Below are 115,343 nucleotides of genomic sequence, written 5' to 3'. Positions count from 1 at the left end.
CCATGTGTGCCTGTTGACCTTCACCTCCTGGCCGGTCCCCGCTCTGTGACGTTCTCCAGGGCCCGCACCGCGCTCCTCTGAACCGGCTCCCGCCAGCGGTTCGGCAGCACCTCCCGCAGCACTGCTCTCATCCGCTCGGCGCGCCCGCTCCACGGGCCGCGCCGTACCCTCCGCTTCCCGAGGACGACCGAATGAGCCTGGACCTGGCGCCCGACCGCGCCCGCACGCCCCTCTCGCCCAACGCCCTGCGCAAGATCGTCCGCACCCTGGCGGAGGAGCCCGACCAGTGGATCCACAAGGTCCGGCTGGCCACCGACGACCGCTGGTACGAGCGGCTGGAGTCCTCCGAGGACCACGAGGTCTGGCTGATCAGCTGGCTGCCCGGCCAGTCCACCGGGTTCCACGACCACGGGGGCTCGCGCGGCGCCTTCACCGTCGCCCTCGGCGAGCTGGAGGAGCTGTCGCTGCCCAGCCCCGACCAGGGACTGCTGATCCGCAGGCTCCCGGCCGGCAGCGACCGCGCCTTCGGCCCCGACTACGTCCACGACGTCCGGAACACCACCTCCGGCCCGGCCGTCACCCTGCACGCCTACTCGCCGCCGCTGAGCGAGATGTCGCACTACGACCTGCGGGCCGGCGGCCTCGTCCGCACCTCGGTGGAAGGACCTGAGCAATGGTGACCACGATCGACGACCTGGTGGAGCGCTCCCGCGAGGGCGTCCACCGCCCGGGGGCCCGCGAGGCCCACGACGCGCAGCAGGCGGGCGCCCTGCTGGTCGACATCCGCCCGGCCGCGCAGCGGGCCGCGGAGGGCGAGATCCCCGGCTCGCTGATCATCGAGCGCAATGTGCTGGAATGGCGCCTCGACCCGGCCGGCAGCCACCGGATCCCGGAAGCCGTCGGGTACGACGTGGAGATCGTGGTGGTCTGCTCCGAGGGGTACGCCTCCAGCCTGGCCGCGGCCTCGCTGCGCGAGATCGGCCTGCACCGGGCCACCGACCTGGACGGCGGGTTCGTCGGCTGGGCCGCGGCCGGGCTGCCCACCCGGGCGGGCGGCTCAAGTCCGGCTTGCGGCGGGAGTAGGGCCCGGACGGGCGGGTAGACGAGGACGGGACCAGGGCCGCGAGGCCCTGGGCGCCCGTCCGGGTCGAGCGTCCGTCCGGGCCTCGGCATCCGGGCGGACGCCGGGGTGCCCGCGGGCGGCAGGGCAGAAGGGACGGGTGGGGACGGGCGGAGACGAAGGGGGCGGGCGCGGACGGGCGGAGACGAAGGGCGCCGGCGCGGGCGGGGTACGGGGGCCGGGCACGGGGTGGTGGGCCGCCGGGCGGCCGACGGCCGAACGGGGCCGAATCCAGGACACCGGAAGATCCGGATCGTAGCCTGATCAAGGTTTCCGGCGGTCCGCTCCTGGGCAACCACGCGGGCGGAGCACGATCGAACGTGTGCCCGATCAGTTCAGACGACCAGCGCCGCGGCGCGACAGCTAGGAAGCTCAGTGATCAGATTCGACGGCGCAGGCAAGCGCCACCCCGACGGCACCATCGCCGTCGGGAGCCTTGACCTCGACGTGCCGACCGGGCGGATAACCGTGCTGGTCGGACCCTCCGGCTGCGGCAAGACCACCCTTCTGCGGATGGTCAACCGGATGGTCGAGCCGACCTCGGGGCGGGTGCTGCTGGACGGCACGGACGTCGCCGAACTGGACGCGGCCAAGCTGCGCCGGGGCATCGGCTACGTCATCCAGCAGGCCGGGCTGTTCCCGCACCGCCGGGTGATCGACAACATCGCCACCGTCCCCTACCTCCTGGGCCGGGACCGCAAGAAGGCCCGCGCCCGGGCCGCCGAGCTCCTGGAACTGGTCGGCCTGGCGCCGGAGACGGCCCGGCGGTACCCCTTCCAGCTCTCCGGCGGCCAGCAACAACGCGTCGGCGTGGCACGGGCCTTGGCCGCCGACCCGCCCGTACTGCTGATGGACGAGCCGTTCAGCGCCGTCGACCCGGTGGTCCGGGCCGGCCTCCAGGACGAACTGCTCCGCCTGCAGTCCGAGTTGAACAAGACCGTGCTGTTCGTCACGCACGACATCGAGGAGGCCGTCAAGCTCGGCGACCAGGTCGTGGTGCTGCGCGAGCAGGGCCGGATCGCCCAACTGGCCGACCCGCACACCCTGCTGACCGCCCCGGCGGACGACGGCGTGGCCGCCTTCCTCGGCCGCGACCGCGGCCTGCGGGGGCTCGGCCTGCGCCCGGCGTCCACCGTCAGCGTCCGCCCGGTCGGCGACGGACTCCGTCACGGAAGCTGGGAGTTGGCGCTCGACGACACCGGGCGCCCGATCGGCTGGATCGACCGCGCGGCGGACGCCGCGCTGCTGCCCGCCGCCGGCTACCGACCTGCCAGCGACACCCTGCGCACCGCGCTGGACGCCGCCGTGCTCTCCCCGGTCGGCGTCGCCGTCGCACTGGACGCCGAGGGGCGCGCCCTCGGCACCGCCACCCGGGAGGCCGTCCTGACGGCCCTCTCGGCCGGCCTCCCGGCGGGCCCCGCGACGGGCGGCCCCAGCACCCCCGGGAAGGGCGCCACGACGGACACCCCGGCCACGGACGCCCCCGTGGCGGACACCCCGGCGCCGGACAGCGACCCGGACGGGGCCACCGGTGGACGATGAACCCCTGGTCCGCTGGTACTGGATCGGCGACCATCTCGGCTACCTGGGCGACCTGACGGCCGACCACGCCGTGATCGCGCTGGTCCCCGTACTGATCGGGCTGCTGCTCGCGCTGCCGCTCGGCCTGGTCTGCGCACGGTTCCCGCGGCTCTACCAGCCGCTCGCCGCGGTCTTCAACGTCGTCTACGCGCTGCCCTCGCTCGCGGTGTTCGTGGTGCTGATCCCGTACACCGGCCTGGCCACCCGGGCCACCGTGATGGTCCCGCTCACCTTCTACGCCCTCGCCGTGCTGCTGCCGACCACCGTCGACGGCCTGCGCGCGGTGCCGGAGCCCGTCCGGCAGGCCGCCACCGCCATGGGCTACGGCCCGTGGCACCGGCTCGCCGCCGTCGAACTGCCCGCCAGCGTGCCGTACCTGGTCGCCGGACTGCGGGTGGCGGCGGTCTCCAGCATCTCGCTGGCCAGCGTCGGCGCCCTGGTCGGCCGCGGCGGGCTCGGCTACCTGTTCATCGACGGGTTCCAGCGGACCTTCCCGACCCCGATCGTCGCCGGGATCGCGCTGATCGCCGTCCTCGCCCTGGCCACCGACGTGGTCCTGGTGACGGCCCGCCGGCTGCTCGCCCCCTGGGCCGTCCGCGAGAAGGCGGTGACCAGGTGAACTGGCTCTCCTGGCTGAGCGACTTCTTCGGCTCGCCGGACCGCCGCAGCGGCCCCGACTCGATCCTCAACCGGATCGCCGAGCACCTCGCGCTGTCCGCCGAGGCCCTGTTCTACGCCTCGCTGCTGGCCATCCCGCTCGGCCTCCTGATCGGCTACACCGGACGCGGCGTCACCGTCGTGACCGCGATGGCCGGCGCCACCCGCGCACTGCCCACCCTCGGGCTGGTGACGCTGGCCGTCCTGCTCGCCGGGGTCGGCGACACCGCCGTCCTGCTGCCGCTGGTCGCGCTGGCCGCGCCGCCGCTGCTGGTGGCCGCCGTCGAGGGCGTCCGGGACACCGATCCGGACGTCCGGGACGCGGCGCGCGGGGTGGGGATGACGCACCGGCAGGTCCTGCTCGGGGTCTGTCTGCCGTCCGCGCTGCCCGCCCTGCTCGCCGGGCTGCGCACCGCCACCGTCCAGGTGATCGCGACCGCCACCGTGGCCGCCTACGTGGGCCTCGGCGGCCTCGGCCGGTACGTCATCGACGGGCTGGCCACCCGCGACTACGCGGTGACCGTCGGCGGCGCGCTGCTGGTGGTCCTGCTCGCGGTCGCCGCCCAGTTGTTCTTCGCCCTGCTCGCGCGCTACGCACTGCCGCCCGGTGTCCGGGCGCAGCGCCGGTCCGACTGACCGTCCGCCGGCTTCCGACGCCTCCCTTCTCCCCCTTCCGAAAGGTTCCACCCGATGTCGAACTCCTCACGCGCCGGAGCTGTCCGCCGCGCCCTCACGGCCGCCACCCTCGCCTCCCTCGCGCTCGGTGCGGCCGCCTGCGGCTCCTCCGGCGGCGACCCGCTGGCCTCGCCGTCCTCGGCCGGCGCGACGGCGCCGGGTTCCGGCTCCGGTTCCGGCTCGACCGTGGTGGTCGGCTCGGCGAACTTCCCCGAGAACGTGCTGCTCGGCTCGATCTACTCGCAGGCGCTGAAGGCCAAGGGCGTCAAGGTCGAGGAGAAGTTCAACATCGGCAGCCGCGAGGTGCTGTACGGGCAGGTCCAGAACGGCAGCCTGACCGTGCTGCCGGAGTACAACGGCGCGCTGCTCGGCTACCTGGACGCCAAGTCCACCGCGGCCAGCAAGGAGGAGGTCAACGCGGCGCTGGCCAAGGCGCTGCCGGCCTCGCTCGGGATCCTGGACTCCTCGCCGGCCGAGGACAAGGACTCGCTGACCGTCAGCCAGGAGACCGCCGACAAGTTCGGCCTGAAGAGCGTCAGCGACCTCGCCCCGCAGGCCGCCGACTTCGTGATCGGCGGCCCGCCGGAGTTCAAGTCCCGCCGCGAGGCGCAGTTCAAGGACGTGTACGGGCTGACCTTCAAGGAGTGGAAGCCGACCGGCGAGACCACCGCGAACGCGATCAAGGACGGCACGATCCAGGTCGGCAACGTGTTCACCACCGACCCGAAGATCCTCCAGCTGAAGCTCGTCCCGCTGGCCGACCCGAAGAACGTGTTCGGTGCGCAGAACGTGACCCCGCTGGTGAACAAGGCGGGCGTGGACGCGACCGCGACGGCCGCGCTGAACGCGGTCTCGGCCAAGCTCGACACGGCCGGGCTGACGGCGCTGATGAAGCGGGTCGCGATCGACAAGGAGGACCCGTCGGCGGTCGCCAAGGACTGGCTGAAGTCCAACGGCCTGGGCTGACGCCCCGCTCGGCCCGCCGGATTCCTCCCGGCGGGCCGAGGTCCCCGGCCGGGACGGCCCGGCGCCGGCATTACGAGATCGTCACGACCGGCGACGTCCCGCCGCGAACATGACACCGTATGGCGATGCGCACACGCCTCCTCGCCGCCACCCTCACGGCGGCCGCCGCCCTCACCCTGACGGCATGTTCCAGCGGCAGCGGCTCCGCCGCTCCGGCGCCCCCGACCGCCACCACCCCCGCGTCCTCGGGCTCCGCCGCGCCGGCCACCTCCCCCGCCGCCGACGCCCCGGGCGCCACCTCGGCACCGCCCTCCGCCACGGCCCCCGCGGACCCGACCGCGGCCGACCCGGCCGCGCCGCCGGCCACCGCCAAGCCCTCGCCGCCGGCCGACGCCGGCCTGCCGCCCAAGCCGGACGGCGCCCTGGTCGCCAAGCTCGTCGGCGCACTAGACGCCATCGACCGGGACATCGTCGCGGGCGACCCCGACAAGGCCGCCGAGCGGGCCCGGAACACCTGCCAGGACATCTACCGGTACCCCAAGGACAGGGACAAGCTGGTCGACCTGACGAACCAGCGCTTCACCTCCGCGAAGCACCCTTCGGGCTGGGGCCCCGAGCAGGCCGCGAAGATCCTCGAAGCCGTCCGCGGCGCCGTCTGCCCCCCGTCCTGACCCGCTCACCGGCCGGACGTCTCCGGCCCGAGGGCCCGCAGCCCCGCCGGATCCCTCGGTCGGGGCTGCGGGCCCTTCCGCCCGGGTGACGCCGGCGTCCGGCCCGGGGTCGGGCGCGCAGATGTCGGCGGCCGGCTCATCGACCGGACGCGCGTCGACCGGCTCCTCGACCGGCTCGCCCCCGGGGAGGTGGCGGGTGGCGGCGTCCCCCCGGAGCGCGGACGAGCTGCGCCTGACTTCTCCCGGAAGGACGGCGACGTGGGTGTGTGCGGGTACCGCCATCGGCCCGCGGGTGCGGGCGGGCGCGTACGGGGGTGCGCGGGACGGGGAGGAGACGCCGGACAGGCGGTGGCCGGGGCCGTCCGCCAGGATCGGCGGAACCCTCGGGCTCATGCGTCGGGGCGGTGCGCGCCCTCTCTGCCGTTGTCACTCACGGGAGATCATCTCCGCTGCGGCGGCCGGCTCGCAAGCGATATCGCCCGGCCCGCCGCCCGATGGCTTCGATGACGAACTGTTAGGACTCTTGACAGACAGGTGGTCTAGTCCAACTATAGGCGGTGTCCATCCGACCGGGATGCACTGTGGGGGTGTGACCACCGGCCGGCGGGGCTTGCCCTGCCCATCTCCCGACCACCCCCGACCCGCAACGGCGACCGTGCCCCTGCACCGCCGTCCGCCCCGGTGCCTCCATGACCCGGGCGCCCGCCCACGGCTTCGGCCGAGGCGGACAACTGTCACCAACTGTCAACGTCAACACGTCTGTTGGAGAACAAACATGCGCCTGCGCAGAACCGTCCAGGCCATCGTGGCCACCTGTGCCACGCTGGTCGCGTCAGCCGGCCTGATCACGGTGGGGACAGCCTCCGCCGAGGCCGCCACCCCACTGCCCACCCGGATCTTCGCCCCCTACTTCGAGGCCTGGACCGGTGAGAGCCCGGCCGCGCTGGCCGCCCAGTCCGGTGCCAAGAACCTCACCATGGCCTTCCTGCAGACCGCCACCAAGGGCTCCTGCACGCCGCTGTGGAACGGCGACACCTCGATGCCGGTGGCGCAGTCCACCTTCGGCGCCGACATCGCCACCATCCGCGCCAACGGCGGCGACGTCATCCCGTCCTTCGGCGGCTACACGGCCGACAACACCGGCACCGAACTCGCCGACAGCTGCACCGATGTGAACCAGATCGCGGCCGCCTTCGAGAAGGTCATCACGACCTACGACATCAGCCGGATCGACCTCGACATCGAGGACAACTCGCTGACCAACAGCGGCGGCATCGACCGCCGCAACAAGGCCATCAAGCTGGTCCAGGACTGGGCCGCCGCCAACGGCCGTTCCGTCCAGTTCTCCTACACCCTGCCGACCACCACCAGCGGGCTTGCCGACAACGGGCTGAACGTCCTGCGGAACGCGATCGCCAACAACGCGCGGATCGACGTCGTCAACCAGATGACGTTCGACTACTACGACAACGCCTCGCACAACATGGCGACCGACACCCAGACCGCCACCACCGGTCTGTACAACCAGCTCGCGCAGCTCTACCCGAACAAGACCTCGGCGCAGCTGTGGGGTTCGATCGGCATCATCGAGATGCTCGGCATCGACGACTTCGGGCCGGCCGAGACCTTCACCGTCGCCAACGCCACCACCGTGTACAACTGGGCGCTCTCCAAGGGCGTCAACACGCTCTCCTTCTGGGCCCTCCAGCGGGACAACGGCGGTTGCGTGGGCACGGCCGGCGCCGACAACTGCTCCGGGATCAGCCAGGGCACCTGGGACTTCACCCACATCTTCGCGCCGTACACCAGCGGTACCACCACGCCGGTGAACGACTTCTCGGTGAGCACCACCCCGGCCGCCGGCACGGTAGCGGCCGGCTCCGCCACCACCGCGAACATCGCCACCGCCGTCACCTCCGGCTCCGCCCAGAGCCTGGCGCTGACCGTCACCGGCGCCCCCGCCGGCGTCACCGCCACCATCAACCCCGGCACGGTGAACGCCGGTTCGGCCGCCACCCTGAACATCAGCACCACCGCCGCCACCGCCGCCGGCAGCTACCCGCTGACCGTCAAGGCCACCGGCGCCTCCGGCAGCCACACCACCACCTACACCCTGACGGTCACCAGCACCCAGCCGGGCAACGACTTCTCGGTGAGCACCACCCCGGCCGCCGGCACGGTAGCGGCCGGCTCCGCCACCACCGCGAACATCGCCACCGCCGTCACCTCCGGCTCCGCCCAGAGCCTGGCGCTGACCGTCACCGGCGCCCCCGCCGGCGTCACCGCCACCATCAACCCCGGCACGGTGAACGCCGGTTCGGCCGCCACCCTGAACATCAGCACCACCGCCGCCACCGCCGCCGGCAGCTACCCGCTGACCGTCAAGGCCACCGGCGCCTCCGGCAGCCACACCACCACCTACACCCTGACCGTGACGGGTGGCACCACCCCGACCGGCCTGGTCAACGGCGGTCTGGAGACCGGCAGCCTCGCCCCGTGGACCTGCCAGAGCGGCGGCGCCGTGGTCGCCACCCCGGTCCACAGCGGCACCCGCGCCCTGCAGGCCGCCGTGACCGCCGGGCAGACCGGCGAGTGCGCGCAGACCGTCACCCTGCTGCCCAACCACAGCTACACGCTGTCCGGTTGGGTCCAGGGCAACTACGCCTACATCGGCGTGAGCGGCGGCGCGACGGCCAGCACCTGGACGCCTGCCGCCAGCAGCTGGACCAAGCTCACCGTGCCGTTCACCACCGGCGCCTCGGGCACCGTCACCGTCTACCTGCACGGCTGGTACGGCCAGGGCAGCGTCTTCGGCGACGACTTCTCCATCGCCTGACCGCCGCCGCCGGGTGGGACCCGGTGGTGCCGGGCGGCCGCCGGACGTGTTCCGGCACCGCCCGGCACGGGCCCGGGCATCCGCTCCGGACCCGACCAGGACCCGCTCCGGGACGGCCGGGCCCGGTACCGCCCGACCCGGTACCGCCCGACCCGGTAACCCGCCGCCGGGCGTGGTGCAGGCTTCCCGCCCGCGCCGCGCCCGGCGGCGGCGTTCCCGGGACGAGGAGCGGGCGGCGCGCCCGGCAACGGTACGGAAGCCTGGCAGTGCCGGACGGGACGATCCCATCGGGACCGGGCGGCCGTCGGTGCGTCGCGGTCGGGGCCCGGCCGGGTGTCGGTGCGTCGCGGTCAGGGCCCGGGCCGCCCGATGCGGCATGATCGACGGCGGTGGCTCGGCCCCGCCCGCGTGACCGGGCCGGCCCCGGAGGACGCCGGGACCGCGTCCCGGCCGGGGCCGGTGGGTGTCCGACCGCCTTCCGACCGCCATCTGCCCACCGCCGGACCGCCGGAGGACCGTATGCGCCAGGCACTCGTCACCGGAGCCACCGGCACGGTCGGCCACCCGCTGGCCAGGCTGCTGGCCGAGCGGGGCGTGCGCGTCCGGGCGCTGGTCCGCGACCCGGCCCGGGCCGGGCTCCCGCCCGGTGTCGAGGCCTGGCCCGGCGACCTGGCCGAGCCCGGCTCGCTGCGCGCCGCCGTCCAGGGGTGCGACACCGTCTTCCACGCCGCCGGCCTGCCGGAGCAGTGGCTCCTGGACCGCTCGCTCTTCGACCGGGTCAACGTCGACGGCACCCGCTCGCTGGTCGAGGCCGCGCTGGCGGAACGGGTCGAGTGCTTCGTGCACACCAGCACCATGGACGTCTTCGAGCGCCCCCGCGACCTGCCGTTCGACGAATCCCTGCTCGAGGAGAAGCCGCTGGGCACAGCCTACGAGCGCTCCAAGCAGCAGGCCGACCGGCTGGTCGTCGAGGCGATCGGACGCGGGCTGCCGGCCAGACTCGTCCACCCGTCCGCGGTCTTCGGCCCGGGGCCCGCCCGGCCCACCGCGCTCAACCGGCTGCTGGTCGACCTGGCCCGGCGGAAGGTGCCGGCACTGCCGCCCGGCGGCATGGCCGTGGTCTTCAACGAGGATCTCGCCGAAGGCCAACTGAGGGCCGCGCGGGCCGCCGTAGGCTCGCGCTACCTGTTCTCCGACCGCTTTCTGGAGCTGCCCGAGATCGCCGGGCTGGTGCGGCGGGCGGTGCCGGGCGCCCGGGTCCCGGTCACGCTGGCGAGCCCCAGCGCCTGGATCCTCGCCGCCGTCGGCGAGCTGACCTCCAAGGCCACCGGCCGACCGCCCCAGCTGTCCTTCGGCGAGTTGCACTTCCTCGGCTCCGAGCTGACCCCCGACGCCCGCCGGGCTCGCCTCCAGCTGGACTGGCAGCCGAGCGACACGGCCGACGCGGTGGCCGCCACACTGCGGGCCTTCGGCGTCCGGACGGCCTCGCCCGACGCGGGCTGACCGGGTGGGGCCCCGGCCCCGCCGCCGACCGGGGCCCTGTCCTCAGAGCGCGACCCGCCAGGGCCGGCAGAGCACCAGGTACGCGGTGCCCGCCAGGGCCGAGCACCCCAGTACCACGGCCCCGAGCACCAGCGCGGACGGTTCACCGCCGGCGCTGCTCAGCGGCGCTACCAGCGCACCGCACAGGAAGGTCCCGACCCCCAGCAGGGCCGAGGCCGAACCGGCGGTGGCGGGTTCCACCATGGTCAGGGCCTGCGCGGCCGAGTTGGGCAGCACCACGCCCATGCTCGCCATCATCACGAACACCGGCGGGCAGAACCCGGCCAGGCCGAGGTCCCAGACCCCGGTCAGCAGGAGCAGCACCACCGCCGCCACCGCGCCGACCACCAGCCCGGCGGTCATCAGCGCGCGGGCGGAGAAACGGTGGGCGAGCAGCCGGCCGTTGAGCTGGGTCACTCCGACGATGGCGAAGGAGTTCAGTCCGAACAGCAGGCTGTAGGTCTGCGGCGACACCCCGTACACCTGCTGCAGCACGAAGGACGAGCCGCTGATGTAGGCGAACAGCGCGCCGAAGGCGAAGCTGCTGGTGAGGACGAGGCCGAGGAAGCGGACGTCCCGCAGCAGCCGGCCGATGGTCCGCAGGGTGGCGGCCAGCCCGCCGCCGTGGCGGCCCTCCGGGGGCAGCGTCTCGCGCAGCGAGACCAGCGCGAAGACGGTGAGCAGCAGGCCGAGGACGCCGAGCGCGGCGAAGGTGCCGCGCCAGGTGGTGACCCGCAGCAGTTGGGCACCGAGCATGGGCGCGAACATCGGCGCGAGCCCGGATATCAGGCCGATCGAGGCGAGGAAGCGGACCACCGCGACGCCGTCGTAGCGGTCCCGGGCGATGGCCCGGCCGATCACCAGCCCCGCCGCCCCCGCCATGCCCTGCAGGAACCGGCCCGCCACCAGCAGCGGCAGCGTGGTCGCCAGCAGGCAGAGCAGGGTGGCGGCCGAGTAGACCAGCAGGCCGCCCAGCAGCGGCCGGCGCCGGCCGAGGCGGTCGCTGAGCGGTCCGAACAGCAGCTGGCCCGCGGCGACGCCGAGCAGCGAGAAGGTCAGCGTGAGCTGGGTGGCCGCCGGGTTGGTGTGCAGGTCGGCGGTGAGTGCGGGGAGTGCGGGGAGGTAGAGGTCCGTGGTGAGCGGGCCGAGGGCGACCAGCCCGCCGAGGACGACGACGCCGGTCCGGCCGATGCCGGTGAGGTCGGAGGGACGGGAGAGGGTCGACTGCGCACCGGTGGTATCGGCGGTCGGGCCGGGCATGGGGCTCCTCACGAGCGTCGGGTACTCGCTCCGTCCTACCCCAGCCTGCCGCCCGGCCGACAGCCGGGCCCCCCGGGTGGATCATCCGGGGGGCCGGCCGGTGGGTGCCCCGCCCGCTCCGCCACGGCTCCGGCGGGCGCGCCGGATCGCTGCCGGTGGGCCGCCCGGGCCCTCCGGGGCGTCAGCGCCGGGGTGCCGCGCCCCCCTGGCCGGCCGCCCGGGCACCGGCGCCGTCCTGCCAGGCGTACAGCTGATCCCCCGACAGCACGACGCTGTAGTGCCCGCAGCGGCCGGACACCTCGGCCGCGGGCGCGGCCGGGAACCAGCCCGCCTTGAGCCTGGCCGCGCCGGGCCGGTCCTTCGTCGTGGGCCCGGGGTGGGCCGCGCCGGACTTCCGTTCGGAGGGCGTGCAGCCGGCCGGGAGGCGCCCGCCGGGGACGGTGGCCCGGAGCAGGCTGTCGTCGGTGGTGGTGGACCGCAGGTAGCGGACGGCGGAGGCGTCGTCCGGCAGCCAGGACGGCACGGTGCGCTGGCCGGCCTTGGCCGCGCTGCCGGTGGAGTAGTCGGCCTGCTCGCGGTGGTGCCCCTCGTACCAGTCCGTCATCCGGGGGCCGACGGCCACCGTCGCGACCGCGAGCGCCATCCCGGTGCCCGCCACCCCCACTGCGAGCTTGCCCATCATCCCCATGACTGCTCCAACCCTTTCCATCCGGCGACGTCACAGCGCCGGCTCTGCTTGTCCTCCATCCTGGCCCGGCCGCCCCGACGCGGCATCAGCACGAGGTCGCGAACCACCCTCCACCCCAGGGGGTACGGTCTCCACCTTGAGAGGTACACCGGGCCCCGGGCGGCCTGCCCCGGGCCCCGCTGTCGGCCTGTCAGGCCCCGGCCGACCCGCCGCCCACCACCCGTCCGCGCCGGCGGGGCCGCCCCGGCCCCGGGCCGGAACCCCTAGGGGACGGGCCGGGTCGGCAGCCCGGTCCGCGGCCCGCACCGGGCCCGGTGCGCCTCAGCCCCGGCTCGATCCGGCAGTGGCCGGCGCCCCCTCCGGCACTCCGTCCGGCACCCCCTGCGAAAGTTCTTCCGACACTCCCGCCGCGGCGTCCGGCCCGGCCTCCGGCGCCCGCCGGGCGACGGGGAACGGCCGCCCGTCCAGCGTCCAGTGCGGATCGGCCGGACGGCCCAGCGACGCGTAGACCTGGGCGGCCACGTCCACGTGGCGGATCACCCCGGTGGGCGGGGCGGCCGGGATGTCCGGACCGGCGCAGGCCACCCAGGCGGTGCGCTCCTCGGGGGTGGTGCCGCCGTGGCCGCCGGCGTCCACGTGCCCGTGGTCGGTGACGACGATGACGGTCCACGCCTCCCGCCGGTGACCCGGCCGGCTGCGGAGGGCGTCCAGGAGGCGGCCGAGCCGTTCGTCCGCCGCCCGCATCGCGGCGCGGTAGCGGGCGCCGCAGCCGAGGAAGTGCGCGGTCTCGTCCACCGCGCCGAGGTAGACGAAGGAGGCCTCCGGGTCGGCGGTGGTCAGCACGTGGACGGCCTCGCGGGTGACCTCCTCGTCGACCTCCTCCCAGGCCTCCGGAGTGTCGGCGGCCGGCGCGATGTACGAGGACCGCCCGGGTGCCCGGAACAGCGGGCCGCCGGCCATGGCGAGCAGCAGGGGCTCCCAGCCGGCGGCGACGAAGGTGCGCCGGCCGTCCAGCTTGGCGAGCCTGGTCGCGAAGTCCGGGAAGACGTCCAGCCGGTTGCCCGCGAGGTGGTTGCCCCACACCCCGTGCTTGGTCGCGGTGACCCCGGTCACGACCGTCGCCCAGCAGGGCCCGGACATGGTCGGGGTGTCCGCGTCCACCTCGACGGGCACCAGGAACCCGGCGCCGGCGACCTCGGCCAGCCGTGGCATCGCCACCTCGGACAGCAGGTCGTGGCGTACGCCGTCGATGCCGACGACGAGCACGCGGGGTGTACGAGGCGTGGTCATGAGGGGGTTCCTTCCGGTGCCGCGGCCGGGTCGTGCGCCTGGTCGGCCGCCGCCGCGTCGCCCACCGGCCCGGCCATGCTGCCGTGGGTGGCGTACCGGACGGTGTCCTGACGGCGAACGGCCGGCGTCCGGCCGGTGGCGCTCACGCGGCCGCTCGCCCCGGGCACTGGGCCGTGCCGGGGCGAGCGGCGCGGGACCGGATCGCGGGCGGGACCGGTTCACCTGGCCGGGCTCCGTCAGCAGGCCGGCCGGAACTCGTGGACCACTTCGATCAGCCCGACGATGTGCCGGTTGAACTCCGCCAGTTCCTCGGCCGGGACCCAGAGCTCCAGGATGGTCCGGCCGCCCGCCTGCCGGACGGGGTAGCGGGCCAGGAAGGCGGTGTCGACCTCGAAGCGGGTGACGTAGCCGACGCCGGAGGCGCGGACGTTCCAGTCCCGGGCGATCCGGATCGCGTAGTCCTCGTTCAGCACCGGGTAGAAGATCGGCTGGTCCGGCAGCCTCGGCGGCCAGGCACGCCGGCCGGAGGCCTCGACCAGTGCCAGCTCCTGAGGTCCGGTGGGACGCCAGAGGGTGGTGGTACCGGTCACGTCCGGGCCTTCTTCGCTCGACGGGGGCGGGTGGGAGTGCCGACCCTAACCGGCCCGCCGCCGTGACGGCGAGCCGGTTTTCGGTGGGCCCCGCCCCTGCCCCGCCGTTTGAGGACGGCTCAGTGATAGGCGGCCTCACCGGTGATGGCCTGGCCCAGCACGAGGGTGTGGATCTCACCGGTGCCCTCGTAGGTGAGCACCGACTCCAGGTTGTTGGCGTGCCGCAGCACCGGGTACTCGGTGGTGATCCCGTTGGCGCCGAGGATCGTCCGGGCGCTGCGGGCGATCTCCAGGGCCGCGCGGACGTTGTTGAGCTTGCCGAAGCTGATGTGCGCCGGCACGGACTCCCCCGCGTCCTTGAGCCGGCCGATCCGCAGGGCGACCAGGTAGGCCTTCTCGACCTCCAGCATCATCTCGACCAGCTTCTGCTGGGTGAGCTGGAAGGCCGCGATCGGGCGGTCGAACTGGACCCGGGTCTTCGCGTAGTCCAGCGCGGTGGTGTAGCAGTCACGGGCGGCGCCGACGGTGCCCCAGAGGATGCCGTAGCGGGCCTCGTTCAGCGAGGAGAGCGGCCCGCGCAGGCCGGTGACGCCCGGCAGCACCGCGTCGGCCGGCAGGTGCACGTCCTCCAGCACCAACTCGCTCGTCACCGAGGCCCGCAGGGAGAGCTTGCCGTGCACGTCGTTGGCCGAGAAGCCCTTGGTGCCGCGCGGCACCACGAAGCCCCGGACGCCCTCCTCGGTCTGCGCCCAGATCACCGCGGCGTCCGCGATGCTGCCGTTGGTGATCCACATCTTCGTGCCGGAGAGCACCCAGTCGCTGCCCTTGCGGCGGGCCCTGGTGCGCATGTTGGCCGGGTCGGAGCCGAAGTCCGGCTCGGTCAGGCCGAAGCAGCCGATCGCCCGGCCGGCCGCCATCTCCGGCAGCCACCGCTGCTTCTGCTCCTCGGAGCCGAAGGCGTGGATGGCGCGCATCGCCAGCGAGCCCTGGACGGAGACGAAGCTGCGCAGCCCGGAGTCGGCCGCCTCCAGCTCCATGCAGGCGACGCCGTAGGCGACCGCCGTCGAACCGGTGCAGCCGTACCCGTCGAGGTGCATGCCGAGGACCCCGAGGGCGCCGAGTTCGGGGGCCAGCTCCCGGGCCGGGAAGACGCCGCGCTCGAACCACTCCCCCACGTGCGGCCTGATCCGCTCGTCGGCGAAGCGCCGGACGGTGTCGCGGATCAGCCGCTCCTCGTCGGTGAGCAGGTCGCCGACGGCGAGGAGGTCGGCCGGGTCGATGCGGTTCGGCTTCGTCATTGAAGCGCTCCTTGGAGTCTCGGAAGGTACCGGCGAGTATTCCGCACCGGACCGCCCGCCGGGCCGCCGGGAGGCCGCCCGGTGCGGCGCCGCCCACGGCGGGGGCCGCCGGGCGGCCCGTACTAGGCTGACCGGGCCAGGAGGGGCATTTTCCGAGGACAAGGGGTGGACGAGATGGCGCGCTGGGCTCTGGTGGTCGAGGAGACCGACGGCATCGGTGACAACCGGCTGTGGGCGCCGAAGGTCCTCGCCGAGATCGAGGGCAGCCGCGAGGAAGCGCTGGCGGAGCTGAAGCGGATCGTCCCCGGCTACCGCCCGCAGCACCCGGTGACCGACCGCCAGCGCACGCTGCTGCGGGACGGGGACTCCTACCTGCTGATCACCCGCGGCAGCATGCGGGACTACCACTGCGTGTTCCGGGTCTGGGAGCTGCTCTGGGACAGCAAGCGCCCGGAGATCCAGCAGGAGCGGCTGCGGGACAACCCGGCGGGCTGAGCACGACCGCCCCGGCCGGGCGCGCGGCACTGCCGGGCGCCCGGCCTCGCCGTGTCCGGCCGCAGCCACGCCGGGCGAGCAACGGGCTTTCCGACGGGGGCTCTTGACGTGTACCGCGACAGCTGGTTCCCTACCCTGCAAGCGTTAGGAAACTTTCCTAACGTAATAGGGACTCCCGCCCCTCGCCTCCCTGCGCCGCCCTCGCATCGCCGCACCACGTCTCCCGCCCCCACGGGCCCCCACGGACCAACGGAACGGTGAACCATGAACCCGCGCACACCCCTCCGCCCGCTGCTCGCCCTGGCCGCCGCCGTCTCGCTCACCGGCACCGCCTTCGCACTGGCCCCCGCCGGGCTGGCCGCCACTCCGGATCCGGTCGGCCTCAACGCCCCGTACGAGTACCTGGGCTGGGGAAGTCCGCAGAGCCCCACCGCGGTGATGGCGGCCACCGGCGTCAAGCAGTTCACGCTCGCCTTCATGCTCAGCGACGGCGGCTGCAACCCCAAGTGGGACGGCAGCCGGGCGCTCACCGGCGGCAGCGACCAGAGCGCGATCGACGGCATCCGGGCGGCCGGCGGGGACGTGGTGATCTCCTTCGGCGGCTGGAGCGGCGCCAAGCTCGGCGAGAAGTGCACCTCCGCGAGCGCCCTCGCCGGCGCCTACCAGAAGGTGATCAACGCCTACCGGCTCAAGGCGATCGACATCGACATCGAGGACACCGAGGTGGCCGGTGCGACGGTCCGTCAGCGGGTGATCGACGCCCTGAAGATCGTCAAGAACAACAATCCCGGCATCAAGGAGTACGTCACCTTCGGCACCACGCCCACCGGCCCGGACGCGGCCGGCGTCGACCTGATCAAGAAGGGCGCGAAGGCCGGCCTGGCGCTCGACGGCTGGACCGTCATGCCCTTCGACTTCGGCGGCCACAGCGGCTCGATGGGCTCGGTGACCGTCACCGCCGCCGACGGCCTGAAGAACGCCGTCGCGAGCGCCTACGGCTACGACTCCGCGACGGCCTACCGCCACATCGGGATCTCCTCGATGAACGGGAAGACCGACGAGAGCGACGAGACCGTCTCGGTCACGGACTTCACCACGATCGTCAACTACGCCAAGGCGCACCACCTGGCCCGCTTCACCTTCTGGTCCGTCAACCGCGACCGGCAGTGCCCCTCGGGCACCCCGGCGGGCGACGCCTGCAGCGGGATCAGCCAGGCACCGTACGCCTTCACCAAGATCGTCGCCGCCTACCACGGCTGACCCGGCTCCGGGCGGCACGGCGGGCGACAACGCCCCTGCCCAGCAACGCCACTGCCCAACAAGGCACTCGCTTCGAGCGGGACTTGCGGGCCGGGCACCCCGGATCGCACGGGGTGCCCGGCCGTACCGGCCGCCGCCGGTCAGCGCAGCAGCGCGTCCAGGAACGGGTTGCCGAGGACCCGATGCGGGTCGTACCGGTCGAGCACCGCGACGGCCTCGTCCCAGCCGGGGCCCCCGCCCGCGCGGAGGCTGTCCGGCACCACCCGGCCGAGCACCTCGGGCTCGGCCCAGGCCGCGTCCTCGGTGTACGCCCAGCCCTTGGACCACTCGACCCGCAGGCCGGCCCGCGTCCCGTCGAAGGTCCGCAGCAGGAACCGCTCGATGTCCCGGCAGAACCGGTGCAGGCCCGGCGTGTTGGGCAGGGTGAGGATGTCGAGCCAGACCGCGGTGTCCCACTCGGGGCGGTCCGGGCGCGGGCGCAGGGCGGAGAGCAGCGGCGGGCGGGCGCCCGGCACCCCGCACCAGGAGGGGTCGTCCAGGCCCGTCACCCGGATCTCCACCGTCCCGTTCACCGGGAACTCGCCGCGGGCCTGGTACTGCCCGAGCAGCGACCGGTAGTAGGCGGCGAACTCGCTGACCACCCACTGGAGATCGGCCCGCCGGGCCAGCACCGCGTAGCCGTTGGCGGTCATCCGCAGGGTGCTCGGCCGGACGTACTGGAGCAGGGTGCGGGACGGCCCCCAGAGGTCCGAGCGCAGCCCGCCGGCCAGCAGATGGGTGAGGGTGTCGCCGCTCAGCAGGTCGCGCAGCAGGCCGCCGGAGAGCAGGATGTCGGTCAGGTCCGCGGTCAGCGCCAGCTTGGCCACCAGGTACTGGAGTTGGCCGAACAGCGGGGCCGTCCCCCAGGCACCGCCGACCAGTTGGCCGGCCAGCCGGGCCACCGGCTCGGGGATGTTGTCGGTGAAGGGGTAGTTGTAGGGCTCCTCCACCTGCCGGGCGGCGAACGGCCGGGCCGGGGCGAGGCTCCAGGTCTTCAGCCAGGGCCGGTCGGTGTACGCGAACCAGATGGCCTCGGCCCGGCCGTCGTGGTCGACGAAGCCCGCGAAGGTCCGCGGCCCGCCCGCCGTGCCGGGCCGGGCGAACAGCTCGTCGGCCGGGATGTCCAGGCGGCTGACGCAGCGCAGCCGCTGGTCGGCGCCGGCCCGCAGGACGACCTCGGTGAGGAAGGCCCGGCCCAGGTGGACCAGGAAGGCCGCGCTGTCGGCCTCGGCCCGGCCGAAGGTGCGCAGCACGTACCGGCCGGCGGCCTCGTCCCTTACCACGGCGGTGAGTTCGGTGACCTGGTTGCTCAGCGAGCCGTAGCCGTGGCCGGGCCGGGGGCTCTCGCCGGCGGCCGGCACGGCGGTGCCGTGGCCGCCGATCGCGAGCACGCCGCCCACCGTGACCTCGCCGGGCGCGGGACAGGCGGTGACCCCGAGGCCGCGGCCGGCGAGGTGGGCGAGCAGGCTCTCCATGGTGGCGCCGGTCTGCACCCGGACCGTGTCGGCGCCGGCGTGCGAGATCGCGGTCAGGTACTCGGAGGTGTCGACCAGCAGGACGCGCGCCGCCTCGTCGGTCCGGTCGGCGACCGTCAGCGGCGCCCAGGTGTGCCGGTACCCCTGGGCGCGCAGCCGCCAGCCCTGGGCGTGCGCCCAGTCGGCGAGGGCCGCGACCTCCTGCGGGGTGCGCGGCGCGCAGGTCCAGAGCTGGTCGGTGCGGATCTCGCCCGACCAGTTCTCGTACACCCGCCGGTAGGCCGCCGTCCCGGCGGGCAGTGCGGGCGGCGCGGTGCCGGCGGCGCCGGCGCTCTCGGGGCCGACCGTCCCGCGCAGCAGCCAGGCCGCTCCGCCCAGCCCGGCCGAGGCCCCGATCAGCCCGCGCCGGGTCAGCCCCGGTCGCCCGCGGTGCCGTCCTGCGTCCGTGTCCATGTCCGTCCCCACCCTCGGTGTCAGCCTGCGCCGTCCGCCGGCCCGGCCGGACGGCTCCCGGCCCGCCGGCGGACCCGCCCGGTCCGCCTGCGGGCCGCGGGTGCGGCGGGCGGTCGGCGCGGTCGGTCGGGGCACGGCCCGGCTGCCGGCGGGGCTCGGCCGAGCGTACGGAGCGGCCCGGGCGGGACCGGGGCGATCCATCCGGGCCTCACCCGATCGGGTGAACTCCGGAGAGCGGCCGCCGGGTCTCAGCGGGGCGGACGCTCCCCCTCCCCCGGACGGGAGACCCCGGGCCAGTCCAGCACCAGCTGCTGGCGGCGCGGGAGCTGGGTGACGATCAGGTCGTAGGAGTCCTCGATCATCTCGCGGACCAGCCGGTCCGGCAGCGATCCGTCGAGCAGGACGGTGTTCCAGTGCCGCTTGTTCAGGTGCCAGCCGGGGGTGACCGCCGGGTGGTCCTCGCGCAGCCGCACGGCGACCTCGGGGTCGCACTTCAGGCTCACCTTGAGCGGTTCCGCGTCCAGGGTGCTCAGCGCGAAGATCTTCCCGCCGACCTTGAAGACCGAGGTCTCCGGGCCGAACGGGAAGGTCTCCTCGGCCCCGTTGAGGGACAGGCAGGCGGCCTTGAGCGCGGCGGGCTTCATCGTCATGGGCACAGTCTGCCGGGCGGGCCGCCGGGGCCGTGCCGCAGGCTCGCGTCATCCGTTCGAGTGAGCCGGGAAATACCTGGGGACCGCGCGCGGCTGTGCTGATCGGCGGTTGCCGCGAGGGGTGGCCGCCGTGCGGGCCGCGGTCGAGTCGGCGGCGGCCCCGGGAGCCGAGCAGAAGGTGTCGCGCCATGGGTGACGAGCAGGCCAGGTCCGGTCAGCGGGCCGGGGGCGCCGAGCAGGAGTGGCGGATCGAGCACGACTCGATGGGCGAGGTGCGGGTGCCCGCCGCCGCGAAGTGGCAGGCCCAGACGCAGCGGGCGGTGGAGAACTTCCCGGTGTCCGGCCAGCGGCTGGAGCGGGAGCACATCGCGGCGCTGGCGCGGGTCAAGGCCGCGGCGGCGAAGGTGAACGCCCGGCTGGGGGTGCTGGACGAGGCCACCGCGGCGGCGATCGTGGCCGCGGCCGAGGAGGTGGCCGCCGGCGGGCTGGACGACCAGTTCCCGGTGGACGTGTTCCAGACCGGTTCGGGGACGTCCTCGAACATGAACACCAACGAGGTGATCGCCACCCTGGCGGGCGAGCGGCTCGGGCGGCCGGTGCACCCGAACGACCAGGTCAACGCGAGCCAGTCGTCCAACGACGTCTTCCCCTCCTCCATCCACATCGCCGCCACCGCGGCCGTCACCCGGGACTTGATCCCCGCGCTGGAACACCTGGCGGAGGCGCTGGAGCGCAAGTCCGCGGAGTTCGCCGGGGTGGTGAAGTCCGGCCGGACGCACCTGATGGACGCCACGCCGGTCACCCTCGGGCAGGAGTTCGGCGGGTACGCGGCCCAGGTCCGGTACGGGCGGGAGCGGCTGCTGGCGGCCCTGCCCAGGGTCGCGGAGCTGCCACTGGGCGGCACCGCCGTCGGCACCGGCATCAACACCCCGCCCGGCTTCTCGGCCGCCGTGATCGCCGAGGTGGCCGCGGCGACCGGCCTCCCGCTGACCGAGGCGCGCGACCACTTCGAGGCCCAGGGCGCCCGGGACGGCCTGGTCGAGCTGAGCGGCCAGCTGCGGACGATCGCGGTCGGCTTCACCAAGATCGCCAACGATCTGCGCTGGATGGGCTCCGGCCCGCGCACGGGGCTGGCCGAGATCAACCTGCCCGACCTGCAGCCCGGATCGTCGATCATGCCCGGCAAGGTGAACCCGGTGCTGCCCGAGGTGGTGCTGATGGTCGCCGCCCAGGTGATCGGCAACGACACCACGGTCACGGTGGCCGGCGCCGGCGGCAACTTCGAACTCAACGTGATGCTGCCGGTGATCGCCCGCAACGTGCTGGAGTCGATCCGGCTGCTGGCCAACAGCGCCCGGCTGCTCGCCGACCGCGCGGTCGACGGGATCACCGCCAACGTCGACCGGGCCCGCGAGTACGCCGAGTCCTCGCCCTCGGTGGTCACCCCGCTCAACCGCTACATCGGCTACGAGGAGGCGGCCAAGGTCGCCAAGCAGGCCGTCGCGGAGCGCAGGACCATCCGTCAGGTGGTGCTGGACCGCGGCTACCTGGAGCAGGGCCTGCTCACCGAGCAGCAGTTGGACGAGGCGCTGGACGTGCTGCGGATGACCCACCCCTGACGGCGCCGCCCCTCGGTGGGGCCGCCGCGCCCGCCGAGGGCGCCCGGCGGCCCGGGCCCGCCCGGCTCCCGAGGCCGGTCGGGCCGGAGGGCGCAGGCAAGTCGCGCCTGCGCCCTCGGTGTGGCGCCCCGGGCCCAGGGGGGCGCGACGGATCAGGCGCCTCCTCCGCCCGCGCGGCCGCCGCCGGTGGCACGACCGCCGGAGCCCCGGCGCATGGCCGCGCCGCTCGCCGTCATGGACGCCATCGAGATGGCGGCCAGTCCGAGGAGCACCATGCAGCCGCCGGTGATCAGATTGGTCGTGATGGTCCGCCGGACGTCCACGTTCCCGGAGACCACCCAAGGCGCGATCATGCACCAGACACCGATCGCCGTCGCCGCCCAGGCACGGGCGTGGGTGCGCTCGTAGGCGGAGCCGTAGCCGCCCATGAGCAGGGCGAACGCCAGGCCGAGGATCAGGTTGTTGACGACCAGCGTCGTGAAGCCCAGGAAGCCGCTGAACCCGACCACCCAGGGCGAGATCGCCAGGAAGAGCCCGGCCAGGACCGCCAGCGCCTCGACGCCCTGAGCGGCCGGCGTCGAGGTGACGCGCTCGTAGTGCTCCCGGAGTTCGACGATGTCCGGGTGATGCTCCATGCCCATCGGAATCTGGGTAGACACCGATACCACCTCCTTGGTTGCGGAACATGGAAGGCGCAAGCCCACTACCCATTTTGGACCTTTTCTAACACTTTGCCCCTTTTTCGGGAACGATTCCCGGCCCCCGAACGTCAGGGGCGGGCGATCCGCAGCTCCGCCGCCACCTCCAGGAACCGGCCGACGGCCGCCACCTCGGCCCGCAAACCCTCGCGGACCGGCCCGGGGATCGGGCCGAAGGGCTCCACCAGCACGGTCACCGTGCCCCGGGAGCGTTCGGCCGCCCAGCGCCCGAGCACCCGCCCGTCGGCCACCAGCGCGGGGCGGACGACCCCGCCGCCGGCGTTGATCCGCCTGGCGAAGGCCGGGTCCAGCATGACCGTCCGGTCGCGGTAGCCCAGCAGGTAGTTGTCGTACGCCCCGAGCAGCCGGACCACGGGCCCGGACTCCGGCCCGGACTCGGGCCCGCCGTCCGGCCCGCCCGACGGGGGCTCGGCGCCGGGGCCGGCGAACAGCCCGGGGGCCACCTCGGGGAGCCCGGCCGCCGCGACGGCCCGCCGGCAGGCCGTCAGCGGCAGCCCCGACCAGGCGGCCAGATCGGCGGCGCCGGCCGGGCCGAAGGCGGCCAGGTAGCGGACGGCGAGCGCGGCCAGGTCCGCCTCCTCGGGCGGACCCGGCGGCTCCGGCGGACCTGGCGGCGGGCCCGGCCGCAGGACGTAGCCGGGCTCGCGCGGGGCCACCTCGGCGCCCCGGCAGAGCAGGCCGCGCGCCGCCGCGTACGCCACCAGATGGGCCGGGGCCTGCCCGGAGGGGTCCACCTCGACCCCCCGGCCGATCAGCGCGGCGATCAGGTCGGCCCGGCCGAGCGGGGCCGCCAGCACCTCGGGGAGCAGCGCGACGGCCTGCTCGCAGATCTCGTCGGTCAGCCCCAGCTGCCGCCGCCGGCCCGCCCCGGCGGCGAGGTTGCGGGCGCCGAAGAGTCGCAGCAGCCAGGGCAGGTCCCCGGCCGGGACGAGGTGCAGGGTGCCGCGCATCAGCCAGCTGGCGACCACCTCGCCGGACCGGTACGCCGCGTCGACCTCGGCGGCCGCGTCGACGCCCCGGGCGCGCAGGCCGAGCCGGGCCGCCGCCGCGTCCTGGGCCTGGACACCGGCGGCCCGCCCGGCCACGGCCGCCACCCTGCCCGAGCGCCCCGGACCGCGCGGGCCGCCGGAGGGTGCCTCGTGGGGGCCGGCGGAGGGTGCCTCGTGGGGGCCGGCGGGGCCGAACTGGGCATGCATTCGCCGGCGCAGGAGTCGCGTCTCGTCCGTCGTCACCCGGCCATTCTTCGCGCTCGCGCCCGCCCGGGCACGCCTCGGCACCGCGGCGCCGGGCGCGGGTCTCAGTTCACCGGTACCGCGGCGCCGCCGGTCAGGGCGAGGAGCTGCGCGAAGGTGGTCGGGAAGACCGTGTGGGGGTGCCCGGCGGCCGCCCAGACCTCGGGGTGCGCGGCGAGGGTCTCGTCCACCAGCGTGCGCACCGGGGCCGGGTGGCCGACCGGCGCGACCCCGCCGATCGGCTGGCCGGTGTGCTCCCGGACGAACTCGGGCGTGGCGCGCCGGATCCTGGCCGCCCCGATCAGGACCGCGAGCTTCGCCGTGTCCACCCGGTGCGCGCCGCTGGTGAGTACCAGCAGCGGGGCCCCGTCGGCGTCGAAGACCAGACTGTTGGCGATCGCCCCGACGTCGCAGCCGAGCTGCTGCGCGGCGGCCAGGGCGGTGGGCGCCGTCTCCGGCAGCACCCGGACCGCCGGACTCGCGCCGCCGGCCCGCAGCGCCGCCTCGACGGCCCGGACGTTCGGATGACTGGTGATCCGCTCCATGCCGGCGATGCTACCGCCCGCCCCTCCGGGCCCGGAGGCGATCGCCCCGGCATCCCGTCCGGTCTCTGCGACCGGTCCCGGCCGACCCGGGTGAGCTGTGTCTCATCCGGGCGGGGTGGCATTGCCTATGCAACTCGTTGCATAGCAGGATGCGGGCATGGCACTGGAGCACGCGATCCTCGTCTCACTGCTGGAGCAGCCCGGCTCCGGGTACGAGCTGGCCCGGCGGTTCGACCGCTCCATCGGACGCTTCTGGACCGCCACCCACCAGCAGATCTACCGGGTGCTGCGGCGGATGGAGGCGGACGGCTGGATCGCCGCCGAAGAGGTCGCCCAGGACGGCCGGCCGGACAAGAAGGTCTACTCGGCCGCCGCGCCGGGCCGGGCCGTGCTGGCCGGCTGGCTGCGCGAACCCGTCGAGCCGGAGACCGTCCGGCACGAGCTGGCCGTCAAGATCCGGGCGGCCGCCTTCGACGACCCGTCCGCGCTGGTCGCCGAGGTCGAGCGGCACCGGGAGAGCCACGCGGCGCTGCTCGCGCGCTACCTCTCCGGCGAGCGGCGCGACTTCCCCGCCGGCGCCGCGCTCGACGCCCAGCAGCAGTTGCAGCACGTGGTGCTGCGGGGCGGCATCGAGTACGAGCGGATGACCCTCGCCTGGCTGGACGACGTGCTCGCCACCCTGCACCGCCTCGGCAACTGAACCCTCAACCCCCAGGGACGACACCATGCTGTTCAACCCGCGTACCTACGACCCCGCGCAGTTCGACGAGCCGACCCGCCGGCTGCTGCGCGCCACCGTCGACTGGTTCGAGTCGCGCGGCAAGAAGGCCCTGATCGACACCTACGTCGACCGTGCCTGGTACGGCGACTTCCTCGAGTTCGCGGCCAAGGAGGGCCTGTTCGCGGCCTTCCTGACGCCGGCCGGCGAGGCGGGCGAGGAGGCCGGCGCCGAGGCGAAGCGCTGGGACACCGCGCGGATCGCCGAGCTGAACGAGATCCTCGGCTTCTACGGGCTCGGCTACTGGTACACCTGGCAGGTCACCATCCTGGGCCTCGGCCCGGTCTGGCAGAGCGAGAACGAGGCCGTCCGGGCCCGCGCCGCGAAGCTCCTGACCGAGGGTCACGTGATGGCCTTCGGGCTGTCCGAGCGCAGCCACGGCGCCGACATCTACTCCACCGACATGATCCTCACCCCGGACGGCGAGGGCGGGTTCACCGCCAGCGGCTCCAAGTACTACATCGGCAACGGCAACGTGGCCGGCCTGGTCTCGGTGTTCGGCCGCCGCTCCGACGTCGAGGGCCCGGAGGGGTACGTCTTCTTCGCCGCCGACAGCCGGCACGAGGCGTACCACCTGGTCAAGAACGTGGTCAACGCGCAGATGTACGTCAGCGAGTTCCGCCTCGACGAGTACCCGGTGCGCGCGGAGGACGTCCTGCACACCGGCAAAGCCGCCTTCGACGCCGCGCTGAACACCGTCAACGTCGGCAAGTTCAACCTCTGCACGGCCTCGGTCGGCATCTGCGAGCACGCCATGTACGAGGCTGTGACGCACGCCCACAACCGGGTGCTCTACGGCAAGAAGGTCACCGACTTCCCGCACGTGCGAAGGGAGTTGACGGACGCCTACGCCCGGCTCGCCGCGATGAAGCTGTTCAGCGCCCGGGCCGCGGACTACTTCCGCTCGGCCTCCCCCGAGGACCGCCGCTACCTGCTCTTCAACCCGATGACCAAGATGAAGGTCACCACCGAGGGCGAGAAGGTCATCGACCTGATGTGGGACGTCATCGCGGCCAAGGGCTTCGAGGCGGACACCTACTTCGACAAGGCGGCGAAGGACATCCGCGGCCTGCCGAAGCTGGAGGGCACGGTCCACGTCAACCTGGCCCTGATCCTCAAGTTCATGGGCAACTACCTGTTCAACCCGGCCGAGTACGCGCCCGTCCCGAGCCGGCTGGACGCCGCCGACGACGAGTTCCTGTTCCGTCAGGGCCCGGCCCGCGGCCTCGGGGCGATCCGCTTCCACGACTGGCGCACGGCCTACGACACGCACGCCCGGGTGCCGAACGTGGCCCGGTTCCGTGAGCAGGCCGACGGCCTCTGCGCGCTGCTGGCCGCCCATGCGCCGAGCCCGGAGCAGCAGCAGGACCTCGACTTCCTGCTCTCGCTGGGCCAGCTGTTCGCGCTCGTGGTCTACGGCCAGCTGGTGCTGGAGCAGGCGGAGTCGACGGGCCTGGACGGCGATCTGCTGGACGAGATCTTCGACGTGCTGGTGCGCGACTTCTCCACCCACGCCACCGAGCTGCACGGCAAGTCCGGCGCGAGCGAGGAGCAGGCCGCCTGGGCACTGGCGCACCTGCGCCGCCCGGTGGCGGACGCCGGCCGCTCGGCCCGGGTCTGGGCCCAGGTCGAGGGCCTGGCCGGCGCGTACGAGATGCCGGCCTGACGGCGGCCCCGCCCACGGGAGGGACCGCACGGACCGCACTGCTGACGGCCGGCCACCGACGGCTGACGGCTGACCGGGTGCGGGCGCCGCACTGCTCGGCGGCGCCCGCACCCGTGGCCCGGGCGGCACCCCACCCGGGGTTCAGGAGGCCCGTGGGGTCCGGGCCGTGCCGCGGTTCCGGCCGGGCCCGGCGGGCCCGGCCGGAGCGGCTCAGAAGGTGAGCTTCCAGCTGTCGATGTAGCCGGTGTCCTGCGCGGCCACGTCCTGCACCTTGAGCTTCCAGGTGCCGTTGGCGACCTCGCTGGACGCGTTCACCGTGTAGGTGGTGATCACGTTGTCGGCGGAGTCGCTGCTGCTGGAGTTCTTCAGCCGGTACGTGGAGCCGTCCGGGGCGACCAGGTCGATCACCAGGTCACCGCGGTAGGTGTGCTTGATGTCCACGCCGACCGCGAGCGCGGCGGGGGCGTTCCCGGTGCGACCGGTGACCGTGACCGAGGAGGTCACGGCCGCGCCGTTGTCCGGGACGGCGACGTCGGCGGTGTTCTCGAAGACCGTCCCGGTGGGCGGGGTGGTCGTCCCGGTGCCCAGGGTCCACAGCGCGTACGCGATCGCGTCGCTCATCCGGTCCAGCGCGACGTCGTTGATGTTGGCCGAGGTGTCGCAGGACTGGTGGTAGCAGCGGTCGAAGGCCTGGCCGGAGGTGCCGCCCCACTTGGCGGCCTGGGCGCTGGTCTTGATGTAGTCGGCGCCGCTGAACAGGCCGCCGACCGGGATGCCCGCGTTCTTGAACGGCGAGTGGTCGGAGCGGCCGTCGCCCTCGGTCTCGGGCTCGGTGGCGACGCCCAGGCCGGAGAAGTAGGTCTGGAACAGCTGGTCCAGGGCGGCGGCGTCGTCGTAGACGAAGTAGCCGGGGTTGGGCGAGCCGATCATGTCGAAGTTGAGGTAGGCCTCGATCTTCGAACGGTCCGCGCTGGAGAGGCTGTTGACGTAGTTCTTGGAGCCGACCATGCCGGCCTCCTCGGTGCCCCACCAGCCGAACCGCAGGTGCTTGGCGGGTTGCAGCGCTGCGCGGGAGACGGCCAGCGCTGCCTCCAGGATGCCGGCCGAGCCGGACCCGTCGTCGTTGATGCCGGGGCCGGCCGTCACCGAGTCGAGGTGGGCGCCGACCATCACGACGTGCGAGGCGTCGCCGCCCGGCCAGTCCGCGATCAGGTTCCAGCTGGTGGCGCCGCTGTAGGTGTAGGACTGCAGCGTGGTGGTGAACCCGGCCGCGTCCAGCTTGCCCTTCACGTAGTCGATCGAGGCCTTGTAACCGGCCTTGCCGTGGGCCCGGTTGCCGCCGTTGGCGGTGGCTATCGACTGCAGTTGGGCGAGGTGCGCCTTGACGTTGGCGACCGGGATGTCCGGTGCGGCCAGGGCGGCGGAGGGTGCGGCCGCCGGGGCGGCCGGCGCCGCGGGCCGGGCGGCCTGGGCGGCGGGGGCGAACACGGCGGCGGCGACGGTGAGGGCCGCCCCGGTCGCGAGGGCGGATCGGCGCAGGCGGGATCGCCGCAGGGCGCGCTGGCTCAATGGAGGCTCCAGATTCTGGTGGGGCAGAACGGAACGGACGTCAGGAACGGGCGGGTGGGCCGGTCGACCCCTTCCCGCACAGTTGACGCGACCATGATGATTAGGCCGGATAAAGGTTTCGTCAAGAGGCACCGCGCCCGCGCCCGGCCGCCGGGCCGCTCCCCCGTACCTCCCGGCCGTCCGCCGGACCCCCGCCCCGCCCTGTGGCCCGTACCGCCGACCGGGCGGCCGGCGCCCCCGCCCGACCACCCCGACCACCGCTCCGAGACGTACCGTGGACCGTGGAGGCGGCGGTCATGCACTTCACGGGTACGCACTTCACCGACCGGACGGACGCCGGACGACAACTCGCCACCCGGCTCGGACACCTGCGCGGCGAGCCCCTCGTGGTGGTCGCCCTCCCGCGCGGCGGGGTGCCGGTGGCCGCCGAGGTCGCCGACGCGCTCGACGCCCCGCTCGACATCTGCGTGATCCGCAAGCTGGGCGTGCCCTCCCAGCCGGAGCTGGGGATGGGCGCGATCGGCGAGGACGGCGCCCGGGTGATCAACGACCAGGTGGTCAGGACGGCGGGCGCCTCGCCCGGCCAGATCGCCCAGGTCGAGCGGACCGAACGGGCCGAGCTGGAGCGCCGGGCCGAGCGCTACCGCGGCGGCCGGTCTCCCGCCGACCTGCGCGGGCGCACCGTGGTGGTGGTCGACGACGGCGTCGCCACCGGCTCCACCGCCAGGGCCGCCTGCGAGATCGTCCGGGCCCGGGGCGCCGCCCTGGTGGTGCTCGCCGTGCCGGTGGCGCCCAAGGACTGGACCGTCCGGCTGGGCGACGTCGCCGACCAGCTGGTCTGTGTCGCCACCCCGTCCCCGTTCTTCGCCATCGGCGAGTTCTACGAGGACTTCACCCAGACCGATGACGCCGAGGTGCTGCGCTGCCTGAGCCGGTTCGCCGGCCCGCCGGGCACCGACCGCGAGGTCACCGTGCTGGCCGACGGCAGCCGGCTCGGCGGCCGGCTCACCGTCCCGGACGGCGCCACCGGGGTGGTGGTGTTCGCGCACGGCAGCGGGAGCAGCCGGCACAGCCCGCGCAACCGCTTCGTCGCCGAGGTGCTGAACCGGGCCGGATTGGCCACCCTGCTGTTCGACCTGCTCACCGAGGCGGAGGAGCCGGACCGGCACAAGGTCTTCGACGTGGCGCTGCTGGGCGGCCGGCTGGCCCAGGTCACCGACCGGCTGACCTACGAGCGCTGGGCGGTGGGCCTGCCGGTCGGCTACTTCGGCGCCAGCACCGGCGCCGCCGCCGCGCTCTGGGCCGCCGGCCAGGACGGCGCGCAGCCGGCGGCCGTGGTCTCCCGGGGCGGGCGCCCGGACCTCGCGGGCAGCTGGCTGGGCCGGGTCCGCGCCCCGACCCTGCTGATCGTCGGCGGCCGCGACCCGGTGGTGGCCGAGCTCAACGAACGCGCCCGGGAGCGGCTGCGCTGCCCGAACGAGCTGGCGGTCGTGCCGCACGCCACCCACCTGTTCGAGGAACCGGGGACGCTGGCGGCGGCGGCGGGACTCGCCCGCGACTGGTTCCTGCGCCACCTCACCGGCCCCGTCCGGCCGGCGCCGGAGCGCTCGTGAAGCCGACGGCCGGGCCCGGGCCCGAGCCGCCGAGGACCGGGCAATCTGTGCAGCGCGGCGGCGGATTTCCTGCTCACCTTGTACACATTGAGCAGTGGAATCCCCACCTGTTGTGCAATCCGCCCGGCTGGAGCAAGCTCGGCGATCAACCGCACCGCCCACCCCCGCGGCGCGGACGCCTCACTGCGGAGGAAGACCGATGACCACCCAGTCACACGCCCTTGAGCTGACCCCCGAGGAGCGCGAGGCCGGCCTCGACGCCGAGCAGCTGCGCCGCCTGGTGGGCCTGGTCGAGCACGACCCCGCCGCCGACCCCTTCCCGGTGATCGCCCAGGACGCGGTGGTCTTCGTCGTCGGCAACGCCACCCTGACGGCCCAGCTGTACCAGGTCGTCTTCGGCATGGAGCTGGTCGCCTACTCCGGCCCCGAGACCGGCCGCCGCGACCGCAAGGCCTTCGTGCTGCGCTCCGGCTCCTGCCGCTTCGTGATCAAGGGCGGGGTGGCCCCGGACAGCCCGCTGCTGGAGCACCACCGCCGGCACGGCGACGGCGTCGTCGACCTGGCGATCGAGGTCCCGGACGTGGACAAGTGCATCGCGCACGCCCGTGCCCAGGGCGCCCGCATCCTGGAGGAGCCGAACGACGTCTCCGACGAGAACGGCACCGTGCGCCGCGCCGCGATCGCGACCTACGGCGAGACCCGCCACACCCTGGTCGACCGCTCCCGCTACCACGGCCCCTACCTGCCGGGCTACGTCGTCGCCGAGACCAGGGTGGAGCGCCCCGAGGGCGCCCCGAAGCGGCTCTTCCAGGCGCTCGACCACGCGGTCGGCAACGTCGAGCTCGGCCACATGAACGAGTGGGTGGGCTTCTACAACAAGGTCATGGGCTTCGTGAACATGGCCGAGTTCGTCGGCGACGACATCGCCACCGAGTACTCGGCGCTGATGAGCAAGGTGGTCGCCAGCGGCAACCACCGGGTGAAGTTCCCGCTGAACGAGCCCGCCGTGGCCAAGAAGAAGTCGCAGATCGACGAGTACCTGGAGTTCTACGGCGGCCCCGGCTGCCAGCACCTGGCGCTCGCCACCAACGACATCCTCACCACGGTGGACGTGCTGCGCTCGCGCGGCGTGGAGTTCCTGTCCACCCCCGACTCGTACTACGACGACCCGGAGCTGCGCGCCCGGATCGGCCACGTCCGGGTCCCGGTGGAGGAGCTCAAGAAGCGCGGCATCCTGGTCGATCGTGACGAGGACGGCTACCTGCTGCAGATCTTCACCAAGCCGCAGGGCGACCGGCCGACGGTGTTCTTCGAGTTCATCGAGCGGCACGGTTCGCTCGGCTTCGGGAAGGGCAACTTCAAGGCGCTCTTCGAGTCCATCGAGCGCGAGCAGGACCGTCGCGGCAACCTCTGACCGGGGTGCCGGCCGGCCGGGGGCAGCGCACCCGGCCGGCCGGTCCGACCGGCCACCGATCGGCTCAAGGGAGAGCGGACCATGGCGCACTACCGGCAGCTGGGCAGCATTCCGCCCAAGCGGCACACCCAGCACCGCACCCCCGAGGGGGGGCTGTACTACGAGGAGCTGATGGGCGAGGAGGGCTTCTCCTCGGACTCCTCGCTGCTCTACCACCGGGGTATCCCGTCGGCCGTGGTGAACGCCGTGCCCTGGGAGCTGCCGGACCAGTCCACGGTGCCCAACCACCCGCTGCTCCCCCGCCACCTGAAGCTGCACGAGCTGTTCGCCGGCCAGGAGTGGAAGTCCACCGACGTGGTCGCCGGGCGGCGCCTGGTGCTCGGCAACGGCGACGTCCGGATCGGCTACGTGGTGGCCGGCGCGCCGAGCGAGCTGTACCGCAACGGTCTCGGCGACGAGTGCGTGTACGTGGAGTCCGGCGCGGGCACGGTGGAGACGGTCTTCGGTTCGCTGGAGGTCGGCCAGGGCGACTACGTGATCATCCCCCGGGCCACCACCCACCGCTGGGTCCCCACCGGGGACGAGCCGCTGCGGGCCTACTGCATCGAGGCGAACAGCCACATCACCCCGGTCAAGCGCTACCTGTCCAAGTACGGCCAGTTGCTGGAGCACGCGCCGTACTGCGAGCGGGACCTGCGCGGGCCGGCCGGGCCGCTGCTGGCCGAGACGGTCGCGGGCGAGGGCGGCGACGTCGACGTGCTGGTCAAGCACCGCGGCCCGAACGGGATCGCCGGCACCCGGTACACCGTGCCGCACCACCCCTTCGACGTGGTCGGCTGGGACGGCTGCCTCTACCCGTACGCCTTCAACATCGCCGACTACGAGCCGATCACCGGCCGGATCCACCAGCCGCCGCCCGCCCACCAGGTGTTCGAGGGCAACGGCTTCGTGATCTGCAACTTCGTGCCGCGCAAGGTCGACTACCACCCGCTGTCCATCCCGGTGCCGTACTACCACTCCAACGTGGACAGCGACGAGGTGATGTTCTACTGCGGCGGGGACTACGCGGCCCGCAAGGGCTCCGGCATCGCCCAGGGCTCGATCTCGCTGCACCCGGGTGGGCACACCCACGGGCCGCAGCCGGGCGCCTACGAGCGCAGCATCGGCGCCGAGTTCTTCGACGAGCTCGCGGTGATGGTCGACACCTTCCGCCCGCTGGAGCTGGGCGAGGGCGGCCGGGCGAGCGAGGACCCGGGCTACGCCTGGACGTGGTCCGGCCGGGGCCCGGGCCGATGAGCCCGCAGCCGCCGGGCGGGGAGGTCCCGCCGCTGTTCCGGGGCCTGTTCGACGACGCGGCGGTCTTCCCCCCGGGGGACCTGCCGCCGGCCCTCGCGGTGCCCGCGCACCGCGCGCACCGCACCGCCTGGTACGCCGCCGCGGTCGGGCCGTTCCTCTGCGGGGCGGCCCGGCTCGGCGAGTTGCCGTACCTGACGGAGGTCCCGCTGCGGGTCGGGATCGTGCTGCCGGGGGGCAGCGCGACCCTGCCGGCCGCGCTGAGGACGGTGGCGGGCTTCGAACCGGGCGGGATCCGGTTGGCCGGCGTGGAGCTCGGCGGCGTCGGCCCCACCGCCGCGGACGTCAGGGCGGCCGTCGAGGCGCTGGACGCGCACCTGCCGGCCGGAGTGCCCGCCGCCGTGGAACTCCCGCGCGGAGCCGGGCTGGAGGCCTCGCTGGACGTCCTCGCGGGGACGCCCTACCGGGCCAAGTTCCGCACCGGCGGGCTGAGCGCCGAGGCGTTCCCCGACGAGGGGGAGCTGGCGGGGTTCCTGGCGGGCTGCGCCGAGCGCGGCATCCCGTACAAGTGCACGGCCGGCCTGCACCACGCCGTCCGGCACACCGATCCGGCCACCGGCTTCGAGCACCACGGCTTCCTGAACGTCCTGCTGGCCGCCTTCGTCGCGCGGCAGGACGGCCGGGAGGGCGCGGCGCTGGCCCTGCGGGAGCGGTCGGGCGGTATCCTCGCGGGCGCCGCATCGGCCCTGACCGGACCTCAGGTGGAGCTGGCCCGCGCCTCCTTCACCGCCTTCGGCACCTGCAGCATCGCCGAACCGCTGGACGACCTGGCCGGACTCGGCCTGCTGACACCCCCCGCACGACCGCCCCTGGAGGACCGTTGACCACCGCCCGCTCCTGGCTCGCCTCCGCGCAGGACTCGCCGTTCGGCGTGCACAACCTCCCGTACGGGGTCTTCAGCACCGCGGCCCGCCCGGGCCGGCGCCGGATCGGCGTGCGGATCGGCGACTTCGTGCTCGACGCGGGCGGCGCGGCCCGGGCCGCCGGGGTGCCCTCGGTCCTGCTCGACGCCGACTCGCTGGGCCCGCTGCTGGCCGCCGGACGCCCGGCCTGGGCGCAGATCCGGGCCGGGCTGACGGCCTGGCTCACCGACGAGACCTACCGGGACGCGCTCTCGCCGCTGCTGGTGCCGGTGGCCGAGGCCACCATGCACCTGCCGTTCGAGGTCGCCGACTACGTCGACTTCTACGCCTCCGAGCACCACGCCACCAATCTGGGCCGGATCTTCCGCCCCGGCGCCGAGCCGCTCACCCCCAACTGGAAGCACCTGCCGATCGGTTACCACGGGCGGGCCGGCACCGTGGTGGTCTCCGGCACCCCGGTGGTCCGCCCGCACGGGCAGCGCAAGGCGCCCACCGACGCCGTACCGGACTTCGGGCCGACCAGGCGCCTGGACATCGAGGCCGAGATCGGCTTCGTCGTGGGCACCCCGTCCGAGCTCGGCACGCCCGTACCGATGGACGGCTTCGCCGAGCACGTGTTCGGCGTCTGCCTGGTCAACGACTGGTCCGCGCGCGACATCCAGGCCTGGGAGTACGTGCCGCTCGGCCCGTTCCTGGGGAAGTCCTTCGCCACCTCGGTCTCGCCGTGGATCGTCCCGCTGGAGGCGCTGGAGCACGCCCGGGTGGCGCCGCCGGCCCGCGACGTCGAGCCGCTGCCGTACCTGGACGACCGGGGCGGCGAGCCCTGGGGGCTGGACATCGCCATGGAGGTCCGGCTGAACGGGCACACCGTCTCGCGGCCGCCCTTCGCCACCATGTACTGGACCGGTGCCCAGCAGCTCGCCCAGATGACCGCCAACGGCGCCTCGCTGCGCACCGGCGACCTGTTCGCCTCCGGGACGGTCAGCGGCCCCGGGAAGGAGACCCGCGGCGCGCTGATCGAGCTGACCTGGAACGGCGAGGACCCGGTCAAGCTGCCCGACGGCAGCACCCGGGCCTTCCTGGAGAACGACGACGAGGTCACCATCTCGGCGACCGCGCCGGGCCCGGACGGCGCCGTGATCGGCTTCGGCGAGGTCACCGGCCGCGTCCTGCCCTGACTCGCCCTGGGCCGGCCCGGCGGTGCGGGCCTCGTGCCGCCTGTACCCGGCCCGGCCGGCCGCGCCACCGGGCCGGGTACGGTGTCGGGGAGATCTTGAACCGGCACCGAGCGGAGGGAGCGGCCCGATGACCACCGAGGTACAGCTGCACAGGGACGGCCGGGCCGGCCGGATCGTGCTGGACCGCCCGCGCGCCCTCAACTCGCTCACCCACGGCATGCTGACCGCCGTCCGCGAGGCGCTCGACGCCTGGGCCGGGGACGACTCGGTCGCCACCGTCGTACTCACCGGCGCCGGCGAACGCGGCCTCTGCGCGGGCGCGGACATCCGGGCCATCCACGACGACGCCAAGGCCGGCGGGGCCGGCGCCCGCGCGTTCTTCCGGGACGAGTACCGGCTGAACGCGCTGATCGCCCGCTACCCCAAGCCGTACGTCGCGGTGATGGACGGCATCACCATGGGCGGCGGGGTCGGCCTCTCCGCCCACGCCGGCGTGCGGATCGTCACCGAGCGCTCCACCGTGGCGATGCCCGAGACCCGGATCGGGCTCGTCCCGGACGTCGGCGGCAGCCTGCTGCTGGCCCGCGCACCCGGCGAACTCGGCACCCACCTGGGCCTCACCGCCACCTCGATGGACGCCGGGGACGCGCTGCTCTGCGGCTTCGCCGACCACTTCGTCCCCGGCACCCGGCTGGCCGCCTTCACCGCCGCTCTGGCCGGCGGCGAACCGGCCGAGGCCCTGCGGGAGTTCGCCGGGCCCGCCCCGGCCGCGGGCCTGGCCGGCCAGCGCGACTGGATCGACTCCTGCTACGCGGCCGACACCGTCGAGGAGATCGTGGAGCGGCTGCTCGCCGCCGGCGTCCCCGAGGCCAAGGAGGCCGCCGAGCAGATCCTGGCCAAGTCGCCGACGGCGCTGAAGGTCACCCTCGCCGCGCTGCGCCGGGCCCGCGGCCTCGACTCGCTGGAGGCCGCGCTGGACCAGGAGTACCGGGTCTCCTGCGCCGCCCTGGACGCCCCCGACCTGGTCGAGGGAATCCGGGCCCAGGTGGTCGACAAGGACCGTGACCCGCACTGGTCCCCCGCCACCCTCGCCGAGGTCACCGCGGCCGACGTGGACCGCTTCTTCGCCCCGCGCGGGGCGGACGAACTCGGGCTGGCCCCGGCCGCCGGCTGGTGACCACCGTCTCGCATGCCAAGACTGGCGCCCGGCGGGGCCCGTCGTGGATCGTGGGACCGTCAGGGCGCGCCTCGTGCCGCCGGAGCAGGGAATGGGAGTCAATGGCGATGACCGACGACATGTCGACCGAGTACGAGACCATCCTCGTCGAGCGCAAGGGCCGGGTCGGCCTGATCACCCTCAACCGTCCCAAGGCGCTCAACGCGCTCAACAACCAGCTGATGAACGAGGTGGTCACGGCCGCCACCGCCTTCGACCGGGACCCGGGGATCGGCTGTCTGGTCGTCACCGGCTCGGAGAAGGCCTTCGCGGCGGGCGCCGACATCAAGGAGATGCAGGGCAACGGCTTCCCGGACGTCTACCTGGACGACTGGCTGGGGCCGTGGGACCGGCTCGGGCAGCTGCGCAAGCCGGTGGTCGCGGCGGTCGCCGGCTTCGCGCTGGGCGGCGGCTGCGAGCTGGCGATGCTCTGCGACATCCTGCTGGCGGCGGACACCGCCAAGTTCGGGCAGCCGGAGATCAAGCTCGGTGTCATCCCCGGGATCGGCGGCTCGCAGCGCCTGACCAGGGCGATCGGCAAGGCCAAGGCCATGGAGCTCTGCCTGACCGGCCGGATGATGGGTGCGGAGGAGGCCGAGCGGGCCGGGCTGGTCTCCCGGATCGTCCCCGCGGCCGAGCTGCTGGCGGAGGCGCTCGCCACTGCGGAGACCGTGGCGGCGATGTCCGCGCCGGCCGCGATCATGATGAAGGAGAGCGTGAACCGGGCCTTCGAGACCACCCTCGCGGAGGGGGTCAGGTTCGAGCGCCGGCTGTTCCACGCGGCGTTCGCGACGGCCGACCAGAAGGAGGGCATGGCGGCCTTCGCCGAGAAGCGCACCCCGGACTTCCGGCACCGCTGAGCCCGGTGCGCCCGCCCGGGGCCGCGCTGCGGCCGCCCGGGTGGGCCCGGCCGCGGCCCCTACCGGGTGCCCGGCCGGTCGGCTCCGGGCACCGGGGTGTTGAGCCGGGCCAGGCCGCTCCGGGTGGCGGCGACCACCACCCGGTCGCCCGGCACCAGCCGCCGGGTGCGGTCGGGGTGGTTCCAGAGGTACTCCCGCGGACGCCGGGCCGGCCGGACGGCGATCACCCGCACCCCGCCCGGGTCCTCGATGTCGTGCTGGTTCATGCCGACCAGCCCGCTGCCCTCGTCGGCCCGCAGTTCGGCGATCAGCAGGACGTGCCGGAAGACCGAGAGGGTGCCGAGCACCTCACGCCCCATCAGGGCGGCCGCGAAGGCCGGGGCGGACAGGTAGGAGACCGAACGCGAGGCCGCGTTGTCCAGGGTCGCGTAGACGTGGTGGGCGAAGTTGTCGTCGAAGAGCCGCAGCACGACCCGCAGTCCCGGCCGGACGGCGCGGGCCTCCAGGGCGGCCTCCAGGTTGGCCGCGTCGTCGTTGGTGACGGCGACCACCGCCCGGGCGCGGTGGATCCGGGCCCGGCGCAGCTGGGTCTCCAGGGTGGCGTCCCCGACCACCACCGGGATCCCCAGGGTGCGGACGGCGGCGACGCCCCGGGCCTGCGGGTCGCGTTCGACGCAGACCACCGGGACCCCGAGTTCGTGCACCAGGGCCGCCACCCGGGTGCCCACGTTGCCGAGGCCCACCACCACGACGTGGTCGCGGGTGCCGGCGCCGGGGTTGCGGGCCGGGCCGCGGCGGCCGGAGGCGAGCACCTCCACCATGATCGCGGTGGCCACCGGGGCGAAGGTGATGCCGCAGAACGTGATGACGACCTGCGCGACCCGCTGCCAGGTCCCCCCGGTGCCGCCGGCGCCCCCTCCGGGCTGGTCGGGCTGGGCGGCGCCGGCGAGGTCCAGCAGGGCCAGGTAGAGCGTCCAGCCGAAGTCGCGGTTGAGGTACCAGATCACCGCGAAGGAGAAGAGGACGGCGGCCAGCGCGGTGAGCAGGACCAGCCTCAACCGGGCGCTGGTGACGTAGCGCAGGGTGTCGAGCAGCCGCCAGCGCAGCCGCCGGAACCACGGGATCCGGACGGACGGCTCACTCGGCAGGCTCTGCAGGGCGGCCACCCCGGCCGCGGGGTCCGCGACGGGTTCGGGGGCGGGGGCGGGTTCAGGTTCGGGTCCTGCTTCGGGGGCGGGTCCTGATTCAGGTTCGGGTCGTGATTCAGGGGCGGGATCCGAGGCCGCCGGCTCCGGGTCCACGCCGGGCTCCGACGCCCCGGCCGGCCCGCCCGCGGGGCGGACCGGGCCGTCGTCGCCGAACCGCCGGGCCAGTTCGACGAACTCGGCGGACCGGCCGCCGAGGTCGGGCAGCAGGCGCAGCCGGCCGAGGTCCTGCCGGTCGATCCGGTCCGCGACCACGCAGACCTGGCCGGCGTCGATGTCCTCGTCGTAGGCGACGTACAGGAAGCGGTCGCCGACCCGGACGGAGTTGGGGCGGGCGAGCGCGGCGTTGGCGAAGGCGGGGGCGGCGGTGGCGGAGCCGGAGAGCGCGGTGCCGTTGTACAGCAGGCGCTCGATGTTGTCGCCGAGGCGCTGGTTGAACATCCGCAGCACGATCCGGATACCGGGGTTGTGGCCCTGGGCGCTGAGCGCCGCGTGGATGTGGTCCTGGTCGCTGCCGTCGACGAGCGCGATCCCGCGGGCGGTCTCCACCCGGGCCGCCCGCAGTGCCTCGTCGGTGAGGCTGGTGTACTCCACGACGGCCGCGACACCGGGGATCTGTTCGATCCGCGGGGCGTGGTCCCGGGTGCGGTCGGGGACGAGGGCCACGACCGGGACGTCGTACTGCTCGACGAGCTCCAGGACCAGCCGGTGGGCCAGCGCGTTGCCGCCGCACACGATGTAGTGCTGCTGCGGCGGCTCGACCGAGGGGCTCCCCCACCCTTCATGAGTCATATCGTCAGATCCTAGTGCTGCGAGGGGTGTTCCGGGTGACGGCCGGATGACCAGGGGGAGATCTCCCGGGCCGGGCAGGACCGGAGGCCACCGGGCCGACCTTCCCCGGCCCGGTCGCGCAGCGGCCCGGTCCGGGAAGGGTCGTGCGGGAAGGGTCGTGTCCGATTTCCGCCGGACACGACCAGGCGGAACCCGCAGAGTGGTGGTGAAGGACACCGAGGACGCACGAACAGGACGACGGCTGAGATGACTGTCCACACCACGATCGACAGCCCGCTGGGCACCCTGCTGCTGGTGGGAGAGGAGTCCCCGACCGCGGTCGGCGGCACCGCGCTGGCGGCCGCCTGCGTACCGGGGACCGGACGTGCCGTGACCGTCCGCCCCGACTGGCGGCGCGACCCGGCGGCGTTCGAGGTGATCGCCGACCGGTTCGCCCGGTACTTCGACGGCGAACTGACCCGGTTCGACCTGGAGTGCACGGTCACCGGCACCGACTTCCAGCGCCGGGTCTGGGCTGCCCTGGACGCCATCCCGTACGGGAGCACCACCACGTACGGCCGGCTGGCCGCCGAGCTGGGCCTGCCGAACGGTGCGCGGGCCGTGGGGGCCGCCAACGGGGCCAACCCGTTGATGATCGTCCGCCCGTGCCACCGGGTGATCGGCGCGGACGGCTCGCTGACCGGCTACGCGGGCGGGACGGAGCGCAAGCGACAGCTGCTCGTCCTGGAGGGCGCGGCGGCCGCCCTGGCCGGCCGACCGGAGTCCGTAGCATCCTCGTAGCAGGACCAGGCAAGGAACCAGGAACGGCAGGACGGCGGCTGTGGACGCGCTCTTCCCTCTCCCCGACCCCCTTCCCGGCGCCCGCCCCGGGGCCGGTCGGGGCACCGGCGGCCGGCCCGCGCCCGGCACCCGGACGGAGATCGCCCCGGGCGCGGTCCACGTCCCGGGCTGGCTGGACCTCGACCGGCAGCGGGAGCTGGTCGCCGCCTGCCGGGGCTGGGCCGTCGGACCGGTGCCGATCCGGCACACCAGGCTGCCGCGCGGCGGCGTGATGTCGGTGCAGACGGTCTGCATCGGCTGGCACTGGCTGCCGTACCGCTACACCCGGATCGCGGAGGACGTGAACGGCCTTCCGGTGGCGCCCTTCCCCGGCTGGATGGTGGAACTGGGCCGCCGCGCGCTCGTCGAGGCCTACCAGGACCCGGCGGCCGGCGAGGACTGGACGCCCGACACCGCGCTGATCAACTTCTACCAGGGCGAGGCGAAGCTGGGGATGCACCAGGACAAGGACGAGAAGTCCGCCGCCCCGGTGGTCTCGCTGAGCATCGGGGACACCTGCGTCTTCCGGTTCGGCAACACCGAGAACCGCACCAGGCCCTGGACGGACGTCGAACTGGCCTCCGGCGACCTGTTCGTGTTCGGCGGCCCGTCCCGCTTCGCGTACCACGGCGTGCCGAAGGTGCGCCCGGGCACCTGCGACCCGGCCAGCGGCCTGGCCGCCGGGCGGCTCAACATCACCATGCGGGTCACCGGGCTCAGCGGCTGACGCCCGTGTCCGCCGTCGTCCCGGCGAAGGCCTCGGCGGTCCAGCGGCGACCGGGGCGTACACAGCCACCGGCCCGCCTCCGGGCAGCCGTGACGCCGTCAGGCCCGGTGCCCGCGGCCCGGCTGCGCCCTCGGGGCCTTAGGCCCAGACCGGCGCGTCGGTGCCCCAGGGCCCCGGCGGGCGGGACCAGTCGGCGGGCCCGCCCTCGTACCCGGCCGGGGGCAGCGCGTACCGCAGCCGGCCGATCGCGGAGTCCCGTTCGGCGAGCCACGGATCGGGGTCGGCCGGCCCGGCGGCGCCCCCCGCGGCGGCGGGCCGCCGGATGCCGTGCAGCAGCCAGTCGGCAGTGCCCGCCAGGGAGAGCCGCAGGAGACGGCCGCCGCCCGAGGCGCCGCGGTCGGTCAGGGCACGCAGGACGGCGGCGGCCAGCAGGTAGCCGGTGCCGTGGTCCAGGGCCTGGGCGGGCAGCACCCCGGGGCTGCCGTCCGGGCCGGCCTCGATCGCGGCGATGCCGGTGCCCGCCTGGACCAGGCTGTCGAAGCCGCGCCGTCCGGCCCACGGGCCGCTCCGGCCCCAGGCGTCGAGCTGCCCGACGACCAGGCCGGGCCGCCGCTCCGACAGGGCCTCGGGCGCGAGGCCCAGGCGGTCCAGGGCGCCCGGGCGGTAGCCGGTGAGGACGACGTCGGCCGTGCCCAGCAGGTCCTCGAAGACGGCCCGGTCGGCGGGGGCGGCCAGGTCGAGGCGCGTGGAGCGCTTGCCGAAGCCGGTGTCCGCGTGCGCGTCCGCGGACTCCGGGAGGTGCGGCGGGTCGATCCGGAGCACGTCGGCACCGAACAGCGCCAGGGTGCGGGCGGCGACCGGGCCGGCGATCACCCGGGTGAGGTCGAGGACCCGGATCCCGGTGCAGGGCAGCGGCGCGTCGGCGAGCGGCCGGGCGGCGGCCTCGCCGACGCGGACGGTCCCGACCAGCGGGTGTCCGGCCGGCGGCCCCGGGGCCGCCACCGCGACGACCAGTGCGCCCGCCGCGTACGCCCGCTCCTGGGCCTGCTCGCCGGGCAGCTCGCGCAGGGCCGCCGCCAGCTTGCGGACGGCGGCCTCGTCCTCGCCGTCCGGGAGGCCGAGGGTGGCCAGCAGCCGGGCGCGGTGGTGCGGGTAGTTGGCATGGGTGCGGACCCAGCCGTCGGCGCTCCGCCAGAAGCCCGAGAGCGGCGCGAAGGTGGTCGCCGGCCGGCCGTCGATCCGCAGATGGCGTTCGCTGACGAAGGCGGTGGCGACCGCGCCCTCGTCGACCCGGACGCCGGGCACGGCCCGCCCGCCCCGGGCCGCGGTGAGTTCGGCCGCGGCGAGCGAGCACGCCGCCACCGTGGCCCGCGCCAGCTCCCGCACCGGCAGCCGGTCGTCCGGCAGGCCCGGCGGGCCGTGGAAGGCGACCCGCTCCAGCAGTGCCTCGTCGCCACCGAGCGCGGTCCAGGCGTGGGCGGTGGCGCTGTCAGGTCCCGTTGTCATACCGCGGCATTGTGCCGCACGGCCGCCCGCGGGCGGCGCTGCCCCCGGGCGGTGGACCGGTCCTCGCGGGCTCGGGTTCGCCCCGGGCGACCTCGGTGGCCGTCGGGCCCGGTTCAGGCCGCCGGCGTGCCGAAGGCGAAGGGCAGCGACTTCACCCGGTTGTCGAAGTTGGACGGGATCAGCTCGGGCGCGCCGGTCGCCCGCAGGTCGGGCAGCCGGGTGAACAGCTCGCGCAGCAGCACCTTCATCTCCTGGCGGGCCAGGTGGGCGCCGAGGCAGTAGTGCGGGCCGCCGCCGCCGAAGCCGAGGTGCGGATTGGGCGAGCGGGTGATGTCGAAGGCGTCCGGGTCGGTGAAGACGGCCTCGTCCCGGTTGGCCGAGCCGAAGAAGAGCACCACCTTGTCCCCCTCGGCGAGCCGGGTGCCGTTCAGCTCGTGGTCGGCGGCCAGGGTGCGGCGGAACTGGATGATCGGCGTGGCGTGCCGGATGATCTCGTCGACCGTGCCGCCGAGGTGCCGGTCGAGGTCGGAGAGCAGCAGTTCGCGCTGGCCGGGGTGCTCGGTGAGCAGGCTGAGCCCGTGGGTGAGGGCGTTGCGGGTGGTCTCGACGCCGGCCACCAGCAGCAGGGAGAAGAAGGCCCCGAGTTCGCGGCCGGTGAGGTGGCGGCCGTCGACGTCGGCGGTGACCAGGGCGGTGATCAGGTCGTCGGCGGGACGGCGGCGGCGCTCACGGCCGAGGTCGGCGACCATGCCCTGCATCCGGGCCAGGGCGCGCAGTCCTCGGCCGGGGATCCGGATCCGGCTGCGCAGCGGCCGGTCGACGCCGGTGTGCTCGGAGGCGTGGTTGACCTGGTCGAGGATGCCGCGGCGGGGCTCCTCGGGGATGCCCATCATGTTGCAGATGACCTGGAACGGCAGCTCGGCGGCGACGGAGGTGACGAAGTCCGCAGGGCGCTGCTCGATCACCTGGTCGACCAGCCGGGCCGCGACCCGGCGGATGTCGTCCTCGGCGCGGGCGAGCAGGCGCGGGGTGAAGGCCCGGGAGATGATCCGGCGGAGCTGGGCGTGCCGGGGGTCGTCCAGGTTGACCATCGAGTCGCCGAACAGGGTGCGGACCCAGCGGGCGGGTTCGGGGGTGGTGACGCCGGGGCCGCTGATGAAGACGCCGGCGTTCCGGCTGGCCTCGACCACGTCGGCGTGCCGGACCAGGGCGTGGAAGCCCTTGGCGGGGTGCTTGCCGGTGGCGGGCCGTTCGGTGAAGAAGACCGGGCCGGGGAGCCTGCGGAGTTCGGCGAAGGCGTTCGCCCGGGCGGTGGGCGGGAGTTTCCAGAACCGGGGGTCGGCGAGGTCGATGTCGGTCCGGACGGAATCCGCTCCGGTGGAAGTCCCCGCGACTGCGCTCATGGTGCCTCTCCCTGTACCTGTCGGTGCCCACATTTAGCGGGCACCGACTGGTTTGGTGTCAAACCATGCTTATTTCCCTAAGGTATGACTGATAGTGATGTCGCCCGGGTGCGGAATCCCCGGACGTGCCGAGGCACCGGTCCCGGACCCGCTCTCAGACCCGCGCGTGCGAGGTGATGTCCGCGCCGAACTCCTCGATCATCGCCGGGGTGACGGTCGGCCTGGCCTGCTCGATCGCGCCCAGGTAGTCCCGGGTGCTCGCGCCCTCGGTGCCGTCGGGCGCGGTGAGGTCCCGCTCGAAGGCGCTCTGGGCGGCCACCCGGGCGGCGTGCTCGATGTCGGCCGGGGTGAACAGGTCACTGGCGCCGACCAGCACGTCCAGGTCCACGTCCGCGCGGCCGGCCGCGTAGCGGGACCAGATCGCCGCCCGGGCCGCCGCGTCCGGGGTGCCGATCGGGATCAGGTAGTCGAAGCGCCCCGGGCGCAGGAACGCCGGGTCCAGCGAGCGGACCGAGTTGGTGGCGCACACCAGCAGTCGCTCCTCACCCTCCCGGAACCCCGGGATCAGCTTGAGCAGCTCGTTGGTCACCCCGTGCATGCCGCCCTGCACACCCTCGGTCCGGACCGGTGCGATCTCCTCCACCTCGTCGATGAAGACCAGGGCCCGCTCCAACTGCCCGATCCGGGCGAAGGCGTCCCGCAGCGCGGCCGCCAGGTTCCCCTCGTCGGCCAGCCTGGACGGCAGCAGCTCCACGAACGGCCAGCCCAGCCGCGAGGCGATGGCCCGGGCGAAGGTGGTCTTGCCCGTCCCGGGCGGCCCGAACAGGGCGATCGCCCGCGGCGCCCGCACCCCGTGCCGGGCGGCCCGCTCCGGCTCGGCGAGCGGCAGCACCACCCGCCGCTCGATCAGGTTCTTCTCCGCCTCCATCCCCGCCACCCGCTCCCACAGGTCGCCGGGGAGCAGCCGCCCGCCCAGCTCCTCCAGCAGTCCGGTCGCCGGGCCGCCGGCCGGCTCGGTCTTCTCGAAGTAGGCGGCCGCCGGGCGCCGGGCGTACCCCGCGTTGTGCAGGCCCTCCCCCAGCAGCTCCTCCTCCGGCAGCACGTACGCGATCCGCCGCACCCGGCCAGCGACCAGGCGCCGCTCCAGCTCGCGCAGCAGCGAACTCGCCAGGCCGCGGCCGCGCCAGGCCGGCGCGATCGCGATCCGCATCACCCAGGCCCGCTCCCCCGCCACACAGGCCAGCGCCGCGCCGATCGGCGCGCCCTGGTGCACCGCGACCACCGCCGGCTGCCGGGAGGTCAGAGCCCCGATGCACTCCGCCAGCGAGAAGACGGACTCCTGTCCCAGCTCCGCCGTGGTGTCGATCAGATGGACGACCGCCGCAAGATCGTCCTCGCGGTAGTCGTGGATCAGCCAGTTCACCGGTGCCGCCTCTCGTCGCCGTGGTCCCCGAACGCTAGGGCGACGGCCGCCGCCGGGCCCGCGCCGGAACGGACAAGGACGCCACCGGGATTCGGACGATCCGCACCTACCCGGCCGGCCGCCGGAGCCCCACGTCCGGGCGGCCCGGCCACCGGGGCCGTTCCGCCGGGGCGGAGCCGCCGCGGCAGGCCCGCACGGCACGAGGTGCACGGGCAGGGCACACGCGGCGGCACGCACGGCAGCACGCACGGGCCGCCGCCCACCGGCGGCGCACCGCCGGCACCGGCCGGGATCAGCTCGGCCCGGCTTTGGCAAGGGGCGCCCACGAATCGTCCGGTAGTGAGCGGTCACCTCCACATTGTTTGACGAATCATCAGCTATGGCGGCGAGACTACGAGTTGCTTCGCCATGCTTCGCCATTTTCCCTACCGAGCCAGGAGCAGACCGTGCGCATACTTTTCACCGGACCGGCCGCGGCCGGCCACCTGTTCCCGATGGTGCCCACCGCCCAGGCGCTGCGAGCCGCCGGGCACGAGGTGCTGTTCGCCGGGTCCCAGCCGCTGGAGCAGTTGCGCAACGCCGGCTTCCCGATCGTCGAGATCGGCGACGGCACCAGCATCCAGGAGGCCTTCGAGCGGGCCGCCGAACGCGGCTCCACCTACGTCAACCACGACAAGACGCAGGAGGAGATCTTCGACCTCGCGGCCGTCGGCTTCGCCGAACTCTCCCGGCCCACCGTGGACGGCCTGCTCACCGCCGCCGAGCGGTGGGCCCCGGACGTCCTGGTCTACGACTCCTTCCAGGCCGCCGCGCCGCTGGTCGCGGCGAAGCTCGGGATCCCCTCGGTGCTGCACAACTTCGGGGTGGTCTCCGGCCACGAGATGGTCGCCCGGCTGGCCGGCCACTTCGAGGACGTCTACAAGGAGCACGAGGTCGCCGGCCCGGCCCGGCCGGTCGCGCTGGACGTGCTGCCCGCCTCGCTCGGCGGCGACGGCGACGGCTGGCGCACGCGCTACGTCCCGTACAACGGCGGCGGGATCCTGCCGGCCGACCTGCTGCGCCGGGCCGGCCGGCCGCGGGTGGTGGTCACCCTCGGCACCGTGCTGACGCAGATGGACGGGGTCCGGTCGATCACCGGGCTGGCCGAGGCGGCCGGCACCGTGGACGCGGAGTTCCTGTTCGCGCTCGGTGGCGCGGACCTCGCGCTGCTCGGCGACCTCCCCGCCAACGTCCGGACGCTGCCCTGGGCGCCGCTGGCCCAACTGCTCGGTACCGCCGACGCGGTGGTGCACCACGGCGGCTCCGGCACCATGCTGACCGGTGTGGCCGTGGGCATCCCGCAGCTGATCCTCCCCCAGGGGGCCGACCACTTCGCCAACGCCGACGCCCTGGTGGCGACCGGCGCCGGACTCCGCGCCAAGTCCGAGGAGGTCGACGGCGACCTGCTCGGCCGGCTGCTCACCGACCCCGCGCTGCGAGCGGGTGCGGAGGCCCTGCTGGCCGAGAACGCCGCACTGCCCGCGCCCGCCGCACTGCTGCCCCGGTTCGAGGAACTGGCGGCCCGGCCGCGCTGACCCGCCCTCCCGGGGCGGGGCCGGCACTCCCCCGCCCCGGAGCACGGCCCCGGCTATCGTGACCGGATGGCCGACCACCGCACCGATCCGCCCGCCGGTCCGACCGCCCCGCCCGCCGGTCCGACCGGCGATCCGTCGGACGGCCCGACCGCCGTCCGCACGCTCCACGACGACCTCGGGCAGGCCGTCCGGCTGGGCGCGGTGCGGCGGGTGGTGTCGCTGGTGCCCTCGCTGACCGAGGCGGTGGCCGTCACCGCGCCCGGCCTGCTGGTCGGGGCCACCGACTGGTGCACCCACCCGGCGGACCTCCGGGTCACCCGGATCGGCGGCACCAAGAACCCGGACGTACCGGCGATCGTCGCGCTGGCCCCCGACCTGGTGCTCGCCAACGAGGAGGAGAACCGGCTCCCCGACCTGGACGCCCTGCGCGCCGCCGGCCTGCCCGTCTGGGTCACCGGGATCCGCACCCTGGACCAGGCCCTGGCCTCCCTGGACCGGATGCTCGGCCTCGCCTGCGGGCTGGCCCGGCCGGCCTGGCTGGACGAGGCGGAGGCCGCCTGGGCGGGCGTCCGGCCGCCCGGCCCGCCGCTGCGCGCGGTGGTGCCGGTCTGGCGCCGGCCCTGGATGGTGCTCGGCCGGGACACCTTCGCGGGGGACCTGCTGCGCCGGCTCGGCGCCCCGCCCCTGCACGCCGACCACGCCGAGCGCTACCCCGCCGTCCCGGTCTCCGAACTCAACGCCGCGCACCCGGACCTGGTCGTCCTGCCGGACGAGCCGTACCGCTTCAGCGCCGAGGACGGCCCGGAGGCCTTTCCCGGGGTGCCCGCCGCCCTGGTCGACGGTCGGCACCTGACCTGGTACGGCCCGTCGCTGGCCGAGGCGCCGGCCCTGCTCGCCGCCCAGCTGGCCGCCCGGCTGCCCGCGGCCGGGGCCGGGGACCGAAATCCGATCGGGGACGGGAGCGAGAGCGGGGAGGGCACACCGGCCTGACGGAGCGCCGGCCGGGGCCCTGCCGACCGGCCGTCGGACCACGGGCCGTAGGATGACGCTTCTTTCGAGCATGGTTCGTCCACGGGGGGATGGTTCCGGATGCACACGAGGTCCGCACGGCGGGCGACGGTTCTGCTCACGGCGGTGGCGCTGTCCGGCGCGCTGCTCACCGCCTGCGGCCACCGGACGCAGGGCGGCGGGAGCACCGAGGCCGGCGCCGCACCCGCGGCCGCCGCATCGGCGAGCGCGAGCGGCACACCCGCGCCGGCACCGGCGGCGAGCGACACGCCAGGCGCCTCACCCAGTGCCCCGGCCAGCCCGTCCGCCAAGGCCGCCACCGCCACCGCCACGCCGAGCCGGAGCGCCGGCCCCAAGCCCACGGCGGTCCCCACCAGCAAGGCCGCCGCACCGCAGGCCGCGGCCGCGCCGGCGCCCGCTCCCCTGCCGGTCGCCAAGCCCGGCCCGGCGGCACCGCCGCCGCCGGCCCCCGCCACCACCCACGTCCCGCCGCTGCAGAGCGCCTGCAAGCCCAGCTACCCGAGGCCGAACGAGCCCAAGGCGGCGGTCGGCGCCGCGCTGAGCACCGCCGCCGGCCAGTCCCGGGTGCTGAACCTCAGCAACGGCGGCACCGACAGGATGCCGCCGCTGCCCGCGAACCTGGTCAAGGCGATCGCCTGGCAGGAGAGCGGCTGGCAGTCCGGCATCCTCGCCTGCGACGGCGGCATCGGCACCATGCAGGTCATGCCCGACACCGTCACCTGGATGAACGGCAAGTTCGCCGCCAAGTCGGATCCGAACACGCTGGAGGGCAACGTCCAGCTCGGCACCCAGCTGATCGACTGGCTGGTCGCCTACTACGGCGACTCCGGCTTCGGCGGCAAGTACGACCTCGCCCCGGACCCGGCCACCGGCAGGACCCCGCTGCTCGACCTGGTGATCGCCGCCTACAACGCCGGCGCCGGGAACGTGCACTACAACACCGTCACCGACCCGGTCACCAACACCACCACCGGCAGCCTGGTCATCCCGAACCCCGGCTACGTCGCCAACGTCAAGGCCCTGATGGCGAGCGCCCCCTGGAACGCCGCCGGCTGACCGCCGGCCGCCGGTGACGGCAGGCGGCACGCGGCGACCGGCACGCACGAGAGCCCGGCGGACGGATCCGCCGGGCTCTCGGCTGCTACGGGGTACCTCGGCGGTGCAGGGGGTCAGCCACGGGCCTCGGACACCGCGGTGCCCAGGGCCTCCTTGATCCGGGGACCGAGCCGCGCGAAGCCGAACTCCTTCATGGCCGCGCGGAGCAGCTCCTCGTCGGTGCGCTCGACGGCGTCGCCGTCGATCCACCGCACCACGGCGAGCAGCTCGGCGGCCGAGTAGGCCGTGACCGGCTTGCCCGGCGTGAAGTCAGGCTTCTTGGGACGGCGCGGACGGACGACCTTGGCCGGCTCGGCGAGCTCGGTCTCGGTCTCGGTCTCGGCGGCCTCGGCAATCTCGGTCTCGATGGCGACCTCAGCGACCTCAGCGACCTCAGCGACCTCAGCGACCTCAGCGACCTCAGCGACCTCAGCGACCTCAGCGACCTCAGCGACCTCAGCGACCTCAGCGACCTCAGCGACCTCAGCGACCTCAGCGACCTCAGCGACCTCAGCGACCTCAGCGACCTCAGCGACCTCAGCGACCTCAGCGACCTCAGCGACCTCAGCGACCTCAGCGACCTCAGCGACCTCAGCGACCGGCTCAGGGTCCACGACCGTGGCGACGGACGCAAGCTCGGATTCGACGGCCTCGGGCTCCGCGGCCTCGGGCGCTGCGTCGGTGTGCGCCTCGGCCACGACCTCGACCTCGACGACCTCGACGACCTCGGGCTCGACAGCCTCGACCACGACCTCGGCGGTCTCGGCAATCTCGACGACCTCGACCTCGGGCTCAACGACGTCAGCCGCTGCGGCCTCCGGCTCAACGGCCTCGACCTCAGCCTCAGCCTCGACCTCGACCTCGACCGCCGCCACGGCCAGGGCCGCGTCCTCGGTGGCGGGCGCCGGGATGCTGATCACGGCCTCCGTCTCCACCTCGGCGACGACAGCGGCCGCGACCTCGGCGGCGGCCGCGACGTCGGCGGCGGCCGCGACGTCGGCCTCGACCGTGGCCTCGGCCACGACCTCGGTGACCTCGACGGTCTCGGTGACCTCAACGACCTCGGCGTCGGCCTCGGCCTGGCCGTCACGCTGGCCGCCGGCCAGGGCCTGACGGGCCGCGTCCGCCCCGCCGATGTGACGCTGGTAGGCGGCTTCGGCGGCACGGCGGTCGGCGCGGGCCGCGGTCAGCTCGGCGAGGAGCTCGGCGAGGCCGTTCTCCTCCAGGGTGGCGCGCAGCCCCCGGATGGTGGGCAGGCGGTAGAGGGTTCCCTCGTCGTCCGCGAGACGCTCGACCAGCTCGGTGAGCTCCTCGAAGGTCAGGGCGTCCAGGTCGCGGGCGGGCAGCAGGCGGGCGAGCCCGGCGAGCCCGGCGTTGATGGCCTCGAAGGCCTGCGCCGTGGTGTCGACGAGTTCGCCGTCGGCCGGTGCCACCGGGCGGGCGCCCTCGGGGGCGAAGACGGCCCAGGCGCGGCGCTCGACCTCGGCGGCGGCCAGGGCGTCGTGCAGCTCCTCGCGGCGCAGCCGGCCGGTGGCGAGGGTCTGGGCCTGCTTGCGCAGGGTCCGGGCGCGGAGCCAGGAGATCTTGACCCCGCGCTCCTTGCGCCAGGCGCCGGCGGCGGTGGCGGCGGTGAGCGCGTCGAGGTCGGTGTCGTAGGCGGCGCCGTCCAGTGTGGCGGACGTGCGGTGGACGCGCTGGAGCAGCTCGACCAGGAGGGCGGCCTTGGCGACGGTGCCGGGCTCCTCCAGGCCGGCGTCCCCGGCGAGCCGGGTGACCGACTGCCAGGTCTGCTGCAGGTCGCGGCCGCGGAGTTCGGCGAGGACGGTGGAGGCGGCGCGGGCGTCCTCCGGGGTGGCGACGGTGTCGACGGCCTCGTACCAGGCGTGGGTGTCGGCACTGAGGGTGAAGGCGCCCAGCTCGGCGTACTTGCCGAGGTCCGCCCTGAGGTCGGTTTCGGTGCTGCCGTCCTGGGCTGGGGCCTCGTCCAGGTCCGATACGTCGGCTGCGTCGGCGTTGCGCGAGTGAAGCACTGTCATGTGAAGTCCGGTTCCTGGCAGGGCGACTACGGCGGGGACTGGCGGAGAAGGCGACCGGCGGTGCGCGGCTGCGGCGGGTCGGGCGTTGGCCGCGGCAGGCATCCGGTGTGGACGCCCAGAATACGGGTGCCCGTTCGAGGCTTGCACGCACCCACCGTCCGACGGACCGGTGTGGCGCGCGAGACCCCTCTACCGGCCCCTTTGTCGTTTCCCCGGACGGGCCGGCGGCGGCCCCGGTCACCGGTCGCCGCCCGCGGCCCGGTCATGGTCCGGCGGCCGCGGCGCCGGGGTCGCGGGCCGCTCGCGGCCGCGGTGGCCGGGCGGGGCGAGCGGCACGGTCCGCAGGGCGCGGCGCCGGCCGGCGGGGCGGGCGCCGGCGAGGCCGTGGCCGGTCCGGCGGAGGGCCTCCCGGTCGGTCGGTCCCAGGAACTCGTGGAGGGCCGTCCGGTGCCACCAGGCGCCGGTGGCCCGTAGTTCGTGCCGGTCGGTGAACCGGTAGAGGTGCAGGACGGCCCGCACGTGGGCGGGTGGTGCGGCGGGGAACGGGTTGACGCGCAGCAGCCGGAGGGTGTCCGGGTCGTTCTCCAGCAGCCTGGCGACGAACGGCAGGAACCAGGGCCGGGCGTACTCGGGCGAGATGCCGGCGAACCACATCAGCCAGTCCAGGCGGAGGTGGTAGGGCGCGAACTGGCGAGGCAGCCGCCGGACATCACCCGGTTTGCCCCGGAACTGGTACTCCTTCCAGACCGTGTGCCGGGTGATCTCGGTATCGTCGGTGCCCTCCACGGTCACCTCCTGGCGGAGCCGGTTGACGCTGCCGAAGGCGCCGTAGGTGTTGACGAGGTGGAAGCGGTTGAAGGAGCGGTTCATCACCTGGCGACGGGAGAGCAGGTTGCGGGCCGGCCAGTAGCTGAGCACGGTGATCGTGGCGGCCGTCGCGATCACCAGGCCCTCGAACCAGCCGGGCGCCGGCCCGTGGGCGGGCGGCGCCGGCAGCGGGAGCAGGCCGTCCAGCCGGGTGGCGTCGACGGCGGACAGCGCCAGGGCGATGGTCAGCCAGTTCAGCCAGGCGAAGTTCCCGGAGGCCACCAGCCAGAGCTGGGTGACGACGATGACGCAGGCCGCCAGGCCGGCGACGGGCTGCGGGAGGAAGAGGCAGACCGGCACCAGCAGCTGGGTGACGTGGTTGGCCGCCACCTCCACCCGGTGCAGCGGGTCGGGCAGGTGGTGGAAGAACCAGCTCAGCGGGCCGGGCATCGGCTGGGTCTCGTGGTGGTAGCGCAGGCAGGTCAGGTCGCGCCAGCAGCTGTCCCCGCGCAGTTTGATCAGCCCCGCGCCGAACTCGACCCGGAACACCAGCCAGCGCAGCAGCCAGAGCGTGAGCACCGGCGGCGCGACCTCGTCGTTGCCGAGGAAGGCCACCAGGAAGCCCGCCTCGAGCAGCAGGGACTCCCAGCCGAAGGAGTACCAGGCCTGCCCGACGTTGACGATGGACAGGTAGCCGGCCCAGAGCGCCGCCCAGAGCAGCAGCGAGGCCCAGAGCGGCACCAGGTCCGCCAGGCCGGCCAGCACGGCGGCGGAGAGGGCGCAGCCCGTCCAGGCGACGGCGGCGAACAGGCGGTCCGAGTAGTGCAGCTGGAACAGGCCCGGGGCCTGCCGGAACGGGACCCGGTCGAGGAAGCGCGGCACCGGCAGCATCCCGTGCTCGCCGATCAGGGCCCGGAACTGACGGGCGGCGGCCAGGAAGCCGAGCAGGTAGACGGCGGCGACCATCCGCTGGACGAGCAGCCGGCCCAGCCAGTACTCGGGCGCCGCGAACCACTGCATACCGGGCCGCTCCAGGGACGTGGTCTTCCTGGGGCCCATCCCTACCACCTGCCCGGACGGCCGCCCGGCCGCCCGCCGGGCCCGTCGCCGCCGTTCACCCGATCGGTCCGGGCCGGGGCCGGCGGCGGGGCACCCCCGACCGGGCCGGGACGTTTTCTTACGCGGACCTGACAGGATGCCGGATAGGTTCGATGATCTTGACCGGCGGCCGACCGGGCGGCCGGAGCGACGCGCGGGGGATCCAGTGGGCACTGTGAACGTGGGCATCGTCGGGGTCGGGAACTGCGCCTCCTCCCTGGCGCAGGGGGTCGCCTTCTACGGCGCCGAGGGGGCGGACCCGGTGGGGCTGCCGAACCCGGTCTGCGCCGGGTACTCCGTCGCCGACGTGCGGTTCACCTCGGCCTTCGACGTCGACGCCGGGAAGATCGGCCGCGATCTCTCCGAGGCGATCCTGGCCGCGCCGAACAATGCGCGCCGCTTCGCCGACGTGCCGCCGCTCGGCGTGCCGGTCACCGAGGGCTTCCTGGGCGACGGCGTGGGGCGCACCACGGCGGGCCGGATCGACGCCCGGGGCTCGGCGGGCGTCGCGGAGATCGCCGAGCGGCTGCGCGCCACCGGGACGGCGGTGCTGGTCAACTTCCTGCCGGTGGGCAGCCCGCAGGCCACCGAGCTGTACGCGGAGGCGGCACTGCTGGCCGGCTGCGCCTTCGTGAACTGCATGCCCTCGGTGGTGGCCCGGTCGCCGCAGTGGGCCGAGCGCTTCCGGCGGGCCGGCCTGCCGCTGGTCGGCGACGACCTGAAGAGCCAGTTCGGGTCGACCCTGGTGCACCACGCCCTGCTGGACACGCTGGCCCGCAACGGTGTGCGCCTGCGGAGCACCTACCAGCTCAACAACGGCGGCAACATGGACTTCCTCAACATGCAGGACCCGGAGCGGCTGCGGAGCAAGCAGGCCACCAAGGCGCAGGGCATGGCGGGCGGCACGGAGGGCGGGGCGCTCCCGGCCGCCGCCGTGCACGTCGGCGCGGAGTACATCCCCTTCCTGGAGGACCGCAAGGTCGCCTTCATCCGGCTGGAGGGCTCGGCCTTCGGCGGCACGCCGCTGGAGATCGAGTTGCGGATGACGGTGGACGACTCGCCGAGCGCGGCCGGCAACGTGCTGGACGCCGTCCGGTACTGCCGCCTGGCGCTGGAGCGCGGGATCTCGGGCGTGCTCGACCCGGTGTCGGCCCTGCTGATGAAGGCGCCGCCCCGCCCGATGACCGAGGACGCCGCGCTCGCCGAGCTGCTGGCATCGACCGGAGGGCGGGCGTGACCGGGCAGCGGGCCTGACGGGACAGCGGGCCGGACCGGGGCGGGCGGCGCCGGCCGGCCCGGCCGGCCGAAGGTCAGCGGGTGACCGGGCGGGGCTCCTCCCCGACGTGCTCGTCGTACTCCTCGCGGGCCGCGACCACCGACGAGAGGTTGGCCTCGGCCCAGACGTTGATCTGGCCGATCAGACCGCCGACGCTGCGGCCGAGGTCGGTCAGCTCGTACTCGACCCGGGGCGGGATCGTGGGGTAGACCGTACGGGACAGCAGCCCGTCGCGCTCCAGCCCGCGCAGGGTCTGGGTGAGGCTCTTCTGGGTGATGCCGTCCGCGCGCCGCAGCAGGACGCCGAAGCGCTGCGGTCCGTCCGCCAGCGCGCCGAGGACCAGGAAGGTCCACTTGTTGGCGAGCAGCTGGAGTACCGAGCGTGACGCGCATTCGCGCAGGTAGACATCGGCGACTCGCTGTCCTACCAGTTCAGAGGTGGTATCCATAAGGTACCTATATACCGTCAAGGTGCCTTCTTCACAAGGGATACCGGCTCGACCAGGATGGTGGTCACAGCCGGTCACCATCCTGGAAGAGGTCCTCCCATGTCGGTTCAGACGCACCCTCAGCACGCCGCCCCGCAGATGAACGCCATCACCCAGCAGAGCCTCGGCGGCCCCGAGGTGCTGGAGCAGGTCAGCACCGCGCGCCCGGTCGCGGGGCCGGGCGAGATCCTGGTCAAGGTGCAGGCGGCGGGCGTCAACCCGGTCGACCTGGCCGTCCGGGCCGGATACTTCCCGCTGCTGGGCGAGCCACCCTTCTCGCTCGGCTGGGACGTCGCCGGCACCGTCGAAGTCGTCGGGGAGGGCGTCACCGGCTTCACGGCCGGTGACGAGGTGTTCGGCATGCCGCACTTCCCGCAGGCCGGCAACGCCTACGCCGAGTACGTCGCCGCCCCCGCCGAAGAGTTCGCGCACCGGCCGGCGGCGCTGCCGGTGATCGAGGCCGGCGCCCTCTCGCTCTCCGGTCTGACCGCCTACCAGGCGCTGGTCCGGATCGCCGGGATCGGGCCGGGGCAGCGGGTGCTGATCCACGCGGCCTCCGGCGGCGTCGGCCACCTCGCCGTCCAGATCGCCAAGGCGCGCGGCGCGTACGTCATCGGGACGGCGCGGGCGGAGAAGCACACCATCCTGAAGAAGCTCGGCGCGGACCAGCTGATCGACTACACCCTGGCCGACTTCGCCGGCGCCGTAGAGCCGGTGGACGTGGTGTTCGACCTGGTCGGCGGGGAGAACGCGCGGCGCTCGGTGGCGGTGCTGCGGCCGGGCGGGCTGATCGTCAGCGCCATCGACCACGACCCGGGGCTGACGCCGGAGGAGGCGCACGCGTCGGGCGTGCGGTTCGAGCCGGTCGTCGTGCACCGGTCCGCGGAGGACCTCGCCGCCCTGCGCGACCTGGTCGTGGCCGGGGCGCTGCGGGTGCACGTGGGCCTGACCCTGCCGCTGGCCGAGGCCGGGCAGGCGCACCGGATCAGCGCCGGACGGGCGGTCACGGGCAAGCTCGTCCTGATCCCGTGACGCCCTGGTCCCGTGACGCCGGGGCGGGCGCGGCCCGCGGCGACAGGGGACAGGGGGCGGGGGGCGGGGCGGCGGGGGCAGCCGGGCGGGCCGCCACCGATCGGCCCCGATCGGCCCCAGGTCAGGGGGTGGCGGCCCGGGCCCGGCCGGGGGCGCCGCTCAGCGACCGTCCGGCGGCGACCAGGCCGCCGCACACAGGGCGGTGGCCAGCTCCTCCCCGTAGCAGGACGCGGCCAGCCAGGCGGCCGTGTACGCGCGGTGGTCGTCGCCGACGATCCGCCCGAAGACGTCCCGCCCCTGGTCGGTGGCGCTCTCCCGGAGGCCGTCCAGCAGCAGGGCCGCCGTGGCCAGCCCGGCCGCGCGCAGGTGCCGCCCGTCGACGGCGCCGGAGTCCCGGACCGCGCCGGAGGCGGCCGCCCCGAGGGCGCGGCGGCCGCCGGTGACGGCCTGCTCGACCCGGCGGGTCAGCAGGTGCACCGGGGCCTCGACCGCGGCGGAGCCGGTGCCGGACGGACCGGGGAGGTCCAGGAGCAGCTCCGGGAGCGAGGCCGGGACGGCGTCCGGACCGTCGTCCGGACCGGACCCCGCCGGTAGGTCGGCGCGCTGCAGACGCTCCAGGCCGAGGTTGATCCGGCCGGCGCGGTCGGCGGCGAGCGCGAGCGTCACGTCCGCGCCCGGCGCCTCGTCCCCCTTCTGCGCCTCGTCCCCGCCGGACGGGTGCTCCGGGACGGCCGGGCCCACCGCGAGCAGTCGCAGCTCGGGCCGGGCGGCCCGCTCCAGCCGCCCGATCACCCGCAGCCGCAGGCCCGGGCGGGCGGCCAGCAGCGCGAGGTTGGCGCGGTGGGCCAGACCGGGGTGGTCGTGCGCCGGACGCAGAGCCACCGTCAGCCCCTCGCAGCGGGCCAGCAACTGCGGGGCGGCCGTGTCCCCGTGGGCCGCGGTGCCCGCCAGCGTGACGTCCAGGAAGAGCAGGTCGCCACCGGCCGGCCGGCTGTCGTAGGGCAGGGCGGCCCAGGCCAGCGCCCGGGCGATCTGGGCGTCGAGCGGCTCGGCCCAGAGCCGGGCCAGCGGCTCGGCCGTCCAGGCGGCCCCGGCGGCCCGGACCGCGCGGACCTTGGCCCCGGCGCCGAGCCGGCCCGAGGCCGAGCGGGTGGCGCCCTGCACGGAGAGGCCGGCCCGGGTGAACTCGCGGTGGCTGAGCATGGTGTCGCCCAGCCGCACCGCGCGGCCCCCGGCCGCCAGGGCCTGCGGGGCGGCGGTGGCCGCGTCCGTGTGCGGGGTGATCTCCGCGACGGTGCTGAGCCGCCCGGACGCGTCCACCGCCCAGCTGAGCACCCCGGCGTGGGTGGCCGTCAGCACGGGCTCGGCGAAGAGTCCGTACAGGCGCAGGCCGCCGGCCTCCTGGTAGGCCTGGCGGGCGGTGCCGCGCAGCCCGGCCAGGGTGACGGGGTCGAGAGCGCCGGCGGCCGGGGCGCCGAGTGCGGTGGCGAGGTCCAGCAGGTCGCGCAGCGCCGCGGTCAGGTCGGCCAGCCGGTGGTCCGGCTCGCCGGTGCGTGCGGCGCGCAGCCGGGTCGCCACCGCGACCGCGGCGGCGGCGGGCCGGTGCAGGCCGCTCAGCCGGGCCTGGTGGGCCGCCCGCAGCAGCTCGGCCTGCAGGACGCCGCCCGCGCCGCTCACCCCGGCGGCCAGCGCGGCCGCCGCGGAGGCGTGCAGCCGCTGGGCGGCGGCGGACTCGGCGGGGGTGAGGGGTGCGGACCCGGGTTCGCCGGCCGGCCGTTCGCCGGCGGGGGACTCGGCGGCCGGGGACTCGGCGGCGCCCGCGAGGCCGGCCGGTGTCCCGGCGGCCTCGGGCGTCTCCGCCCCGGCCGCGTCGACCCCGGCCGCGTCGTTCCCGGCGGCATCGGCCCCGGCGGCGGTTCCGGGCGTCCCGGGCTCCTCGGCCGCCGGGTCCGCGAGCGGGGCCGCGGTGACCGCAGCCGCCCGGTGCAGGCAGGCGGGGGCCAGCAGGCAGCCGCAGCCGACGTCGGCCGCCGTGCGGATGACGCCGCCGGGGGCGTGCAGCACCAGCCGGACGTCCTCGTCGACGTCGATCAGCCAGTCGTCCCCCTCCCGGCTCACCGGACGGCCGGTGAGCTTGGCGGCGGCGCCGTCCAGGCGCTTCTGCAGCCGCGGCGACAGCGCGGCCACCACCTCGGCGACCACCTCCGGCCGGACCGACGGCAGGGCCGCCCCGCTCCGGCCCGCGGTGTTCTGCTCGGTGTTCGGACTCATCGGATCTTCTCCCCCACCCAGCGGGCCAGTTCCAGCGGGCTGAGCGCCGCCACGGGCATGCCGGCGGCGACCAGTTGCCCGGCCACCGCCTTCGAGTACCGGGCGCGCCCGGCGTCGTCCAGGGCCGCGCAGCCCAGCAGGTGGCAGCCGGCGCCGACCAGGGCGCGGGTCCGCGCCAGCAGGCCGCCGAGGGGGTAGCCCTCCTCGAAGTCGCTGATCACCGCGACCAGCGTCCGCGAGGGCACGGTGACCAGGCTCTGCGCGTACCGCAGGCCCGCCGCGATGTGCGTGCCACCGCCGACCCGGACCTCCAGCAGCAGGCCGAGCGGGTCGTCCACCCGCTCGGTCAGGTCGACGATCTCGGTGGAGAAGGCCACGAAGTGGGTGCTCAGCGAGGGCACCCCGGCCAGGATCGAGGCGGTCAGGGCCGCCCAGACGGTGGACGCCTCCATCGAGCCGGAGACGTCGACGACCAGGATCAGCCGCCAGTCGGAGGCCTTCCGGGCCTTGGTCCGGAAGACCGGCCGCTCGGGGACGATCAGCGTGCCGCCGTCCGGGCCCGGGCGGGCCGTGGCGAGGTTGGCCCGGATGGTGCGGTTCAGGTCGAGGCCGCCGCCGGGGCGGCTGCTGGGACGGGGCACGCTGATCCCGGTCAGCGCGGGGCGCAGGGTGGTCGCCAGCTCCCGGGTCAGCTCCTCCACCAGCCGCCGGACCAGCGGGCGCAGGGCGGCGAGCCGGGCCTCGGGCAGCCCGCCGGCGTGGTCCAGGACGGTGCGCAGCAGGTCGACGGAGGGCCGGACCGCGTCGGGGTCGATGGCCGCGAGGGCGTCGGTGCGGCCGTGCTCGACGGCGGCGGCCAGCACCTCCTCTCGGATGCCGGCCCCGAACAGCGCGGCCAGCTCCTCGGACCACTCGCGCACGCCCGGGTAGGGGGCCTCCCGCCCGCCGCCCCGGCCGGGCGCGGCGTCCGCGCCGGAGCCTTCGCCGCGGCCGGTGCCGTAGAGCTCGTCGAGGGCGGTGGCGAGGCGGGCGGAGCGGCCGCTCAGGCCCCGGCTGCCGGGACGGCCGAGCAGCAGCCGCCAGCGGTCGGCGGGCGCCAGCTCGGCGGCGGCGGGAACGGGCGCCGGCACCGCGGTGGCACCGGGCACGGGAACGGGAGCGGTGACCGGCACGGAGGTGATGACGGGAACCGGCGTGATCGCGGGCACCGCGGCGGCGACCCCGGGCTGGGGCCCGGCGGCCTCCGGGGCCGGGGCGGTGAGCAGGCCGCGGGCCTGCAGGGCCCGCCGGGCCACCAGGTCGGCCCTGGTCCAGGCGGCGAGCAGCGCCGGGTCGAGGGTGTCGGGCAGGGCGTCGACGCGTTCGCCGAGGCGCTCCTCGACCAGGGCGAGCAGCCGGTCGCGGGCCGCCGGGCTGAGGGTGTCGAAGCCGCCGCGCAGAGCGGGCAGGCGGTCCAGGAAGGCGGTGTCCGGCAGGGCGGTGACCCGCTCCAGCAGCGGTTCGAGGACGCCGGGGGCGGTGTTGAGCAGCCCCTCGGCGGCGCTGAGCAGGCCGGTGAGCGCCCGGGCCAGGGTGCGCCGGGAGTCGGCATCGGTGGCGCCGTCCACCCAGGAGGCCGCCCGGTCGCCGAAGGCGGCGGGCGGGCGCTGCCCGAGCAGCACCTGGACGGCCCCGGCGGCGCCACGGATCAGCGGGGTGCCGTCGGTGGCCAGCCGGGCGACCGTGTGCGCGAGCCGGACCCCGCCGGACTCGTCGGCCCGGCGGGCCAGTTCGAGCAGGGCCCGGGCGTCGGCCGGGTCGTCGGAGCCGCCCAGGCCCTCCAACTGCCGGACGGCGGCGACGGTCAGCAGCTCGGCGACCTCGGCGACGGCCCGGGTGCGCTCGTCGGCCGGCTCCAGCCCGGCGATGTGCCCGGCGGCCAGCCGGTCCAGCAGGGCGAGCGCCTCCAGGAGTTCGGGCAGGGTGCCGGTGGCGGGCAGCAGGTCGGCGAGCTGGGCGAGCCGGCTGTCGGCCAGTACGGGCAGCCCGCAGGCGGCCGCGTCGGCCAGGCCCTGGACGGCCTGCCGGGCGGTCGTCCCCTCGCCCTCGGCCTCCCGGCGGAGACGCTCGCGCAGGGCGCCCTCGGCGGCCTGGGCCGGGGTGACGCCCCGCATCCCGGCGACCGTGAGCATGGCGGCGACGGCCGGCGTCCAGTGCACCCGCCAGCGGGTGCCGAGGGCCTCCAGCCCGCCGGCCCCGGAGGTCGCGACGCTCTCCCCGTAGGGGACGCCGCAGGCCTCCAGCCGGCGCAGCAGCAGTTCGCGGCGGCGGTCGAGGGCGGAGCGCAGCGGGTCGAGCCGCAGCTCGCGCGGTCCCGTCCCGTCGCCGGCCCGGGCGCCGGTACCCCTCGCAGTGGTCGTCCGGGCCCCGGTGGGGGTGTCCGCGCCGTCGGCCGGGCCCGGCAGGCCGAGTTCGGCGAGCAGGGCCTCGACGGCGGGGGCCAGGCCACTGCGGGGCGCGCCCGGGGTGGGGCGCCCGGTGCGGCTGCCGACCAGCACCTGCTCCAGGGCGGCGGCGACGGCGCGGCCCCGGCCCAGCGGTTCGCCCTGGGCCAGAACCGTTTGGACGGCCTCGACGAGTTCGCCCCGGCCGCCGCCGGGCAGGCCGCGCAGCCGGGCGAGGTCCCCGGCGAGGCGGACGATCTCGCGGCCGTCGGCGGGCCCGGCGGGGTGGTCCTGACCGCGCAGCGCCTCGCAGATCCGGACGGCGGCCAGGGTGAGGGCGTCCGCCAGCCGGGCCGGGTCGCCGCCGGCGTCGAGCACGGCGTGCTGCCACTCGGGGTCACGGATGCCGGCGGGGTAGCCGGACCGGGCGTCGAGCAGCGGGTAGGTGTAGGGGATCAGCGAGACGACGTGCCCGGCGTCGGGGGCGGCGGGCAGGTCGGGGGCGGCGGCGCCACGGCCCTCCCCCGGCCCGGCCGGTTCGGTCCCGCCCGGCTCGGTCCCAGCCGGTTCGGTCCCCGCCGGTTCGGTCCCGGGCGCGGGCTGGTGCGCGTCGAGCAGCGCGGGGGCGTGGAAGGCGCCGATCACGGCCGCGACCCGGCGCCCGCCGGCGGTCGCCTCGGCGATCCGCTCCCGCATCCAGGCCTCGCGCCGCAGGTCGTACGGGTCCACGCCGCTGCCCGGCGCGTGGCCGTCGCCCTCGGCGTCCCGGCGCAGGGCCCAGCCGACCAGCAGAGCCGCCCGGCGGACCGCCTCGGGGGTGGAGCCCGGCGCGGCGGTCTCCACCAGGCGGTCCCAGAGGTCCTCGTCGGGGCGGCCGGTGAGCCGGGCCCGCAGGGCCTCGGCCACACCGGGCCCGCCGGCCGGCCCGCCGGCGCGGCGGTGCTCCTCGCGATGGGCGAGGGGCAGGTCGCAGGCGAGCGCCTCCACGCCGTTGCGGGCCGCCCAGCGCAGCGCGGCCAGCTCCGGCGAGAAGTCGGCGAAGGGGTAGAAGGCCGGCCCGGCGCCGTCCTCCCCGCCGGTGGCCGGCGCGGCGGCCAGCGCGACGGGGGCCCGGGTGTCCTCGTCGGCCAGCCAGGCCAGCCAGGGCTGGAACTCGCTCGGCAGCTCGACCAGCAGGACGTCCGGCCGCGCCGCGTCCAGCAGGGCGGGCACCACGGCGGCGACCGACGGCGCGTGGTGCCGGACGCCGATCAGGTAGGGGCCGGGGCGGTCGACGCCGGAGGAGGCCAGCCGGGCCGCCTCGGTCTCGACGGTGTGCCGGGCGTCGCCCGCCGGCCCGGCGCCGACCGGGCCGGCGGGGGTGCGGGTTGCTGCCGTGCTCATCGCGTTCAGTCCTCCAGTGCCGAGCGCAGGTCCCACAGGGTGCGCCAGGTGGCGGCGCCCTGCTCGGCCCGGCGGCGGACCGGGCCGTCCCAGTAGCCGAGCAGCCGGGCGGCGTCGGCCGGGTCGTCCTTGCGGACCACGCCGATCAGCTGGCCGGGCAGCCGGCCGAGCAGGTCGCCCGTGCCGGGCAGGTAGGCGGCGGAGACGCCGAGGGCGGTGGCCACCGAGACGGCCTCGGCGGTGCTCATCACCGTCGACGGCCGCTCGACGTCCCAGCCCTCGGTGGAGCGGCCGGTGCGCAGGTCGCGGAAGGCGGTGACCAGGGCCTCCAGCACGGCGTCGTCCACGGCGTAGGCGGCGCCGGCCCGGGCGACGGCGGCGGTGGACCGCCGGCGCACCAGCTCGACCTCGGCGGCGAGGCTGCCGATCGGGCCGACCGTCTCGAAGTTGAACCGGCGCTTGAGCGCGGCGGACATCTCCGAGACGCCCTTGTCCCGCAGGTTGGCGGTGGCGATCAGGGTGAACCCGGCGGCGGCGTGCAACTGCCCGTCCGGGGTGCCGGCCAGCTCGGGCACCGCGATCCGGCGCTCCGAGAGCAGCGAGACCAGCGCGTCCTGCACCTCGGGCAGGCAGCGGGTGACCTCCTCGACCCGGGCCACCGCGCCGGCCGTCATCGCGGTGAGCACGGGGGACGGCACCAGGGCGTCCCGGCTGGGGCCCTTGGCCAGCAGCAGGGCGTAGTTCCAGCCGTACTTGAGCTGGTCCTCGGTGGTGCCGGCGGTGCCCTGGACGGTCAGCGCGCTGGTGCCGCAGACGGCCGCGGCGAGCAGTTCGGAGAGCATCGACTTGGCGGTGCCGGGCTCACCGACCAGCAGCAGGCCGCGCTCGCCCGCCAGGGTGACCACGCAGCGCTCGACCAGGGCGCGGTCGCCGACGAACTTCTGCTCGATCACCAGGCCACGCCGCCCGGCCTTCAGCTTCTCGCCGTCGCTGCCCAGCACGAAGGTGACGACCGCGCGCGGGGTGAGCCGCCAGCCGGGCGGGCGGGGGCCGCTGTCGTGGGCGGCGAGGAACTCCAGCTCGGCGGCGTACCTCTCCTCCGGCGGGACGACCTGGCGGTCGGCGGGGACGGCGGCGGGGGCGGTGCCCGTGCCGGGGTCGGTCTCGGTGACGGCGGTGCTCATCGGCGGCCCTTCTTGCGCTTGTTGGTGCGGAGTTCTTCGTATCCGGGGGTGTCCCCGTCACGGACGCGCTGCCAGGCGCGGGCGAACAGTTCGGGGACGGGGTGGTGCGGCAGCACCGCGTGGCCGTGCGGCAGCTCGTAGAGGCCGGACTTCCAGGTCTCGGCCGGCAGCCCGGGGGTGCGGGCCTCCTGCCAGCCGCCGGGCAGGAAGAGGCTGCGGCCGGCCCGGGCCCGCTGGGCCTTCAGCACCAGGTCGGTGGCGGCGAGTTCGGCGCGGGCCTTCTTCAGCCGGGCGGGCTTCCAGCCCGTCCAGCGGGCGACGTTGCGGTCGGTGGGGTCGGGCAGGGCGAGCAGCTGGAGGTAGAGCACGGCGGCGTCCTGTCCCAGGCCGAGCGCCTCGGCCGCCTCGGTGACCAGCGCGGGCACGCTGAGCTGCGGGTCCTGCGCCCAGCCGGCCGCCGTACCGGCGCCGTCCTCGACCAGCCGGCGCAGCTCGTCGCCCAGCACCGCCCGCAGGGCCGGGCCCTCGGTCTGGAACCAGTAGCCCACGGAGAGACCGCCGATCAGGTCGAACACCGGGTCGTCCACGCCGCTCAGCCCGGACGGGCGGAGGTAGGCCGTCTCGACGGCCCGTCCCGGGGCCAGCACCAGGGCGTCCCCGCAGGCGACCAGCCCGTCGGCGCCGGCGCCGCCCTGCTCGGGGAGCCCGGCGTGGGTGCGCAGCACGGGGGCGAGCGGCTCGCCCTTGACGGTGTGCGTCAGGTCGTAGTCGAGCAGCAGGCCCGGGTCGGCGAGCCGGCTGCGCAGGGCGGCCAGGGCGAGCGGCAGGTGCGGGCGCAGCTCGTCCCCGTACGGCAGGTGGTAGGCGAGCCAGCGCAGCGCCTCGACCGCTCCGGAGATCTCGTTGCGGCCGGGGACGGCGCTCGGGTCCTCGGCGGTGAGCTGCGTCTCGGTGCTGTTCTGGACGGTGCGCAGCCGCTGGCGGGTGGTGCGGGTGAGCCAGGCGGTGCGCCCGGGGTTGAGCATCGCCTCGACGGCCTGGATGGTGGTGCCGCTGACGGTGGACTGGGCGGCGGCGGGCAGGGTGACGACGCGTCCGATCCGGCGCAGCCACTCCTCGGCGCCGGCGGCGGCGTCGGGGCCGTCGCTCCAGAGCCGGGCGGGGTCGGCGGGCAGCAGCGCCGTCCAGACCGCGTACAGGTCGTCGCTGCCGACCGAACGGAGCCAGCCGCGGGCCGCGGCGGCCTCGGTGGAGCGGAGGCCGAACTGCTTGAGCAGGGCGGCGTCCAGGAAGCTGCCGTACCACTGGAAGAGGCCGGGCGGGGCGCTGAGCAGCAGGGTGGCGCGGTTGGCGCCGATGCCGGTGGCCTCCCCGAAGGCGGCGGCCGGGCCGGGCTGCCAGGGGTAGCCGCCGTGCTCGCGCAGCAGGGCGGTGAAGCGGGTCGTCCAGTCGGCGGGGAGCGGCTCCTCGAAACGGCGCTCGTGGTGGATGCCGAATCGGTCGACCGGCCCGAACCCGCCGGCCGGGTCGTGGTCCAGGGCCAGCCAGTGCACCTGGTCGTCGGTGTGGCGGTAGCAGGCGAGGACGACGACGGTGCGGTCGCCGTGGCGCAGCACCTGGCCGATCCGCTTGGTGTGCCCGTCCCGCTTGCGGGCCGGGTCGAGGGCCTCGCTGAGGGTGACCTCGCGCAGGGTGGCGCCCCGTCCGGCGAGGCCGCCGCCGTTGAGTTCGGTGATCAGCAGGGCGAGCGAGGCGCGGCGCTCCGGGGTGGTCGCCGGGCCGGCCGCCGCCAGGGCGAGCGGGCCGGTTCGGCCGAGCAGTTGGACCCAGCCGTAGTAGGAGCTGTCGCCGGTCAGGGCGATCCGCTCGGGGTCGGTGGTCCAGGTGGCGGCCTGCCCTTCGACGGCCTGTCCCGCGGCGCTGGTCGGGTCGGAGCCCGGGGCGCCCGCGGCGAGCAGGGCGGCGATCGTCCGCAGGTTGCCCAGGACGTGCCAGGTGCCGTCGCTGTTCCAGGAGTTGCCGAAGCCGCTGACACCGGGCAGCACGGCGCCGACGGCCTCGCGCAGTTCGTGGTCGCGGCCGTGCTCGGGGCGGTAGGCCGCGGGGGCCGGCCGGGTGCCGGGCTCGCGACGGGCCTCGGCCTCGGGCTGCGGGACGAAGCGGGCGGCCCGCTCCAGGGTGTCGGTGGCGATCCGGGCGAGGCCGGCCACGCCGGCCGCCAGCAGCGGGTGGCCGATCTCGGGCAGGACGGCGGCGACCGCCGTCACGGGCACCCGCGACCGGGCGCGCTTCTCGGTGGCGAGCGGGCGCCGCACGCCCTGCACGGTGAGCCAGCGCTGGTCCTTCTCGGCCACCGGTTCGAGGTTCACCGGCCAGGCCGCGTCGATGAGTTCGGCGGCCTGGGCGTCGGTGACCCGGCGCAGGGCCTTGGAGGACTGCTCGTCACGCGGGCGCAGGGCGTGCCAGTGGTCGGCCGGCGGGACGAGCGCGGTGCCGGCCGCGGCCAGGCCGCCGGGCTTGCCGGGCTTGAGTTCGGTCGTCCGGTCGGCGCGGGTCGCGCCGCCGTCGGGGAGGCTGAGCGAGAGGCCGTCGGACTCCTCGACGAGCAGCGCCTCGGCCTCGGCGGGCAGCCGCAGCAGGCCGACCGGGGGGCGGGTGAGGCGGCTGCCCCGGCCGGGCAGCACGGCGGTGCGGCCGTCCGGGCCGGTGACGGTGAGCCGTTCGGCGGTGGTGCGGACCCAGCTGCCGAGGACGGTGCCGTCGGTGCCGAGCGGGGTGTCCTCCAGGCCGGGCTGCAGCGGGAACAGCCGGGACTGCGCGGGCTGGAGTTCGCCGGCCGACTCGCCGGCGGCGAACAGCGGCGGCAGCGAGTCGCGGCCGGCCGCGCCGGTGGCCGGGTCGTGCTCGGTCAGGACGGTCCGCCCGGCGGCGCGCCGGACGGTCCAGTAGCCGGTGCCGTCGCTGAACAGCCGCTCCTCGGTGGGCAGGACGGTGTCCCCGGCGTGCAGGGCGCGGCCGCCGCTGGCCCGGCCGCCGCCGGGCAGCGGGACGGAGGCCGGCGCGATGTCGCCGCCGCCGTGGTAGTAGCCGGAGATCCATTCACCTTCGAGGTGGAAGACCTCGGCGGGCCGGTTGGACCAGTAGGCGCGCTGCTTGCCCTCGTGGTACCAGACGACCAGCAACTCACCGTCGGTGTAACGGAAGCGCGGGCGCTGCCAGTGCTCCAGCTTGTCCGGGACGCGCAACTGGTGCTCCAGCAGGACGCCCTGCGGGCCTACCACCACGGCCTTGTCGCCGCGGGCCAGGATCAGCTGCGGCCAGGCGTTGTCGATCAGCAGGCCCTCCAGGCCGGCCTTGCCCTTGCCGAGGCCGGGGACGGCGCTCTCCTCCACACCGAGCAGGCGCAGGCCCTCGTCGAGGGCGGGCCAGCCGAGTTCGTCGGCGATGCCGGTGCGCAGGGCGCGGCCGAGCAGGGCGGCGACGTCGAGGCCGGCGATCCGCTCGGCGGCGGCCGGGTTGGCGGCCGTCAGGGCGCCCTGGTGCGGGCGCAGGGCGAGCAGCAGGTCCTGGGCGCCGGTCAGGCCGCGGGCGGCGAGCAGTTCGTCGGCGCGGTCGTCGGCCCATTCGACGAAGAGTTCGCGCAGCACCGGCGCGCTCGCCACGGCCCGGCCGGCGTCGGTGTCGGTGCGTCCGGTCCACACGCCGGGGGTGGCGGCCTTGAGGGCCGGGCGCAGCCGGGGGTCGGCGGCGACGGCGGCGAGGTCACGGCGCCCGGGGCCGCCGGCGCTCACCCAGCCGCTCAGGTCGAGGCTGAGGTCCTCGGGCGGTGCGGCGACGGGCACCCGCTCGGCGAGCAGCAGGTCCAGCAGGTTGAGTTCGGTGGCGCTGCGGCGGCGCCGGTCGGCCAGCAGGTCGACGGGGACGCCGTCGGCGCGCAGGCGCTCGGCCATCCGGCCGGCCAGGGCGACGGTGGCGGCGCAGGATTCGCGGGTGCGCCAGCCGCGGCCGAGGTGGGCCGACCAGCGCTGGAGCCAGGCGGCGGCGGGCTCGGCGCCGGCCGGGCGGGGACCGGTGAGCAGTTGTTCGGCGCCGCTCTCGGCGAGGACGGCGAGCCAGGCGCGGTCGCCCTCGCCCTTGTCCTCGGAGCCGGAGGGGTTGGGCAGGATCTCCAGCAGCCGGGCGCGGACGGCCTCGTCCCGTCTGGCGAGCTCGATCAGCGCGCCGTGCCAGGACTTCCAGAAGGCGCCGGGGGCGCGGTCGACGGCGGGCGAGGCGAGGAGTTCGGCGAGCAGGGCCTGCTCGTGCTCGGCGCGGTCGAGGCCGGCGGCCCTGATCAGCGAGCGGGCGTCCTCGGCGACACCGGCGTACGGGGCCATGCCGGCCGCCGAGCGCTCGGTGCACAGCTGGCGGAAGCGCTGCCAGGCGGTGCCGGGGTCGAGCCGGCCGGCGAGCTCCTTGACGTACTGGCGGAGCGCCTTGACGGTGAGGGCTCCGGCCAGCGCGAACTCCAGGAAGACGGCGCGCAGGCGCTCCTCGTCGATCTCCAGGCCGTGGGTGCGCTCGGCCTCGCGGGCCTTGCCGAAGAAGGTGCCGGCGTAGGTCTGGTTGCCCTGCTCCAGGAAGATCCGGCCGACCTCCTCGCAGTAGGTCGGCAGGAACTGCGGCACCGCGCGGCCGAGCCGGACGGCGAGCGCCTCGAAGCCCTCCTTGGCGTTGCCCGGCTTGGACTTGGCCTGCCGGGCGAGCCGCTCCATCTCCTTGACCAGGGCGAGCGCGTGGTGGCCGTTGGCCGGGTCGTGGACGAGGGCCCAGGCGGGGAAGCCGAGCGCCTCCTGGCGGACCTCGCCGACCTCGACCGGGGCGGCCGCCGGGGCGAGGCCCAGGAAGTCGGCGGCGAGGTCCTCGGCGGGGCCGAGCATCGCGGGCACCAGGCGCACCACGCGCCGCTCGCCGAGGACGGGGTGGGCGTAGCTGCGGGCGGTGAGGACGTCGGCGGCGCTGCCGGGCCGGCCCGCTCCCGCCAGGGTGCCCGCGGGCAGCACGGCCCCGGCTTCGAGCAGCCCCTCGTACCCGCTCGTCCCGCTGTGATCGGCGCTCATGCCGTCTCCTCCCCTTCGATCGTGCGCCCGGCGTACAGCCCGGCTGCCATCCGCATGCCCTCCGACCAGGCCACCGGACCGACCTCGCCGACCGGCAGGGTCCTGCCGTCGGTGCCGGTCCAGCTGAGCGACCCGGTCTCGCAGGCGTCGTACTCGTAGTAGTCGCCGACCCAGAGCCGGGCCTCCAGCTGCCGGCCGGCCTCGACCACCGGGACGACGGCGCAGCCGCCGCGCACCCGGTAGCCCAGCCGCGCGCAGCGGCCGAGGAGTTCGCGCAGCTCCTTGTAGCGGCCGCCGGCGTAGGTGTCGACGGAGGTGGCGGTGAGGTCCTGGCCCAGCGGGCGGTGCCACACCTCGCGGTAGAGCTGCTGGACCTGCTGGTCGACACCGAGCTCGACGGCGAACTCCCGCAGGTCGTCGAGGTCTTCGAGCAGGACGGGGTGCGGTATGCGGATCTCGGCGGCGGTCAGCCGGACGGTGTCGCCGTCCAGGTCGACCAGGCCGAGGCCGCGCTCGGGGTCGGCGCCGCGCAGGAACCCCGCGACCTCGCCGTCCGCGCCGGTCACCACGAGGTCGCGGAGCACCTCCTGCCAGGCCTCGTCGGCCCAGACGGCGGTGACGACCGCGGCCGGCACCGGCAGCGAGCGGACCATCCAGCGCTCCACGTCGGCCAGGCAGCCGGCCCGGTGCGCGGTGAGCCACTCGGTGAGCTGGCGCAGTCCGGTGACGACCGGATCGTCACCGAGCTTGGGCGGGACGGCTTTCAACAGGCGGCCCGCCGCGTTGCGGCAGATCACCTTCCCCTCGGCGTCCAGCGCGACTTCATAGCCGCCCGCCCCCGCTTGAACCCATGCCACGGCCGCGCTCCTCCCAGCTGCTGGTGTGTGATGGGAGGAACGTAGCGGGGCGTACTGACAACGGGTCGGCCAGGTCCCGGATCGGGCGGCCGGTGGCGGCCGGGCAGGTCAGGGGGCTTGCACCCGCAGGCGCAGGACGCGGTCGTCGCCGGGCCGTACGTCGCCGCGCCCGTCGGTGTTGCTGGTGCTGAGCAGCAGGGTGCCGTCCCCGTCGGTGAGGACGGTGCGCAGCCGGCCGTAGGCGCCGTTCAGGAACTCCTGCGGCGGCGCGGCGGTGGTGGTGCCGGAGAGCGGGATCCGCCAGAGCCGGGTTCCGCGCAGGGCGGCCATCCAGATCGCGCCGTCGGCGTAGGCGATGCCGCTCGGGGAGGCCGCGTCGGTGTGCCAGGTGACGACGGGGTCGACGAAGCCCTCGCGGTTGCCGGTGCCCTCGACGACCGGCCAACCGTAGTTGCCGCCGGGCCGGATCAGGTTCAGCTCGTCCCAGGTGTTCTGGCCGAACTCCGAGGCCCAGAGCCGCCCTTGGGGATCCCAGGCGAGCCCTTGGACGTTGCGGTGGCCGTAGGAGTAGACCACCGACCCGGGGAAGGGGTTGCCGGGGGCGGGGGCGCCCTCGGGCGTCATCCGGAGGATCTTGCCGCCGAGCGAGCCGGTGTCCTGGGCGATCGCCCCACCCTGGCCGCTGTCGCCGGCCCCCGCGTACAGCATGCCGTCCGGGCCGAAGGCGATCCGGCCGCCGTCGTGGTAGGTGCCCTTGGGGATGCCGGTCAGGATCTCCTGCGGGGCGCCGAGCTGGCCGCCGGCCGGCCCGGCGGGGTCGTACCGGAGGCGGACGATGCGGTTGTCGGTGGCGGTGGTGAGGTACGCGTAGACCAGGTGGTCGGTGGCGTAGGACGGCGACAGGGCGAGGCCGAGCAGGCCGCCCTCGCCGCCGGCCGCCACGCCGGGGACGGCCCCGAGGTCGGTCTTCGCGCCGCCGGCGGCGGCGATCCGGGCGATCCGGCCGGTGTCCCGGGAGCCGACCAGCAGGTCGCCGCCGGGGAGCAGCGCGATGCCCCAGGGGGTGTCGAGGTCCTGCGCGACGGTGGCGCGCACCTGGACGGCGTCGGTGGCACCCGGGTTGGTGACGGGGGCCGGGCTGAGCCCGGTGCAGGCCGTGGCCGCCGGCAGCAGCGCGGCGGCCAGCAGGGCGGCGGCGCGGGCCGGTCCGGTGCGGCGACGGTGCGGCACGGGCGTTCCTCCCGGGGTGCGGCGGGACTCCTGCCTTCCAGCAGACCACATCCGGGCGGCGGCGTCGGCCGGTACGCGCGAGGCTGGACAGGGCGGGCGGGTGCGGTCCGGCCGGCGTCCGGCAGGGTGCCGGGCGGAGCGGAACAAAGGTAGACGCAACGTTGCGTCCAGTGTTAGCTTCTGGCGCAACGCACCGTTGCGTCCAGCTTGAGGAGTCGCCCGGATGACCACCACCGACAGCCCGCCCGGAGCCCGCACCGGCCTCCGTGACCGCATCGGCGGGCGGTTCCGCGCCGGCGCCGCGGCCCGGCCCGCCCTGGCCTACGCCTTCTGGGCCACCATGACCGGCACCACCGTGCCGACCCCGCTCTACCCGCTCTACCAGCGGGAATTCGGCTTCTCCGCACTGATGGTCACGGTGATCTTCGCGGTCTACGCGCTGGGCGTGGTCGTCGGACTGCTCGTCCTCGGGCGGCTCTCCGACGAGATCGGCCGCCGCCCGGTGATCGCCGTCGCCCTGCTGCTCGCCACGGGCGCCGCCGGCCTCTTCCTGGCAGCCGACGGCCTGGCCTGGATCCTGGCCGCCCGCGTGCTGTCCGGGCTCTCCGCCGCGCTGATCACCGGCAGCGCCACCGCCGCCCTGCTCGACCTGGCGCCCCCGGACGGCCGGGCCCGGGCCCAGAGCGTCGCCATCGCCGCCAACATGGGCGGCCTGGCCGCCGGCACCCTGATCTCCGGCGTGCTCGCCCAGTGGGCCGGCTCGCCGCTGCGGCTGCCCTGGACGGTCACGCTGATCCTGCTGGCCGCCGCCCTGCCCGCCCTCGTCCTGGTACCGGAGAGCGTGCGGGAGCGCACCCGTCCCACCCTGCGCCTGCAGGCCCTGCGGGTGCCGGCCGGGATCCGCGGCGCCTTCCTGCGGGCCGCGCTCACCGCGGGCTCCGGTTTCGCCGTGCTCGGCGTGCTCACCGCCGTCACCGGCCTCTTCCTGGGCGGCCTCCTGCACCTCACCAACCACGCGCTGACCGGACTGGTCGTCTTTCTCGCCTTCACCTGCACCGCGCTCGGCCAGTTCGCCACCCGGGTGCTGCCGCCGCGGCGGGCCCTGCCCATGGCCTGCGCCGGCCTGGTGCTGGCCGCCGCCCTGATCGCCACCGCCCTGCTCGCCGAGTCCGCCGCGCCCCTGGTGGCGGGCGCCGCCGTGAACGGCCTGGCCACCGGGATCGCGGTCGGCAACGGTCTCGGCGTGATCAACGAAGGCACCCCGCCGCAGCGCCGCGGCGAGGCCGTCTCCACCTTCTTCGCGATCCTGTACTCGATGCTCTCGGTGCCCGTCATCGGCGTCGGCGTGCTGATCCAGCTGGCCGGGCTGCGCACCGCCGGGGTGATCTTCAGCGGGCTGGTCGCGTTGCTCGCGGCCGGTGTCGCGGTGGGCCTCCCGCGCGCCGGGCGGACCGCCCGGTGAGCGCCCCACGGCCTCCCGGCACCCGGCGCGCCAGGAGGCCGGCCCGGTGCACCGTGAGAGGATGGGCGCCGATCACGGCCCCCGCCACCGGCGTGACGGCCGGCCCGCAGCCGCCCGGAAGGACCCCAGCGCCATCGCCGCCACCAGGCCGGCCGGCCCCGCCGCCGCCGAACAGCCCAGCAGCGGGCCGCGCCGCAACGAGGCCGCCCGCCTCGCCGTCCTGAACGCCGCCGACGACCTGCTGGTGGAGCGCGGCTTCGAGGGCCTGACCATCGAGGGCATCGCCGCCCGGGCCGGTGTCGCCAAACAGACGATCTACCGCTGGTGGAAGTCCAAGGTCGACATCCTGTACGACAACCTGGTGCTGGACGCCGAGGAGGCGCTGGCCTGGCCGGAGCCGGCCGGGGGCGCCGGGTACACGGTCACCGAGCTGCGGGGCTACCTGCACCGGTTCGCGGCCTTCCTGGCCGAGGCGCCGGCCGGCCGGGTGCTGCAGGCCCTCGTCGGCCACGCCCAGCTCAACGCCCGGACGGCGGAGCTGCTGCACGACGGCTTCCTGCGCGAACTGCGCGCCCGGGACACCGAGCGGGTCCGCGCCTGCCTGGCGGAGCTGGACCCGCGGGCCGCCGTCGATGGCGAGGAGGCCGCCGCCCTGCTGGACGCCCTGCTCGCGCCGCTCTACTACCGGGCCCTGCTGGTCCGCGGACCAGCCGATCCCGCCGAGCTCGACCGGCAGCTCGACCGGGCCCTGCGCGCCCGTACGGCCTGAGCCGCCGGCCCCGCCCGCAGCGACCCAGCGCCACCACGCCCGTACGGCCTGAGCCACCGCGTCCGTACGCGCCCGGGTCCGCCGCCCTAAGGGGTCGCGGCGACCGGGGCGGCGGCCAGCCCGGTGCAGCCGCGCAGGCCGTCGCGGCGCTTGAGGGCGGCGGTGGCGGCCACGCCGGTCTGCGGCTGCGGCACCCCGGCGTCGTCCACCAGCGCCGGGGTGAAGCTCTCTCCGGTGACCTTGCCGGCCGCGGTCAGGGTCAGCGTGGTGACCCCGGTCTCGTCGGAGAACGGGTAGTCGGAGGTGCCGTACCAGAGGAAGTTGCCGAAGCCGTAGCCGACGTAGGTGTTGCCGAGCATGCCTGAGCCCAGCATGGTGTGGGCGTGGGTGCCGACCACGGCGGTGGCGCCGGCGGTGGCGAGCTTCTTGGCGATCCCGGTCTGCGCGGTGGTCGGGCAGGCCTTGCCCTCGTCCCCCCAGTGCAGGTAGACGATCACCACGGGGGCCTGCTTCTTCGCCTGCTCGACGGCCTTCAGCAGCGCCGGGACGTCCAGCGCCGAGGCTATGCCGGGCTTGGTCGCGCCGGCCCGCCACTTCTGGTTGGTGAGGTCCTCGACCTGACTGGCGGCCACCACCGCGACCTTCACCCCGCGGACGGTCGTCAGGTAGGGGGCGTAGGCCTCCTTGGCGTTGCGGCCGAGACCGACCACCGGGATCGGCGAGGCGTCCTTGGCGGCCAGGGTGTCGGTCAGGCCGTCGGCGCCGTAGTCCACCGCGTGGTTGTTGGCCAGCGAGACGACGTCGACGCCGGAGTCCTTCAGCGCGTCCAGGGCCTTCGGCGAGGTGCGGAAGGTGTAGAGCTTGGGCTCGGGCGTGCCGCGGCCGGTGATCGCGGTCTCCAGGTTGAGCACGGCGAGGTCGGCCTCGGAGAGGGTCTGCGAGATCTGGCCCAGCGCGTGCTCGGGCGCGGCGACGGCCAGGCGGCTCTCGGTCCGGCCCTCGAAGTGGACGTCACCGGCGAAGGCCACCGTGATCACGCCCTCCGGCCGGGGCGTGCCGGTCGGGGAGGCCGACGTCGCCGTGGTTCCGGTGGGAAGCGGCCGGGCCGGCGCCGCGCTGCCGCGGGGCGGGTCGTCAGGTCCGCAGGCGGCCACCGGGGCGAGCGTGAGCAGCAGTGCGAGCACGGGCGCGACGCGGCGCATGGAGGTCCCCCCGGGGGTCGGCAAGAGCGCGGACAGACTACGCCACCCGGCCTCGCGCCCTTCACCCCGCGTCCACATCGACCGGGGCGGACCCGGTGCCCGCGCCGCCGCACGGCGCCCGCGGGCCCGGCGCGCCCCACCCGCGAGCGGACCGGGCCGGACGCGGCGGTGCGCGCGCCCCCGCCGGTGCGCGATCCTGGAGCAGGCAGCTGCCGGCCCACGAGCCCGGGGAGTGGAATGCGCACGGACACGGACACCGGCCCCGGACCGGGCACCGACCCCGCACCGGGGGCGGACGACTTCACCCCCGCCGAGCGGGCCCGCGGGCGGGCGCTGCGCCGCGCGCAGTCCCCCTGGGCGATCGGCGGGCGGCTGGCCGGCCTGGCCCTGTCGCTGGTGCTGGGCCTCACCCCGGCCGGGGCCGGCCTGGTGACGGCGGCCGGCGGGCCGTTCGGCGGCGGGCGGACGGCCACCGTGCTGGCCGGCACCGCCGTCCTGGTGCTGCTCGGCCAGGCCGTCGCGCTGCCCTTCGGCGCCCGGGTCACCGCGGTGCGCCGCGGGTACGGGCTGGTCACCCAGGGCTGGGGCGGCTGGGCCGCCGACGCGCTGCGCGGTCTGGCGTTGTCGCTGGTACTGGCGCTGCCCGTGGTGTTCGTCCTGTTCGCCCTGACCGAGCGCTCCCCCGACCGCTGGTGGATCCCGGCGGCGGCCGGCGCCGCGCTGCTGACCGCCGCACTGTCCTTCCTGTTCCCGTTGGTGGTCGAGCCGGTGTTCAACCGCTTCGCGCCGATGCCGCCCGGACCGCAGCGGGAGGCCCTGCTGGCCCTGGCGGCCCGCGACGGGGTCCGGGTGCGCGACGTGCTGGTGGCCGACGCCTCCCGCCGGACGACCGCGCTCAACGCGTACGTCTCCGGTCTCGGCGCCACCCGCCGGATCGTGGCCTACGACACCCTGCTGAGCACCGCCGACCCGGGCGAGGTGGAGTTGGTGGTGGCGCACGAGCTGGGCCATGTGAAGGCCCGGGACGTGCTGACGGGGACGCTGCTCGGCGCGCTCGGGGCGGCCGGCGCGGTCTGCGCGCTGGGGCTGCTGACCGGCTGGCAGCCGCTGCTCTCGGCGGCCGACGCCGGGTCCGCCGCCGATCCGCGGGTGCTGCCGCTGATGGCCGCCTGCGCGGCGCTGATCGGCGCGCTGGCCGGCCCGGCGCAGTGCGCGGTCAGCCGGCGGGTGGAAGCGCGCGCGGACCGGCACGCGCTGGAGCTGACCGGCGACCGTGAACGGTTCATCGCCATGCAGCGCAGGCTGGCGGTGGCCAACGTGTCCGACGTGGACCCGCCGCGGGTGCTGGAGCTGCTCTTCGCCACCCACCCCGGCGCGGTGCGCCGGATCGCCGCCGCCCGCGCCTGGCGACCGGCCCCCTGAGCAGGCCCGATCCCGTCCGGCGTTGTACTGTGCAACACCATGTCAGCGGCACCGGGCAGCCGGTCCGCCCGAAGCCGAGGAGGTGCCCGTGAGCGGCCGCGAGTCGTCGATCGACACCATCCAGCGGGAGCTGACCGCCTTCGCCCGGCGGGCCCGGCACAAGGCCTCGCAGCTCCACCCCGACCTCTCGCTGGTCACCTACAGCATCCTGGACCTGATGAACGAGCGCGGCGGCTGCCGGGCCGCCGACGTCGCCTCCTACTTCATGCTCGACAAGTCGACGGTGAGCCGGCAGGTCGGCGCGCTGGAGAAGCTCGGGCTGCTCGTCCGGGAGGCGGACCCGGACGACCAGCGTGGCCAGATCCTGCGGCCCACCGAGGCCGGGCTGACGCTGCTGCGGGAGGCCGCCGAGCAGCGGCGGCTCTCCTTCACCGAGCGGTTCACCGACTGGGACGACGAGGACGTCGCGCGGTTCGCCGACTACCTGGCCCGCTACGGCGCGGCCGACTGACCCACCGTCCGCCCGACCCGCAGCCCGCCCGGCGAACCGCGGCGGGCCGGGCCCGTGCGAGCCGCGTGGCGCCCCGCACGGGCCCGGTGTACAGAGGAGACGTGTACCCGCTGCGGAGCTCTCCCGGACCTCAGGGGTGGTGGCGGCCCGGCCGCGCACTGCAGGTGATCCCGCTCGCGCTGATCGTGGCCATCACCGTCGTCGACATCCTCGCCCCGCCGCAGATCCACCTGGGGCCGCTGCTGATCGTCGCCCCCGCACTCGCCGCATCCTTCGGCGGGGTGCTCGCCACCACCGTGGCCGCGCTGCTGGCGGTCGGCGCGCAGGTCCTGATCGGCCTGCTCCGGGACGGGCTGACCACCGCCAACCACCTGGCGCAGGTCGCCGCCCTGGTCGGGGTGTCGGCCTTCATCGTGCTGCTGCGCGTGCTGCGCGCCAGGCACGAGCGGGAGCTGCACCAGGTGCGCTCGGTCTCCGAGGCCGCGCAGCGGGTCCTGCTGCGCCCGCTGCCCGAGCGGATCGGACCGCTGCGGCTGGCCTCGGTCTACCTGGCCGCCGAGGCCGAGGCCCAGATCGGCGGGGACCTCTACGCCGTCGCCCGGACCCCCACCGGCACCCGGCTGCTGGTCGGCGACGTCCGCGGCAAGGGGCTGGCCTCGCTCGGGGACGCCGCCCTGCTGCTGGGTGCCTTCCGGGCGGCGGCGCACCTGCACTCCACCCTGCCCGAGCTGGCCACCTACCTGGACGGCAGCCTCCGCTGGGACCTCGCCCAGCCCGCCGGGGGCGGGGACCCGGGCGAGTCCTTCATCACCGCGGTGATCCTCGACATCCCGGACGACGGCGCCGAGGTCCGGATGGTCGACTGCGGCCACCCGCCGCCGCTGCTGCTGCGCCGGGGCACGGTCACCACGCTCACCGCCCCCCGGCCCGCCCCGCCGCTCGGCCTCGGCGACCTCGCCCCGGACGGCTACCGGGTGGAGGTCTTCCCGTTCGGGCCCGGCGACCGGCTGCTGATGTACACCGACGGCGTGATCGAGGCCCGCGACGCGGGGCGGAACTTCTACCCCCTCGACGAGCGGATCGGCCGCTGGACCCGGGAGCACCCGGCCGCACTGCTCGCACAGCTGCGCCGCGACCTGCTCGCGCACGCCGGCGGGCACCTCGGGGACGACGCCGCGCTGGTCGCCGTCGAGCGCCTCGGCACCGACGGGGCCGGGCCGGGGCGCTGACCGGACCCGCCCGGCCGCCCGCCCGGGGCCGCCCGCCGGTCAGCCGCCCGGTTGCGGCAACGGCGGCAGCGGCTGCGGCCCGGGCGGCAGCGGGACCGGCCACGGCGGCGGCCACGGGGGCGGCCAGCTCGCGGTGGCGTTGCGCCTGCTGCCACGGGCGGCCGCGGCGGGCCGGGCCAGGGAGGCGGCGGTGAGGACCCGGGCGGCCAGGGTGCTGTTGCCGGGGGCGGCCGCCGCGGCCATCGCGGTGCGGGCCACGGTCGGCCGGGTCCGCGGCGGGACGACCAGCAGCAGGAAGTGGTCCTGGTGACCGCCGCCCACGCCGATGGTGTGGACGCTGGAGGAGAAGCAGTTGACGCGCACCACCCGCCCGTCGACGGTGATCCGGTCCGGCACGGTGTTCCAGGCCGTCCGCTCCACGCCGACGTGCAGGATCGGGCCGACCCGGCGGCGCAGCGCCATGATCAGGGCGGGCAGTTCGCGTGCCAGCTCGCGCGAGCGCGGCCACCAGGCACCGTCGAACATGCCGCTGTGGGAGAGCGCGGGGTCGAGGGTGAACCGCGCGCCGCGGCGGTCCACCGGGCCGAGCAGGCCGGGCGCCTGGAAGATCGGGTACGGGAAGGTGCGGTCGGTGGCCATGGCGTGCCCGTCTCCGGCTCTCGACGAACCGGGTGACTGTCCGGGGGCGACGCCGGTCCGGATGCCGGCGTCCGCAACGTCCTCGGTACGTCAACCCTACTGCGCGCGGGTGTCGATCCGGGTGTCCCCGGCGGCCCTGATCCGGCCGGTTCCGGCGTGCGCCACGGCTGTCGACCGTCCACGACGTCCACGCCCGCGGGGCCGCCGGGGGACGGGGTGGCGGCGATGCCCGCACGGAGGCCCGGTGCGTCTCTTCGGGCGGGCCGGGCAGGGCCCCCGGCCACCCGCCGGGGGACGGTCGACGCCGGAGCGGGGAGCGCCCGGCCGAGGGTTCGCGCTCCCGCTGACACCCGGCCAGGGCCGGTTCCGGGCAACGGTTCTGACGCCAGGACGGGACGTCGTTCCGCCGTCGCCGCTGCACGGGCGCCGCTGCCCGGCCCGCGGGTGCCGGCGCCGCCCGTCATGTACATCGGTCCGGGCCGGTGCAGTTGACCGGTCCGGACGTCGTGCACGAACCGTGAAGGTCACCTCGGGCTATGCCCGCCCGACGTCCATAGGACGGGCTCACTTTCACTCCCGTAACACAGTATGACTAGTATCGCTTCGTCAAAAGCCATACTCCAGACGGTCGTCCCGACGGGCCTACCGCCATCCCCGAGGAGAATGCTCTGCGCGCGCGTGCCAATCGGCGGACCGCTTCACCTGGTCAGGGGGCGGCCGCCGGGCCGCCGAGCCCCAGGGGCGGCAGAGCCGGAAAGAAGCCCCCGAGGCTGTCCCTGCGAACGGCGCTCCTCGTCCTGGCGGTGGTCCCGGGCCTCGCACTCGCCGCGCTCTGGGCGGTGACCAGCGGCCAGACCGTCTTCGACTTCCAGCGGCAGGCCGGGCAGGGCCTGCTGGCCCAGAAGGCCGGACAGCCGTCCAACATCGTGTACTACAACCTCCAGGAGGAGCGCCGGCTGAGCGCCGAGGCACTGGTCGACCCGGGCGCCTCCACCGAGGCCCTGCGCCGCCAGCGCCAGCTGACCGACGAGGCCGTCCGGACCTTCCAGGCGCTCTCCGAGGACGTCGCCGCGGACGCCCCGCCCGAGGTCCGGTCGGCGGTGTTCCAGGCCCGCCAGGCGATGACGCAGCTGCCCGCGCAGCGCGCCATGATCGACCGCGGCTCGGCCGACCAGCAGGCGGTGTTCAGCTACTACACCGACCTCATCTCGGTGGACCTCTCGCTGTTCACCGCGCTCAGCCACGTGGACAACGGTGAGATGACGTACATCTCCCGGGCCCTGGTCGACGCCTTCTGGGCCAAGGAGATGCTCGCCCGCGAGGACGCCGTGCTGGCCCGCGGCTGGCCGAGCGGCAAGCTCAGCACCCTGGAGCTCCAGCTGGTCCAGCAGTCCATCGGCAACCAGTCGTTCCTGCTCACCACGAAGATCACCCCGTACCTGCCGGCCGCCGAGGCCCCTGCCTGGCAGGCGCTGACCAACAGCGCCGCCTGGCAGGCGAAGGCCACCGTCGAGCAGGCGCTGATGCGCCCGGCCGCCACCGACGCGAGCGGCGGGGTCAAGCTCCCGCCGCTCCAGGAGCAGTGGCGCCAGGCCGTCGACCAGGTCAACCCGCAGCTGGTGAAGCTGATGGAGACCCGTACCGCCGGTGTGGTGGAGGTCGGCAAGTCGAGCATCATCGCGCTGCTCGTCAAGGTCGCGCTGACCAGCCTGGTCGGCCTGCTCGCGGTGGTCGCGGTGATCATCACCACCTGGCGGCTGACCCGCTCGCTGCGCCGCCGGATCCTCGATCTGCAGGGCCAGGCGGAGGAGTTGGAGCGCACCCTGCCCGAGGTGGTGGAACGCCTCGGCCGCGGCGAGCAGGTCGACGTGGAGGCCGAGAGCCGGGCCGTCGGCGAGCAGCGCGACGCCACCGGGACGGACGAGCTCGGCCAGCTCGGCCACGCGCTCAACCTGGCGCGCACCAGTGCCCTGGAGACCGCCGTCCGGCAGGCCGACCAGTACCGCGGCTTCGAGCGGCTGCTCCAGCGGATCGCCCGCCGCACCCAGCTGCTGATCGGCCTCCAGCTCAAGAAGCTGGACGAGCTGGAGCGCCGGCACGAGGACCCGGAGGTCCTGGAGGGCCTCTTCGACCTCGACCACCTGACCGCCCGGCTGCGCCGCTACGAGGAGAACCTGGTGATCCTCGCCGGCGGCCAGCCCCAGCGCCGCTGGCGCAAGCCCGTCCCGCTGCTCGACGTGCTCCGCTCCGCCCAGGGCGAGGTGCAGGACTACCGCCGGATCATGCTGGACGTGGAGGGCAGCCCGTGGCTGTCCGAGCGCGCGGTCGGCCCGGTCGCCCACGTGCTCGCCGAGCTGATGGAGAACGCCGCCACCTTCTCCCGGCCGCCCACGCCGGTCGAGGTGCGGGCCGCCGTGGTCGGACGCGGCCTGGCCATCGAGATCGAGGACCGCGGCCTGGGCATGGACCCGGAGCAGTTCGCCGCGGCCAACGAGCTGATGAGCCGGCCGCCCCGGATGGACGTACTGGCCAAGGCCGACGACATCCGCCTCGGCTTCTACGTGGTGGCCCGGCTCGCGGCCAACTCCGGCCTGCGGGTGGAGTTCCGCCCGTCCGCCTTCGGTGGCACCCGGGTCGTCGTGCTCGTCCCGGCCGAGCTGGTCTCGGACGGCAACCCGGAGCACGAGAACGCCGCACCCGTCGAGCCGATCCCGCTGCCCTCCCGCAACCGCGGCCGGGCGCTGGCCGGCGTCCCGGCGGCGCTGCCGGAGCCGACGGCCACCGTGCTGCCGCTGCCGGAACTGCCGGGCGCCGACCACCGCGAACCCGGCTTCGCCGAACCCACCTACGCCGAGGCCGAGTTCGCCGAGGCCCAGTACTCCGGCGCCGACCACCCGCGCCGCGGCCGCCAGGCCGCCGGCTTCGGCGCGGACGGCTTCGGGAGGGACGGCTTCGGTGCGGACGCGCTGGCTGCGGACGGCTTCCCGGGCGACGGCTTCCCGGGCGACCGGTTCAGGACGGACCGGCCGGTGACACCCGGGCTGCCCGTCCCGGGCTTCCCCACCGACGGCTTCCCCGTGGCCGGGTACCCGGCGGACGCCTTCCCGGGCGAGGCCGCCCCGGCGTCCGCGTTCGGCCTCCCGGAGCCCGCCGCGCCGGTCGCCGGGTACGCCGACGACGGTCACCACGGCACCACCCACCCGTACGCCGAGCACGCCCCCACCGGGCACGACCGGCCGGCGGCCCGGCCCTCCTGGGCCTCGCCGCCCGACGCGTACGGCCACGGCGGGCAGTCCGGCGAGGCGCTGACCGCCGACGAGAAGCCGCTGCCGCGCCGGGTCCGGCAGGCCCACCTGGCCGCCGAACTCCGGCTGCCGCCGCCCGGGCAGGGCCTGCCCGCGCAGCCCCCGCCACCCGTCGAGGACGTCTTCCGCAGGCCGGCACCACGCCGGTCCGGGGCCGCCATCGGCGCCTTCCAGCGACAGTCCCGGGCCGCGCGCGGCCAGGGCGAGGAGACCGGAAACCAGCAGCACCCCGCAGTTCCCGCACCGAGCCCGTCCCCGTGGGACGGATCGCTGACGGATCCCAACACCCCTAGGACGGAAGACCGGACATGACGCGCACGATAGCCACCCATCAGGACCTGGACTGGCTGCTGGACGGACTCGTCGACTCGGTGGCCGGCACCCGGCACGCCGTTCTGCTCTCCGACGACGGCCTGGTGGTCAGCCACTCCCGCAGCATCGACCGGTCGGACGCCGAGCGGCTCGCCGCCGTCGCCACCGGCCAGCAGAGCCTGGCCCGCGGTGTCGGACAGCTCTTCGACGGCGGCCAGGTCCACCAGGTGATCGTCGAGCTCGCCGACCTCTGGCTGTTCATCATCGCGGCCGCCCAGGGCACCCACCTCGCGGTGGTGGCCTCCCAGGACGTCGACGCCGAGGTCATGTCGATGGCCATGCACACCCTCGTCCAGCAGGTCGGCCAGAAGCTGACCACCCCGGCCCGCTCGGAGTTCGACGCGTTCGCCGCCCGGGGTGGCCGCGGGTGAGGCCGCACTGGAGCGACGAGGAGGAGGACGACGACGACCTGACGGGCACGATGGTGCGCCCCTACACCATCACCCGGGGCCGGACCTCGCCCGAGCGCGACGACCTCACCCTCATCACCGTGCTGACGACCGTCCAGGACGGCCCCCGCGCGGAGTTCGGCCGAGCCGGCCGGACCCCGCGCGGGCTCCAGCCCGAGCACCGACTCATCCTGGACCGCTGCCGCCGCCCGGCCGCGGTGGCCGAGGTGGCCGCCGGTCTCAACCTGCCGATCTCGGTGACCAAGATCCTGCTGGGCGACCTGATCGCCCAGGGCCTGCTGCTCGCCCGCGCACCGCTCTCGGTGGCCGCGGGCGGCGGCGGCGTGAACCTCGGCCTGCTCACGGCCGTTCGCGAAGGACTCCGGAGACTCTGAAGAACATGACCATCGGGACGAACAGCCAGACGGCGCCCGCCGCCGTCAAGATCCTGATCGCGGGCGGCTTCGGCGTGGGCAAGACCACCCTGGTGGGCGCCCTCAGCGAGGTCGCGCCGCTGCGCACCGAGGAGTACCTGACCCGGGCCAGCATCGGCGTCGACGACCTGAGCGGCGTCGACAACAAGGACACCACCACCGTCGCCCTCGACTTCGGCCGGATCACCATCAGCTCGGAGCTGGTGGTGTACCTCTTCGGCACCCCGGGCCAGGAGCGCTTCTGGTTCATGTGGAACGACCTGGTGAACGGTGCGCTCGGCGGCGTCGTCATCGTCGACACCCGCCGGGTGGAGAGCAGCTTCGCGTCGATCGACTTCTTCGAGAGCCGGGGCATCCCCTTCGTCGTCGCGATCAACTGCTTCCACGGCCGCAACACCCGCACCCCGGAGGAGATCAGGTCCGCCCTGGACCTCGACCCGCAGGTGCCGCTGCTGCTCGGCGACGTCCGCGAACGGGTCTTCGGCCGCGACCTGCTGCTGGCCCTGGTCGACCACCTGATGACCCTGCCCGCCCCGCTGGCCGCCCCGGTCGGCTGACCCACCCCCCTTGGAGACCCCCGTCATGTCCTCACCCCTGCGCGTCCTGATCCACGGCGGCGGCATCGGTGGCCTGACCCTGGCCACCGCGCTGGCCCGGCGCGGCCACCAGGTCGACGTCGCCGAGCTGCGCGACGAGCTCGACGCCCTCGGCGTCGGCATCATCCAGCCCTCCAACGCGCTGCACGTGATGCGCGAGATCGGCGTGCTGGAGGAGTGCCTGGCGGCGGGCTTCGAGTGGGAGGTGCTGACCATCTGCGACCCGGCCGGCGCCACCCTCGCCAAGATCCCGCAGCCGCGGATGGCGGACGCCCCCTCGAACAACGGCATCCCCCGCCCGGCGCTGGCGAAGGTGCTCGGCCGGGCGGCCGCCGAGGCGGGCGCGAAGATCCGCTTCGGCACGACGATCACCGAGCTGGCCGACGACGGCGAGGGCGTCGACGTCACGCTCTCCGACGGCAGCTCCGGCCGCTGGGACCTGGTGGTCGGCTTCGACGGGATCGGCTCGCCGCTGCGCAAGCGCCTGTACGGGGACCGCTTCGAGCCCGAGTACACCGGCTTCGCCAACTGGCGGGTCACCGTGCCGCGCGACCCCGAGGTGCGGGGTGTGGTGATGAGCGCCGGCAACCTGAACGCCAAGGCGCTGCTGACCCCCATCACCGACGACACCATGTACCTGGGCACGGTGTTCGCCGAGGCCGAGGACTTCCGGCCGGACCCTGAGCGCGCCCACGAGCAGCTCGCCGAGCGCCTCGCCTCCTTCGCCGGCCCGGTGGCCACGGCCCTGACCCACGTCACCGACCCGGCCGCGGTGGTGTACTCGCGGATCTCCCAGGTCACCGTCGAGGACGCCTGGTACGTCGGCCGGGTGGTGCTGGCCGGCGACGCCGCGCACGCCAGCACGCCGCACCTCGCCCAGGGCGCCGCGATGGCCGTGGAGGACGCGCTGGTGCTGGCCGAGAGCCTGGACACGGCACCGGACGTGGCCGGGGCGCTGGCCGCCTGGGAGGCCCGCCGCCGCCCGCGCGCGATGTGGGTGCAGAGCCTGTCCCGGGCGATCCTCAAGCAGGAGACCGGTACCGCCACCACGCCCGAGGAGGACGAGCTGCTGAAGGTCGGCATCCCGGGCGCGGCGCACTTCCTCGTACGCCCGTACTGATCTCCTCGTACGCCCGTCCGGTGTGCCGGCACTGATTCCGACCTGTTCGACCTGATGGGGCCCCGCTTTCCGCGGGGCCCCATCCTTGTCCGCTGATATGACTGTTCCTGTCGCCGGATACGCCTTCGGGGGCCCGGGTAATGCTGAGCCGAACGGATGACACGGCATCAGAAACGGCACCCATGAAGCAGCCCGATCAGACGAATCCGCACCTCGCCGTCACCGGCCCGCCGGGCCCCGGCCTCCCGGTTCCCGGTGGTCCCGGCCTCCCGGGGCCGGGCCTCACCGGTCCCCGGCCCGGCATTCCCTCCCTGCCGCACCCGCGGGTGGCGCCCGACCGACCGGCGCATTCCGCCCCGGCGATTGTGGGCATCACGCATGGGGGCGGGGCGATTCCCGGCAGGGTGATTCCCCAGCTCGCCGCTCCGGGCGCGGGGATTCCCGGCCTCGCCACTCCGAGTACGGGCATTCCCGGCCTTTTTCCCGGCGCACCGTTTCCCGGACCTGCCGGATCCGCCGGAGCCGACACCGCACCAGCCGGGCCCGGGAAGTCCGCTCCCGCGAAATCCGCACCCGCGCAGCCCTTCCAGCTGCCGGCCTTCTACCTCCCCCACCCCGCCCGGCTCAACCCGCACCTGGAGCACGCCCGCACCCACACCAAGGCCTGGGCCCGCTCGATGGGCATGGTGGAGGGCTCCGGCATCTGGGAGGAGCACGACCTCGACTCGCACGACTACGCCCTGCTCTGCGCCTACACCCACCCGGACGCCTCGGCCGAGGAACTCGCCCTGGTGACCGACTGGTACGTGTGGGTCTTCTTCTTCGACGACCACTTCCTGGAGATCTTCAAGCGCTCCCAGGACCGCGAGGGCGGCAAGGCCTACCTGGACCGTCTGCCGGCCTTCATGCCGCTGGACCTCGGCGCCGAGGTGCCCGCCCCCACCAACCCGGTGGAGGCCGGGCTCGCGGACCTCTGGGCCAGGACGGTGCCCAGCATGTCCGCCGACTGGCGGGCCCGGTTCGCGGAGAGCACCGAGCACCTGCTGAACGAGTCGCTCTGGGAGCTCTCGAACATCAACGCCGGCCGCACGCCCAACCCGGTCGAGTACATCGAGATGCGCCGCAAGGTCGGCGGCGCGCCCTGGTCGGCGGGCCTGATCGAGCACGCGGTGGGCGCCGAGGTGCCGGCCGTGATCGCCGCCTCCCGGCCGATGCGGGTCCTCAAGGACACCTTCTCGGACGGCGTGCACCTGCGCAACGACCTGTTCTCCTACCAGCGGGAGACCGAGGAGGAGGGCGAGCGCAGCAACGGCGTCCTGGTCCTGGAGACCTTCCTCGGCTGCACCACCCAGGAGGCCGCCGACGCGGTCAACGAGCTGCTCACCTCGCGCCTGCACCAGTTCGAGAACACCGTCGTGACCGAGCTGGCCCCGCTCTTCGCCGAGCACGGCCTCGACCCGCAGGACTGCGCCCGGGTGCTGGCGTACGTCAAGGGCCTGCAGGACTGGCAGTCGGGCGGCCACGAGTGGCACATGCGCTCCAGCCGGTACATGAACGGCGGCGGCTCCGGCACGGCGCCCACCGGCTGGTCGCCGTACGGCGCGGGGTCGCTCGGGACCTCGGCCCTGGACCTCACCCGCCTGGGTGCGATGGTCGGCCCGGGCCGGGCCCGCAGCTTCTCGCACGTGCCGCACCGGCCGGTCGGGCCGTCCCTGCTGCCGGACTTCCGGATGCCGTTCGCGCTGCGGCTGAGCCCGCACCTGGAGGCCTCCCGGCGCAACACCGTCGACTGGTGCCGCCGGACGGGCCTGCTCCAGCCGCAGCCCGGCATCCCCGGCTCGCACGTCTGGGACGAGAAGCGGGCCGCCGACATCGACCTCCCGCTCTGCGCGGCCGGCATCCACCCGGACGCCACCCTCGCCGAACTCGACCTGACCTCGGCCTGGCTGGCCTGGGGCACCTACGGGGACGACTACTACCCGGTGGTCTACGGCCGCCGCCACGACCTGCTGGGCGCCAAGGCCTGCAACGCCCGGCTCTCGCTGTTCATGCCGCTGGACGGCGCCGCCGCCCCGGCCCCGGCCAACGCCCTGGAGCGCGGCCTGGCCGACCTGTGGACCAGGACCGCCGGGCCGATGGCGCCGGACGCCCGGCGGAAGTTCCGCACCTCGGTGGAGGAGATGACCGAGAGCTGGCTCTGGGAGCTGGCCAACCAGGCGCAGAACCGGATCCCCGATCCGGTGGACTACCTGGAGATGCGCCGCAAGACCTTCGGCTCCGACCTGACGATGAGTCTGTGCCGGCTCGCGCACGGCCGGCAGGTGCCGCCGGAGATCTACCGCAGCGGGCCGCTGCGCTCGCTGGAGAACTCGGCCGCGGACTACGCCTGCCTGATCAACGACGTGTTCTCGTACCAGAAGGAGATCGAGTACGAGGGCGAGGTGCACAACGGCGTCCTCGTGGTGCAGAACTTCTTCGACTGCGACTACCCGACCGCGCTCGCGATCGTGGACGACCTGATGAACTCCCGGATGCGGCAGTTCCAGCACGTCGTCGCGCACGAACTGCCCGTTCTGTACGACGACTTCAAGCTCAGCCTGGAGGCCAGGGCGGTCCTGGACGGCTATGTGCGCGAACTCCAGGACTGGATGGCCGGCATCCTCAACTGGCACTTCGGCTGCTTCCGTTACCAGGAGGAGGCGTTGCGCCACCAGGGCCTGCCGGAGCTGTCCGGCGTGAGCTTCACCGGCCCGACCGGGCTGGGGACGGCGGCGGCCCGGATCGGCGCCCTGGTGGGGCAGCCGGGCTGATCACCGGGCTGTCCGCGAGGGCGGGAGGAGGCGGGAGGTGGAACGGCCGGTCGGATCGCCCGGCCGGCCGTTCCGCCGGCTGCGGAGCGGTGCAGGAGGATCCGTCGAACGTGCTTCGGATGTTCACTACCTGACACCACGTTGGTACGACGAGAGGGTTATGTGTATACCTCACCTTTACCGCACCCGCCCATTGACGGAGACTCACCGTGCCCTCCCCCACGACCGCCACCATCGACCCGGCGGCCCCACCCACCACCGAGCCCCCCACCGCGTCACGCCTGCAGGCCGCCGTACTGATGGCCGGCAGCTGCCTGCCCATCCTCGGGGCCGTCCTGATCGCCCCGCTGCTGCCCAAGATGCAGGACCACTTCGCGTCCACCGCGGGCGCGAAGGCGCTGGTACCGGTCGCGCTCACGATCCCCGCGCTGGCCCTCGGCCTGCTGGCCCCCTTCGCCGGCCTGCTGGTCGACCGGCTCGGCCGCAAGCGCCTGCTGATCGGCGCCAGCCTGCTCTACGCCCCGATCGGCACCGCGCCGCTCTGGCTCGACTCACTGGGCGCCATCGTGGCCAGCCGCGCCCTGCTCGGCGTCGTCGAGGCCGCCATCATGACCTGCTGCACCACCCTGATCGGCGACTACTGGTCAGGCAAGCAGCGCGAGCGCTACCTCGCCCTCCAGACCATCTGCAGCGCCCTGTCCGCCACCGCCTTCTTCGCCGTCGGCGGCGCGATCGGCGAGGCCGGCTGGCGCGCCCCCTTCTGGGCGTACGCGGCGAGCCTGCTGCTGGCGCCCCTGATGGCCACCGTGCTGACGGCCCCCCAGCGCACCGGGCGGCCCACCGCCGGGCCGCCGGCGCCGCAGGACGCCCCCCGTCCCTTCCCCTGGCGGCGGATGGCCGGCCCCTGCGCGCTCACCTTCTTCGGCGCCGTCGTCTTCTACACCGTGCCCGTGATGACCTCGAACCTGCTGGACGACCTGGGCATCACCGAGTCCAGCACCATCGGCCTGGCCACCGCCACCGCCAGCGTGGCCACGGTGATCGGCGCGTTCACCTTCACCCGCCTCGCCGACCACGCCGAGCGGCTGCTGCCCGCCGTGCTCGCGCTCTGCGCGGCCGGCTTCGGCGTGATGTGGCTCGCCGGCAGCATGCCGGTGCTGGTGGCCGGCGCCGTCCTGAACTGCCTGGGCGGCGGCATGCTGCTGCCGACCCTGCTCACCCGCGCGACGGCCCTGCTCGACTTCGCCGACCGCGGCCGCGGCACCGGGCTCTGGAACGCCGCGTTCTTCCTCGGCGAGTTCGTCTGCCCGCTGGTCCTGCTCGGGCTGGCCCCCGCCGTGGGCAGCCTGGCGGCCGCGGTCGGCCTGCTCGGCGCACTGACCGTGCTGGTCGCCGCCGCCCTGCGGTTGCGCCGCCGGCCGACCGCCGCACTGCCCGCCGCCTGACCGGGGGCCCCGGGCCCTGAGGTCCGCACCCCGAACGCCGCGGGCGGACGGCTGCGGGGCCGGCCGGGTGCTCCACCACCCGGCCGGCCCCACCGGGCCCCATCTGGTCCCACCTGATCTCATCTGGTCCCGCCCGGTCCCACCGCAAGCCCGGCCCGCCGGGCTCCACCGCGCGGCCGGCCCCGCCGGCACCTTGTGGCCCGCTCCCCGGCACGCCCCCGGGCGGTCCCGGCCCGCAGCCCCGAGGATGGGGAGCGGACCGTGAGGAGGCGACAGTGCAGCGAGGGAGCAGCGGGCCGGACACCGACGGCGTGATCGGCGTACGGACCGGCGTGGCCGTCACCGTGCTGGTGCTGGTGCTGGTCAACCTCCTCAACAACCGGCTCGCCCCCGGGGCCTACCTGATCACCGCGCCACTGACCGCCGCCCTGCTGCTCGGCGTGCTGCGCCTGGCCGGCGGCAGCTGGGCGGACGCCGGCCTGGACCGCGCCGGCTGGCCCCGCGGCGCCCGCTGGGCCGGCGTCCTGATCGGCCTGGTGGCGGCGGTCTACCTGGTGGCGGCCCTGCTGCCGCCGACCCGGGAGCTGTTCACCGACCGCCGCACCGAGGGCGACAGCGGCGCCACCGTCGCCTTCCAGGTGCTGGTCCGGATCCCGCTGGGCACCGTCCTGCTGGAGGAGGTCGCCTTCCGGGGCGTGCTCTACGGCCTGCTCCGCAAGGAGTGGAACGTCAAGGTCGCCACCATCGGCTCCTCCCTGCTCTTCGGGCTCTGGCACGTCCTGCCCTCGCTGCACCTCTCCGACGACAAGCCCGCCCTCAACCCGCTGTTCGGGGACTCGGTGCTCGGCGTGGTGGTCGTGGAGATCGGCACCGTCCTGTTCACCGGCCTGGCCGGGGTCCTCTTCTGCGAGCTGCGGCGGCGCAGCGGCAGCCTGCTCGCCCCGGCCGGCCTGCACTGGGCCACCAACGCGCTGGGCATCGTGACCGGGTTCGCGCTGCGCACGCTCACCTGACGGACCGTCCGGGGCCCGCCCGGGGCCCCGTGCCGAGGCGCTAGATTGGGCGGGCGCCGTCCGCCGCCGACGACCTGCGCACCCGACACCCATGCTCCCGGGGGGAAGCAGTACATGGACCACACCCATGGACCGGCGTACGGCGGGGCACCGATGCCCCAGGCACCGGCCTGGTCCGTGCTGGACGAGTACCTCTGGCACACCTGCGAGATCCTCGCGGACCTCCGCGCGGACCGGCTCGACCAGCGGCCGCTGGTCGCCACCCGGGCCCGGCTGGAGCAGGGCGAGCGGGTGCTCGCGGTGGGGCCGGCCCACCGGCTGAGCTGGCGGCCGCTCGGCGACGGCAGCTACCAGCACAATTCGACCTTCGCGATCGGCGGGCCGGCCTTCGTGATCGGCGCGCTGGCCGCCTCGGCGATCGGCAACGCCAGCCGGCGGCGCAACGCCGAGCTGGCCGCCCGGCCGCGCTGGCTGCTGGACGGGACGGGCGAGATCACGGTCACCGACCGGCACGTGTTCTTCGGCCACCCGCAGTGCCCGCTGCACCTGTCCTGGGACGGCCTGGAGTCGGCCGAGCTGGCCGGTCCCGACCTGTTCGAGGCCGGGTTCCACGACATCTACGGGGGCGGGTACACCACCGTCCAGCTGCAGACGCCGTGGGCGTCGCTGATGTTCGTCTGCGCCGCCCTGACGTCCTTCCCCGCGCATCCCCGACTGCTGACCGGCGGCTGGCTCCCGCCGGGGTTCGAGCAGCGCTGCGCGCAGGCCGGGCGCCCGCTGCGCCCCGCCGCCGGCCTGAGCACCGGCCCGGCCGCGCCCCCACCACCCCCACCGCAGGCACGTCCGCAGGCCGCGGCCACGACGCCGCCCCCGCCGCGCGCCGCGCCCGACGTCCACCTGGGCAAGGACACCCCGCCCGGACCGGTCGGCTGACCGGCGAGGGCCTCCCGGGAGCGGGTCTCGGGAGCGGGTCTCGGGAGCGGGTCTCGGGAGCCTGCTCAAGAGCCTGCTCAGGAGCCCATCAGCGCGGCCAGCCGGTCGGTGTCGGTGGCCGTCCAGCCCGGCGGCGCCGCGATCGCCGCCCAGGCGTCGGTGGGGAGCGTCCCGTAGCGGTGGCCGAAGCCCGGCGGCACGTTGTTGGCACCCATCAGGTCGCAGACCACCTGCCAGAAGGTGACCACCGGGTACCAGCGCATCGCCGGGGAGACGTCCGCGGCACGCGGGTCCTCCAGCCATTGCGGCCGGCTGAACAGCATCGACGGGCTCCACCAGACGATCGGGTCGGACCCGTTCTGCAGGTAGACGATCCTGGTCCCGTCCCAGGGCCGGGCCGGGACGTCCAGGTCCGCCGGCACCTGGGCGAAGCGCACCGAGCGGCCGTCCTCGAAGACCGGGCGCCAGACCGGGCTGCCGGGCTCGCGGTCGGCGGTGACCCGCTTCCACAGCGGATTGTCGTACGTCGGGCCGACCAGCAGGGCGCCGTCGGTCTCCGTCGCCAGCCGGTCCAGCTGCCCGTCGAAGGCCTTCTCGGTGGCGAAGGAACCCAGGCTCTCGCCGAACACCACCAGGCGCGGACGGCTTCCGGCGGGAAGCGTCGCCCACTTGGCGTGCACGGCGTCGAACAGCGCCCGCCCGGCGTCGACGGCCTCGTCCTCGGTCAGCACCGAGACCCAGCTCGGCAGGTAGGAGTACTGGATCGCCACCATCGCGCTGTCCCCCGCGTACATGTACTCCAGCGGGCCGCTGGCCTGCTTGTTGATCCAGCCGCTGCCGGTGGTGGCCATCACGGCGAGCACCTTTCGGCCGAACCCGCCGGTGCGCTCCAGTTCGGCGACGGCCAGGTCCGCCCGCCCCTGCAGCGTGTCGGCGGCCCGCAGGCCGACGTAGACCCGGACGGGGTCCACGGCCTCGTGGCCGGCGAAGGCGGTCAGCTCGGCCTTGGTGGCGGCGGTGCCGACGAAGTCCCGGCCCTTGGACCCGAGGCTCTGCCAGGACTCCAGCGAGGCCGGGCTGCCCGACAGGGTCGGCAGCTGCGGCTGGACGATGCCGGGCGTCGTCCCCTCGTCGGTCAGCGAGGCCGCGCTCTCGACCACGTTCAGCACCCCGGACAGCAGGAACCCCTGCACGAACCCGACCACCAGCACCGCCACCACGACGACCCCGGCGCCCGCCGCCACCGCCGGCGGCACCACCCGGCCCAGGGCGTGCACGACGATCCGGGTGCCGAGCCGGAGCAGCCGGGCCACCAGCACGACCAGTGCCAGCACCAGCACCGCCACCACCGGCACCAGGGACCACCGCCACCAGGAGATCTCCGGGGGCAGCGTGACCGCCCGCCGGACATCCCCCTGCCAGCGGACGCTCCGCGCCGTCACCGCGATCACCAGGACGCTGCCCACGACCGCCAGCACCGCCCGGGCCACCCGGCTCACCCGCGGCCCGGGCCGGGCCCCGAGCCGGCGCGCGAGCGCCCCGAGCAGCGCGCCGAAGCCGTACCCGATCGCGGCGGTCACCCCGGCCTCCACGCCCTGCAGCCACCACGAGCGGGGCAGCATGGACGGCGTGAGCGACAGGCAGTAGAACAGCACCGCCCCGGCGGCGGCGCCCCAACCGGGCCACCGCCGCAGGACCGGGCGCTCACCGGCGTGTTCCCTGAGCCGTTCGCCGAACCGCGACATCGCTCCCACGCCAGCTCCCTCGTCCGCTCCACCGGCCCGGCTGCCGGGCCTGCACCCGGACATCCACCAGGCCCGGCCACCGGGCCGGGTCCGCTCCTCCCGAACGGCCTCGGCCCGGCCCCGCGCCACGGCGGCCCGGTCCTGTTTCGAGAGTGATCGCCCCATTTTCGGCCGACCGGCGCGGATGGCGCGCTTCATCCGCCTCCGGGCTCCCCGTGTCGCCCGGAACGAGCGGCGGCGCCCCGGGGCCCCACCGGGCGCGGACGCCCCGGGGCCCCACCGGGCGCGGACGCCCCGGGGCTCCACCGGGCGCGGACGGACCGTCGCCGGCGCGGGCGAGCCGCAGCAGGAGGCCCCCGCCGGCCCGTGCCGCGTCCCCCCGGCCGACGAAGCACTCCTAACGGATCGGCAGGCCCGAGATGGCGCGGGAGATCACCAGCCGCTGGATCTCGCTGGTGCCCTCGAAGATGGTGTAGATCTTGCTGTCGCGGTACCAGCGCTCCACCGGGTGGGCACGGCTGTAGCCCGCGCCGCCGAGGATCTGGACGGCCTTCTCGGTGGCCGCCACCGCCACCTCACCGGCCTTCAGCTTGGACATGGAGCCCTCGCCGGCCGTGAAGGCGCGGCCGGCCCGGCCCATCCACGCGGCCCGCCAGATCAGCAGCCGCGCGCAGTCCAGGTCGGTCCGCAGGTCCGCGAGGGCGAAGGCGACGGCCTGGTTCTGCAGCACCGGGCGGCCGAACTGCACGCGCTGCCCGGCGTATTCGAGTGCGTACTCGTACGCGGCCCGGGCGATCCCGAGCGCCTGCGCGCCCACCGTCGGCCGGCTCAGCTCGAAGGTGGCCATCGCCGCCTGCCCGCCGCCGGCCCCGCCCTCGCGGACCCGGGCGAGGCGCTCGTCGAGCTTCTCCTTCCCGCCGAGGACGCAGTGGACGGGGACCCGCACCTCGTCCAGGAAGACGTCGGCGGTGTGCGAGGCTCGCAGGCCCAGCTTCTTGATCTTGGGGCCGGCGGCCAGGCCGCGGGTACCCGGCGGGACGATGAACGCCGCCTGGCCGCGGGCTCCGAGCGACGGGTCCACCGAGGCCACCACCACGTGCACCCCGGCGATCCCGCCGTTGGTGATCCAGGCCTTCTGGCCGGTGATCACCCACTCGCCGGCCGCCTCGTCGTAGCGGGCCCTGGTCCGCATCGAGGCGACGTCGGAGCCGGCCTCGGGCTCGGAGACGCAGAAGGCCGCGACCTTGGGGTCGGCCTCGTCGCCGAAGCACTGCGGGATCCATTCGATGGCCTGGTCCGGGGTGCCGCCGGCGAAGATCCCGGCCACCGCGAGGGTGGTGCCGAAGACGGACATCCCGATGCCCGCGTCGCCCCAGAACAGTTCCTCGTTGGCGAGGACCAGCGAGAGGCCGGTCGGGTCGGCCCACATCTCGGCCAGCGACTCGAAGCCGTACAGGCCGATCCTGGCGGCCTCCCGGATGACCGGCCAGGGGGTCTCCTCGCGCTCGTCCCACTCGGCGGCGGCGGGGCGGACCACGTCGGCGGCGAAGCCGTGCACCCAGTCGCGCAGTTCGGTCTGGTCGTCGGTCAGGTCGAGGTTGAAGCTCATCCGGCTCTCCGGGGCTGCGGGGTGGACGGGGTGGTCGAGGGGCAAGGAAGCCGGGGCGGGGGACGGTCCCGGCTCAGGCCTTGGGGATGTCGAAGTACCGGGTGAGGCCGGAGGCCAGGCCCAGGTCGCCGGTCACCTTGAGCTTGCGGGTCATGAACAGCGTGACGCCGGAGGCGTTGCCCGAGACCAGCCGCAGGAACTCGGCGGCGGTCAGGGTGAGGACGAGCCTCGGGTCCCGGCCGCTGTCGCCCCGGGTGAGCGTGCAGCGGCCGTCGGCGATCTCGGTCTCGTACGTCGCGTCCGGGTGCCCGGCGTCCACGACGTGCCAGCGGACCAGGGCCCGCAGGCGGGCCGCGCTCTCGGGCTTGAAGCGGGTCTCCATCCGGCCGAAGACCTCGTCCAGGATCCGCTCCCGGGCCGGTCCGGCCACCACTGCGGCCAGCGCGGCGCGGGGGGTGTCCTTCACCAGGCGGGCGAACTCCTGCGGCGAGATGCCGCCGAAGTCGAGGGCGTCCACGTCCACGTCGTCCAGGGAGGTCATCCGGGGCTCCTCAGCTCGTCAGCACGTTCTTACTCAAGAGTAAGTTTACTGAGCGGTAAGTTTAGGACGCCGTTGGATACCCTTGCAAGATGGATCCCCAACCCGGCCGCAAGCGGCTGCCCCGCAAGGTGCGCGAACAGCAGATGCTCGACGCCGCCGTGCAGGTCTTCTCCCGGCTCGGCTTCCACGCCGCCTCGATGGACGAGGTGGCCGAACGCGCCCAGGTCTCCAAGCCGCTGCTGTACCTGTACCTGGGATCCAAGGAGGAGATCTTCAGCGCGTGCATCGCGCGGGAGGCCGACCGCCTGGTCAACGCCATCGGCTCGGCGGCGCTGAACCGCGGCGACGACCCGGCCGACCGGCTCTGGCACGGGCTGACCGCCTTCTTCTCCTACGTGGCCGAGCACCGGGCCAGCTGGGTGGTGCTCTACCAGCAGGCCCGCAGCCAGAGCGATTCGCTGGCGGCCCAGGTCGCCCGGTCCCGCTCGGAGATCATCGACACCGTCACCGAACTGGTCCGCCAGTCGATGGAGTCCCCCGCCCGCGGCGGCGACGGGAGCGACTACGCCGCGCTCCGCCGGGAGTCCGCCGCCGTAGCGCACGCCCTGGTCGGCGCCGCGGACGCGCTGGCGGAGTGGGCGCTGGCCGTCCCCGGCGAGCAACCGGAGGCCACCGCACGCCGGTTGATGAACATGATGTGGATCGGCCTGGAGCGGCGGGCCAAGGGCGAGGGCTACCACGCCCCCGAGGGGGCGGCCGGGGCGGACGGCCCCGGCGCTCGCCGCCCGTAGTCACCGCCCGGTCGGCCACCGCTGGGTCGGACCCCACCGCCGGGCCACGGGGCCGGGCCGGGGGCGGCCTCAGAGCGCCTCGGCCCGGCCCCGCAGGTGCGTCCGGCCGTCCGCCACCCCGGCCAGCGCGAAGCCGATGCTCCGGCCGTCCGGCGCCCGGCCCACGCCCAGCCGGACCTCCGAGGGCAGCGGCACCGGCGCCCGGAACGCCACCTCGACCCGCACCGCCGCCGGCAGCTCCGGACCCAGCGCTTCGAGCACCCGGGCCTTGGTCCACATCCCGTGCGCCACAGCCCGGCGGAAGCCGAACAGCCGTGCCGTCCACGGGTGCAGGTGGATCGGGTTGCGGTCACCGCTGACCGACGCGTAGCGCCGGCCGGCCCCGGCCGGCAGCTGCCACCGGGCCGCCTCGGCGAACGGCGGGGCGCCGGCCCCCGGTCCGGGCGGCGGGCCGCCGGCCCCTGGACGACCCGGTTCGGTCGGGTGCCGTCGCAGGTAGCTGCTGGAGGAGTGCCAGACCAGGTCGCCGCCGGTGTCGCTGGACACCTCGGCGAGCACGTCGAACACCGTCCCGCGCGCGTGCGGGCGCAGGTCGGCCGTCCGCACCCGGACGGTGAGGCGCTCGTCCGCCCGGATCGGCCGGAGCCGGGTGAGAGTGTTGGCGGTGTGCACCAGGCCCGGCGCCGGCAGCGGGAAGCCCGGCGCGGTCATCAGCGCCAACGCGGCCGGGAAGGCCAGCAGATGGGGGTAGGCCGGCGGCAGGAACTCCCCCGGGACGCCCCCGCAGACCCGGGCGTAGCGGGCCAGCCGGCGCCGGTCGACGGAAAGTCCCGGCAGCACCAGCTCGACCGGCGGCAGCGTGCCGGACGGGACGCCCGGACGCCCGGTACCGCGCCCCGCCGCACCGCCCGCAGGTAGGACGGCAGCACCCCCGGCGGACGGGCCAGGCGCCGGGTCGCGTAGCCGGCCTCGGAGCCGCGAACCTGGGAGCTGCCGTCCTCGGGGCTGCCGACCTCGGGGCTGTCCGCTTCTGACATCGTGTCCTCCTTGCCGAATGAGCCCGGCAGCGCCGGTCGGGCCGCCGCTCAGGCGCCGATCAGTGACTGGCCGCAGACCCGGAGCACCTGGCCGGTGACCCCCGCGTTGGCCGGGTCGGCGAGCCAGCGGACCGCCTCGGCGACGTCCACCGGCAGGCCGGCCTGGCCGAGGCTGTTCATCCGGCGGCCGGCCTCCCGGACCGTCCACGGCATCCGGGCGGTCATGTCGGTCTCGATGAACCCGGGGGCGACCGCGTTCACGCGTACGCCGCGCCCGGCCGACGCCGGGGCCAGGGCGCGGACCAGCCCGATCAACCCGGCCTTGGCCGCACCGTAGTTGGTCTGGCCCCGGTTGCCCGCGATGCCGCCGATCGAGGACGTGCAGACCAGCGCCCCGCCGTCGCGCAGCACCGGGCCGCCCGGACCGTCGGCGAGGAGGGCGGCGGTGATCCGTTCGACCGCGCCGAGGTTGACGTCCAGGACGGTGTCCCATTCCGTGCGGGTCATCCGGGCCAGCGTCCGGTCACGGGTGACGCCGGCGTTGTGCACGAAGACGTCCACCCCGCCGTGCCGCTCCCGCAGGTGCGCCGCGATCACCTCCGGAGCGTCGGCGGCCGTCACGTCGACGGCCAGCGCGGTACCGCCGATCCGGGCCGCCGTACGCTCCAACTCCTCGCGGCGGGCAGGCAGGTCCAGGCAGAGCAGGTGCGCACCGTCGCGGGCGAGCAGCTCGGCGACCACCGCGCCGATGCCGCGCGCCGCACCGGTGACGGCGACCGTCCGCCCGGCCTGCGGCGCCCCCGCCCGCGCCGACGGGAAGGCGCCCACCGGTGGGCCGACCCGGACGACCTGCCCCGAGACGTAGGCCGAGCGGCGCGAGAGCAGGAAGCGCAGCGGGGAGTCCAGCGCCTGCTCCGCGCCGGGATCGGCCCTGAGCAGCTGGCAGGTGCCGCCCCGGCCCAGCTCCTTGCCGAGCGAGCGGGTGAACCCCTCCAGTGCCTGTGCCGCCGTCGCCGCGCCCGCCGAGCCGGCCGCCTCCGGCACGTCGCCGGCGATCACCACCCGCCCGCCCACCGGCAGCCCGCGGACCAACGGGTGCCCGAACTCGTACAGTTCGGCCAGCGCGGCCGACCCGCTGAGCCCGGTGGCGTCGAAGACCAGGGCCGCCGGAGCGGGCACGTGCTCCGGGCCGTCCGCACCGTCCCCGCGCAGCACCGGGACACCCGCCCCCCGGAGGATGCCGGCCAGCGCCGGACCGAGCCGTCCGGCGTCCGTACCGCCGAGCAGGACCGGGCCGGCGATCTCCGGCCGGCCGGGTTCGTGGCGGGGCAGTTCGACCGGGCCTTGGACGCCCAGGCGTCGCAGCAGGGCCCGGCCGGGGCTGCTGGAGGTGAACCTCTGCAGAACGTCGGCCATGAAGTCAACACTCCTTACTCTCTAGTAAGTTTACCGGAGAGTAAATACCCTGGGCCCGGTCGGGCGCCAGCCCCCGACCCGCCGTCGCGCCGGCACCGGCGCCCACCGTCCCCACCGGCGGCCCGGACCCTGGCGCCGTACCCCGGTCCCCGTACCCCAGGAGGAACACCGATGACCCGGACCGTACGCCGCGTTGCGATCATCGGGGGCAACCGCATCCCCTTCGCCCGGGCCGCCGGGCCCTACGCCCAGGCCTCCAACCAGGAGATGCTCGGCGCCGCCCTGGACGGCCTGGTCGAACGGTACGGCCTGGCCGGCGTCCGGCTCGGGGAGTTCGCGGCCGGCGCGGTGCTCAAGCACGCCCGGGACTTCAACCTCGCCCGCGAGGTCGTCCTCGGCAGCCGGCTCGACCCCCGGACACCCGCCTACGATCTCCAACAGGCCTGCGGCACCGGCCTGGAGACGGTGGCGCTGACCGCCGCCAAGATCGCCCTCGGGCAGAGCGAGTGCGCCGTGGCCGGGGGTGTGGACACCGTCAGCGACGCCCCGATCGGCCTCAACGACGACCTGCGCCGGCTGCTGCTCAAGGTACGGCACGCGCCCTCGGCCGCCCGGCGGGTCGGCGGCCTGCTCGCCGGGTTGCGCCCCGGCCAGCTGCGCCCGGACGCCCCCGCCAACTCCGAACCGCGCACCGGGCTCTCCATGGGCGAGCACGCGGCGGTGACGGCACTGGAGTGGGGCATCGGCCGCACCGAACAGGACGAACTCGCGGCCGCCAGCCACCGGCGGCTGCACGCCGCGTACGAGCGGGGGTTCTTCGACGACCTGGTCACGCCCTACCGGGGGCTCACCCGCGACCAGAACCTGCGGCCCGACTCGACGGTCGAGCGGCTCGCCCGGCTGAAGCCGGTGTTCGGCGAGGGCCTTCGGGACCCCTTCGGGACCCGCCCGGGCGCGCCCGCCGGGGCCACCATGACGGCGGGCAACTCCACCCCGCTCAGCGACGGCGCCTCGGTCGTCCTGCTCGCTTCCGAGGACTGGGCCGCCGCCCGCGGCCTCACCCCGCTGGCCTACCTGGTGGACACCGAAGTGGCCGCCGTCGACTTCGTCACCGGCCGGGACGGACTGCTGACCGCCCCGGTCTTCGCGGTACCCCGGCTGCTGGCCCGCAACGGGCTCACCTTCGCCGACCTCGACCGCTACGAGATCCACGAGGCGTTCGCCTCGCAGGTGCTGGCCACCCTGAAGGCCTGGGAGGACGAGGCCTTCTGCGTGGATCGGCTCGGCCTGCCGGACGCGCTCGGGCCGCTGGACCGGGCGCGCCTCAACGTCACCGGGTCCTCGCTGGCCGCCGGACACCCGTTCGCGGCCACCGGCGGGCGGATCACCGCGACCCTGGCCAAGCTGCTGCACGAACTGCGGGCGGACGCCGCGGCCCCCGGCCGGCCGGTGCGCGGCCTGATCTCCGTCTGCGCCGCCGGCGGCCAGGGCATCGCGGCCCTGCTGGAGGCCTGACCCCCTGCCCGGCCGCCCCGCCCCACCCAGCCCCGGCCCCGGCCCCAGCCCCAGCCCCAGCCCCAGCGGGATGCAACAACACCCGACCGACGCGAGCAACCGTCACGTCCCCACCCGAGCCAGCACCGGAGGCACCCATGGGAATCCCCCTCACCCGGGCCAGTCGCACCGACCGCCTGCGAGCGGCCGCGGTCGTGGAGGTCACCCGCGAAGGCCCGGTGGTGGTCGAGGCCCACCGCCCGCACCTAGTCCCCGCGAGCAGTCGCGGCAGCCTGGCCGACCTGCCCTTCCGCAACGCCGCCGAGGCGCCGGACGCGGTGGTCCTCTCCCGCCGGACCGCCGCCGGCACGTGGACGGACGTCACCGCCGCCGCCTTCGCCGCGGAGGTGAGCGCCGCCGCCAAGGGCCTGGTCGCCGCCGGCATCGCACCGGGCGACCGGATCGCCCTGATGGCCCGTACCTGCTACGAGTGGACTCTGCTGGACTTCGCCGCCTGGGCCTGCGGCGCGGCGGTGGTGCCGGTCTACCCGTCGGCCGCCGCCGAGCAGGCCGAGTGGATCCTGCGCGACTCCGGCGCGGTCGCGGTGGTCGCCGGGGACGCGGCCTGCGCCCTCGTCCTGGGCGAGACGCTGGCGGCGATGCGGGCGACCGGGACGGCCCAACCGGTGCTGTGGCGGCTGGACCAGGGCGCGGTGGCGGAGCTGGCCGCCCGGGGAGCGACCGTCCCGGACGGAGAACTGGTGCACCGCCGGGCGCTGCAGACCCCGGCCACCGAGGCCACCGTGATCTACACCTCCGGGACCACCGGCCGGCCCAAGGGCTGCCCACTCACCCACGGCAACTTCCTGGACGAGGCGGCGAACTGCCACGCACTGCTGCACCCGGTCTTCGAGGCGGTCTCCGACGAGCCTGCCGCCACCCTGCTCTTCCTGCCGCTGGCCCATGTGCTGGGACGGATGATCCAGGTCGCCTGCGTGCACGCCCGGATCCGGATCGGCCACAGCCCCTCGCTGAAGCCGGCCGAACTGCGGCCCGACCTGGCCGGGTTCGGCGCGACCTTCCTGGTCGGGGTGCCGTACCTGTTCGAGAAGATCCACCAGCTGGGGCGGGTCGAGGCCGAACGGCGGGGCGCGGGCCGGGTGTACGACAACGCCGTCCGGGCCGCCGTCCGGTACGGCCGGGCGGAGCTGGCGGCACTGGCCGGCGAGGGCCCGCGCCCGCCGCTGCGCGAGCGCGCAGCGCACCGGCTGTACGACCTGCTGGTCTACCGCAAGGTGCGGGCCGCGCTGGGCGGCCGGGTCCGCTACGCGATCAGCGGCGGCTCCTCGCTGGCCCCGGAGCTGCTGCTGTTCTTCGCCGGTGCGGGCGTGCTGGTCTACGAGGGCTACGGCCTCACCGAGACCACCGGCCCCTCCACGGTCAACCCGCCGCTGGGGCCCCGGCCCGGCACGGTCGGGCAGCCGGTGCCCGGCTCCGCCGTGCGGATCGCGCCGGACGGCGAGGTCCTGCTCAGCGGCGGCCAGGTGTTCACCGGCTACCGGGGCCCGGGCGGGCGTGCCGCCCTGACGGACGGCTGGTTCGCGACCGGCGACCTGGGGCGGCTGGACGAGGACGGCTACCTGACCGTCACCGGCCGCAAGAAGGAGATCCTGGTGACCAGCGGCGGCAAGAACGTCAGCCCGGCCCCGATGGAGGACCGGCTGCGCGCCCACCCCCTGATCGGCCAGTGCCTGGTGGTCGGCGACGGCCGCGCCTACGTCGGCGCCCTGGTCACCCTGGACACCGAGGCGGTCGAGCAGCACCTCGCGCACCTCCCCGCCGACGCCCGCCGCGCGGCGCCGGTCACCACCTCGGACGGGCGGCCGAACGGGCAGTTGAGCAGCGCCGTCCCGCTCCACCCGACCGTGCTGGCGGCGGTCGAACGCGCGGTGCTGGCGGTCAACACCTCGGTCTCCCGGGCCGAGTCCATCCGCCGGGTTCGGATCGTGGCGGGCGACTTCACCGAGGAGCGCGGCCTGCTCACCCCCTCGCTGAAGGTCAAGCGCCAGGCGGTGCTGGCGGCGTACCGGGAGGACGTCGCCCGGCTCTACGGCTGAACCCCGGCGCCACCGCTCCCGGCGCCGCAGTTCGCCGCAGTTCCCGGGCCTCCTCCCCCGAACCGGCGGGAGGAGGCCCGGGCCGCGCACGGTCAGCGGTGGCTCTGGAACTGCACCACCTGCTGGTACGTGGGCCGGTTCTGCCAGGTGCTCCCGGCGTCGGTCACGCCGCCCAGCGGACGCTGGACGATGGTGTCGGCGCACCACTGGTCACCGGCCGCGCAGTCGGCGTCCCCCGGGTAGACCTGCGCGGCGGTCCGGCCGGCGGCCTGCTTGAGGCTGTCCAGCAGGGCCTGCCGGCAGGCGCTCAGTTCACCGCCGCCGCAGAACGGCCGGGCCAGCGGGCCCGCCACCGGCTCGCCGAGGACGGACCTCAGGTCCTTGTCGACATAGCTCCACCAGCCGTACTGGAAGGCGGAGCCCTTGTGCGGCACCGACTCGTTGGCGGAGACCGGGCCGCCGCCGAGCGGGCCGCTCTGGCCGCCGGAGGGCGACTCGTTGATCTGGATCGCGCCGGCCAGTGCCCCGAACAGCTGGTCCCCCATGCCCGGACGGAACTCGGCCTCGGCCAGCAGCGGCCACCAGGCGTCCAGGATCCGGATCGCCTCGGCGTCGGCGTAGCCGTGGCTGCCGGCCGAGGTCTCCCGCCGCAGCCCGCCCGCGGCCTGCCAGGCCGCCAGCTTCTGCACCGCGGCGGCCTGCGCCGGGTCGGTGACCGGCGCGCTGCGGATCACCCGCAGCAGGTCGGGCAGCACGTCCTCGGCCCGCAGGTCCGTCAGCGCCGCGCTCTCCATCGCCTGGACCAGCGTGGTCCGGCCGACCTTCGTCCCGCTCGTGACCAGGGCCTTCACCCGGTCGTCCAGCAGGTCCCCCCGGTGCACGGAGCCGTTGCCGAAGCCGGCCGGGCCCACACCGTCCGCCTGCTTGTTGTTCCAGGAGATGTAGTAGTCCTGGTCGACGGACTGCGGGTGCCGGTCGGCCGGGGTGTACCGCGCGGTGTTCGCCACCGGATCGAAGTCCTGCCACTCGTAGGCGGGTTGGGCGAGCACCGGCAGGCCGGGGTCGACCCCGTCGGCGCGCACCGGATTGCTTCCGGAGTTGTAGTACGCGGTGTGCGCGGAGTCCGCGTAGAACCAGTTGAAGGTGTAGTTGATGTTCTGCGCGGCCAGCTGGAAGCTCGCCGGATCGTGCACCGCGGCCGGGTCGTTGAGCATCTGGAAGCCCACGATCGAGTCGGCCTCGTGCCGGTAGGTGGAGCGCAGCGAGGTGAAGGCGACGGGCCGGCCGCCGACCGTCCCCCGGGCCGAGACCAGCCCGTACGCGGTCCGGTTCATCACCAGCGTGTAAGAGCCGGCCGCGGTGCCGTCGGCGGTGGTCGGCGCCCAGGCGTTCTTCCGCTCCAGCCGCTCCATCGGCGTGCAGGTGCCGTGCCACAGGTAGGAGTTGGCGGCGAGGGTCACCGGCGTGCCGTCGGTGGTGCAGAGCGGTACGGCGTAGGTGTCGGTGATGTCCTGGCCGGCCGAGGTGGCGCTCCAGGCGTAGTCCTGGCCGCGGCCGAGCTCCACGTAGAAGCTCAGCCCGGCGAAGGCCGCGCCGCGGGCGCTGATGCCGGGGCCCTGGAGTTCCTCCAGCATCAGGAGCTGCGGCGCGAAGTAGCCGGTCTGCGGGCCGAACACGGCGACCGGGTGGCCGTCGTCGGTGTACTTCCCCGACACCACCAGGGCGTTGGACATGCCGTGCTTGGCGGTCAGCAGGTTGCCCGGCAGCACGCCCGCGGCGGCGGTCGGGGCGGCGGAGGCGCCGGTGCCGGTGGCGTCGTGGACCATCTGCTCGGGGACGACCGAACCGGGGTCGGGCAGCGCGGTGCCCCTCGGGTTCGCGGGCGGCTGCGCGTACGGGAAGCTCTGCCCGTCGTGCAGGGTCCGGACCGCCTCCGGGTCGTCGGCCTCGCGCAGCGAGGTCCAGAGGGCGTCGCCGGCGGCCGGCCCGTACTTCGCTCCGGCGGCCGACTTCACCTGGGCGGAGGCGAGTTCACCGCCTCCGCCGGAGCCGAACAGGGCGCCGACCACCGAGGCGAGGGCCACCAGGTCGGTCAGCTGGAAGTGGTCGATCCCGCCGGCGTTGGTGAACCAGTCGATGTGGCCGGTCAGGTCGTACTCGCCGGGGAAGGTCCGCTCGCGGTAGACCTTGTCGATGTAGGTGTTGATGCCATCCAGGTAGGCCTGGGCGTCGGCGAGGGCCTGCCGGGCGCGCGGACCGGTGCCGAAGGCGCTGTCCACCTGCTGCTGGAGTTCGGCCTCGGTGTAGGGCGCGGCCTGCCAGAAGCTCTGCTCCAGCTGCCGGTTGGCGGCGGCTCCGCCGGCGAAGCCGGAGAGCTGGCCGCGGCCGACGTGGCGGAACAGGTCCATCACCCAGAGGCGGTCCTGGGCGGCCGCGTACCCGGCGCCGTACTCGGTGCCGTAGCGGGTGGTGCCGGTGATGTGCGGGACGCCGGTGGCCTTGTCCCGGACGATGGTGACGTCCGGCCGGGGACTGATGCTGCCTGCCACCTGACCGGCCGGCACGCCGAACGAGGCGTCGTTGAAGAAGCTGCCCAACTGCGCGGCGGTGAGGGTGGGGTAGGCCTGGGCGAGGGCCGCGTAGGGGGCGAGCTGGTCGTCGGTGTGGGCCGGGCGGGTGCCGAAGGCGCGGTTGCCGAGGATGTCCGCGAGGGTCGCGTTGCCGTTCTCGCCGGGCGGCAGGATGTCGAGGCACCGGCCGCCACAGAGGTCGGTCGCGGCGGCGGGGGCGCCGACCGAGGGGGTCGGGGCGGCGAGTGCGAGGACCGTGGCGGCGACGGCCAGGAGGGCGGCGGCCCGCCGGCGCGGGTGCCGCTGCCGCGGGCGGCCGGCGGCGGTACGGGCAGCGGTACCGGTGCTGGTACGGGCGGTGGCGGTTCGCGGCAGCGGCCGGCCCGGCGTGTCCGGGTGCGGCGCGTGCGGGCGGTGCTTGCTCAGGCGCGGAGTCCTCAGGTGCGGTGTCCTCAGGTGCATTCCCAACTCCTCAAGGCGGGATTCAGGACGGCGGCGGCCGGTGGACCGGCCACAGGCCCCCGCCCGCGCGGGGCGGGCGGGGGCCATCGGGCGGGGCCGTCCGAGGTGGGGGCCTCGGGGCCCCGAACGGGGCTACGGGTACCGGGGACCGGACTGCGGCCCCGGGCCGGTTCAGCCCGTGAGGTTCGCCCAGCAGTCGGCCTCACCGACGTGGGCCGGGTCGAGCGCGTGCCGGATCTCGTGCCGCACCACCGGGTCGAAGGCCATCAGCACGTGGTCCGGGCTGTTGGCCGGGCAGAGGTCCTGCACCAGCACGTTGTGCACGTCCGGCCCGCTCAGTGCCTGGGTCCGGTACGGGGTCACCACCTCGTCGTAACGGGTGTAGATGACGGTGTACGAGACGCCCGGGACGGTGTCGCCACCGGCGTTGAGCCGGGTGAGGACGTCCGATCCGACGACCTGGTCCGCGCAGGCGGGGCAGGCGGAGCCGACGATGTCCATGGCGCCGGGGATGGACTGCGCGAGGGTGGCCAGGCCGAGCAGCGTCGTCCCGTGGTTGCTGGGGGCGAGGCCCACCAGGGTGTGCACCTTGGCCGCGCCGCCCTCGAACTTCAGGTAGTAGCGCGGCGTCAGGCCGCCGCCCTGGCTGTGCCCGACCAGGTCGGCCTTGGCCGCGCCGGTCGCGGCCAGCACACCGTCGACGAAGGTGGCGAGTTGGCGGGCCGAGTCCGGCACCGGCGCGATCGCGCGCAGGATCGGGATCCCGGGCTGCTCGCCGTAGGTCAGCGCGAAGACGCAGTAGCCCTCGGCGGCGAGTGCGGGGGCGATGGGCAACCAGTTGACGGAGCCGTTGGCGAAGGTCCCGTGCACCAGCACGACCGGGCGGGGGTGGGCCGCGCTCGGCCGGCAGGACCAGTTGTTGGCGCCCGGCACCAGCGGGGCGGCCAGGGCCTTGGCGGCCGCGACGGGGTCGGTGGCGGTGGTCCGGGCGGTGCCGGCCTGGGCAGGGGCGGCGGCGATCACGGTGGCCGCGAGCAGGCCGAGACCGGCGAGTGCGGTGCCGATCCGACGGCGGATGCCGGTACCGGTACGGGTATCGGATCTGGCTCCGGGCAGCACGGGGTGGGGGGTTCCAGGCATGACTGTCCTTCGGGTGGGGGTCGAGGCATGCATGCACTCCGAGGCGGCGAACTCCGCCTACGCACGGGTAAGTTACCGAGGAGTCAGAACCTTGGCCAGACTTCTCACACGCCTGATGTCGAGGACCTGCCAGCGCCGGACCACGTGCCCTTGGTCACAATCGGGTGCCACCGGCCCGAACCCCGCCACCCCGTTCCCACTGCCTTCACCACCCGACCGGCGACGCGAGCACCGCGCCCAGCCGGCCCGGCCCGGCCCGGCATCCCAAGCACGCGCCCGGCCCGCCGCCGAACTCCGGTGCCCAGCCGATGGCCCGCCGGTCAGCCGGCCTGGCCCGGGCCGCCGGCGAACATGTCGAGCAGACCCTGCGGCGCGTCCTCCCGGAAGCAGAGCACCAGGCCCTCGGCCGACGCGGCCGCGGCGGCGGTGGCGCGCGGCAGGAGCGCCTTCTCGTACGCGGCGAGGGCCGCCTCGGTGTCGCCGGGGTGCGCGGCTACGGCTTCGCCAAGTTCGGCCCCGTCGAGCATGGCCATGTTGGCTCCCTCGCCCGCGAACGGGGACATCACATGGGCGGCGTCGCCGAGCAGGGTGACTCCGGGGGTGCGCTCCCAGCGGTGGCCGACCGGCAACGCGTGCACCGGGCGGGGGACGAGCAGGCCGTCGGCGTCGGCGACCAGCGCGCGCAGCCGCTCGTGCCAGCCGGTGAAGTGCTCCAGCACGGCCGCCTTGGCCACCCGGGTGTCAGGGTCGGTGAAGTCCACGCCGGAGATCCAGTCCTCCGGCGCCCTGAACGCGGTGTAGACGTGCAGGCTGCCGTCCGGCTCCCGGTGGGCGAGGAAGCCGCGGTCCTCCCCCAGCGCGAAGAACATGCCGCCGCCGAGCAGGGCGGCGCTCCCGGGGTGCCGCTCGTCGGCGTCGCGCAGCTCCAGCTCGACGAAGGACACGCCGGTGTAGCGCGGGAGCGCGTCGGAGACCAGCGGGCGGATCCGGGACCACGCCCCGTCCGCGCCGACCAGCAGGTCGGTGCTGAGGACGGTGCCGTCGGCGAAGGTCACCTCGTGGCGGCCGCCGCCCACCGCGCGGGCCCCGGTGACCTTGGCACCCCAGCGGACGGTGCCCGCCGGCAGGGAGTTCAGCAACAGGTCGCGCAGATGTCCGCGCTCGACCTCGGGGCGGTCCCCGTCGCCCTCGTCCTCCTCGTCGAGACGGACGACCGCGTGCCGGTCGAGGACCCGCACGGCCTGCCCGCCGAGGTGGACGAGCGGGCGGAACTCCTCCAGCAGCCGGGCGGCGGACAGCGCGGCCTGGCCGGACTCCAGGTGGATGTCGAGCATGCCGCCCTGGGCGCGGGCGGTCGGCGAGACGTCCAGGTCGAAGACCGCGGCCTCGATGCCGTGGACATGCAGGACCCGGGCCAGGGTGAGGCCGCCGAGGCCGGCGCCGACGATGAGGACGGGGTGGTGGGTGACGGTGGTCATGATGCTGTCTCCTTGGCTCGGCGGGGGTCCTCAAGGACCCGGGCGTTCGGGCGTTCGGGCGTTCGGGGCGCTCCGGGCGCTCGGAGTACGACACGACGCGCCTGGACGCGACGGGGTAGGGGCCCGGCGGCGGCACCGGCCCTACGGGTGTGGATCACAGGTACGGACTGCGGAGGCCGGGCCCTCAGGGCACGGCGGGACAGGGGGCCGGCATCGGAACCGGCCCCGCGGTGGCCCGCCGAGAGAGGCGGACCGCTGGAGGCGGGACTACCGCCGGCACTCAGCCGCGGTCGTCACCGCCCGGCGCGGCGGCGGACTCGACGGCCGCCGGCACGGGGGTGTGCACGATGCCGTTGATCAGCATCTGGAAGCCCCAGGAACGGCGTGCCGAGGGCGGACCCGCGAGCAGGCCGAGGCCGAGCGCGGCGATGTGCGGGTGCGTCCCCGCGAAGGCCTCCCGCAGCACCCTGGCCAGGGTGTCCATCTCCTCCTGAGCATCGGGGGAGCCGACCCGGGTGGAGTGCTCCGCGGCGGTGGCGGTGGCGTGCTGCAGCAGCACGTCCACGCCCCAGGCCGCCTGCCCGGCCGGGACCCCACCCTCGGCCAGCAGGGCCAGCACACGCTCGATCAGGTCGAGGTAGTGCGGACCGCTGGGACGCGCCACCAGAGCGGACTGGGCCAGGCTCGGATGGGCGAAGAGCATGTCGGTGTAGGAGCCGAGCAGCTGCTCCAGCCGCTCGCGCCAGGTCCCGTCCGCGGCGGGCGGCGGGACCGTCCCGAGCAGCTCGTCCAGGATCGCCGCGTGCAGCTCCGCGGTGTTGCGGACGTAGACGTACAGCGAGGCCGGCCCGGTGTCGAGCTCCTGCGCCAGGCGACGCATGGTGACCTTCTGCAGGCCCTCTTCGCGCATGATCCCGACGGCGGCCGCCACGATGCCGTCCCGGGTGAGGGCGGGCTTCGCGGGGCGCTCCCGACGACTGTGGGGAGTACCGGAGTGTGCTGTCATCCCCCCAAGATAACGAACATGTTCGTTCGAGGTCAGTTGCCATGCCTCAACTCTAACGAACATGTTCGTCACGAACAAGTACGGGACGAACAGGTACGGGACGAACAGGTACGGGACGAATGCGATCGCTACGAACGTGATCGCCACAGTCACGATCGTCACGAACCTGTTCGGCATGAACGCCAACGCCAATGCCACGAACACATTTGCGGCCCCGCTGACGCCACGAACACGATCGCTACGTACGCGGCCGTCACGAACGCGATCGCTCATGCCCACGGGGCACGAGGTCTGGGCACTGTGCACGGGCCCGGACGGACGCGGGCCCGGCCCCGGACGCGGACGCGGGCACGAAAAAAGCGCCCCGCAGGGCGCTTCCGAAGGCGAACGGCAGCGCTGCCCTCACCACCAGTAGGACGGATAGGCCGGGACGCCGCGCTTGGCACGGGTGGCGGCCATCGCCGCCAGCACGATCAGGACGGTCGCGGCCAGCAGCAGCGGCAGGAAGCGGGCCGGCCTCGGCGCCTGGAGCACCACGATCACGGCGGTCGCGACCGCCGGCGTGTGCTGCGTCCGGCTCAGCATCATCACGGCCAGCGCCAGGCCGCCGGCCAGGGCCGCGGCCCAGGTCGCGCTGCCGAGCACGGCCAGCACGGCGAACCCGGTGAGCGCCGCCAGCAGGTGACCGCCGACCAGGCTGCGCGGCTGCGCCAGCGGCAGGGCCGGGGTGCTGTGCACCAGGGCGGCACTGGCCGCCAGCGGCGGGATCAGCATCGGCTGGTGCAGCAGCGCCCCAGCGGCGACGATCAGCAGCAGCACCGATATCGACGAGGTGGTCGCGTGCAGCATGGTGCCCAGGCTCGGCGAGGCGGGTGCCCTGCTGACCGGCGGCCGCAGGGCAGGGCGGGATCGGGTGGCCTGGTCGGTGCTCATGTGCGCGGTACTCCGGAATGCTCCGGACGTCACTGGCCCGGGGTTGGACGGGGGTCGGGAACGGCCCGGCACCACCGCGACAGCTCCACGCGGCGGGCCCGCGTGATCGACGCGGCGGGGCCATACGCTCGGCTCCGGATCCCGGACGGCGCAGTCCATTGGTGGACAAATCTACCCGTCCTGCCGCTTTGCGCCGCACCCGGGGGCCCTCACCCCTCCCCCGGCCACCTCTCCCCCGGCCACCCCGCCCCCCGTCGACCCCGCCCCCGGTCACCCGGCCCGGACCTCGGCCCCGCACCGATGGCAGACCGCCGGCGGCGCCGTGTCCAGCACCGCGTCGCACTCCGGGCAGACCCGGTTCAGCCAGCAGGCGGCCTCGCCGCCCTCCGGCTCCGGCCCGGCGGTCCGAGCGGCCGCCGGCTCGTCCTCTTCGCTCATGTCGACACCGTACGTCGAGGCAGGACGCCCCCGGGACGCTCCGCCGCGGGCTGCGACTTCCCGGGCCGCAACGACCTGAACCGCAACGCCCCGGGCCGCGACGACCGGGCCGCGCCGGGTCCGTGACGGGGCGGGGCAGGGTGCCCGCGTCCATGGGCCGGCCCGCCGGGCCGCTCCCCACCGGGCCGGACCGTTCCCGACCGGACCCTTCCCCACCGGGCCGGACCGTTCCCGACCGGACCGTTCCCGACCGGGCCCTTCCCCACCGGGCCGGACCGTTCCCGACCGGACCGTTCCCGACCGGACCCTTCCCCACCGGGCCGTTCCGCACCGGGCCTCCGGGATCCCGCCGGGCCTCCCGGATCCCGCCGGACGGCCTCGAACGCTGCCGCTACTGCACCGTCAGGGTGCCGTGCATGTACGTGTGGATGCTGCAGATGTACCGGTACTCGCCGGGCGTGGTCGGGGCGGTGAACGTGGTGGTCCCACCGCCGGCGATGTCGCCGGTGTCGAAGAGGCCGTCGGTGACGGAGGTGACGGTGTGCGCGGTGCTGTCCTGGTTGATCACGGTCACGGTCGCGCCGGGGGCCACCGTCACCCCGACCGGGTTGAACGCGAAGTCCTTGATGGTGACGGTGACGGCGGTCGCCGGGTTCCCGCCGGGCGAGGCGGACGCCGAGCCGGACGCGGAGCCGGACGCCGAGGGGCTTGCGGAGCCGGCGGACGGCGAGGGTGTGCCGGCGGTGGTGGGTGTGGTGTCCGCGGTGGCGGGCGCCGGGGTGCTCGGGGTGCTCGGCTTGCTGGAGGAGCAGCCGGTCAGGCCCAGCAGGGCGAGGACGGTGACGGCCGTGAGGGCGGTCCGCCACCGGCGGGGGTTGGTGGGCAGCATGGTGCTCCGGCCTTTCGGGTCCGCGCCCGCCGGGAGGCGGGCCGCCGGTGGCCAGACTCCCGCAGGCCGGCGGCCGGGAGCGGGTCCACCCACCCGTCGGGCCTCCCCGTCACCCGAACGGGCGGCCGCCGTTCGCCCGGTCGGCCCCAGCCCCACCACCGCCCCATCCGATCCCCCTGCCCCTCTGCCCCGCTGCCCCCTACCCCTCCCCTCGCCCCGTCTCCCGACCTTCCGGCCCCGCCCTGCTGCGCAGGCCCATCGAGCCGCGAGCCGACCCGACCGACCCGACGGACCCGACGGACCCGACCGACCCGACCGACCCGACCGACAGGGCCCGCCTCACCCCTACCCCGACTACGAACCCGGGGCTGAACTGCCGTGCTCGATCTGGTGGATGAGTCGCTTGAGCTGGGTGACCTCGTCCTGGAGCGCACGGTCGCCGGCCGGGGTGAGGGAGAGCCAGGTGCGGGCGCGCTTGCCCTCGTAGCCCTTCTCCACCTCGATCAGTCCGGCCTTCTCCAGGACGGCCAGGTGCTGGCTGAGGTTTCCGGCGGTGAGGCCGAGCGCCGTCCGCAGGAATCCGAACTCGACCCGTCGGGCCTGGTGGGCGACGGTGAGGATGCCCAGGCGGACGCGCTGATGGACCACGTCGTCCAGGCCGTTGACCGGGTGCTGACCAGGTTCGGCGGTCATGACGTCCTGCGCTGACGGGACGGCTCGGCCAGGCGGAAGCCGAGGGCACCGAGCAGCAGGAGCAGGCCGGGGACGCCCAGCCGGGGCAGGGCGGACCAGGGCGATGCCGCGAGGCTCCCGGCCCAGCCGGTGCTGAGCGGTACCAGTTCGACGGCCAGGTACACCGCGGTGAGCAGAAGCAGCGCGCGGCTGCGTTCCACCCAGGACAGCACCAGCAGCGGCAGCCCGATGGCCGCGGCGTTCCCGGTGAACCGTTCGAGGAAGGCCGTCGTCCCCGAGGCGGGATCGAGCCGCAGGCCCCAGAAGTCGAGCGGGTCGCCGGGCTGCGGGAATCCCTGCCGGAGGCTCCAGAACGCGGTGGCCGCAGCCAGGCCCGCCAGGGCCGCCCCGACGAGGATGTACGGCCGGACCGGGGTGCCGACCCCGCGACTGCGCGAGCGGCGGACGTAGAAGACCGCGATCGCCGTGTAGGCCAGGCCGAGGCCGAGGGTCCAGTAGAGCGGGGACCCCTGCGTGACGAGGGTGCAGCTCGTGGGGACGTCCGACGAGCCCGGGACCGGCGGGCAGGTGGTGACGGTCCGGACGCTGGTGGTGAGGCGGGCGACCAGGATCCCGCCGAGGGTCAGCACGCCGAACAGCAGGAGGGGGAACCAGGCGCCGCGCTGGGCGGCCCGGACCTGGCGGGTCAGCTCGCCGAGGCCGGCGAGGACTTCGCGGGGGGTGCCCGATGACGGTACAGATGCGTCTGTCATACAGTCAGCTTTGCACTGCAAACCAGTTGTGACAAGAGACCTGTTCGAGGGCACAGCACCGCCCCCGCACCCACGCCGGAGGAAGCCCCCGTCCCGTCAGGACGCCCCCGGCAGCGGCTGCTCGGCCCAGATCGTCTTGCCCTCGCGGAGATACCGGGTACCCCAGTGGGCGCTGAGCTGCATCACGATGAACAGCCCCCGGCCGCCCTCGTCGGTACTGCCGGCCTGCCGCAGGTGCGGAGCGGTGTTCGTCCGGTCGGACACCTCGCAGATCAGGGTGCGGTCCCGGATCAGGCGCAGCTGGACGGCGCCCTTGCCGTAGCGGATGGCGTTGGTGACGAGTTCGCTGACGATGAGCTGGGTGCTGTACACCAGGTCGTCCAGCCCCCAGGCGACGAGCTGGCTCTCGGCCAGCTCGCGGGCCTGGGAGACGACGGCGAGGTCGTCGGGGAAGGTCCAGGCGGCGACGTTCTCCTGGGCCAGGTGGTGGGTGCGGGCGAGCAGCAGGACGGCGTCGTCGTCGGGCCGGTCCGGTACCAGGGCGTAGACCGCGGAGTCGCAGAGCTCCTGCAGGCTGCGGCCGGGCTGGGCGAGGACCTGGTGCAGGCGTTCCAGCGAGGCGTCGCTGTCGCGGCCCCGGTCGGTGACCAGGCCGTTGGTGTAGAGGGCGATGACGCTGCCCTCGGGCAGTTCGACGGTGGCGGCCTCGAAGCCGGCCCCGCCGACCCCCAGGTGCGGGCCGACGGGCACCTCGAACGGGAGCGCCCGCCCGGCCGGGTCCAGCACCAGGGGCTGCGGGTGGCCCGCCCGGGCGGCGGTGCACCGGCGGGAGACCGGGTCGTAGGTGAGGACGAGGCAGGACGCGATCAGCTCCTCCCCGGGGACGCCGCCGGGGGCCACCGCACTGTCCCGGGCGAGGCGCAGGGCGGTGGTGTCCAGGCGTTCCAGCAGTTCGTCCGGGGGCAGGTCCAGCGCGGCCAGGGTGCGGACGGCGGTGCGCAGCTGGCCCATGGTGGCGGCGGCCTCGACGCCGCGTCCGGCGAGGTCGCCGACGACCAGAGCGACCCTGGCCCCGGAGAGCTGGATGACGTCGTACCAGTCGCTGCCGGCGCCTCCCGTTATGTAGAGGTGGGCGGCGTCCACGGCGGAGACCGACGGGGGCCGCTGGGGCAGCAGGTAGCGCTGGAGTGCCGTGGCGACGGTGCGTTCGCGTGCGTAGCTGCGGGCCTTGTCCAGGGAGAGGGCGGCGCGGGCGGTGAGTTCCCGGGCGAGTTCGAGGTCGTCCTCGTCGAAGGGCTCGGGCCGTTCGTAGCGGTAGTAGGCCGCCAGGCCGAGGACGGTCTCGTGGACGACCAGGGGGACGACCATCAGCGAGTGCACACCGGCGGTCCGCAACCGTTCGGTGGTGGGCACGTCGGCCCTCAGCCAGGGCTCGTCGAACTCGAGGTGCTTGACCAGGCGCGGCCGTACGTCGGCGAGGCTCTGGGTGAACGGGGTCGGGAACGGGAAGGTGTTGAGGCGGCCGATTCGCACCGGGAGTTCGCCGCCGTGGCGGGTGCGGTAGGCGGCACGGCGCAGCGGATGGTCGTGGCCTACCGGGCCCTCGTGGGCGGGGCCGGCCCGCCAGGCCTCGTCGAGGACGTCGACGGTGGTGGCGTCCGCGAAGCGCGGCACCGTGACGTCGGCGAGCTCCTGCGCGGTGGTGGCGAGGTCGAGGGTGGAGCCGATGACCTGGTTGGCCCGGTGCAGGACGGCGAGTCGCTCGGCGGCGGACTCCCGCGCGGTGACGTCCTCGACGGCGACGGCGACGCCGAGCGGTTCGCCCGGCCGGCCGGTGACGCCGTCCTCCAGCCGGTAGAGGGTCAGCGAGAGCACCTGGGCCCGGTCGGGGGCGGCGGCGGGGTGACCGTACAGCAGCCGGCCCGACAGGGTGGCACCGGTGGCGAGCACCTCGCCGGCGAGTCCGGTCAGCTCGGCGGCGGGGAATCCGGGGACGAAATCGGTGAGCCGCCGGCCGATGGCCTCCTCGCCGGGCAGGCAGCGCAGGACGCGGGCGGCGCGGTTGAGCTGCACCAGCCGCAGCTCGCGGTCGAGGACGTACCAGCAGCGCGGCGCCCCGCCGAACAGTGCCGCCAGGAGGGCGGCCTCCCCTTCGTCGCGATCCGAGTCCCGCACCGTGAAACCTCCCGGCAGCCGTACCTGATCCGTGGTGGTCCTTTCCCCCACCATGGCAGAGCGGGAGGGCGGTCGCCCGGTACGAATCGCTGGTGCGTCGCCGCGTCTCGGCCCCGCGGCCGCAGCCGCGCCCAGGCCCTCCCGGCCGGTTCCGGGACACCGCCCGGGGCGGCAGGGCGGCGGGTCGTCCGGGTGCCGGACGAGGCTCACCCGCCCGGCCCAGACAAGGGCCGTCCGGCGGGCGGAGCGGGCCGAAGTGTGAGGAGTCTGGGTTCTCCTCCGCTGCGACGAGTCAGCCCGCCGGCGGGCGGCCCGGGGAGGACGAGAGGAGCAGGGAATGGCAGACCTTCGGGACCGGTTCGACCCGATCCCTTCCTGGGCGCGGCCGCCGGAGGTGCTGGTGGCCGCGTCCGGAGGTGCGCCGGGCGCGGGCGGTCACGGCCTGCTGGGCGTACCGCTGCCGGCCGAGGGGGACGTACCGTCCGAGCTGGGTGCGGGCCGGGAGCAGCTGGCGGCGGCCGGGCTCACCGGCGAGGCGGGCACGGCGGGGCTGCTGGCCGGCACCGGCGACGGCCCGCCGCTGGTGGTGTTCGGCACCGGCGCGCCGGAGGCGCTGGACCCCACCGCCCTGCGGGACGCCGGAGCGGCGTTCGCCGGGGCGGCCGCCCAGGAGGGCCGGCTGGCGCTGCTGCTGCCGGTGGGATCCGGGGTGGCTCCGGCGGCGGCCGCGCAGGCGCTGGTGGAGGGTGTACTGCTGGCGCGCTACCGCTTCGAGGTGCTGAAGCGCTCGCCGCAGGCCGTCCCGGTGGTGGCGCTGACGCTGCTGGTGCCCGGGCCGGACGTGGCGGAGGCCGAGCGGGGCGCGCGGCGCGGCCTGCTGTTCGCGCGGGCCACCATGCTGGCCCGTGACCTGGCGAACTCGCCGCCGAGCCTGCTGACCGCCGCGGTGCTGGCGGAGGTCGCGAGCGGCCTGGCCGCGGACACCGGCCTGACCGCCGAGGTGTTCGACCAGGCGCAGCTGGTGGCGATGGGCTGCGGCGGTCTGCTGGGGGTCAACGCCGGCAGTGCCGACCCGGCCCGGATGATCAAGCTGCGCTACACCCCGGCGGGCGCGGGCCCGGCCGGCGACGGAGCGGCCCGGGTCACGCTGGTCGGCAAGGGCGTGATGTACGACTCCGGCGGGATCAGTCTCAAGCCCGCCGACGCGGTGCACGCGACGATGAAGAACGACATGTCGGGGGCCGGGGCGATCCTGGCGGCGATGTCGGTGCTCCGGGAGCTGGACTGCCCGACGGCCGTGACCGGGTACCTGATGTGCACGGACAACATGCCCTCGGGCACCGCCACCAAGCTCGGTGACGTGCTGTCGATCCGCGGCGGCACCACGGTCGAGGTGATCAACACGGACGCGGAGGGCCGCCTGATCATGGCGGACGCGCTGGTGCTGGCGACCGAGGAGCCCACCGACGCGATCGTGGACATCGCCACCCTCACCGGCGCCGCGATGCGCGCGCTGGGCGCGGAGATCGCCGGGGTGTTCGGCAACCGCCGGCCGCTGGTGGAACAGGTGCTGGCGGCGGCCCGGGCGACCGACGAGCCGGCCTGGCAGCTGCCGCTGGCCCGGCGGTACCGGGCGGAGCTGGACTCGGACGTGGCCGACGTCAAGAACATGGGCGGTCCGAACGGCGGCGCCATCCATGCCGCGCTGTTCCTGGAGGACTTCGTCGCCGGGGCGCCGTGGGCGCACCTCGACATCGCCGGGCCGGCCCAGAACGACCGTGCGACCGGCTGGCGGCCCAAGGGCTGCACCGGGTTCGGGGCGCGGCTGCTGGCGGAGTTCCTGCTGGGCTTCACCCCGCCCGGGCGCCCCGAGCCGGGCTCCGGCGAGGGCGGAGAGGCGGCCCGCGATGAGCGGTGAGGCGGTGCCAGCGGGCCGGACCCGCGGGCAGCGGATGCTGGACGGCATCGAGAAGATCGGCAACAAGGTCCCGCACCCGGCGATGATCTTCATCGGGCTCTGCGCCCTGGTGATCGTGCTCTCGGCGATCCTGGCCGCCTTCGACGTCTCGGTCACCTACGACGCCGCCGAGCCGGCGCCCGTCCCCGTGCACGAGGTGTACGACGGAGGCACCGACTACCCGTCCAACCAGGTGCCGCCGGTCTCGAACTACGACCACCCGTACGAGATCCACCAGGAGACCACGAAGATCGAGAGCCTGCTGACCGGGGACGGCGTCAGGTTCATCTTCACGTCGGCGACCACCAACTTCACCAACTTCGGCGTGGTCGCGGTGATCCTGGTCGCGATGGTCGGGGTGGGCCTCGCCGAGGAGGCCGGCCTGATCGGCGCGCTGATCCGCAAGCTCGTCCGGGTGGCCCCGCCGGGCAGCCTGACCTTCATCATCGTGCTGCTCGGCATCCTGTCCAGCATCGCCTCGGACGCCGGCTACCTGGTGCTGATCCCGCTGGGCGCGGTGGCCTTCATGAGCGTCGGGCGCCATCCGCTGGCGGGCCTGGCCGCCGCCTTCGCGGGCGTCGGCGCGGCATTCGGCGTGAACGTCCTGATCACCCCGGTCGACGGGATCATCACCGAGATCACCAACGAGGCGGTCGCGCTGGTCAAGCCCGGCGAGTCGATCAACCTCACCGCCAACCTCTACTTCGGCATCGCCTCGACGCTGTTCCTCGCCGTCGTCATCACCGTGATCACCGAACGGATGGTCGAACCCCGGCTGGGTGCCTACACCGAGGTGCCGGAGGTCGAGGACGTCACCGAGGCCGAGATCAGCGTCGAGGCGGAGGGCCGCGGCCTGCGGTACGCGCTCTACGGCCTGCTGGTGGTGGCGGTGGCGGTCTCGCTGCTCTCCTTCGTCCCGGGGGCGCCGCTGCGCAACCCGGAGACCGGCAGCCTGTTCGACGACTCGCCGTTCATGGACGCGCTGATCTTCATCATCATGCTGCTGTTCCTGGTCGCCGGCCTCTGCTACGGCGCCGGGGCCAACACGCTGCGGGGCACCAGCGCCGCGATGGAGGCCATCACCAAGACCTTCGCGGGCCTCGGCGGGCTGATCTTCCTGTTGTTGATCATCGCCCAGTTCATCGCCTACTTCAACTACAGCAACATGGCGACGATCGCCGCCGTCAAACTGGCGGACGTCCTGGAGGGCATCGACGTCGGGCCGCTCTGGCTGCTGCTGGGCCTCATCCTGGTCACCCTGATCCTGGACCTGATCATCCCCGGGGTGATCCCCAAGTGGGCGATCCTGGCGCCGGTGTTCGTCCCGCTCTTCCTGCGCCTGGGCATCGCCCCGCAGACCGTGCTGGCGGCCTACCGGATCGGCGACTCGCCCCCGAACGTGATCACCCCGCTGATGGTGTACCTGCCGTTCATCGTCCTGCTCACCCAGAAGTACAAGAAGAAGTCCGGCGTCGGGACCGTGGTGTCGCTGATGATGCCGTACGCGATCCTGGTGGCGGTC

General features: G+C 75.0%; 89 protein-coding genes (1 of these 89 only partly in view). 47 read left to right on the top strand and 42 right to left on the bottom strand.

The window, feature by feature from the left end; genetic code table 11:
• Positions 1-191 precede the first annotated feature (191 nt).
• The 9 genes from J2S46_RS30935 (at position 192) to J2S46_RS30895 (ending at position 10,009) form a co-directional block, all read left to right on the top strand.
• Positions 192-680 carry a cysteine dioxygenase gene (locus J2S46_RS30935; RefSeq protein WP_073922712.1) on the top strand — a complete coding sequence of 163 codons (489 nt, stop codon included), beginning with the start codon at positions 192-194 and terminating at the stop codon, positions 678-680.
• A complete protein-coding gene (locus J2S46_RS30930) occupies positions 674-1,102 on the top strand; it encodes a rhodanese-like domain-containing protein (protein ID WP_191287850.1) in 429 nt (142 codons plus the stop codon). Before J2S46_RS30935 ends, J2S46_RS30930 begins: the two co-directional genes overlap by 7 nt.
• A gap of 393 nt (positions 1,103-1,495) precedes the next feature.
• Complete coding sequence (locus J2S46_RS30925) at positions 1,496-2,662, top strand: ABC transporter ATP-binding protein (protein ID WP_191287849.1); 1,167 nt, start codon at positions 1,496-1,498, stop codon at positions 2,660-2,662.
• Positions 2,652-3,320: an ABC transporter permease gene (locus J2S46_RS30920; protein ID WP_191287848.1), complete on the top strand. Its 669-nt coding sequence runs from the start codon at positions 2,652-2,654 to the stop codon at positions 3,318-3,320. Before J2S46_RS30925 ends, J2S46_RS30920 begins: the two co-directional genes overlap by 11 nt.
• Positions 3,317-3,994 carry an ABC transporter permease gene (locus J2S46_RS30915; protein WP_191287847.1) on the top strand — a complete coding sequence of 226 codons (678 nt, stop codon included), beginning with the start codon at positions 3,317-3,319 and terminating at the stop codon, positions 3,992-3,994. The genes J2S46_RS30920 and J2S46_RS30915 overlap by 4 nt, the downstream gene beginning before the upstream one ends.
• A gap of 54 nt (positions 3,995-4,048) precedes the next feature.
• The gene (locus J2S46_RS30910; RefSeq protein WP_191287846.1) at positions 4,049-4,999 is read left to right on the top strand and encodes an ABC transporter substrate-binding protein; all 951 of its coding nucleotides are present in this window, start codon (positions 4,049-4,051) and stop codon (positions 4,997-4,999) included.
• Between the two features lie 125 nt (positions 5,000-5,124).
• The gene (locus tag J2S46_RS30905; RefSeq protein ID WP_191287845.1) at positions 5,125-5,670 is read left to right on the top strand and encodes a DUF732 domain-containing protein; all 546 of its coding nucleotides are present in this window, start codon (positions 5,125-5,127) and stop codon (positions 5,668-5,670) included.
• A 775-nt stretch (positions 5,671-6,445) separates the two neighbouring features.
• Entirely contained in the window at positions 6,446-8,506 is a 2,061-nt protein-coding gene (locus tag J2S46_RS30900) for a glycosyl hydrolase family 18 protein (RefSeq protein ID WP_191287844.1), read from the top strand.
• Between the two features lie 519 nt (positions 8,507-9,025).
• Complete coding sequence (locus J2S46_RS30895) at positions 9,026-10,009, top strand: NAD-dependent epimerase/dehydratase family protein (RefSeq protein WP_191287843.1); 984 nt, start codon at positions 9,026-9,028, stop codon at positions 10,007-10,009.
• Between the two features lie 42 nt (positions 10,010-10,051).
• Here the strand turns inward: J2S46_RS30895 and J2S46_RS30890 are convergent, their stop codons facing one another.
• The 6 genes from J2S46_RS30890 to J2S46_RS30865 all read right to left on the bottom strand — a co-directional run bounded on the left by J2S46_RS30890 (position 10,052) and on the right by J2S46_RS30865 (position 15,174).
• On the bottom strand, positions 10,052-11,308 hold the full coding sequence (locus J2S46_RS30890; RefSeq protein WP_191287842.1) for a multidrug effflux MFS transporter: 1,257 nt from the start codon (positions 11,306-11,308) through the stop codon (positions 10,052-10,054).
• Positions 11,309-11,489: 181 nt separating this feature from the next.
• Positions 11,490-11,996: a hypothetical protein gene (locus J2S46_RS30885; protein ID WP_191287841.1), complete on the bottom strand. Its 507-nt coding sequence runs from the start codon at positions 11,994-11,996 to the stop codon at positions 11,490-11,492.
• 321 nt (positions 11,997-12,317) lie between these two features.
• The gene (locus J2S46_RS30880) at positions 12,318-13,286 is read right to left on the bottom strand and encodes an alkaline phosphatase family protein (protein ID WP_191287840.1); all 969 of its coding nucleotides are present in this window, start codon (positions 13,284-13,286) and stop codon (positions 12,318-12,320) included.
• Positions 13,283-13,432 carry a hypothetical protein gene (locus tag J2S46_RS30875; RefSeq protein WP_191287839.1) on the bottom strand — a complete coding sequence of 50 codons (150 nt, stop codon included), beginning with the start codon at positions 13,430-13,432 and terminating at the stop codon, positions 13,283-13,285. Before J2S46_RS30875 ends, J2S46_RS30880 begins: the two co-directional genes overlap by 4 nt.
• A 90-nt stretch (positions 13,433-13,522) precedes the next feature.
• Positions 13,523-13,876, bottom strand: coding sequence for a hypothetical protein (locus tag J2S46_RS30870; protein ID WP_191287838.1), 354 nt, complete (start codon positions 13,874-13,876; stop codon positions 13,523-13,525).
• Between the two features lie 119 nt (positions 13,877-13,995).
• On the bottom strand, positions 13,996-15,174 hold the full coding sequence (locus J2S46_RS30865) for an acyl-CoA dehydrogenase family protein (RefSeq protein ID WP_191287837.1): 1,179 nt from the start codon (positions 15,172-15,174) through the stop codon (positions 13,996-13,998).
• 174 nt (positions 15,175-15,348) lie between these two features.
• On the opposite strand from J2S46_RS30865, the gene J2S46_RS30860 reads away from it, so the two are divergent.
• Positions 15,349-15,669 carry a hypothetical protein gene (locus J2S46_RS30860; RefSeq protein ID WP_191287836.1) on the top strand — a complete coding sequence of 107 codons (321 nt, stop codon included), beginning with the start codon at positions 15,349-15,351 and terminating at the stop codon, positions 15,667-15,669.
• Between the two features lie 264 nt (positions 15,670-15,933).
• Positions 15,934-16,929 carry a chitinase gene (locus J2S46_RS30855; RefSeq protein WP_191287835.1) on the top strand — a complete coding sequence of 332 codons (996 nt, stop codon included), beginning with the start codon at positions 15,934-15,936 and terminating at the stop codon, positions 16,927-16,929.
• A gap of 140 nt (positions 16,930-17,069) precedes the next feature.
• Here J2S46_RS30855 and J2S46_RS30850 read toward each other — a convergent pair whose 3' ends face one another.
• Together J2S46_RS30850 and J2S46_RS30845 are read right to left on the bottom strand one after the other, a co-directional pair.
• On the bottom strand, positions 17,070-18,896 hold the full coding sequence (locus tag J2S46_RS30850; RefSeq protein ID WP_191287834.1) for a cholesterol oxidase substrate-binding domain-containing protein: 1,827 nt from the start codon (positions 18,894-18,896) through the stop codon (positions 17,070-17,072).
• A gap of 248 nt (positions 18,897-19,144) precedes the next feature.
• A complete protein-coding gene (locus tag J2S46_RS30845; protein WP_191288281.1) occupies positions 19,145-19,540 on the bottom strand; it encodes an MmcQ/YjbR family DNA-binding protein in 396 nt (131 codons plus the stop codon).
• Between the two features lie 194 nt (positions 19,541-19,734).
• On the opposite strand from J2S46_RS30845, the gene J2S46_RS30840 reads away from it, so the two are divergent.
• Positions 19,735-21,165: a class II fumarate hydratase gene (locus J2S46_RS30840; RefSeq protein WP_191287833.1), complete on the top strand. Its 1,431-nt coding sequence runs from the start codon at positions 19,735-19,737 to the stop codon at positions 21,163-21,165.
• Positions 21,166-21,317: 152 nt separating this feature from the next.
• Here J2S46_RS30840 and J2S46_RS30835 read toward each other — a convergent pair whose 3' ends face one another.
• From J2S46_RS30835 to J2S46_RS30825, 3 genes are all read right to left on the bottom strand, one after another.
• Positions 21,318-21,824 carry an SPW repeat protein gene (locus tag J2S46_RS30835; RefSeq protein WP_229911973.1) on the bottom strand — a complete coding sequence of 169 codons (507 nt, stop codon included), beginning with the start codon at positions 21,822-21,824 and terminating at the stop codon, positions 21,318-21,320.
• Positions 21,825-21,934: 110 nt separating this feature from the next.
• On the bottom strand, positions 21,935-23,116 hold the full coding sequence (locus J2S46_RS30830; RefSeq protein ID WP_191287832.1) for a winged helix DNA-binding domain-containing protein: 1,182 nt from the start codon (positions 23,114-23,116) through the stop codon (positions 21,935-21,937).
• Between the two features lie 65 nt (positions 23,117-23,181).
• Positions 23,182-23,661, bottom strand: a complete 480-nt coding sequence (locus J2S46_RS30825; RefSeq protein WP_191287831.1) for a YbaK/EbsC family protein — start codon at positions 23,659-23,661, stop codon at positions 23,182-23,184.
• A gap of 157 nt (positions 23,662-23,818) precedes the next feature.
• Between J2S46_RS30825 and J2S46_RS30820 the strand changes: the two genes are divergently transcribed.
• Complete coding sequence (locus J2S46_RS30820) at positions 23,819-24,361, top strand: PadR family transcriptional regulator (protein ID WP_190209618.1); 543 nt, start codon at positions 23,819-23,821, stop codon at positions 24,359-24,361.
• A 25-nt stretch (positions 24,362-24,386) separates the two neighbouring features.
• The gene (locus J2S46_RS30815; protein ID WP_191287830.1) at positions 24,387-26,105 is read left to right on the top strand and encodes an acyl-CoA dehydrogenase family protein; all 1,719 of its coding nucleotides are present in this window, start codon (positions 24,387-24,389) and stop codon (positions 26,103-26,105) included.
• Between the two features lie 210 nt (positions 26,106-26,315).
• Here J2S46_RS30815 and J2S46_RS30810 read toward each other — a convergent pair whose 3' ends face one another.
• A complete protein-coding gene (locus J2S46_RS30810; protein ID WP_370882264.1) occupies positions 26,316-27,674 on the bottom strand; it encodes a M28 family metallopeptidase in 1,359 nt (452 codons plus the stop codon).
• A 296-nt stretch (positions 27,675-27,970) separates the two neighbouring features.
• Between J2S46_RS30810 and J2S46_RS30805 the strand changes: the two genes are divergently transcribed.
• The 7 genes from J2S46_RS30805 (at position 27,971) to J2S46_RS30775 (ending at position 36,171) form a co-directional block, all read left to right on the top strand.
• Positions 27,971-29,287, top strand: coding sequence for a phosphoribosyltransferase family protein (locus tag J2S46_RS30805; protein WP_191287829.1), 1,317 nt, complete (start codon positions 27,971-27,973; stop codon positions 29,285-29,287).
• A 199-nt stretch (positions 29,288-29,486) separates the two neighbouring features.
• A complete protein-coding gene (gene hppD / locus J2S46_RS30800; protein WP_191287828.1) occupies positions 29,487-30,701 on the top strand; it encodes a 4-hydroxyphenylpyruvate dioxygenase in 1,215 nt (404 codons plus the stop codon).
• An 81-nt stretch (positions 30,702-30,782) separates the two neighbouring features.
• Positions 30,783-31,997 carry a homogentisate 1,2-dioxygenase gene (locus J2S46_RS30795; protein WP_191287827.1) on the top strand — a complete coding sequence of 405 codons (1,215 nt, stop codon included), beginning with the start codon at positions 30,783-30,785 and terminating at the stop codon, positions 31,995-31,997.
• Positions 31,994-32,878, top strand: a complete 885-nt coding sequence (locus J2S46_RS30790) for a hypothetical protein (RefSeq protein WP_191287826.1) — start codon at positions 31,994-31,996, stop codon at positions 32,876-32,878. The genes J2S46_RS30795 and J2S46_RS30790 overlap by 4 nt, the downstream gene beginning before the upstream one ends.
• Entirely contained in the window at positions 32,875-34,095 is a 1,221-nt protein-coding gene (fahA, locus tag J2S46_RS30785; protein WP_191287825.1) for a fumarylacetoacetase, read from the top strand. The genes J2S46_RS30790 and fahA overlap by 4 nt, the downstream gene beginning before the upstream one ends.
• A gap of 127 nt (positions 34,096-34,222) precedes the next feature.
• Entirely contained in the window at positions 34,223-35,272 is a 1,050-nt protein-coding gene (locus J2S46_RS30780) for an enoyl-CoA hydratase/isomerase family protein (protein ID WP_191287824.1), read from the top strand.
• A gap of 119 nt (positions 35,273-35,391) precedes the next feature.
• Complete coding sequence (locus J2S46_RS30775) at positions 35,392-36,171, top strand: enoyl-CoA hydratase (protein WP_073922955.1); 780 nt, start codon at positions 35,392-35,394, stop codon at positions 36,169-36,171.
• A 59-nt stretch (positions 36,172-36,230) separates the two neighbouring features.
• Here J2S46_RS30775 and J2S46_RS30770 read toward each other — a convergent pair whose 3' ends face one another.
• Positions 36,231-38,168 (bottom strand): NAD-binding protein, encoded by a 1,938-nt coding sequence (locus J2S46_RS30770; protein ID WP_191287823.1) that lies wholly within the window; start codon positions 38,166-38,168, stop codon positions 36,231-36,233.
• Between the two features lie 246 nt (positions 38,169-38,414).
• On the opposite strand from J2S46_RS30770, the gene J2S46_RS30765 reads away from it, so the two are divergent.
• Positions 38,415-38,948: a methylated-DNA--[protein]-cysteine S-methyltransferase gene (locus tag J2S46_RS30765; protein WP_191287822.1), complete on the top strand. Its 534-nt coding sequence runs from the start codon at positions 38,415-38,417 to the stop codon at positions 38,946-38,948.
• Between the two features lie 139 nt (positions 38,949-39,087).
• Complete coding sequence (locus tag J2S46_RS30760; RefSeq protein ID WP_191288278.1) at positions 39,088-39,714, top strand: alpha-ketoglutarate-dependent dioxygenase AlkB family protein; 627 nt, start codon at positions 39,088-39,090, stop codon at positions 39,712-39,714.
• A 138-nt stretch (positions 39,715-39,852) separates the two neighbouring features.
• On the opposite strand, the gene J2S46_RS30755 is transcribed toward J2S46_RS30760, so the two are convergent.
• The 3 genes from J2S46_RS30755 to J2S46_RS30745 form a co-directional block, all read right to left on the bottom strand.
• Positions 39,853-41,220 carry a CoA transferase gene (locus J2S46_RS30755; protein ID WP_191287821.1) on the bottom strand — a complete coding sequence of 456 codons (1,368 nt, stop codon included), beginning with the start codon at positions 41,218-41,220 and terminating at the stop codon, positions 39,853-39,855.
• A gap of 113 nt (positions 41,221-41,333) precedes the next feature.
• A complete protein-coding gene (locus tag J2S46_RS30750; protein ID WP_191287820.1) occupies positions 41,334-42,623 on the bottom strand; it encodes a cytochrome P450 in 1,290 nt (429 codons plus the stop codon).
• Positions 42,624-42,777: 154 nt separating this feature from the next.
• Positions 42,778-44,046: an ATP-binding protein gene (locus J2S46_RS30745; RefSeq protein ID WP_191287819.1), complete on the bottom strand. Its 1,269-nt coding sequence runs from the start codon at positions 44,044-44,046 to the stop codon at positions 42,778-42,780.
• Between the two features lie 446 nt (positions 44,047-44,492).
• Here J2S46_RS30745 and J2S46_RS30740 point away from each other — a divergent pair, with 446 nt between their 5' ends.
• The 3 genes from J2S46_RS30740 (at position 44,493) to J2S46_RS30730 (ending at position 47,705) form a co-directional block, all read left to right on the top strand.
• Entirely contained in the window at positions 44,493-45,620 is a 1,128-nt protein-coding gene (locus J2S46_RS30740; RefSeq protein ID WP_191287818.1) for a glycosyltransferase, read from the top strand.
• A 201-nt stretch (positions 45,621-45,821) separates the two neighbouring features.
• Positions 45,822-46,610, top strand: coding sequence for a helical backbone metal receptor (locus J2S46_RS30735; protein WP_229912122.1), 789 nt, complete (start codon positions 45,822-45,824; stop codon positions 46,608-46,610).
• Between the two features lie 99 nt (positions 46,611-46,709).
• Positions 46,710-47,705: a lytic transglycosylase domain-containing protein gene (locus tag J2S46_RS30730; protein WP_191287817.1), complete on the top strand. Its 996-nt coding sequence runs from the start codon at positions 46,710-46,712 to the stop codon at positions 47,703-47,705.
• A 113-nt stretch (positions 47,706-47,818) separates the two neighbouring features.
• Here J2S46_RS30730 and J2S46_RS30725 read toward each other — a convergent pair whose 3' ends face one another.
• Positions 47,819-49,780, bottom strand: coding sequence for a hypothetical protein (locus J2S46_RS30725; protein WP_307351830.1), 1,962 nt, complete (start codon positions 49,778-49,780; stop codon positions 47,819-47,821).
• A 237-nt stretch (positions 49,781-50,017) separates the two neighbouring features.
• Positions 50,018-51,607: a lipase maturation factor family protein gene (locus tag J2S46_RS30720; protein ID WP_191288277.1), complete on the bottom strand. Its 1,590-nt coding sequence runs from the start codon at positions 51,605-51,607 to the stop codon at positions 50,018-50,020.
• Between the two features lie 253 nt (positions 51,608-51,860).
• On the opposite strand from J2S46_RS30720, the gene J2S46_RS30715 reads away from it, so the two are divergent.
• Positions 51,861-52,922 carry an inositol-3-phosphate synthase gene (locus tag J2S46_RS30715; RefSeq protein WP_229911971.1) on the top strand — a complete coding sequence of 354 codons (1,062 nt, stop codon included), beginning with the start codon at positions 51,861-51,863 and terminating at the stop codon, positions 52,920-52,922.
• A 73-nt stretch (positions 52,923-52,995) separates the two neighbouring features.
• Here the strand turns inward: J2S46_RS30715 and J2S46_RS30710 are convergent, their stop codons facing one another.
• On the bottom strand, positions 52,996-53,409 hold the full coding sequence (locus J2S46_RS30710) for a winged helix-turn-helix transcriptional regulator (RefSeq protein WP_190211984.1): 414 nt from the start codon (positions 53,407-53,409) through the stop codon (positions 52,996-52,998).
• A gap of 99 nt (positions 53,410-53,508) precedes the next feature.
• Between J2S46_RS30710 and J2S46_RS30705 the strand changes: the two genes are divergently transcribed.
• Positions 53,509-54,480, top strand: coding sequence for an NADP-dependent oxidoreductase (locus J2S46_RS30705; protein WP_229911969.1), 972 nt, complete (start codon positions 53,509-53,511; stop codon positions 54,478-54,480).
• 159 nt (positions 54,481-54,639) lie between these two features.
• Here J2S46_RS30705 and J2S46_RS30700 read toward each other — a convergent pair whose 3' ends face one another.
• The 6 genes from J2S46_RS30700 to J2S46_RS30675 all read right to left on the bottom strand — a co-directional run bounded on the left by J2S46_RS30700 (position 54,640) and on the right by J2S46_RS30675 (position 68,927).
• Positions 54,640-56,751: a hypothetical protein gene (locus J2S46_RS30700; protein ID WP_191287814.1), complete on the bottom strand. Its 2,112-nt coding sequence runs from the start codon at positions 56,749-56,751 to the stop codon at positions 54,640-54,642.
• The gene (locus J2S46_RS30695) at positions 56,748-60,557 is read right to left on the bottom strand and encodes a vWA domain-containing protein (protein WP_191287813.1); all 3,810 of its coding nucleotides are present in this window, start codon (positions 60,555-60,557) and stop codon (positions 56,748-56,750) included. Before J2S46_RS30695 ends, J2S46_RS30700 begins: the two co-directional genes overlap by 4 nt.
• A 5-nt stretch (positions 60,558-60,562) precedes the next feature.
• Positions 60,563-61,741, bottom strand: coding sequence for an ATP-binding protein (locus J2S46_RS30690; RefSeq protein WP_191287812.1), 1,179 nt, complete (start codon positions 61,739-61,741; stop codon positions 60,563-60,565).
• Positions 61,738-66,840, bottom strand: a complete 5,103-nt coding sequence (locus tag J2S46_RS30685; RefSeq protein ID WP_191287811.1) for a hypothetical protein — start codon at positions 66,838-66,840, stop codon at positions 61,738-61,740. Before J2S46_RS30685 ends, J2S46_RS30690 begins: the two co-directional genes overlap by 4 nt.
• Positions 66,837-67,697, bottom strand: a complete 861-nt coding sequence (locus tag J2S46_RS30680) for a DUF4132 domain-containing protein (RefSeq protein ID WP_191287810.1) — start codon at positions 67,695-67,697, stop codon at positions 66,837-66,839. Before J2S46_RS30680 ends, J2S46_RS30685 begins: the two co-directional genes overlap by 4 nt.
• Before the next feature lie 108 nt (positions 67,698-67,805).
• Positions 67,806-68,927, bottom strand: a complete 1,122-nt coding sequence (locus tag J2S46_RS30675) for a PQQ-dependent sugar dehydrogenase (RefSeq protein WP_229911967.1) — start codon at positions 68,925-68,927, stop codon at positions 67,806-67,808.
• 223 nt (positions 68,928-69,150) lie between these two features.
• Between J2S46_RS30675 and J2S46_RS30670 the strand changes: the two genes are divergently transcribed.
• Positions 69,151-70,389, top strand: a complete 1,239-nt coding sequence (locus J2S46_RS30670) for an MFS transporter (RefSeq protein ID WP_191287808.1) — start codon at positions 69,151-69,153, stop codon at positions 70,387-70,389.
• A 61-nt stretch (positions 70,390-70,450) separates the two neighbouring features.
• A complete protein-coding gene (locus J2S46_RS30665; RefSeq protein ID WP_191287807.1) occupies positions 70,451-71,158 on the top strand; it encodes a TetR/AcrR family transcriptional regulator in 708 nt (235 codons plus the stop codon).
• Between the two features lie 86 nt (positions 71,159-71,244).
• Here the strand turns inward: J2S46_RS30665 and J2S46_RS30660 are convergent, their stop codons facing one another.
• Positions 71,245-72,360, bottom strand: coding sequence for a CapA family protein (locus J2S46_RS30660; protein WP_229911965.1), 1,116 nt, complete (start codon positions 72,358-72,360; stop codon positions 71,245-71,247).
• 237 nt (positions 72,361-72,597) lie between these two features.
• On the opposite strand from J2S46_RS30660, the gene J2S46_RS30655 reads away from it, so the two are divergent.
• The 3 genes from J2S46_RS30655 to J2S46_RS30645 all read left to right on the top strand — a co-directional run bounded on the left by J2S46_RS30655 (position 72,598) and on the right by J2S46_RS30645 (position 75,522).
• A complete protein-coding gene (locus J2S46_RS30655; RefSeq protein WP_191287805.1) occupies positions 72,598-73,782 on the top strand; it encodes a M48 family metallopeptidase in 1,185 nt (394 codons plus the stop codon).
• Positions 73,783-73,870: 88 nt separating this feature from the next.
• Positions 73,871-74,293 (top strand): MarR family winged helix-turn-helix transcriptional regulator, encoded by a 423-nt coding sequence (locus tag J2S46_RS30650; protein ID WP_073922751.1) that lies wholly within the window; start codon positions 73,871-73,873, stop codon positions 74,291-74,293.
• Between the two features lie 101 nt (positions 74,294-74,394).
• The gene (locus J2S46_RS30645) at positions 74,395-75,522 is read left to right on the top strand and encodes a PP2C family protein-serine/threonine phosphatase (protein WP_370882263.1); all 1,128 of its coding nucleotides are present in this window, start codon (positions 74,395-74,397) and stop codon (positions 75,520-75,522) included.
• 39 nt (positions 75,523-75,561) lie between these two features.
• On the opposite strand, the gene J2S46_RS30640 is transcribed toward J2S46_RS30645, so the two are convergent.
• Complete coding sequence (locus tag J2S46_RS30640; protein ID WP_191287804.1) at positions 75,562-76,161, bottom strand: DUF5994 family protein; 600 nt, start codon at positions 76,159-76,161, stop codon at positions 75,562-75,564.
• A gap of 803 nt (positions 76,162-76,964) precedes the next feature.
• Between J2S46_RS30640 and J2S46_RS30635 the strand changes: the two genes are divergently transcribed.
• The 9 genes from J2S46_RS30635 to J2S46_RS30595 all read left to right on the top strand — a co-directional run bounded on the left by J2S46_RS30635 (position 76,965) and on the right by J2S46_RS30595 (position 88,578).
• A complete protein-coding gene (locus tag J2S46_RS30635) occupies positions 76,965-79,778 on the top strand; it encodes a sensor histidine kinase (protein WP_229911956.1) in 2,814 nt (937 codons plus the stop codon).
• Positions 79,775-80,209: a roadblock/LC7 domain-containing protein gene (locus tag J2S46_RS30630; protein WP_073922754.1), complete on the top strand. Its 435-nt coding sequence runs from the start codon at positions 79,775-79,777 to the stop codon at positions 80,207-80,209. Before J2S46_RS30635 ends, J2S46_RS30630 begins: the two co-directional genes overlap by 4 nt.
• Entirely contained in the window at positions 80,206-80,622 is a 417-nt protein-coding gene (locus J2S46_RS30625; protein WP_370882262.1) for a DUF742 domain-containing protein, read from the top strand. Before J2S46_RS30630 ends, J2S46_RS30625 begins: the two co-directional genes overlap by 4 nt.
• Positions 80,623-80,627: 5 nt before the next feature.
• Positions 80,628-81,218, top strand: a complete 591-nt coding sequence (locus J2S46_RS30620) for a GTP-binding protein (protein WP_190211970.1) — start codon at positions 80,628-80,630, stop codon at positions 81,216-81,218.
• Positions 81,219-81,243: 25 nt separating this feature from the next.
• Positions 81,244-82,377 (top strand): FAD-dependent monooxygenase, encoded by a 1,134-nt coding sequence (locus J2S46_RS30615; protein ID WP_191287803.1) that lies wholly within the window; start codon positions 81,244-81,246, stop codon positions 82,375-82,377.
• A gap of 590 nt (positions 82,378-82,967) precedes the next feature.
• Positions 82,968-85,187 carry a family 2 encapsulin nanocompartment cargo protein terpene cyclase gene (locus J2S46_RS30610; RefSeq protein WP_191288272.1) on the top strand — a complete coding sequence of 740 codons (2,220 nt, stop codon included), beginning with the start codon at positions 82,968-82,970 and terminating at the stop codon, positions 85,185-85,187.
• A gap of 209 nt (positions 85,188-85,396) precedes the next feature.
• Entirely contained in the window at positions 85,397-86,632 is a 1,236-nt protein-coding gene (locus J2S46_RS30605) for an MFS transporter (RefSeq protein ID WP_370882261.1), read from the top strand.
• A gap of 275 nt (positions 86,633-86,907) precedes the next feature.
• Positions 86,908-87,645, top strand: a complete 738-nt coding sequence (locus tag J2S46_RS30600; RefSeq protein WP_229911954.1) for a CPBP family intramembrane glutamic endopeptidase — start codon at positions 86,908-86,910, stop codon at positions 87,643-87,645.
• Positions 87,646-87,759: 114 nt separating this feature from the next.
• On the top strand, positions 87,760-88,578 hold the full coding sequence (locus J2S46_RS30595) for a hypothetical protein (protein ID WP_191288339.1): 819 nt from the start codon (positions 87,760-87,762) through the stop codon (positions 88,576-88,578).
• A gap of 77 nt (positions 88,579-88,655) precedes the next feature.
• Here J2S46_RS30595 and J2S46_RS30590 read toward each other — a convergent pair whose 3' ends face one another.
• The 3 genes from J2S46_RS30590 to J2S46_RS30580 all read right to left on the bottom strand — a co-directional run bounded on the left by J2S46_RS30590 (position 88,656) and on the right by J2S46_RS30580 (position 92,473).
• Complete coding sequence (locus J2S46_RS30590; RefSeq protein ID WP_191288269.1) at positions 88,656-90,323, bottom strand: alpha/beta hydrolase; 1,668 nt, start codon at positions 90,321-90,323, stop codon at positions 88,656-88,658.
• Positions 90,324-90,720: 397 nt separating this feature from the next.
• Entirely contained in the window at positions 90,721-91,932 is a 1,212-nt protein-coding gene (locus tag J2S46_RS30585; RefSeq protein ID WP_191287802.1) for an acyl-CoA dehydrogenase family protein, read from the bottom strand.
• A 73-nt stretch (positions 91,933-92,005) separates the two neighbouring features.
• A complete protein-coding gene (locus tag J2S46_RS30580) occupies positions 92,006-92,473 on the bottom strand; it encodes an SCP2 sterol-binding domain-containing protein (RefSeq protein WP_191287801.1) in 468 nt (155 codons plus the stop codon).
• A gap of 89 nt (positions 92,474-92,562) precedes the next feature.
• Here J2S46_RS30580 and J2S46_RS30575 point away from each other — a divergent pair, with 89 nt between their 5' ends.
• Positions 92,563-93,264: a TetR/AcrR family transcriptional regulator gene (locus tag J2S46_RS30575; RefSeq protein ID WP_191287800.1), complete on the top strand. Its 702-nt coding sequence runs from the start codon at positions 92,563-92,565 to the stop codon at positions 93,262-93,264.
• A gap of 69 nt (positions 93,265-93,333) precedes the next feature.
• Here the strand turns inward: J2S46_RS30575 and J2S46_RS30570 are convergent, their stop codons facing one another.
• Positions 93,334-94,104 (bottom strand): MaoC family dehydratase, encoded by a 771-nt coding sequence (locus J2S46_RS30570; RefSeq protein ID WP_191287799.1) that lies wholly within the window; start codon positions 94,102-94,104, stop codon positions 93,334-93,336.
• A gap of 245 nt (positions 94,105-94,349) precedes the next feature.
• A complete protein-coding gene (locus tag J2S46_RS30565; RefSeq protein ID WP_191287798.1) occupies positions 94,350-95,717 on the bottom strand; it encodes a 3-oxoacyl-ACP reductase in 1,368 nt (455 codons plus the stop codon).
• A 171-nt stretch (positions 95,718-95,888) separates the two neighbouring features.
• Here J2S46_RS30565 and J2S46_RS30560 point away from each other — a divergent pair, with 171 nt between their 5' ends.
• Both J2S46_RS30560 and J2S46_RS30555 read left to right on the top strand, forming a co-directional pair.
• Positions 95,889-97,232, top strand: a complete 1,344-nt coding sequence (locus J2S46_RS30560) for an acetyl-CoA C-acetyltransferase (RefSeq protein ID WP_191287797.1) — start codon at positions 95,889-95,891, stop codon at positions 97,230-97,232.
• Between the two features lie 137 nt (positions 97,233-97,369).
• Positions 97,370-99,328, top strand: a complete 1,959-nt coding sequence (locus J2S46_RS30555) for an AMP-dependent synthetase/ligase (RefSeq protein WP_191287796.1) — start codon at positions 97,370-97,372, stop codon at positions 99,326-99,328.
• A 92-nt stretch (positions 99,329-99,420) separates the two neighbouring features.
• On the opposite strand, the gene J2S46_RS30550 is transcribed toward J2S46_RS30555, so the two are convergent.
• From J2S46_RS30550 to J2S46_RS30505, 10 genes are all read right to left on the bottom strand, one after another.
• Positions 99,421-102,360, bottom strand: coding sequence for a penicillin acylase family protein (locus J2S46_RS30550; RefSeq protein ID WP_229911952.1), 2,940 nt, complete (start codon positions 102,358-102,360; stop codon positions 99,421-99,423).
• A gap of 171 nt (positions 102,361-102,531) precedes the next feature.
• On the bottom strand, positions 102,532-103,500 hold the full coding sequence (locus J2S46_RS30545; RefSeq protein WP_191287795.1) for an esterase/lipase family protein: 969 nt from the start codon (positions 103,498-103,500) through the stop codon (positions 102,532-102,534).
• Positions 103,501-103,820: 320 nt separating this feature from the next.
• A complete protein-coding gene (locus J2S46_RS30540; RefSeq protein ID WP_191287794.1) occupies positions 103,821-104,978 on the bottom strand; it encodes an FAD-dependent oxidoreductase in 1,158 nt (385 codons plus the stop codon).
• Positions 104,979-105,258: 280 nt separating this feature from the next.
• The gene (locus J2S46_RS30535; RefSeq protein ID WP_191287793.1) at positions 105,259-105,984 is read right to left on the bottom strand and encodes a TetR/AcrR family transcriptional regulator; all 726 of its coding nucleotides are present in this window, start codon (positions 105,982-105,984) and stop codon (positions 105,259-105,261) included.
• A gap of 402 nt (positions 105,985-106,386) precedes the next feature.
• The gene (locus tag J2S46_RS30530; protein WP_191287792.1) at positions 106,387-106,917 is read right to left on the bottom strand and encodes an HPP family protein; all 531 of its coding nucleotides are present in this window, start codon (positions 106,915-106,917) and stop codon (positions 106,387-106,389) included.
• Positions 106,918-107,187: 270 nt separating this feature from the next.
• Positions 107,188-107,355, bottom strand: coding sequence for a hypothetical protein (locus J2S46_RS30525; protein ID WP_191287791.1), 168 nt, complete (start codon positions 107,353-107,355; stop codon positions 107,188-107,190).
• A 391-nt stretch (positions 107,356-107,746) separates the two neighbouring features.
• Positions 107,747-108,244 (bottom strand): cupredoxin domain-containing protein, encoded by a 498-nt coding sequence (locus J2S46_RS30520; protein WP_191287790.1) that lies wholly within the window; start codon positions 108,242-108,244, stop codon positions 107,747-107,749.
• Between the two features lie 354 nt (positions 108,245-108,598).
• Positions 108,599-108,937: a winged helix-turn-helix domain-containing protein gene (locus tag J2S46_RS30515; protein WP_191287789.1), complete on the bottom strand. Its 339-nt coding sequence runs from the start codon at positions 108,935-108,937 to the stop codon at positions 108,599-108,601.
• Positions 108,934-109,689: a hypothetical protein gene (locus tag J2S46_RS30510; protein ID WP_191287788.1), complete on the bottom strand. Its 756-nt coding sequence runs from the start codon at positions 109,687-109,689 to the stop codon at positions 108,934-108,936. The genes J2S46_RS30515 and J2S46_RS30510 overlap by 4 nt, the downstream gene beginning before the upstream one ends.
• A gap of 96 nt (positions 109,690-109,785) precedes the next feature.
• Positions 109,786-111,864, bottom strand: a complete 2,079-nt coding sequence (locus J2S46_RS30505) for a SpoIIE family protein phosphatase (RefSeq protein WP_229911950.1) — start codon at positions 111,862-111,864, stop codon at positions 109,786-109,788.
• 337 nt (positions 111,865-112,201) lie between these two features.
• Here J2S46_RS30505 and J2S46_RS30500 point away from each other — a divergent pair, with 337 nt between their 5' ends.
• A complete protein-coding gene (locus tag J2S46_RS30500; protein ID WP_191287786.1) occupies positions 112,202-113,782 on the top strand; it encodes a leucyl aminopeptidase family protein in 1,581 nt (526 codons plus the stop codon).
• A protein-coding gene (locus J2S46_RS30495) for an AbgT family transporter (RefSeq protein WP_191287785.1) crosses the window boundary here: on the top strand, positions 113,772-115,343 show its 5' portion. 75 nt of this gene lie beyond the right edge of the window; only the first 1,572 of its 1,647 coding nucleotides appear in the window; the start codon lies at positions 113,772-113,774; its stop codon lies beyond the right edge, outside the window. The genes J2S46_RS30500 and J2S46_RS30495 overlap by 11 nt, the downstream gene beginning before the upstream one ends.

The organism is Kitasatospora herbaricolor (genome assembly GCF_030813695.1).
Classification (GTDB): Bacteria; Actinomycetota; Actinomycetes; order Streptomycetales; family Streptomycetaceae; genus Kitasatospora; species Kitasatospora herbaricolor.
Note: the sequence above shows the minus strand (reverse complement) of the source record. Positions and strands in the feature narration are given on the sequence as shown.

What these genes read in the sequence shown, in the direction of transcription:
- J2S46_RS30890 (WP_191287842.1), bottom strand. Translation starts at nt 11,308, where the DNA reads ATGCCCGGCCCGACCGCCGATACCACCGGTGCGCAGTCGACCCTCTCC.
- J2S46_RS30910 (WP_191287846.1), top strand. Translation starts at nt 4,049, where the DNA reads ATGTCGAACTCCTCACGCGCCGGAGCTGTCCGCCGCGCCCTCACGGCC.
- J2S46_RS30755 (WP_191287821.1), bottom strand. Translation starts at nt 41,220, where the DNA reads ATGACAACGGGACCTGACAGCGCCACCGCCCACGCCTGGACCGCGCTC.
- J2S46_RS30765 (WP_191287822.1), top strand. Translation starts at nt 38,415, where the DNA reads ATGACTGTCCACACCACGATCGACAGCCCGCTGGGCACCCTGCTGCTG.
- J2S46_RS30750 (WP_191287820.1), bottom strand. Translation starts at nt 42,623, where the DNA reads ATGAGCGCAGTCGCGGGGACTTCCACCGGAGCGGATTCCGTCCGGACC.
- J2S46_RS30780 (WP_191287824.1), top strand. Translation starts at nt 34,223, where the DNA reads ATGACCACCGAGGTACAGCTGCACAGGGACGGCCGGGCCGGCCGGATC.
- J2S46_RS30880 (WP_191287840.1), bottom strand. Translation starts at nt 13,286, where the DNA reads ATGACCACGCCTCGTACACCCCGCGTGCTCGTCGTCGGCATCGACGGC.
- J2S46_RS30615 (WP_191287803.1), top strand. Translation starts at nt 81,244, where the DNA reads ATGTCCTCACCCCTGCGCGTCCTGATCCACGGCGGCGGCATCGGTGGC.
- J2S46_RS30665 (WP_191287807.1), top strand. Translation starts at nt 70,451, where the DNA reads ATGGGCGCCGATCACGGCCCCCGCCACCGGCGTGACGGCCGGCCCGCA.
- J2S46_RS30700 (WP_191287814.1), bottom strand. Translation starts at nt 56,751, where the DNA reads ATGAGTCCGAACACCGAGCAGAACACCGCGGGCCGGAGCGGGGCGGCC.
- J2S46_RS30560 (WP_191287797.1), top strand. Translation starts at nt 95,889, where the DNA reads ATGACCCGGACCGTACGCCGCGTTGCGATCATCGGGGGCAACCGCATC.
- J2S46_RS30770 (WP_191287823.1), bottom strand. Translation starts at nt 38,168, where the DNA reads ATGACTCATGAAGGGTGGGGGAGCCCCTCGGTCGAGCCGCCGCAGCAG.
- J2S46_RS30545 (WP_191287795.1), bottom strand. Translation starts at nt 103,500, where the DNA reads ATGCCTGGAACCCCCCACCCCGTGCTGCCCGGAGCCAGATCCGATACC.
- J2S46_RS30580 (WP_191287801.1), bottom strand. Translation starts at nt 92,473, where the DNA reads ATGACCTCCCTGGACGACGTGGACGTGGACGCCCTCGACTTCGGCGGC.
- J2S46_RS30720 (WP_191288277.1), bottom strand. Translation starts at nt 51,607, where the DNA reads ATGCAGTGGTTCGCGGCGCCCGAGTACTGGCTGGGCCGGCTGCTCGTC.
- J2S46_RS30865 (WP_191287837.1), bottom strand. Translation starts at nt 15,174, where the DNA reads ATGACGAAGCCGAACCGCATCGACCCGGCCGACCTCCTCGCCGTCGGC.
- J2S46_RS30620 (WP_190211970.1), top strand. Translation starts at nt 80,628, where the DNA reads ATGACCATCGGGACGAACAGCCAGACGGCGCCCGCCGCCGTCAAGATC.
- J2S46_RS30525 (WP_191287791.1), bottom strand. Translation starts at nt 107,355, where the DNA reads ATGAGCGAAGAGGACGAGCCGGCGGCCGCTCGGACCGCCGGGCCGGAG.
- J2S46_RS30905 (WP_191287845.1), top strand. Translation starts at nt 5,125, where the DNA reads ATGCGCACACGCCTCCTCGCCGCCACCCTCACGGCGGCCGCCGCCCTC.
- J2S46_RS30630 (WP_073922754.1), top strand. Translation starts at nt 79,775, where the DNA reads ATGACGCGCACGATAGCCACCCATCAGGACCTGGACTGGCTGCTGGAC.
- J2S46_RS30575 (WP_191287800.1), top strand. Translation starts at nt 92,563, where the DNA reads ATGGATCCCCAACCCGGCCGCAAGCGGCTGCCCCGCAAGGTGCGCGAA.
- J2S46_RS30595 (WP_191288339.1), top strand. Translation starts at nt 87,760, where the DNA reads ATGGACCACACCCATGGACCGGCGTACGGCGGGGCACCGATGCCCCAG.
- J2S46_RS30690 (WP_191287812.1), bottom strand. Translation starts at nt 61,741, where the DNA reads ATGAGCACCGCCGTCACCGAGACCGACCCCGGCACGGGCACCGCCCCC.
- J2S46_RS30535 (WP_191287793.1), bottom strand. Translation starts at nt 105,984, where the DNA reads ATGACAGCACACTCCGGTACTCCCCACAGTCGTCGGGAGCGCCCCGCG.
- J2S46_RS30685 (WP_191287811.1), bottom strand. Translation starts at nt 66,840, where the DNA reads ATGAGCGCCGATCACAGCGGGACGAGCGGGTACGAGGGGCTGCTCGAA.
- J2S46_RS30705 (WP_229911969.1), top strand. Translation starts at nt 53,509, where the DNA reads ATGTCGGTTCAGACGCACCCTCAGCACGCCGCCCCGCAGATGAACGCC.
- J2S46_RS30840 (WP_191287833.1), top strand. Translation starts at nt 19,735, where the DNA reads ATGGGTGACGAGCAGGCCAGGTCCGGTCAGCGGGCCGGGGGCGCCGAG.
- J2S46_RS30565 (WP_191287798.1), bottom strand. Translation starts at nt 95,717, where the DNA reads ATGGCCGACGTTCTGCAGAGGTTCACCTCCAGCAGCCCCGGCCGGGCC.
- J2S46_RS30520 (WP_191287790.1), bottom strand. Translation starts at nt 108,244, where the DNA reads ATGCTGCCCACCAACCCCCGCCGGTGGCGGACCGCCCTCACGGCCGTC.
- J2S46_RS30855 (WP_191287835.1), top strand. Translation starts at nt 15,934, where the DNA reads ATGAACCCGCGCACACCCCTCCGCCCGCTGCTCGCCCTGGCCGCCGCC.
- hppD (WP_191287828.1), top strand. Translation starts at nt 29,487, where the DNA reads ATGACCACCCAGTCACACGCCCTTGAGCTGACCCCCGAGGAGCGCGAG.
- J2S46_RS30900 (WP_191287844.1), top strand. Translation starts at nt 6,446, where the DNA reads ATGCGCCTGCGCAGAACCGTCCAGGCCATCGTGGCCACCTGTGCCACG.
- J2S46_RS30555 (WP_191287796.1), top strand. Translation starts at nt 97,370, where the DNA reads ATGGGAATCCCCCTCACCCGGGCCAGTCGCACCGACCGCCTGCGAGCG.
- J2S46_RS30885 (WP_191287841.1), bottom strand. Translation starts at nt 11,996, where the DNA reads ATGGGGATGATGGGCAAGCTCGCAGTGGGGGTGGCGGGCACCGGGATG.
- J2S46_RS30805 (WP_191287829.1), top strand. Translation starts at nt 27,971, where the DNA reads ATGCACTTCACGGGTACGCACTTCACCGACCGGACGGACGCCGGACGA.
- J2S46_RS30775 (WP_073922955.1), top strand. Translation starts at nt 35,392, where the DNA reads ATGTCGACCGAGTACGAGACCATCCTCGTCGAGCGCAAGGGCCGGGTC.
- J2S46_RS30655 (WP_191287805.1), top strand. Translation starts at nt 72,598, where the DNA reads ATGCGCACGGACACGGACACCGGCCCCGGACCGGGCACCGACCCCGCA.
- J2S46_RS30795 (WP_191287827.1), top strand. Translation starts at nt 30,783, where the DNA reads ATGGCGCACTACCGGCAGCTGGGCAGCATTCCGCCCAAGCGGCACACC.
- J2S46_RS30530 (WP_191287792.1), bottom strand. Translation starts at nt 106,917, where the DNA reads ATGAGCACCGACCAGGCCACCCGATCCCGCCCTGCCCTGCGGCCGCCG.
- J2S46_RS30510 (WP_191287788.1), bottom strand. Translation starts at nt 109,689, where the DNA reads ATGACAGACGCATCTGTACCGTCATCGGGCACCCCCCGCGAAGTCCTC.
- J2S46_RS30845 (WP_191288281.1), bottom strand. Translation starts at nt 19,540, where the DNA reads ATGAAGCCCGCCGCGCTCAAGGCCGCCTGCCTGTCCCTCAACGGGGCC.
- J2S46_RS30825 (WP_191287831.1), bottom strand. Translation starts at nt 23,661, where the DNA reads ATGGAGCGGATCACCAGTCATCCGAACGTCCGGGCCGTCGAGGCGGCG.
- J2S46_RS30550 (WP_229911952.1), bottom strand. Translation starts at nt 102,360, where the DNA reads ATGCACCTGAGGACACCGCACCTGAGGACTCCGCGCCTGAGCAAGCAC.
- J2S46_RS30500 (WP_191287786.1), top strand. Translation starts at nt 112,202, where the DNA reads ATGGCAGACCTTCGGGACCGGTTCGACCCGATCCCTTCCTGGGCGCGG.
- J2S46_RS30895 (WP_191287843.1), top strand. Translation starts at nt 9,026, where the DNA reads ATGCGCCAGGCACTCGTCACCGGAGCCACCGGCACGGTCGGCCACCCG.
- J2S46_RS30710 (WP_190211984.1), bottom strand. Translation starts at nt 53,409, where the DNA reads ATGGATACCACCTCTGAACTGGTAGGACAGCGAGTCGCCGATGTCTAC.
- J2S46_RS30730 (WP_191287817.1), top strand. Translation starts at nt 46,710, where the DNA reads ATGCACACGAGGTCCGCACGGCGGGCGACGGTTCTGCTCACGGCGGTG.
- J2S46_RS30930 (WP_191287850.1), top strand. Translation starts at nt 674, where the DNA reads ATGGTGACCACGATCGACGACCTGGTGGAGCGCTCCCGCGAGGGCGTC.
- J2S46_RS30815 (WP_191287830.1), top strand. Translation starts at nt 24,387, where the DNA reads ATGCTGTTCAACCCGCGTACCTACGACCCCGCGCAGTTCGACGAGCCG.
- J2S46_RS30790 (WP_191287826.1), top strand. Translation starts at nt 31,994, where the DNA reads ATGAGCCCGCAGCCGCCGGGCGGGGAGGTCCCGCCGCTGTTCCGGGGC.
- J2S46_RS30515 (WP_191287789.1), bottom strand. Translation starts at nt 108,937, where the DNA reads ATGACCGCCGAACCTGGTCAGCACCCGGTCAACGGCCTGGACGACGTG.
- J2S46_RS30935 (WP_073922712.1), top strand. Translation starts at nt 192, where the DNA reads ATGAGCCTGGACCTGGCGCCCGACCGCGCCCGCACGCCCCTCTCGCCC.
- J2S46_RS30590 (WP_191288269.1), bottom strand. Translation starts at nt 90,323, where the DNA reads ATGTCGCGGTTCGGCGAACGGCTCAGGGAACACGCCGGTGAGCGCCCG.
- J2S46_RS30850 (WP_191287834.1), bottom strand. Translation starts at nt 18,896, where the DNA reads ATGGACACGGACGCAGGACGGCACCGCGGGCGACCGGGGCTGACCCGG.
- J2S46_RS30540 (WP_191287794.1), bottom strand. Translation starts at nt 104,978, where the DNA reads ATGACCACCGTCACCCACCACCCCGTCCTCATCGTCGGCGCCGGCCTC.
- J2S46_RS30820 (WP_190209618.1), top strand. Translation starts at nt 23,819, where the DNA reads ATGGCACTGGAGCACGCGATCCTCGTCTCACTGCTGGAGCAGCCCGGC.
- J2S46_RS30585 (WP_191287802.1), bottom strand. Translation starts at nt 91,932, where the DNA reads ATGAGCTTCAACCTCGACCTGACCGACGACCAGACCGAACTGCGCGAC.
- J2S46_RS30860 (WP_191287836.1), top strand. Translation starts at nt 15,349, where the DNA reads ATGGCGCGCTGGGCTCTGGTGGTCGAGGAGACCGACGGCATCGGTGAC.
- J2S46_RS30640 (WP_191287804.1), bottom strand. Translation starts at nt 76,161, where the DNA reads ATGGCCACCGACCGCACCTTCCCGTACCCGATCTTCCAGGCGCCCGGC.
- J2S46_RS30660 (WP_229911965.1), bottom strand. Translation starts at nt 72,360, where the DNA reads ATGCGCCGCGTCGCGCCCGTGCTCGCACTGCTGCTCACGCTCGCCCCG.
- J2S46_RS30670 (WP_191287808.1), top strand. Translation starts at nt 69,151, where the DNA reads ATGACCACCACCGACAGCCCGCCCGGAGCCCGCACCGGCCTCCGTGAC.
- J2S46_RS30695 (WP_191287813.1), bottom strand. Translation starts at nt 60,557, where the DNA reads ATGAGCACGGCAGCAACCCGCACCCCCGCCGGCCCGGTCGGCGCCGGG.
- J2S46_RS30725 (WP_307351830.1), bottom strand. Translation starts at nt 49,780, where the DNA reads ATGACAGTGCTTCACTCGCGCAACGCCGACGCAGCCGACGTATCGGAC.